Annotated in this window: 100 protein-coding genes, 3 tRNA genes and 1 pseudogene (1 of these 104 cut by a window edge); 67 read left to right on the top strand and 37 right to left on the bottom strand. The window is 68.7% G+C overall.

What is annotated here, in order from left to right; genetic code table 11:
• From AB0M14_RS07955 to AB0M14_RS07920, 8 genes are all read left to right on the top strand, one after another.
• Positions 1-2,408, top strand: the 3' portion of a protein-coding gene (locus AB0M14_RS07955; protein WP_364990224.1) for a PEP/pyruvate-binding domain-containing protein. It extends 301 nt beyond the left edge of the window; only the last 2,408 of its 2,709 coding nucleotides appear in the window; the start codon falls outside the window, past its left edge; its stop codon occupies positions 2,406-2,408.
• Positions 2,405-3,766 (top strand): pyridoxal phosphate-dependent aminotransferase family protein, encoded by a 1,362-nt coding sequence (locus AB0M14_RS07950; RefSeq protein WP_364990220.1) that lies wholly within the window; start codon positions 2,405-2,407, stop codon positions 3,764-3,766. Before AB0M14_RS07955 ends, AB0M14_RS07950 begins: the two co-directional genes overlap by 4 nt.
• The gene (locus AB0M14_RS07945; RefSeq protein WP_364990218.1) at positions 3,763-5,130 is read left to right on the top strand and encodes a nucleotidyltransferase family protein; all 1,368 of its coding nucleotides are present in this window, start codon (positions 3,763-3,765) and stop codon (positions 5,128-5,130) included. Before AB0M14_RS07950 ends, AB0M14_RS07945 begins: the two co-directional genes overlap by 4 nt.
• Positions 5,127-5,909, top strand: coding sequence for an HAD family hydrolase (locus AB0M14_RS07940; RefSeq protein ID WP_364990214.1), 783 nt, complete (start codon positions 5,127-5,129; stop codon positions 5,907-5,909). Before AB0M14_RS07945 ends, AB0M14_RS07940 begins: the two co-directional genes overlap by 4 nt.
• Positions 5,894-6,823 (top strand): diacylglycerol kinase family protein, encoded by a 930-nt coding sequence (locus AB0M14_RS07935; protein WP_364990211.1) that lies wholly within the window; start codon positions 5,894-5,896, stop codon positions 6,821-6,823. Before AB0M14_RS07940 ends, AB0M14_RS07935 begins: the two co-directional genes overlap by 16 nt.
• Before the next feature lie 241 nt (positions 6,824-7,064).
• A complete protein-coding gene (locus tag AB0M14_RS07930; RefSeq protein ID WP_364990208.1) occupies positions 7,065-8,699 on the top strand; it encodes an SDR family NAD(P)-dependent oxidoreductase in 1,635 nt (544 codons plus the stop codon).
• Positions 8,699-9,391, top strand: a complete 693-nt coding sequence (locus tag AB0M14_RS07925; protein ID WP_364990201.1) for an ABC transporter ATP-binding protein — start codon at positions 8,699-8,701, stop codon at positions 9,389-9,391. The genes AB0M14_RS07930 and AB0M14_RS07925 overlap by 1 nt, the downstream gene beginning before the upstream one ends.
• Positions 9,388-11,949 carry an ABC transporter permease gene (locus AB0M14_RS07920; protein ID WP_364990198.1) on the top strand — a complete coding sequence of 854 codons (2,562 nt, stop codon included), beginning with the start codon at positions 9,388-9,390 and terminating at the stop codon, positions 11,947-11,949. The genes AB0M14_RS07925 and AB0M14_RS07920 overlap by 4 nt, the downstream gene beginning before the upstream one ends.
• A gap of 6 nt (positions 11,950-11,955) precedes the next feature.
• Here the strand turns inward: AB0M14_RS07920 and AB0M14_RS07915 are convergent, their stop codons facing one another.
• The 3 genes from AB0M14_RS07915 to AB0M14_RS07905 all read right to left on the bottom strand — a co-directional run bounded on the left by AB0M14_RS07915 (position 11,956) and on the right by AB0M14_RS07905 (position 13,642).
• Positions 11,956-12,633, bottom strand: a complete 678-nt coding sequence (locus AB0M14_RS07915; RefSeq protein ID WP_364990196.1) for an HD domain-containing protein — start codon at positions 12,631-12,633, stop codon at positions 11,956-11,958.
• A 25-nt stretch (positions 12,634-12,658) separates the two neighbouring features.
• Positions 12,659-13,102, bottom strand: coding sequence for a hypothetical protein (locus tag AB0M14_RS07910; protein WP_364990194.1), 444 nt, complete (start codon positions 13,100-13,102; stop codon positions 12,659-12,661).
• A gap of 102 nt (positions 13,103-13,204) precedes the next feature.
• Entirely contained in the window at positions 13,205-13,642 is a 438-nt protein-coding gene (locus AB0M14_RS07905; protein WP_364990191.1) for a MarR family winged helix-turn-helix transcriptional regulator, read from the bottom strand.
• A 161-nt stretch (positions 13,643-13,803) separates the two neighbouring features.
• Here AB0M14_RS07905 and AB0M14_RS07900 point away from each other — a divergent pair, with 161 nt between their 5' ends.
• From AB0M14_RS07900 to AB0M14_RS07885, 4 genes are all read left to right on the top strand, one after another.
• Positions 13,804-14,967, top strand: a complete 1,164-nt coding sequence (locus AB0M14_RS07900; protein WP_364990188.1) for an SMI1/KNR4 family protein — start codon at positions 13,804-13,806, stop codon at positions 14,965-14,967.
• A gap of 103 nt (positions 14,968-15,070) precedes the next feature.
• Positions 15,071-15,931: a LuxR C-terminal-related transcriptional regulator gene (locus AB0M14_RS07895; RefSeq protein ID WP_364990183.1), complete on the top strand. Its 861-nt coding sequence runs from the start codon at positions 15,071-15,073 to the stop codon at positions 15,929-15,931.
• Between the two features lie 134 nt (positions 15,932-16,065).
• Positions 16,066-17,376, top strand: a complete 1,311-nt coding sequence (locus AB0M14_RS07890) for an MFS transporter (protein WP_364990180.1) — start codon at positions 16,066-16,068, stop codon at positions 17,374-17,376.
• 37 nt (positions 17,377-17,413) lie between these two features.
• Entirely contained in the window at positions 17,414-19,030 is a 1,617-nt protein-coding gene (locus tag AB0M14_RS07885; RefSeq protein WP_364990178.1) for an AMP-binding protein, read from the top strand.
• On the opposite strand, the gene AB0M14_RS07880 is transcribed toward AB0M14_RS07885, so the two are convergent.
• Positions 18,990-19,988 carry a DMT family transporter gene (locus tag AB0M14_RS07880; RefSeq protein ID WP_364990174.1) on the bottom strand — a complete coding sequence of 333 codons (999 nt, stop codon included), beginning with the start codon at positions 19,986-19,988 and terminating at the stop codon, positions 18,990-18,992. The two genes, AB0M14_RS07885 and AB0M14_RS07880, sit on opposite strands and share 41 nt — an antisense overlap.
• 39 nt (positions 19,989-20,027) lie before the next feature.
• On the opposite strand from AB0M14_RS07880, the gene AB0M14_RS07875 reads away from it, so the two are divergent.
• Entirely contained in the window at positions 20,028-20,558 is a 531-nt protein-coding gene (locus AB0M14_RS07875; protein WP_364990171.1) for a CGNR zinc finger domain-containing protein, read from the top strand.
• Positions 20,559-20,626: 68 nt separating this feature from the next.
• On the top strand, positions 20,627-21,952 hold the full coding sequence (locus AB0M14_RS07870) for a bifunctional o-acetylhomoserine/o-acetylserine sulfhydrylase (protein ID WP_364990168.1): 1,326 nt from the start codon (positions 20,627-20,629) through the stop codon (positions 21,950-21,952).
• On the opposite strand, the gene AB0M14_RS07865 is transcribed toward AB0M14_RS07870, so the two are convergent.
• From AB0M14_RS07865 to AB0M14_RS07855, 3 genes are read right to left on the bottom strand one after another with little or no spacing between them, the layout of a single operon-like run.
• Positions 21,953-22,765 (bottom strand): MBL fold metallo-hydrolase, encoded by an 813-nt coding sequence (locus tag AB0M14_RS07865; RefSeq protein WP_364990166.1) that lies wholly within the window; start codon positions 22,763-22,765, stop codon positions 21,953-21,955.
• A 48-nt stretch (positions 22,766-22,813) separates the two neighbouring features.
• On the bottom strand, positions 22,814-23,788 hold the full coding sequence (locus AB0M14_RS07860) for an alpha/beta hydrolase (protein ID WP_364990163.1): 975 nt from the start codon (positions 23,786-23,788) through the stop codon (positions 22,814-22,816).
• Between the two features lie 27 nt (positions 23,789-23,815).
• Positions 23,816-24,706 (bottom strand): alpha/beta hydrolase, encoded by an 891-nt coding sequence (locus AB0M14_RS07855; protein WP_364990160.1) that lies wholly within the window; start codon positions 24,704-24,706, stop codon positions 23,816-23,818.
• Between the two features lie 94 nt (positions 24,707-24,800).
• Here AB0M14_RS07855 and AB0M14_RS07850 point away from each other — a divergent pair, with 94 nt between their 5' ends.
• The gene (locus AB0M14_RS07850; RefSeq protein WP_364990158.1) at positions 24,801-25,856 is read left to right on the top strand and encodes a helix-turn-helix domain-containing protein; all 1,056 of its coding nucleotides are present in this window, start codon (positions 24,801-24,803) and stop codon (positions 25,854-25,856) included.
• 104 nt (positions 25,857-25,960) lie between these two features.
• The gene (locus AB0M14_RS07845) at positions 25,961-28,456 is read left to right on the top strand and encodes an FtsX-like permease family protein (protein ID WP_364990156.1); all 2,496 of its coding nucleotides are present in this window, start codon (positions 25,961-25,963) and stop codon (positions 28,454-28,456) included.
• Positions 28,457-28,467: 11 nt separating this feature from the next.
• On the opposite strand, the gene AB0M14_RS07840 is transcribed toward AB0M14_RS07845, so the two are convergent.
• Positions 28,468-29,331 carry an SDR family NAD(P)-dependent oxidoreductase gene (locus tag AB0M14_RS07840; RefSeq protein ID WP_364990153.1) on the bottom strand — a complete coding sequence of 288 codons (864 nt, stop codon included), beginning with the start codon at positions 29,329-29,331 and terminating at the stop codon, positions 28,468-28,470.
• Between the two features lie 45 nt (positions 29,332-29,376).
• Here AB0M14_RS07840 and AB0M14_RS07835 point away from each other — a divergent pair, with 45 nt between their 5' ends.
• Positions 29,377-29,811, top strand: a complete 435-nt coding sequence (locus AB0M14_RS07835; RefSeq protein ID WP_364990151.1) for a MarR family transcriptional regulator — start codon at positions 29,377-29,379, stop codon at positions 29,809-29,811.
• A 3-nt stretch (positions 29,812-29,814) separates the two neighbouring features.
• Here the strand turns inward: AB0M14_RS07835 and AB0M14_RS07830 are convergent, their stop codons facing one another.
• From AB0M14_RS07830 to AB0M14_RS07820, 3 genes are read right to left on the bottom strand one after another with little or no spacing between them, the layout of a single operon-like run.
• Positions 29,815-30,615, bottom strand: a complete 801-nt coding sequence (locus tag AB0M14_RS07830) for an ABC transporter permease (RefSeq protein ID WP_364990148.1) — start codon at positions 30,613-30,615, stop codon at positions 29,815-29,817.
• Complete coding sequence (locus tag AB0M14_RS07825) at positions 30,612-31,565, bottom strand: ATP-binding cassette domain-containing protein (protein WP_364990144.1); 954 nt, start codon at positions 31,563-31,565, stop codon at positions 30,612-30,614. Before AB0M14_RS07825 ends, AB0M14_RS07830 begins: the two co-directional genes overlap by 4 nt.
• A gap of 4 nt (positions 31,566-31,569) precedes the next feature.
• Complete coding sequence (locus tag AB0M14_RS07820) at positions 31,570-32,055, bottom strand: nitroreductase family deazaflavin-dependent oxidoreductase (RefSeq protein ID WP_364990141.1); 486 nt, start codon at positions 32,053-32,055, stop codon at positions 31,570-31,572.
• 110 nt (positions 32,056-32,165) lie between these two features.
• Here AB0M14_RS07820 and AB0M14_RS07815 point away from each other — a divergent pair, with 110 nt between their 5' ends.
• Both AB0M14_RS07815 and AB0M14_RS07810 read left to right on the top strand, forming a co-directional pair.
• Complete coding sequence (locus AB0M14_RS07815) at positions 32,166-32,849, top strand: TetR/AcrR family transcriptional regulator C-terminal domain-containing protein (RefSeq protein WP_364990138.1); 684 nt, start codon at positions 32,166-32,168, stop codon at positions 32,847-32,849.
• Between the two features lie 153 nt (positions 32,850-33,002).
• Positions 33,003-33,971, top strand: coding sequence for an NAD(P)H nitroreductase (locus AB0M14_RS07810; protein WP_364990135.1), 969 nt, complete (start codon positions 33,003-33,005; stop codon positions 33,969-33,971).
• Here AB0M14_RS07810 and AB0M14_RS07805 read toward each other — a convergent pair.
• The 4 genes from AB0M14_RS07805 to AB0M14_RS07790 all read right to left on the bottom strand — a co-directional run bounded on the left by AB0M14_RS07805 (position 33,965) and on the right by AB0M14_RS07790 (position 39,128).
• Positions 33,965-34,618: a response regulator transcription factor gene (locus AB0M14_RS07805; protein ID WP_364990132.1), complete on the bottom strand. Its 654-nt coding sequence runs from the start codon at positions 34,616-34,618 to the stop codon at positions 33,965-33,967. The two genes, AB0M14_RS07810 and AB0M14_RS07805, sit on opposite strands and share 7 nt — an antisense overlap.
• Before the next feature lie 106 nt (positions 34,619-34,724).
• Positions 34,725-35,678 (bottom strand): DUF389 domain-containing protein, encoded by a 954-nt coding sequence (locus AB0M14_RS07800; RefSeq protein ID WP_364990129.1) that lies wholly within the window; start codon positions 35,676-35,678, stop codon positions 34,725-34,727.
• Between the two features lie 95 nt (positions 35,679-35,773).
• Positions 35,774-37,153 carry an ATP-binding protein gene (locus AB0M14_RS07795; RefSeq protein WP_364990127.1) on the bottom strand — a complete coding sequence of 460 codons (1,380 nt, stop codon included), beginning with the start codon at positions 37,151-37,153 and terminating at the stop codon, positions 35,774-35,776.
• Positions 37,154-37,244: 91 nt separating this feature from the next.
• Entirely contained in the window at positions 37,245-39,128 is a 1,884-nt protein-coding gene (locus AB0M14_RS07790) for a helix-turn-helix domain-containing protein (RefSeq protein ID WP_364990124.1), read from the bottom strand.
• Between the two features lie 105 nt (positions 39,129-39,233).
• On the opposite strand from AB0M14_RS07790, the gene AB0M14_RS07785 reads away from it, so the two are divergent.
• The 13 genes from AB0M14_RS07785 to AB0M14_RS07725 all read left to right on the top strand — a co-directional run bounded on the left by AB0M14_RS07785 (position 39,234) and on the right by AB0M14_RS07725 (position 54,978).
• Positions 39,234-40,358, top strand: coding sequence for an alcohol dehydrogenase catalytic domain-containing protein (locus AB0M14_RS07785; RefSeq protein ID WP_364990122.1), 1,125 nt, complete (start codon positions 39,234-39,236; stop codon positions 40,356-40,358).
• Positions 40,359-40,366: 8 nt separating this feature from the next.
• Positions 40,367-41,806, top strand: a complete 1,440-nt coding sequence (locus AB0M14_RS07780) for an NAD-dependent succinate-semialdehyde dehydrogenase (protein WP_364990120.1) — start codon at positions 40,367-40,369, stop codon at positions 41,804-41,806.
• An 18-nt stretch (positions 41,807-41,824) separates the two neighbouring features.
• Positions 41,825-42,988: an acyl-CoA dehydrogenase family protein gene (locus AB0M14_RS07775; RefSeq protein WP_364990117.1), complete on the top strand. Its 1,164-nt coding sequence runs from the start codon at positions 41,825-41,827 to the stop codon at positions 42,986-42,988.
• Between the two features lie 9 nt (positions 42,989-42,997).
• Entirely contained in the window at positions 42,998-44,122 is a 1,125-nt protein-coding gene (locus AB0M14_RS07770; protein WP_364990114.1) for an acyl-CoA dehydrogenase family protein, read from the top strand.
• 237 nt (positions 44,123-44,359) lie between these two features.
• Complete coding sequence (locus AB0M14_RS07765; protein WP_364991403.1) at positions 44,360-46,201, top strand: alkyl sulfatase dimerization domain-containing protein; 1,842 nt, start codon at positions 44,360-44,362, stop codon at positions 46,199-46,201.
• Positions 46,202-46,246: 45 nt separating this feature from the next.
• Positions 46,247-47,104, top strand: coding sequence for an alpha/beta hydrolase (locus tag AB0M14_RS07760; protein WP_364990112.1), 858 nt, complete (start codon positions 46,247-46,249; stop codon positions 47,102-47,104).
• Between the two features lie 28 nt (positions 47,105-47,132).
• A complete protein-coding gene (locus tag AB0M14_RS07755; protein ID WP_364990109.1) occupies positions 47,133-47,867 on the top strand; it encodes a MerR family transcriptional regulator in 735 nt (244 codons plus the stop codon).
• A 125-nt stretch (positions 47,868-47,992) separates the two neighbouring features.
• Positions 47,993-49,183, top strand: coding sequence for an ROK family protein (locus AB0M14_RS07750; RefSeq protein WP_364990106.1), 1,191 nt, complete (start codon positions 47,993-47,995; stop codon positions 49,181-49,183).
• Between the two features lie 26 nt (positions 49,184-49,209).
• A complete protein-coding gene (locus tag AB0M14_RS07745; protein WP_364990103.1) occupies positions 49,210-50,724 on the top strand; it encodes a sugar ABC transporter ATP-binding protein in 1,515 nt (504 codons plus the stop codon).
• A 59-nt stretch (positions 50,725-50,783) separates the two neighbouring features.
• The gene (locus tag AB0M14_RS07740; RefSeq protein ID WP_364990099.1) at positions 50,784-51,731 is read left to right on the top strand and encodes an ABC transporter permease; all 948 of its coding nucleotides are present in this window, start codon (positions 50,784-50,786) and stop codon (positions 51,729-51,731) included.
• A gap of 27 nt (positions 51,732-51,758) precedes the next feature.
• A complete protein-coding gene (locus AB0M14_RS07735; RefSeq protein ID WP_364990096.1) occupies positions 51,759-52,805 on the top strand; it encodes a substrate-binding domain-containing protein in 1,047 nt (348 codons plus the stop codon).
• A gap of 8 nt (positions 52,806-52,813) precedes the next feature.
• Entirely contained in the window at positions 52,814-53,974 is a 1,161-nt protein-coding gene (locus tag AB0M14_RS07730; RefSeq protein ID WP_364990095.1) for a Gfo/Idh/MocA family oxidoreductase, read from the top strand.
• Complete coding sequence (locus AB0M14_RS07725; protein WP_364990092.1) at positions 53,971-54,978, top strand: sugar phosphate isomerase/epimerase family protein; 1,008 nt, start codon at positions 53,971-53,973, stop codon at positions 54,976-54,978. The genes AB0M14_RS07730 and AB0M14_RS07725 overlap by 4 nt, the downstream gene beginning before the upstream one ends.
• On the opposite strand, the gene AB0M14_RS07720 is transcribed toward AB0M14_RS07725, so the two are convergent.
• Both AB0M14_RS07720 and AB0M14_RS07715 read right to left on the bottom strand, forming a co-directional pair.
• Positions 54,979-56,130 carry a lipase family protein gene (locus tag AB0M14_RS07720; protein WP_364991400.1) on the bottom strand — a complete coding sequence of 384 codons (1,152 nt, stop codon included), beginning with the start codon at positions 56,128-56,130 and terminating at the stop codon, positions 54,979-54,981.
• Between the two features lie 722 nt (positions 56,131-56,852).
• A tRNA-Arg gene (locus tag AB0M14_RS07715) sits at positions 56,853-56,926 on the bottom strand.
• Positions 56,927-57,102: 176 nt separating this feature from the next.
• Here AB0M14_RS07715 and AB0M14_RS07710 point away from each other — a divergent pair.
• The 5 genes from AB0M14_RS07710 (at position 57,103) to AB0M14_RS07690 (ending at position 67,992) form a co-directional block, all read left to right on the top strand.
• Positions 57,103-59,145, top strand: a complete 2,043-nt coding sequence (locus AB0M14_RS07710; RefSeq protein WP_364990090.1) for a cytochrome c oxidase assembly protein — start codon at positions 57,103-57,105, stop codon at positions 59,143-59,145.
• A gap of 10 nt (positions 59,146-59,155) precedes the next feature.
• Positions 59,156-60,133, top strand: coding sequence for a threonine/serine dehydratase (locus tag AB0M14_RS07705; protein WP_364990087.1), 978 nt, complete (start codon positions 59,156-59,158; stop codon positions 60,131-60,133).
• Positions 60,134-60,298: 165 nt separating this feature from the next.
• Positions 60,299-60,814 (top strand): single-stranded DNA-binding protein, encoded by a 516-nt coding sequence (gene ssb / locus AB0M14_RS07700; protein ID WP_364990083.1) that lies wholly within the window; start codon positions 60,299-60,301, stop codon positions 60,812-60,814.
• A 57-nt stretch (positions 60,815-60,871) separates the two neighbouring features.
• Positions 60,872-62,548 carry an energy-dependent translational throttle protein EttA gene (gene ettA, locus AB0M14_RS07695; protein WP_364990079.1) on the top strand — a complete coding sequence of 559 codons (1,677 nt, stop codon included), beginning with the start codon at positions 60,872-60,874 and terminating at the stop codon, positions 62,546-62,548.
• A gap of 479 nt (positions 62,549-63,027) precedes the next feature.
• Positions 63,028-67,992: an NAD-glutamate dehydrogenase gene (locus AB0M14_RS07690; RefSeq protein ID WP_364990076.1), complete on the top strand. Its 4,965-nt coding sequence runs from the start codon at positions 63,028-63,030 to the stop codon at positions 67,990-67,992.
• 57 nt (positions 67,993-68,049) lie between these two features.
• On the opposite strand, the gene AB0M14_RS07685 is transcribed toward AB0M14_RS07690, so the two are convergent.
• Both AB0M14_RS07685 and AB0M14_RS07680 read right to left on the bottom strand, forming a co-directional pair.
• Complete coding sequence (locus AB0M14_RS07685; protein WP_364990073.1) at positions 68,050-68,319, bottom strand: GlsB/YeaQ/YmgE family stress response membrane protein; 270 nt, start codon at positions 68,317-68,319, stop codon at positions 68,050-68,052.
• Between the two features lie 142 nt (positions 68,320-68,461).
• On the bottom strand, positions 68,462-69,709 hold the full coding sequence (locus tag AB0M14_RS07680) for an MFS transporter (RefSeq protein WP_364990070.1): 1,248 nt from the start codon (positions 69,707-69,709) through the stop codon (positions 68,462-68,464).
• 58 nt (positions 69,710-69,767) lie between these two features.
• Here AB0M14_RS07680 and AB0M14_RS07675 point away from each other — a divergent pair, with 58 nt between their 5' ends.
• From AB0M14_RS07675 to AB0M14_RS07660, 4 genes are all read left to right on the top strand, one after another.
• Positions 69,768-70,667: a LysR family transcriptional regulator gene (locus AB0M14_RS07675; protein ID WP_364990068.1), complete on the top strand. Its 900-nt coding sequence runs from the start codon at positions 69,768-69,770 to the stop codon at positions 70,665-70,667.
• Between the two features lie 98 nt (positions 70,668-70,765).
• On the top strand, positions 70,766-71,365 hold the full coding sequence (locus AB0M14_RS07670; RefSeq protein ID WP_364990065.1) for a chloramphenicol phosphotransferase: 600 nt from the start codon (positions 70,766-70,768) through the stop codon (positions 71,363-71,365).
• A gap of 236 nt (positions 71,366-71,601) precedes the next feature.
• The gene (locus AB0M14_RS07665; protein WP_364991398.1) at positions 71,602-71,970 is read left to right on the top strand and encodes a thioesterase family protein; all 369 of its coding nucleotides are present in this window, start codon (positions 71,602-71,604) and stop codon (positions 71,968-71,970) included.
• A gap of 204 nt (positions 71,971-72,174) precedes the next feature.
• Positions 72,175-72,843, top strand: a complete 669-nt coding sequence (locus tag AB0M14_RS07660) for a hypothetical protein (RefSeq protein ID WP_364990062.1) — start codon at positions 72,175-72,177, stop codon at positions 72,841-72,843.
• 321 nt (positions 72,844-73,164) lie between these two features.
• On the opposite strand, the gene AB0M14_RS07655 is transcribed toward AB0M14_RS07660, so the two are convergent.
• The gene (locus AB0M14_RS07655; protein ID WP_364990059.1) at positions 73,165-73,476 is read right to left on the bottom strand and encodes an AzlD domain-containing protein; all 312 of its coding nucleotides are present in this window, start codon (positions 73,474-73,476) and stop codon (positions 73,165-73,167) included.
• Positions 73,477-73,733: 257 nt separating this feature from the next.
• Positions 73,734-74,381 (bottom strand): annotated as a pseudogene (locus tag AB0M14_RS07650) (AzlC family ABC transporter permease); the annotation flags it as partial.
• 163 nt (positions 74,382-74,544) lie between these two features.
• Between AB0M14_RS07650 and AB0M14_RS07645 the strand changes: the two are divergent.
• Complete coding sequence (locus tag AB0M14_RS07645) at positions 74,545-75,117, top strand: XRE family transcriptional regulator (protein WP_364990056.1); 573 nt, start codon at positions 74,545-74,547, stop codon at positions 75,115-75,117.
• Here the strand turns inward: AB0M14_RS07645 and AB0M14_RS07640 are convergent.
• Entirely contained in the window at positions 75,114-75,821 is a 708-nt protein-coding gene (locus AB0M14_RS07640) for an HNH endonuclease (RefSeq protein WP_364990053.1), read from the bottom strand. The two genes, AB0M14_RS07645 and AB0M14_RS07640, sit on opposite strands and share 4 nt — an antisense overlap.
• A 242-nt stretch (positions 75,822-76,063) precedes the next feature.
• On the opposite strand from AB0M14_RS07640, the gene AB0M14_RS07635 reads away from it, so the two are divergent.
• From AB0M14_RS07635 to AB0M14_RS07620, 4 genes are all read left to right on the top strand, one after another.
• Complete coding sequence (locus AB0M14_RS07635) at positions 76,064-76,468, top strand: globin (RefSeq protein ID WP_364990050.1); 405 nt, start codon at positions 76,064-76,066, stop codon at positions 76,466-76,468.
• 50 nt (positions 76,469-76,518) lie between these two features.
• Positions 76,519-78,108 carry an alpha-amylase family glycosyl hydrolase gene (locus AB0M14_RS07630; protein WP_364990047.1) on the top strand — a complete coding sequence of 530 codons (1,590 nt, stop codon included), beginning with the start codon at positions 76,519-76,521 and terminating at the stop codon, positions 78,106-78,108.
• A gap of 103 nt (positions 78,109-78,211) precedes the next feature.
• Positions 78,212-78,484 carry a hypothetical protein gene (locus AB0M14_RS07625; RefSeq protein WP_364990044.1) on the top strand — a complete coding sequence of 91 codons (273 nt, stop codon included), beginning with the start codon at positions 78,212-78,214 and terminating at the stop codon, positions 78,482-78,484.
• Positions 78,471-78,935, top strand: a complete 465-nt coding sequence (locus tag AB0M14_RS07620; RefSeq protein WP_364990041.1) for a DUF5130 domain-containing protein — start codon at positions 78,471-78,473, stop codon at positions 78,933-78,935. The genes AB0M14_RS07625 and AB0M14_RS07620 overlap by 14 nt, the downstream gene beginning before the upstream one ends.
• A 70-nt stretch (positions 78,936-79,005) precedes the next feature.
• Here AB0M14_RS07620 and AB0M14_RS07615 read toward each other — a convergent pair whose 3' ends face one another.
• Positions 79,006-80,052 carry an AraC family transcriptional regulator ligand-binding domain-containing protein gene (locus AB0M14_RS07615; RefSeq protein ID WP_364990038.1) on the bottom strand — a complete coding sequence of 349 codons (1,047 nt, stop codon included), beginning with the start codon at positions 80,050-80,052 and terminating at the stop codon, positions 79,006-79,008.
• A gap of 261 nt (positions 80,053-80,313) precedes the next feature.
• Between AB0M14_RS07615 and AB0M14_RS07610 the strand changes: the two genes are divergently transcribed.
• From AB0M14_RS07610 to AB0M14_RS07590, 5 genes are all read left to right on the top strand, one after another.
• Positions 80,314-80,859, top strand: coding sequence for a carboxymuconolactone decarboxylase family protein (locus AB0M14_RS07610; protein ID WP_364990035.1), 546 nt, complete (start codon positions 80,314-80,316; stop codon positions 80,857-80,859).
• A 148-nt stretch (positions 80,860-81,007) separates the two neighbouring features.
• On the top strand, positions 81,008-81,622 hold the full coding sequence (locus AB0M14_RS07605) for a pyridoxamine 5'-phosphate oxidase family protein (protein WP_364990032.1): 615 nt from the start codon (positions 81,008-81,010) through the stop codon (positions 81,620-81,622).
• A gap of 2 nt (positions 81,623-81,624) precedes the next feature.
• Positions 81,625-82,815, top strand: coding sequence for an MFS transporter (locus AB0M14_RS07600; RefSeq protein WP_364990029.1), 1,191 nt, complete (start codon positions 81,625-81,627; stop codon positions 82,813-82,815).
• 42 nt (positions 82,816-82,857) lie between these two features.
• Entirely contained in the window at positions 82,858-83,724 is an 867-nt protein-coding gene (locus AB0M14_RS07595; protein WP_364990027.1) for an alpha/beta hydrolase, read from the top strand.
• A gap of 116 nt (positions 83,725-83,840) precedes the next feature.
• Complete coding sequence (locus AB0M14_RS07590; protein WP_364990023.1) at positions 83,841-84,641, top strand: NAD(P)H-binding protein; 801 nt, start codon at positions 83,841-83,843, stop codon at positions 84,639-84,641.
• A 51-nt stretch (positions 84,642-84,692) separates the two neighbouring features.
• Here AB0M14_RS07590 and pepN read toward each other — a convergent pair whose 3' ends face one another.
• On the bottom strand, positions 84,693-87,272 hold the full coding sequence (pepN, locus tag AB0M14_RS07585) for an aminopeptidase N (RefSeq protein ID WP_364990020.1): 2,580 nt from the start codon (positions 87,270-87,272) through the stop codon (positions 84,693-84,695).
• Between the two features lie 166 nt (positions 87,273-87,438).
• On the opposite strand from pepN, the gene AB0M14_RS07580 reads away from it, so the two are divergent.
• On the top strand, positions 87,439-88,263 hold the full coding sequence (locus AB0M14_RS07580) for a phosphoribosylaminoimidazolesuccinocarboxamide synthase (protein WP_364990016.1): 825 nt from the start codon (positions 87,439-87,441) through the stop codon (positions 88,261-88,263).
• Here AB0M14_RS07580 and AB0M14_RS07575 read toward each other — a convergent pair.
• The gene (locus AB0M14_RS07575; protein WP_364990013.1) at positions 88,260-88,736 is read right to left on the bottom strand and encodes an NUDIX domain-containing protein; all 477 of its coding nucleotides are present in this window, start codon (positions 88,734-88,736) and stop codon (positions 88,260-88,262) included. The genes AB0M14_RS07580 and AB0M14_RS07575 overlap by 4 nt on opposite strands.
• Positions 88,737-88,872: 136 nt before the next feature.
• On the opposite strand from AB0M14_RS07575, the gene AB0M14_RS07570 reads away from it, so the two are divergent.
• Both AB0M14_RS07570 and AB0M14_RS07565 read left to right on the top strand, forming a co-directional pair.
• Complete coding sequence (locus AB0M14_RS07570; RefSeq protein WP_364990009.1) at positions 88,873-89,385, top strand: AAA family ATPase; 513 nt, start codon at positions 88,873-88,875, stop codon at positions 89,383-89,385.
• Positions 89,364-90,203 (top strand): hypothetical protein, encoded by an 840-nt coding sequence (locus AB0M14_RS07565; RefSeq protein ID WP_364990007.1) that lies wholly within the window; start codon positions 89,364-89,366, stop codon positions 90,201-90,203. The genes AB0M14_RS07570 and AB0M14_RS07565 overlap by 22 nt, the downstream gene beginning before the upstream one ends.
• A 3-nt stretch (positions 90,204-90,206) precedes the next feature.
• Here the strand turns inward: AB0M14_RS07565 and AB0M14_RS07560 are convergent, their stop codons facing one another.
• The gene (locus tag AB0M14_RS07560) at positions 90,207-91,121 is read right to left on the bottom strand and encodes a hypothetical protein (RefSeq protein WP_364990004.1); all 915 of its coding nucleotides are present in this window, start codon (positions 91,119-91,121) and stop codon (positions 90,207-90,209) included.
• A 158-nt stretch (positions 91,122-91,279) separates the two neighbouring features.
• On the opposite strand from AB0M14_RS07560, the gene AB0M14_RS07555 reads away from it, so the two are divergent.
• On the top strand, positions 91,280-92,212 hold the full coding sequence (locus tag AB0M14_RS07555; protein ID WP_364990002.1) for a hypothetical protein: 933 nt from the start codon (positions 91,280-91,282) through the stop codon (positions 92,210-92,212).
• Between the two features lie 143 nt (positions 92,213-92,355).
• On the opposite strand, the gene AB0M14_RS07550 is transcribed toward AB0M14_RS07555, so the two are convergent.
• Positions 92,356-92,429 (bottom strand) — tRNA-Pro (locus AB0M14_RS07550).
• Between the two features lie 50 nt (positions 92,430-92,479).
• Positions 92,480-92,550: transfer RNA gene (locus AB0M14_RS07545), tRNA-Gly, on the bottom strand.
• Positions 92,551-92,967: 417 nt separating this feature from the next.
• On the opposite strand from AB0M14_RS07545, the gene AB0M14_RS07540 reads away from it, so the two are divergent.
• Entirely contained in the window at positions 92,968-93,921 is a 954-nt protein-coding gene (locus tag AB0M14_RS07540) for a GGDEF domain-containing protein (protein WP_364990000.1), read from the top strand.
• A gap of 2 nt (positions 93,922-93,923) precedes the next feature.
• On the opposite strand, the gene AB0M14_RS07535 is transcribed toward AB0M14_RS07540, so the two are convergent.
• On the bottom strand, positions 93,924-94,763 hold the full coding sequence (locus AB0M14_RS07535) for an NAD(P)H-binding protein (RefSeq protein ID WP_364989998.1): 840 nt from the start codon (positions 94,761-94,763) through the stop codon (positions 93,924-93,926).
• A 63-nt stretch (positions 94,764-94,826) separates the two neighbouring features.
• Between AB0M14_RS07535 and AB0M14_RS07530 the strand changes: the two genes are divergently transcribed.
• The gene (locus AB0M14_RS07530) at positions 94,827-95,225 is read left to right on the top strand and encodes a helix-turn-helix domain-containing protein (RefSeq protein WP_364989994.1); all 399 of its coding nucleotides are present in this window, start codon (positions 94,827-94,829) and stop codon (positions 95,223-95,225) included.
• On the opposite strand, the gene AB0M14_RS07525 is transcribed toward AB0M14_RS07530, so the two are convergent.
• Positions 95,213-96,010, bottom strand: a complete 798-nt coding sequence (locus AB0M14_RS07525) for a DNA-formamidopyrimidine glycosylase family protein (protein ID WP_364989991.1) — start codon at positions 96,008-96,010, stop codon at positions 95,213-95,215. The two genes, AB0M14_RS07530 and AB0M14_RS07525, sit on opposite strands and share 13 nt — an antisense overlap.
• 110 nt (positions 96,011-96,120) lie before the next feature.
• Entirely contained in the window at positions 96,121-96,594 is a 474-nt protein-coding gene (locus AB0M14_RS07520) for a ribose-5-phosphate isomerase (protein ID WP_364989989.1), read from the bottom strand.
• A gap of 274 nt (positions 96,595-96,868) precedes the next feature.
• On the opposite strand from AB0M14_RS07520, the gene AB0M14_RS07515 reads away from it, so the two are divergent.
• The gene (locus AB0M14_RS07515) at positions 96,869-97,738 is read left to right on the top strand and encodes a M48 family metallopeptidase (protein WP_364991396.1); all 870 of its coding nucleotides are present in this window, start codon (positions 96,869-96,871) and stop codon (positions 97,736-97,738) included.
• 6 nt (positions 97,739-97,744) lie between these two features.
• Here AB0M14_RS07515 and AB0M14_RS07510 read toward each other — a convergent pair whose 3' ends face one another.
• On the bottom strand, positions 97,745-98,389 hold the full coding sequence (locus tag AB0M14_RS07510) for a disulfide bond formation protein DsbA (protein WP_364989987.1): 645 nt from the start codon (positions 98,387-98,389) through the stop codon (positions 97,745-97,747).
• Positions 98,390-98,568: 179 nt separating this feature from the next.
• Between AB0M14_RS07510 and AB0M14_RS07505 the strand changes: the two genes are divergently transcribed.
• From AB0M14_RS07505 to AB0M14_RS07470, 8 genes are all read left to right on the top strand, one after another.
• Positions 98,569-99,783 (top strand): FAD-dependent oxidoreductase, encoded by a 1,215-nt coding sequence (locus AB0M14_RS07505; protein WP_364989984.1) that lies wholly within the window; start codon positions 98,569-98,571, stop codon positions 99,781-99,783.
• A gap of 99 nt (positions 99,784-99,882) precedes the next feature.
• Positions 99,883-100,278: a YciI family protein gene (locus AB0M14_RS07500; RefSeq protein WP_364989982.1), complete on the top strand. Its 396-nt coding sequence runs from the start codon at positions 99,883-99,885 to the stop codon at positions 100,276-100,278.
• Positions 100,275-101,510: a DUF6596 domain-containing protein gene (locus tag AB0M14_RS07495; RefSeq protein WP_364989979.1), complete on the top strand. Its 1,236-nt coding sequence runs from the start codon at positions 100,275-100,277 to the stop codon at positions 101,508-101,510. Before AB0M14_RS07500 ends, AB0M14_RS07495 begins: the two co-directional genes overlap by 4 nt.
• Before the next feature lie 71 nt (positions 101,511-101,581).
• Positions 101,582-102,658 carry a CaiB/BaiF CoA-transferase family protein gene (locus tag AB0M14_RS07490; protein WP_364989976.1) on the top strand — a complete coding sequence of 359 codons (1,077 nt, stop codon included), beginning with the start codon at positions 101,582-101,584 and terminating at the stop codon, positions 102,656-102,658.
• A 113-nt stretch (positions 102,659-102,771) separates the two neighbouring features.
• The gene (locus tag AB0M14_RS07485; protein WP_364989974.1) at positions 102,772-104,013 is read left to right on the top strand and encodes a serine hydrolase domain-containing protein; all 1,242 of its coding nucleotides are present in this window, start codon (positions 102,772-102,774) and stop codon (positions 104,011-104,013) included.
• 213 nt (positions 104,014-104,226) lie between these two features.
• Positions 104,227-104,595 (top strand): hypothetical protein, encoded by a 369-nt coding sequence (locus AB0M14_RS07480; RefSeq protein WP_364989971.1) that lies wholly within the window; start codon positions 104,227-104,229, stop codon positions 104,593-104,595.
• A complete protein-coding gene (locus AB0M14_RS07475) occupies positions 104,592-105,167 on the top strand; it encodes a hypothetical protein (RefSeq protein ID WP_364989968.1) in 576 nt (191 codons plus the stop codon). Before AB0M14_RS07480 ends, AB0M14_RS07475 begins: the two co-directional genes overlap by 4 nt.
• A complete protein-coding gene (locus tag AB0M14_RS07470; RefSeq protein WP_364989965.1) occupies positions 105,164-105,880 on the top strand; it encodes an ESX secretion-associated protein EspG in 717 nt (238 codons plus the stop codon). Before AB0M14_RS07475 ends, AB0M14_RS07470 begins: the two co-directional genes overlap by 4 nt.
• Positions 105,881-105,883: 3 nt before the next feature.
• On the opposite strand, the gene AB0M14_RS07465 is transcribed toward AB0M14_RS07470, so the two are convergent.
• Entirely contained in the window at positions 105,884-106,558 is a 675-nt protein-coding gene (locus AB0M14_RS07465) for an NAD(P)H oxidoreductase (RefSeq protein ID WP_364989962.1), read from the bottom strand.
• Between the two features lie 120 nt (positions 106,559-106,678).
• Here AB0M14_RS07465 and AB0M14_RS07460 point away from each other — a divergent pair, with 120 nt between their 5' ends.
• Entirely contained in the window at positions 106,679-107,605 is a 927-nt protein-coding gene (locus tag AB0M14_RS07460; RefSeq protein WP_364989958.1) for an AraC family transcriptional regulator, read from the top strand.
• Here AB0M14_RS07460 and AB0M14_RS07455 read toward each other — a convergent pair whose 3' ends face one another.
• The 4 genes from AB0M14_RS07455 to AB0M14_RS07440 all read right to left on the bottom strand — a co-directional run bounded on the left by AB0M14_RS07455 (position 107,606) and on the right by AB0M14_RS07440 (position 115,287).
• A complete protein-coding gene (locus AB0M14_RS07455) occupies positions 107,606-108,511 on the bottom strand; it encodes a pentapeptide repeat-containing protein (protein ID WP_364989956.1) in 906 nt (301 codons plus the stop codon).
• 189 nt (positions 108,512-108,700) lie between these two features.
• Positions 108,701-111,280, bottom strand: a complete 2,580-nt coding sequence (locus AB0M14_RS07450; protein WP_364989954.1) for a polynucleotide kinase-phosphatase — start codon at positions 111,278-111,280, stop codon at positions 108,701-108,703.
• Positions 111,280-112,764, bottom strand: coding sequence for a 3' terminal RNA ribose 2'-O-methyltransferase Hen1 (locus tag AB0M14_RS07445; RefSeq protein WP_364989951.1), 1,485 nt, complete (start codon positions 112,762-112,764; stop codon positions 111,280-111,282). Before AB0M14_RS07445 ends, AB0M14_RS07450 begins: the two co-directional genes overlap by 1 nt.
• A 54-nt stretch (positions 112,765-112,818) precedes the next feature.
• A complete protein-coding gene (locus AB0M14_RS07440; RefSeq protein WP_364989949.1) occupies positions 112,819-115,287 on the bottom strand; it encodes a phosphoketolase family protein in 2,469 nt (822 codons plus the stop codon).
• Positions 115,288-115,343 lie beyond the last annotated feature (56 nt).

Genomic DNA, 115,343 nt, shown 5'->3' with positions numbered 1-115,343 from the left:
GCGCCGAGCTCGACGCCCGCGTAGCGGAGTTCGGCGCGGCCACGCTGGCCGTCCGGTCGTCGGCGCGGGGCGAGGACTCCGGTGCGGATTCGTTTGCGGGACAGCTCGATACCGTTCTCGGCGTCAAGCCCAGCCACATCGGCGCCGCCGTGCTGACCTGCCTCGCTTCGGCGTATTCCGAACGGGCGCTGTTCTACCGGGCCCGGCGAGGTCTGGACAACGCCGTAGCCGAACCTGCCGTGATCGTGCAGGCGCTCGTCGACAGTGCCGTCGCGGGTGTGGTGTTCACCTGCAACCCGCAATCCGGGGACACCGCCGAGGCGGTCGTTTCGGCTGGGTTCGGCTTCGGCGAGGGCGTGGTCTCCGGGACCGTGGAGTGCGATACGTACTTCGTCGACGTCCGCTCGCGCACCATCGCTTCGCGCGACATCGCGGACAAGCGCAGCCGGGTCGGGTTGGGCGGCAACGGGACCCGGCTCGAGGAAATGGCCGCGACCACCTCGGCCGCGCTCACCGACGCGCAGGTATTGGAAGTGACCGGCGTGGCGCTGCGGTTGGCCGAGGAGCTCGGCGGACCCCAGGATGTGGAGTGGACCGTCGACTCGGCGGGGGTGCTGCACGTGTTGCAGACCCGCCCGGTCACGGCCACGGGTGCGCGGGAAACCATCTTCGACAACGTCAATGTGGCCGAGTCCTACCCGGGATTGTCCAGCCCGCTGACCTTTTCGGTGGTCCGGCTCGCCTATGAGCAGGTCTTCCGCGCCTGCCACCGCGATTTCGGGGCGACGCGCGCGGTCGTGCGCCGCAATGCCGCTGATCTGTACCCCTTCCTGGTCGGCTCCGCCAACGGGCACATCTACTACAACATCAGCAACTGGTACCGCCTGTTCTTGCAGATTCCGGGCATGGAATCGGCGATCGAAGGCTGGGAGGCGGCGCTCGGCATCGAGAACCGCTACCGGCGGCCCGCGCCGGCGAAGTCGTTCCCGAGGCGGCTGCTCGCGGGCTATCAGAAGGTGCGGATCGTGCTGATCCTCCTGCTGGGCTGGCTGCGGCTGCCGAAGCGGCTGGCCGGGTTCTTCACGGTGCTCGCCGATTTCACCGCCGATCTGGATCGCCGGTTGACGCCGGAAACGTCCGATTCCGAACGGGATCCGCATCAGCTGCTCGGCTGGCTGGAACGGTGCATCGCGCAGCTGGTGCCAGCGTATTCGGTGCAGATCTTCAATGATTTTCTCGCTCAACAACTGTTCCATGTCGTCGGCGGCCTGATCGAGAAGGCCGGAGTCACCGGCGACGACGCGATCACGCTGCGCAACGAATTGTTCTGCGGGGAGCAGGGTGTCGATAGCGTGCTGCCGGTGCGGTCGGCGGTCGCGCTGGCCGCGCGCATCCGGGTCGATGCGGCGCTGGCCGAGCTCTTCGCGAGCGCTGATGACGCACAGCAGGTTTGGGTCCAGCTCGGCGCCGATCCGCGGTTCGCCGACTTCCAGGCCGCCTGCGAGAGGCATATCGCGACCTTCGGTGACCGGACCGTCGACGAACTGAAATTGGAGACCGACCCGCTCGGTCTGCATCCGCACCGCTTGGTGCCGATCCTGCGCAACTACGTGCGCGGCGGTCAGAACATCGACCACATGGAAGAGCACGAGCGGGGCATCCGCCGGGCGGCCGAGGCGCGCGTGGCTGCGCTGCTGCGCGGTAATCTGCTGCACCGCAGCGTCTTCCGGCTGGCACTGCGCCAGGCCCGCAAGACCGTTGCGCAGCGCGAGAACATGCGCCTGGGGCGCAGTCGCACCTTCGGGCTCGTCAAGCGGGTGTTCCGGGTGCTCGGCGGGCAGCTGCACGAGGCCGGTCTGCTCGACGACCCCCGCGACATCTTCTTCCTCACCTACGAGGAGATCACCGCCTTGGTGCGCGGCACCGCGGTCGACGGCGACCCGCGCACGCTGGTGGCGTCCCGCCAGGCCGAGCACGCGAGCTGGCGCGGACAGCCGATGCCCTCGCGCATTGTCACCTCGGGCATCGCCGCGGCGGCGGACAATGCCGTCGGCTTCACCGAATTCGACGGTGACGCCGCGGTTCTCACCGGCATCGGCTGCGCGCCGGGACGCGTCGAAGCGCCCGCGCTGGTCCTGCACGAACCGAACGCCGAAACCGCCATCGACGGCCAGATCCTCGTCGCCACGACCACCGACCCCGGCTGGGTCTTCCTGATGGTGGCCGCCGGCGGACTGGTCAGCGAGAAGGGCAGCGTCCTCTCGCACACCGCGATCATCGGCCGCGAGCTCGGCATCACCACCGTCGTCGGCGTCCGCGACGCCACTCGGCTGCTCCGCGACGGCGACCTCGTCGCGCTGGACGGGCGGGCGGGGACGGTCACCATCATGGGAAGGAGCGCGGAATGAATCAGAACGGAACAGCGCCTCCTCGTCCGCCCGGCACGCTGGGGGCCGGGACCCAGCCGCCGGCACCGGAGTCGGACGACTCGGCCCACGTCGGCCATGGCGAGAACTTCAGCCTCGCGCACTACCTGGACCCGAAGGCGGCGACCTTCGAGGAGCGCTTCGCCGACTTCCGCCCTTACGTAACCCGCTCGCGGGAATTGGGTTTCGTGCTCCGTGAGATCGCGGGCCCGGCCGGCGCGTCGGTCGCGGTGCGCACCGGCCAGGGCACCCGTGACGTCGTCATGCTCGGCTCCAACAACTACCTCGGCTTGGCGAGCGAACCGGAGATCATCGAGGCCGCTGTCGCGGCGACCTGGGAGTACGGTGTCGGCTGCGGCGGACCGCCGCTGCTGAACGGCACGACATCGCTGCACCTGCGGCTGGAAGAGCGCTTGGCCGAGATCAAGGGCTGCGAGGCGGCGCTCGTGTTCTCCTCCGGATTCGCCGCCAACGTCGGCTGGGTCACCGGCCTGCTGGGCAAGGGCGACATCCTGCTCTACGACGTGCAGAACCACGCCAGCCTCTACGACGGCATCCAGCTGGGCCGGGTGCGATCGATGTCGTTCGCGCACAACGACCTCGACCAGCTGCGGCTGCGCCTGATGCAGGCCCGCTGGCGTAATCCGGGCGCGAACATCGTGGTCGCGGTCGAAGGCGTCTACTCCATGGACGGCGACATCGCGCCACTGCCCGAGATCCGGGAACTGTGCGACAGTTTCGGCGCCTGGCTGGCGGTGGACGACGCGCACGGCACGGGCGTGCTCGGCGCGCACGGGCGCGGCACCGCGGAGCACTTCGGCATGGAGGGCCGGGTGGACGTGGCCATGGGCACCTTCTCGAAGGTGTTCGCCACCACCGGCGGTTTCGTCGCCGGTAGCAAGGACATGGTGGACTACCTGCGGTTCTTCGCGCGGTCCTACATGTTCTCGGCGGCCCTGTCGCCGGCGGTGGTCGCCTCGGTGCTGGCGTCGCTGGATTTCCTCGCGGCGCATCCGGAACGGGTTGCGGCGCTGCACGACAACGTCGGCTACTTCTGTGCGGCGCTGCGCGCCAAGGGCTTCGACGTGCGGCCCGAGACCGCGATCATTCCGATCCTGCTGCCGCCGCAGGTGCCGGTGGCGGAGGTCGTCGCGGCGCTCGACAGCGAAGGCGTCTTCGTCAACGGCGTCGAGTTCCCGGCGGTGCCCCGCGACCAGCAGCGCATCCGGATCTCGATGATGGCGACCCTGACACCCGCCCAGCTGGACTTCACTGTCGACCGAATCGATGCCGTGGCAAGGCGTTTCGGCTTCCATCCCGAACAAGGAGACGCGGCATGAGCGGCCTGACCGACGAGCAGCGGCTGACGGTACTGGCCACCCTCGCCGCACCCAGCACGGTCGAACGCGCCGAACTGGTGCGGCTGGCGCGACGGGTGACGGACTGGCAGGAGGTTTTCGACCTGTCCGCCGCAGGGGCCACCGCACCGCTGGTAGCCGCCAACCTGCGCAAGGCGCAGGTGTACGACCTCGTATCCGACACTGTCCGTGCGCAATTCGCGGCGATCGCCGACGCGATCGGGGCCACCAACAAGGCCCGCCTCGACGCCGCGCTGCCGCTGCTGCGCCGCCTGCACGAGGCGGGGGTGCGGGTGGTGGTGCTCAAGGGCATGCTGTTCGGCTCCGAGATCTACGCCGACCCGCTCTACAAACGGATGAACGATATCGACATCCTGGTCGAGCTCGAACACATCGACACGGTCATCGAGATCTACCGGGAATTCGGCATGTTCAGTGTGTCCGAGCTGCTCGGGAAGACACCGAAGGTGCGGGAGAAGCGCACCCACCATCTGCCGTCGTTCGTGTCTCGCGACGGTGCGCTGGTGGTGGGGACGCACTGGGGGCTGATCACGCCGCTCGCCGGATATTCCGTTGATTACCAAGCGATCTGGTCGCGGGTGCGCGAGATCGATTTCTACGGCGTACCGGCGTGGGCGATGGCGCACGAGGACAACTTGCACCACCTCTGCATCCACCTGCCCTACTACAAGACCGGGCTTCGGGAACTCGCCGACATCTGGAACCTCCTCCGGTTCGCCGCGGCGGACCTCGACGTGGAATTGCTGCGCGGCGAGATCGCCAAGGCCGGTTCGCAGAATCTGGTGTTCCACGCGCTGTCGCTGGTCGACCGGCTGATACCGGATCCGTTGTGTACGGACCTGATCGATGCGGTCGCGGACGATGCCACCCGGTTCTACCGCTACGACGTGGCCCGCAAGACCCGTGATGCCGCCACGCTGCTGCGCAGCCGGTCTACCCACACCTCGCAGATCGAGAAGGCGTATCTCGAGTTCAACGCCACCCAAGCGCCGAGGGAGAAGCTGGACCGTTTCCGCGCGCTGTGGTCCAACCTGCTGGTGGTGCCCGAAGCCGAAGCGGCCAAGATGAGCTCACTGCCGCCGGGCGCACCGGCACCGAGCCGGATCGGTGCGCGGTTGTCCGCGCCCTACCGGCTGACCAGGGTGTTCCAACGGGACCTCGGTCCGTGGCTGTTTCCGGCCGCCCTGGTCAAAACCGTTGTCGATCTGGGGGTCGCGGCAGTGCCGCGCCGGGCCAACGGCCAAGCCGCCGACATCGACGCGTTCGCCGCGTCGGTCGGTATGACCCGCGCGCAACTGCAAGCGGTGCTGGACGGTCAGGAATGAGCCGAGCTCTGCGCGAACGCGGCGTGCACACGGTGCTCTGGGATCTGGACGGCACACTGATCGGTCTGCGGCAGCGCACCTTTCGAGTGCTGATGCCTGTCGTGGCGGCAGCCGCCTTCCGCGATGTGGTGCCACCGGTGCGGTTCCTGCGTGCCTTGCACGGAGTGCTGGAGCGGGTACGGGCCAATGACTCCGAGGAAACCAACCACGAGCAGATCGTGCGATTACTCGGAGAAGTCACCGGTTTGGATCGCCCCACAGCCGATGCCCGGTTCAGAGCCCTTGCCCACAAACAGTTTCCGCGCTTGCGACGCTGCTTCCATCCGTTGCCGCCCGCCCGTGCGGTCGTCGCCGACTTGACGCGGGCAGGTGTCCGCCAAGTGGTTGCCACCAATCCTTTGTGGCCGTTGGAAACCGTGACCACCCGATTGCGTTGGGGCGGCTTCGAACCCGGCACCTTTATCCACATCACCAGCGGAGAGACCATGCGACGGTCCAAACCCCGGCCCGAGTTCTACACCGAACTGCTCGAACAGATCGGTGCGGCACCGAGCGAGTGCGTGATGATCGGCAACGACGCGATCAAGGACGGGCCGGCGGCAACTCTCGGCATCCCAGTGTTCCTGCTGGATCCTGGCCGAAAGCACGCCGCAGTATCGGTTGGTGGGTCGGCTGGAGGTGACGGCTCCGGTGTGACGGGGGCGGGCATTACTGCGGGCGATTGGGCGGAACTGGCGGTCTGGCTGGGCGTGGGAGGTGCGGCGTGTTCGTTGTCGTGAATCCGAAGGCCAATGGTGGCAGCGGTTCTCGCTGGCCGGACGTGCGGTCAGCGCTGAAGCGGAAGTATCCGGATATGCGTTGGGTAGCACCCGATTCCGTTGCGGGTGCGGAGCAGGCAGTCTGGGAAGAGGTAGCCGGCGGTGCGGCCGCGGTGGTTGCGGCCGGTGGGGACGGCACCATGAATCTGGTTTTGAACGCGCTGATGGATCCGGCCACAGATCTCCCGCGCAACCCTGAAACTGCCTTGGGTGCTGTGGGTTTGGGGAGTTCCAATGACTTTCACAAGCCGTTCGCCGACGATCGGTTCGTAGCCGGTGTGCCGGTGCGGGTCGACGAGAGTCGGAGCGCGACAGTTGATGTCGGCAAGGCGACCATGGTGCTCACCGATGGCAGCACTCAGGTGCGCTACTTCCTGCTCAACGCCAGTATGGGCCTGGTCGCCGAAGGCAATCACTTCTTCAACACCGCGCCTGGGCTGGTGCAACGGCTCAAACGGTTGAATGTAGAAGCGGCGATCATGTATTCGGCTCTGCGGAACATCGCGACGTTCCGGCCCCTGGAGATCGACATCCACGGCGAGGACTGGAAGCACCCGGGCCCGATCACCAATGTCGGCGTGCTCAAGACCCCGCACTTCGCGGGCGGAATGCGGTACGACACCGGCGTACAGGCCGCCGACGGGCAGTTCGACGTGAACATCTGGTCACCGGCGAGCAGACCGAAGATCGTCGGCCTCATCGCTGGGCTCTACCAAGGGAAGTTCTCGGAGTCACCGCTGGCGACCTGCAGACGTGCCGGTGTGGTCGACCTGAACCCGCGGCAACCGACTGCCCTCGAACTCGACGGTGAGGTCGCCGTCGTCACCTCGGCGCGCCTGGAAGTCCTCCCTGCGGCCCTGCGGGTGTGCGGGTGAGTCGCGGTTGCCCGCGGCCTCGGTCGCTGAGGTTGCGACCTGTGCAGCGGCCGTGGCCGAGCGTTCGCACCGCGCCGGGCGGAGGAGTGGGCGTGCGCGGCGTACCGAGCAGGGGAGTGGGCGTGCGTGGCGAACCGAGCAGGGGAGTGGGCGTGCGTGGCGAACCGAGCAGGGGAGTGAGCGTTAATGGCGTACCGGGCAGAGGCGTGGCCGTGGATGCCGCACCGAGCGGAGGAGTGAGATGAGCAGGCAAGCAGGGGTGGTCCTGATTACCGGGGCCGCATCGGGGATGGGGCGGGCGACCGCACGGTTCCTGAGCGAGCGGGGTTATGCGGTGGAGGGGGCCGATCTTGCGGCTCCGGACGATGCGGGCTTCCCGATCAGTGTTGTCGACGTCGGCGATGACGAGGCTGTGCGGCGGTGGATCGCCGAGGTCCGAGATCGACACGAAAACATCTGTGCGGTCATCACTTTCGCCGGATACGCGATCAAGGGCGCTGTCGAGGAGACCGGATCCGCTGAAGCCGCCGCGATTCTGAACACCAACGTGCTCGGTACCGCCCGTGTCGTGCGCGCCGTGCTGCCGGTTCTTCGCGCTCAGGGCAACGGCCGGGTCGTACTGGTCAGCTCCGGCGCGGCCATCACCGCGATGCCGTTCGGCGGCTGGTATTCGGCGAGCAAGGCGGCGGTCGAGAAACTGGGGGAGGCGCTGCGCGCCGAGACTTCCGGGTCCGGCGTGCAGATCACCACTCTCATGCCGGGCTGGACGACGACCCCGATCTTCGCCGCCGCCAAGCAGACCAGCGACCGGATCACCGAATACCGCAGCGCCGCAGCTGAAGTCGACCAGCGACTGGACGACTACCTCAACGAGGGCCAAGCCCCCGAAACGGTGGCGCAAGCCGTCGCCGGAATCCTGTCCGCGCGCAAGGTACGCGGCGTCTACCGGGTCGGCCAGGACGTGCGCCGGTCCCATCTCGCCCGCCGGTTCACCCCGGCCGGGCTCTACGAGCGAATGGTCAACGACTACTACGGAATTGGAGTCAAGGCACCCGTGTCTACCCTTACCGCCCTGCCCCCACTGGTCGATCCCGCCACCCGGGAACCGCTGACCGAAGGGCCCGACGGCGCCCTGGTCACCCCGTCGGGCGCGGTCTCCGTCCCGGTGCTGGACAGGGGCCTGCGCCTCTACGGTGACGCGCCCGCCGCGCCGCCCGCCGAGGCCGACCGCAAGGACACCATCCGTTTCGCCTACCGGATCTATTCCAAGGCCTATCCGATTGTCGCGACCCTGCTGTTCTGGATCGTATGGCGCGGCAACCTGCGCGTCCTGGGCCGGTTCTGCGGCGAACAGGTGCGCACCGCGCTGCGCCGGGACACCGCCTTCGTCGAGGTCGGCGTCGGTGACGGCAGCCTGACGAAGTTCGCCCTCGGGGCCGCGAAGGTCAAGCAACTGCCGCCGATCCTGTTCGTGGACCTGTCCCCGGACATGCTGCGCAAGGCGGCCAAGCGCTTCCGCAAGCAGGACACCGTGGTGTCGCTGGTGGCCGACGCCACCACCCTCGGCATCGAACCCGGGTCGGTACGGCAGCTGGGCTGCTACGGCGCGCTGCACGTGTTCCCGGATCCGCTCGCGGTGCTGAACCACCTCGCCACCCTGCTCGCCGACGACGGCGAACTGTCGCTGTCGGTGCTGACCAGCCCCGGCGTCGGCTGGAAGGACCGGCTCATCGAACGCGCGGTCGGCACCGGCACCATCACCTCCAACTTCACCCGCGCCGACGTGGAGCAGTTGCTCACCAAGGCCGGGCTGGAAACCGTCGAGACCGTGCACAACGGCCACCAGCTGCTGCTGCGCACCCGCCGGGCGGCCTGATGCCGGCGCTGCTGGAATTGTCCGGCGTCACGAAAACCTATGAGCGCGGTGGAGAACGGATCCACGCGCTGCGCGAGTTCGACTGCACGGTCGACGCTGGAGAATTCGTGGTCGTCACCGGACCGTCGGGGTCGGGCAAGTCGACGCTGCTGCATGTGGGCGGCGGGCTGGACGCACCGGACGCGGGCCGGGTCCGGTTCCGCGGCGACGACATCTGGGCGATGAAAGGCAACGCGCGCTCGGCGTTCCGGCGACGCAACCTCGGTTTCGTGTTCCAGTTCTTCAACCTGGTGCCGATGCTGACGGCTGTCGAAAATGTCTCGCTGCCATTGGTTCTCGACGGTGTTCCGGCGCGGCTGGCCGACGAGCGGGCGCGCAAGCTGCTGACCCGGGTGGGGCTCGGAAGCCGGGCCGAGCACCGGCCCGCGGAGTTGTCCGGAGGTCAGATGCAACGGGTCTCGGTGGCGCGGGCGATGGCCGCCGAACCCGCGCTGCTGCTGGCCGACGAGCCGACCGGCAATCTCGACAGTCACTCCTCTGCCGAGGTGCTCGCGCTGCTGCGTGAGCTCGCGGCGGAACAGGACGCGGCGGTCATCATGGTCACCCACGACCCCTCGGTCGTCGAATTCGGTTCGCGGCACATCACCTTGGTCGACGGACGAGTACAGGAAACTGTGCGGGAAGGGCAGTGAGCTTGCTAGCTCGGGGCAGTATCACCCGGTTTCATCGTGTCCACCTGAAGGCGCTCGTCTTCGACTGGCGGCGCACGGTTTCCAGCGTGCTCGGCGTGACGATCGGCGTCACCCTGGTGCTCGGCATGATGATGCTGCGCACGGAGGTGGCGCGGCCGTTCGATTCGTTCGGCCCGGCGCTGACCACCGCGGCGGGCGACCAGGTCATCCAGGTGACGCCGGAAGTCGCTGGGCGGCTGCCGAATTCGGTGGTGGATCGGCTGAGCAAGGAACTGCCCGACGCCGAAGCGGTGGTGCCGTTCGTCGCCGGTCTCGCGCCCCTGGAGATCGGCGGGAATCGGCACGGGTTCTTCGTCATGGGTGCGCCCTGCACCATCGAACTGCTGGTCGGCTCGTTCAACTGCGAAGAACGCGCCCGCACCGAGAAACCCGCCGACGGCCCCGGCATGCCGTTCGAGATCCCCGCCGCGATCGCGGACCGGCTCGGCCTGAAACTCGGTCAGGAAGTCCGCATCCCGGGCCAGCCCGCGGGCTCCACCCACCTCGGCTGGACCTTCCCCGAGTTCGACCGAGTCTCCGGCATCAACAACGGCCAGCTCCTGTTCGCGCCCACCCCGGACGATGCCGCGAAGCTGTTGGGCGCGCCGGGTTTCGTGACCGCCGCCTTCGTCGTGCCGAAGCCCGGCGCGAAACTCGATGCGGCAGTGCGGGACATCATCGGCGATGTCGGCCAGATCGGCCCGCCCCGCCCGCAGATCCCCGTCATCTACGCCACCGGCCAGCAGACCCTCGACCTCACCGCGCTCAGCGGCATCATCGTCGGCATTCTCATCGCCATCAACACCATCCTGCTCGGCATCGAGGACCGCCGCTCCGTCATGGGCACCATCGGCGCGATCGGCGCGGCGCCACGCACCATGCTGCTCGGATTCCTGGGCGAAGGCGCGGTGCTCGGCGCGGTCGGCGGAATCCTGGCCGTACCACTGGGTTTCCTGCTCGGCGGCGTACTCGTCGACCGGTTCGGCCGCTCGATGCTCGACGGCTCCGGTGCGGTGATCTCCGCGCACTGGGATCCGATGCTGATCGGATACGGCCTGGGCGCGGGCATACTCTGCGGGATGCTGGCGATCGCCGGCCCGGCCTGGCGGCTGGTCCGGGAAGGCCCGCTCGCCTCGATGGCCAGCTTCGGCGTGGTCCGCCGCACCCGCTCGGTCTCGCGGTGGACCGTGCTGCTCGGCATCGCCATGCTGGCCGGGGCGCTGCTGTTGATGCGAGAGTTCAACAAGGGCAAGGTTTCCCTGGACACCGGCAGTACCGCGCTGTTCCTCGGCCTGGCCGGTCTGGCGGCCGTCACCGTGTGGCTCACCCCGCCCGTGGCCGCTCGGCTGCTCGGGTTACTGGCCCGGCGTCGGGCCGGCGTCGGCCGCCTCGCGAGCGCCGATCTGCGCCGCTACTCGGTCCTGTTCGCGACCACGGTCGCGGTCCTGACCGTGGGGGCGGGCCTGGCCATCGGCTCCGCCAGCGTGCAGCTGCTCGCGGCGGATCAGGTTGCGGCACAGAAGGCGTCACGCCTGCCCGACGCGCTCGTCATCGCCCCGCAGGCCATTCTCGACCAGCGTCAAGGTCAGCTCGCGGACCAGACCTACGACCTGATCGCGCAGGCCGCGGCAGGTCGCGAGATCGCCTCCCGCCGACAGGCTTTCCTGCCCTCGAAGACCGAACCTCGGATGGTCCTGGGCATCTCGCCGGGCGGCTGGTACGCCAACGCGCTGGCGGCGCCCACGACGAACCCGGAAGCGCTGTGGCGCGGCCTGTCCGCCGGCGAAGTCGCCCTCAGCACGATCGCCGCGGGCCGCCTGAACGCGACCGCCGGCTCCACCGTCGAACTGCCGACCCCGCAGGGCCACAAGCGGTATCGCGTGGCGGGCACCTTCGTCCCGCAGGTCGTCAACGACTCCACCCTCGGCGACATCGTCCTGGTCTCCGAGGCCTTGGCAGTCCAGGACTGGCACGCGATTCGCGACCAGGTAGTGGTTCGCTACGCCTCCCCGGAGGAGGCCACCGCACACCGCGCCGAGTTCCTCGCGCTGGAGGCCGGACTCTCGGTGTACGACAACCAGGAATGGGCCCGCGCCGCGGCGGCTGCCATCACCCGGTTCTTCGAACCCTTCACCGTCACCGGCTTCGTAGTGATGATCACCGCGGGCATCAGCGTCCTGAACATCTTCGTGCTCGGGCTGATCCAACGCCGCCGCGAGCGCGCGGTGCTGCGCGCCATCGGCGTAACCACCCGTACCGAACAGGCCGCCATCCTGATCCAGGCGGGACTACTGGCCGTCCTCACCGCTGCCGCGGCAGTGCTCGGGGGCCTGGGCCTGATCTACTTGCAGGCCTTGGCTTCTCCCGTCTTCTACGGCTTCCAACTGGACTGGGGCGTGCTTCCGCAACCACTACTGATCAGCCTGGCCGGAGTGGCGATCCTGGTGGGGGCGGCGGCGGCCTACCCGCTGTACCACGCGAGCCGGCTGGAAGCCGTCGACGTGCTCCGAGCCGAATAGCGGCAATCAGTCACGCCCGGCCGAGTTGTCCCAGCTGTTGTGCTCGAAGAGCATCTCGAGTGTGGCGTAGGGGAGCTCTGGATGGCGTTGGTGCACAAGCTCGCCCGCGAGGGTGCAGGGCGGGGCCTTCAGGGGGTTGGCGAGGGCTTGGAGTTCGACTATGCGGGTGAGGGCGGGAGTGCCGCCGAGGCGCGGGTAGGCGCGGTGCACCAGGTCCGCGAAGCCGGGCGGGAGGTCGCCGGGGCTGCCGCCGACATCGATGCCGATCCCCTCGGCGGCGATCCAGATTTCGGCGGGGCGGCGTCGGCGATAGACCGGCGAGGCCGTGAAGTTGTTGGTGTGTACGGCGATGCCGTCCCAGATGAGGTCGACGCGCTCGTCGGTGACGCCGTTGTCCTCGAGGAAGCGGGCCGCGAAATCGGCGCCGTCGAGTTCGAATTGCTGGTCGCCGTTGGCGGATTCGGTCAGGCCGATGTCGTGCAGGGCGCAGATGAGGAAGAGGTTCTCCTCGTTGTAGTCCTGGTCCGGCTGGAGCCCCCGGGCGGCTGCGTAGGCCCGGGCGAACAGGAAACCGCGGATGCTGTGATTGGCCAGGATCGGTTCCTGCGCCTCGACGATCAGGCGGTGCGCCTTGTCCGCGAGCGGCGTCGACGGGAGCGCGAGGGTTTCGATTGCGGTGGACATGCGTTGTCTCCTCTGCGAATTCGGATCAGGCCGTGGAGCCGGGCCGGACGATCATCAGGACCACGACGGCCGTCCACAACAGGTTGTAGATGCCGGCGAGCATGGACAGGGTGCGCAGTTGACGGCCGTCGTCTGGCACGGCGAGCGCGGTGCGCTGCAAGGGATAGATCTGCACGGCGACGAGGCCGCCGGCCACCGCGGTGAGGATCATGGCGATGGTGATCCAGATTTCGCCCATGCGCCCCTGGACGGCGGCCAGGACGATGCCGATGAGCGGCACGATCAGGCCGATCTTGGCGTAGCCGCCGGTGATCCGGTGCATGGCCCGGGCGACGCCGAGGCTGCGGTCGGATTCGGCCGGTGCGGCGAGGACGGGCGCGTAGCGCGGGAACAAGCTGGTCGCGACGGCGGACCCGCCCACGAACACGATGCCGGCCACCACGTGGATCGACAGCAACACATGCTCCACCGGGGAACTCCCTTCATCCTTCAATGTGGTTGAAGCCTAGCGCAAGCTTCAATCACATTGAAGGATGTGTCCGGAATCACCAGTGCCGGTAGGGCAGCGCCCTCACATCTCGGCGAACACGGCGAGGATGGCGGCGCCGACCTGCCGCAGAATCGGGTCCGACTCCGGCCCGAACAGCTGGGAGTCCACCGTGGACACCGCTGTCCGGGCTTCGGCCAGCAACCGTTTGCCCTTCGCGGTCAGTTCGATCGTCGACGCCGACCCGGCGCGCGCGGTGAGATCCTGCACCAGCTCGGCGCTCACCAGCGCCTTCACGCCGTTGTGCACACTCTGCACACTCGTGCCCGACATCCGCGCCAGCTCACTGAACGACACGCCCGGCAGGCTGGAGATATGCCCGAGCAAGCCGAGCCGGGCGATGGTCAGATCCAGCGGCGCGAGCGCGGCCGACAGCTCGTTCTCCACCTTGCGCGCGAGCGTCAGCACGATGATCGATGCGCTGGTCACGGGCGGAGTGGGCCGGGCATTGTCGGTGGTCACCTGTTCATTTTCGCGCACCCGGATCGGCGTCCCGCCGGGAACCGCCGCGGCCTGGCAGGACGTGTTGTCCGACACGCCGATTGGTCCGGCGCCAACTCCGCGATCGGTCCGCCGCGGCTGGCTAGGCTTTCCGGGTAGCAAACCGTCAGCGAAGGAGTGGGATGGGTGCGGCCGTGGGACGGGAGGCTTGGCAGGAACTGATCGGCCGCATGGTGATCCAGAAGCGGCGGCTGGTGAAGTTCCGGGAGTACGAGTCCGATACCCGGCCGAATCCGGGCGCCGGCGAGGAGCAACTGCGGGCGGCCGAACAGCGGCTCGGGCGGCCGCTGGACCCGCAATATCGCGAACTGCTCGCGGTGGCCGACGGCTGGGAGTACTTCGACCTGTCCTACTCGCTGCTCGGCACCGAGGACATCGGCGCAGGTGCGCGCTGGGCCTCGGGCTTGATGCAGGCCGATATCTGGTTCGACGACGAGGAGTGGGCCGAGGAAGTCGGCGCGCCCAATGAGCCCGAGCAGTATCAACTGGTGGTCGAGAACGACATCGGCTACGCCGGGAACATCTTCCTCTTCGCGGGGCGGGCGACCCGCTTGGTGACCGGCGCGGCGGTCCCGCTGCCGCCGGAGATGACCTACCCGGATCTCTACAGTTTCTTCAGCGCCGAACTCGACAGCATGATCGCCGAGGCCGACCAGGCAACCCTGGGCGAATACTCCGAGCCGTGGTGGGGCCGCAACCTGCGCACCCACCCGCCGACGCTGGCCGAGATCGTCGCCAAGATCGCCGAACTGCACGCCATCGGACGCCCCGATACCCCGACGCCGCTGCACCCGGGCGCCACCGACTACGAACTGGCCCTGCTGCACCGCAACCTGGGCGGCTGCCTGCACCCGGAACACCGTGAGCTGCTAGCGGTGTCCAACGGCCTGAGCACCCCGTATCACGGCGTCGGCGACATCCTCTCGGTGGCGGAGATCCTGGACGGGGCCCGCTGGAGAGACATGCTGGCCCGCAAGCAGATCGAAGACGACCGCTGTTACCACGACCAAGTGCTCTACCGCCGCGATTCCGACCTCCCCGACCCCGAACCGCTGGCCCCGGTCGCCGAGCGCATCGGCTACATCCCCGCCGTGCCCTTCGCGATCTCCGGCTCCGACCCACAGGGCGTCGACACCCGGGACGGGCACATCCGCGACCTGCTCATGGACGTCTCCGTCGCGCGTGGCGCGCACCGTACCTCCGCCGGCACCGTCCGCGCTCACCTGCTGCACGCCTGCTGGCGCATCTGGTGGGAAATCGGCTGCCCCGGCCGCGCGGGCCGCTGACCGATCAGCCGTGGTTCGGCCGAAAAGCGGGACGGTGCACTAGTGCGGGCCTTAGCATCCGCTTACGCTGCTGGCCCGTAGCTGCTGGACGAAGGGATCGCCGATGACCGATACGCTGGCTTCGCTGCGCCCTCGGGACGACGACGCGCTGCGCGGGGAACTGCGGCTGGTCGCGCGGGAATCGGCCGCGCCGGTGGTGTTCGGCGGCGCGGTTCAAGCGGGCGACGTGCTGATGCTCTCGGAATTCGTCGGCACCCGCACGCGCGGCCTGCACGGGTTGCTGATTCCGCCCGCGAGCGGGCTGGGCGGCCGGGTGGTGGCGCTGGGACGGCCCGCTGGAGTCGCGGACTACGCGAACGCCCCCTCGATCAGTCACGACTACGACCGGGTCGTGGTCGGTGAAGGCATCCGGTCGGTGGTGGCGGTCCCGGTGGTCGTGGGCGGGAAGGCGCGGGCGGTGCTGTACGCGGCCGGGCGCACCGCGCCGGTCGGCGATCGGACCACCGATGTCCTGGCCCGCTCGGCGGCGCGGCTGGCCACCGAGCTCGCGATCCGCGACGAGGTGGACCGGCGGATGCGGATGGCGCGGGCCGCGGCCGTCGCCACGGGCGCGGCCGACGCGGCACGGGCCGAGGGCATTCGCGGCGTGCACGCCGACCTGCGCGGAATCACGAGCGCCGTCACCGATCCGGTGCTGCGCCGCGCGCTGTCCGCGCTGTCGGAGCGGCTCGCGGCGGTGCTCTCCGGCGAGGACGCGCCGGCGACCGGGGTGGCCTTGTCGCCGCGCGAGCTCGATGTGCTTGCCCAGGTCGCCCTCGGTTGCTCCAATGCCGAAGCGGCGGAACGACTATCGCTGCGCATGGACACGGTCAAAGGCTATCTGCGCAGCGCCATGCGCAAACTCGACGCCACCTCCCGGCACGAAGCGGTGGTGAACGCGCGGCGCCAGCGGCTGCTGCCCTAGCGGGGCGCCGCACCCTCCCGGTCCGGACGACTCCCTTCTTTCGGGGGTGGTCGCGCCGTGACCCGCATCACTATGGTCCCTTTCACCCTGCACGCCCGACCGGATGGCGCAGGGGGCGTGAGAAGAGGATCCACATGACAAATCTGTCACCACCCCAGGCCCCGGCGCCGGCGTCCGGCACGAGCGTGCGCCGGGTGGCCGTCGCGAGCTGCATCGGCACCACCATCGAGTTCTACGACTTCTTCATCTACGGGACGGCGGCCGCGCTGGTCTTCCCGAAGGTGTTCTTCCCGGCGCTCGGCTCGACGGCGGGCACCGTCGCCTCCTTCGCGACCTTCGCGGTCGCCTTCTTCGCCCGCCCGGTCGGGGCGATGCTGTTCGGCCATTTCGGAGATCGGCTGGGCCGCAAGAAGACGCTGGTGTCGACCCTGTTGCTGATGGGTGTCTCGACGTTCCTGATCGGCCTGCTGCCCGGCGCGGGCACCCTCGGCGTCGCCGCCCCGATCATCCTGGTGCTGTTGCGTTTCGGTCAGGGCTTCGCGGTCGGCGGCGAGTGGGCCGGCGCCACCCTGCTGACCGCCGAGTACGCGCCACCAGGAAAACGCGGGCTCTACGCGATGTTCCCGCAGGTGGGCCCGGCCTTCGCGTTCCTGCTGTCCAGCGCCACCTTCCTGATCACCGGCCAGGTGCTCGGCGATACGAATCAGGCGTTCCTGGACTGGGGTTGGCGGATCCCATTCCTGTTCTCCATCGTGCTGGTCGGCATCGGGCTGTACATGCGGCTGGCCATCGAGGAGACCCCGGTCTTCCGGGCCAACGCCGCCCAGGAGACCGCACCCGCGCGCCTGCCGTTCCTGGACGCCGTGCGCTTCCAGACCCGCGAGATCCTGCTGACCGGCGGCACGCTGGCCATCCAGTTCGGCTTCTTCTACATGGGCACCGCGTACCTGGCCAGCTACGGCACCAAAACGCTCGGCTTCACCCGCCCGTTCGTGCTGACCGTGGGCATCGTGTCCGCGCTGGTGTTCGGTGCGGCGATCATCGTCTCGGCGCTGTACTCCGACCGCATCGGCCGCCGGCGCGTGGTCCTGTACTCCTCCGGGGCCGCCGTCTTCTGGGCGTTGCTGCTGTTCCCGCTGCTCGATACTCGCTCGCCGGCGGCCTTCGCGATCGGAATCGCCGTCACCCTGGGCATTTTCGGCCTCGCCTACGGCCCGGTCGGCGCGATGCTGCCGGAACTGTTCGAGACCCGCTTCCGCTACACCGGCGCCGGGCTCGGCTACAACCTGGGCGGCATCCTCGGCGGCGCGATTCCGCCGCTGATCGCCGCCCCGCTCGCCGCGGCCTACGGCAGCAACGCCATCGGCGTGCTGCTGGCCGGTATCGCTCTGCTCAGCTTCTTCTGCACAAAGGCGCTGGTGGAGACCAAAGACAAGGCACTGTAACTCTATTCGCTCGTCCCGTTCGATCAGGAGATAGCTCATGACCGACCCCGCCGCCCGCGTCCGGCAACTGCTCGAGGAGTACGGCTCTCCGCAGGCGTGCGCCGCCGAGCTGCTGTGCGACCGGCATCCGGCCGACGCCGTCGCGTTCACCATCATCGAAAGTGATTTGTCCGCAACGGATCTGACATTCGGTGAACTGCGTGAGCGGTCCACCCGGTTCGCGGCGGCGCTGGCCGGGCTCGGCGTGCAGCCCGGTGATCGGGTGGGCGTGCTGATGGGCAAGTCCGCCGATCTGGTGACCGTGCTGCTGGGCATCTGGCGGCGGGGTGCGGTGCATGTGCCGCTGTTCACGGCCTTCGCCGCACCGGCGGTCGCCTTCCGGCTGGCGTCGAGCGCTGCGAAAGTCGTTGTCGCCGACGCGGATCAGCTGCCCAAGCTGACGCCGGGTGAGGATATCCCCGCCGATCCGGCGTGGCGGGTGATCGTGGCGGGGGCGGCCGCGGGGGAACTGTCGGTCGGCGAACTGCTGACCAGGTACGCCGCCGACGACCCGGGTGGCGCGGCGGTGGCGGTGGGTGCGGAGGGACTGCTCGTCCAGCTCTACACCAGCGGCACCACCGGAACTCCCAAAGGCGTGCCGGTGCCGCTGCGGGCGCTCGCCAGTTTGCAGGCCTACCAGGAGTTCGGCCTCGATGTCCGGCCCGAGGACGTGTACTGGAACATCGCCGACCCCGGCTGGGCGTACGGGCTCTACTACACCCTGCTCACCCCGCTGGTGACCGGAACACGCAGTCTCCTCCTGCATTCCGGCTTCTCGGCGCCGCTCACCTGGCAGGTGCTGGAGCGTTTCGGCGTCACGAATTTCGCCGCCGCGCCCACCGTGTACCGCGCGCTGCGCGCCGACAGTGCCGCGGCCCCAGCCGGTTTGGCGCTGCGCCGGGCGTCCTCGGCGGGTGAACCGCTGACTCCGGACATCCCGGCCTGGTCGGCCGGAACCCTGGGCCTGGCGGTGCGCGACCACTACGGCCAGACCGAAACCGGCATGTTGATCGCCAACGCCTGGCAGGACGACGTCCGCACCGAGACCCGGCCCGGCTCGATGGGGCAGCCGCTGCCGGGTTTCGCGATGGCGATCCTCGCCGAGGACGCCGATACCGTGCTCGGCCCGCGGGAACCGGGCCGGGTGGTGGTCGATCGGCGGCAGAGCCCGGGCATGTGGTTCCCCGGCTATGTGGACGCCCCGGAGAAGACCGCGTCCCGTTACGCCGGGGACGGCCGCTGGTACGTCACCGGCGACGCGGGCATGGTCGACGAGGACGGCTTCTTCTACTTCTCCGCCCGCGACGACGACGTGATCATCATGGCCGGCTACCGCATCGGGCCCTTCGACGTGGAAAGTGTTCTGGTACTGCATGACTCGGTCATCGAAGCCGCGGTCGTCGGTATGCCGGACGAGTTGCGCGGCGAGGTGATCGAAGCCTTCGTGGTGCTGCGGGACAACGCCACGGCCGGTCCCGAGCTGGAAACCGAACTACAGCAGCTGGTGAAGACGAAGTTCGCGGCGCACGCCTACCCGCGCACCGTGCACTTCGTCGACAGCCTGCCCAAGACCCCTAGCGGGAAGGTTCAGCGGTTTCTACTGCGGCAGCGCTGATCTCGGCCTGTTCCGCGTGCTGGTCCGCCGTGCTGAGCTCACCCCGGCGGACCACCACAACGCCGACGAGAATCAGTGCGCCGCCGAGCAATTGGATCGCCCGCGGCGCCTCGCCGAGCAACACCCACGCGAAGCTCAGCGCGGCGAGGACTTCGAAGAGGGCCACGAAGGAGGCCAGGCGGGAGCCGAGCAGGCGGGTGGCGGCGATGCCGGAGACGTAGGCGAAGGCGGCCGTGACGACGCCGAGCGCGAGGACCGGCAGCCACCAGTCCACCGTGAAGTCCTGGAACACCACGGGATTCGTGGCGAAATCCAGCGGCACCAGACCGAACGCGCCCGCCACCAGCAGTACCAGCCCGCCGATCAGCAGCCCGCCCGCGGCCAGCACGGTGCCGGGCAGCGAGCCGTCACCGTGCGCCGAGAGCACGAAATACGCTGCCGCGCCGATCATCGCGGCCAGCGCCCAGGCGATCCCGATCCAGCTGGCGGCCAAGCCCGAGCGCAGATCGATGACGAGCACCAGGCCGGTCAGCCCGATCAACCCGCCCACGACCGTGCCCGCGCCGGGGCGTTCGCGATGCCGCAGCCACAGCCAGGCGACCACCGGAATCGGTGCGGTGTATTCGATCAGCAGCGCCACCCCGACCTCCATGTATCGGACGGCATTGAAGTAGGCGAGCTGCGTGCCCGCGACGGCGAGCAGCCCGTAGGCGGTGATCAGGGCGGCGTTGCGGCGCAGCAACTGCCAGTCGCCCCGCAGTTGCAGCAGCGCGATCGGCAGCAGCACCGCGGCGGCCACCAGCACGCGGACGGCGACCGCGGCGGCGGCGCTCCACCCCGCGTCCATCAGGCCGCGCGCCAAGGAGCCGGACAGGCCGAACGACGTCGCGGAGGCCACCGCGATGATCAGCCCGGCGCGCAGCCGCCGCACGTTCATGTCATGAGTCAACATCGCCATGACTAATGACGCTAAGCGGCGGCTTGGTAATATGTCAACATGAATTTTGCTCATGACACCGAAGCGTCGCTGATCGCCGCGGTGGAGCTGGTGAACTCGGCCGAGGAGCCGGACACGCTCACCGAAATCGCCGACCTGGACCAGTTTTTCGTCAAGCACGGTTACACCGGCGCGCACGCCCGCACCGCGGCCGAGCTCACCGCGGTGCGCGACCTGCGCCCGGCGCTGCGCCGCATGCTCAGCAGCGACCGCGACACCGCGGTGCGGCTGGTGAACCGGACGCTGGCCGAGCATCGCGCGGTACCCCAGCTGGTCCGGCACGGCGAGATCGACTACCACATCCACGCTGAGCCGGCCGGCGCCTCGCTCCCGGTCCGGATCGCCGTGGAAACCGCCATGGCCGTGGTCGATCTGATCCGCGCCGACGAGATGAGCCGCCTGTCGACCTGCGCCGACGCCACCTGCGCGGGGATCGTGCTTGACCTGTCCCGGAACCGGTCCCGCCGCTATTGCAGCACCGCCTGCGGCAATCGCAACGCCGTCGCGGCCTACCGCGCGCGCAAGAAATGAGCGCCACCATTGCGTTCAGTACGAACCTAATCCTGGCGAGGACGGGACTTCGTCCCTAACGTCGGGGAATGAGCGAATCCATTCCCGAGACCGACCCGACGGCCGGCTGGAGCTTCGAGACCAAGCAGGTCCACGTCGGGCAGGTCCCCGACACCAATACTCAGGCCCGGGCCCTGCCCATCTACCAGACCACCTCCTACACCTTCCGCGACACCAGCCACGCGGCGGCGCTGTTCGGACTGGCCGAGCCGGGCAATATCTACACCCGGATCGGCAACCCCACCCAGGACGCGGTGGAACAGCGGATCGCGGCGCTCGAGGGCGGGGTGGCCGCGCTTCTGCTGGCCTCGGGTCAAGCGGCCGAGACCTACGCGATCCTGAACATCGCCGGTGCGGGCGACCACATCGTCTCCAGCCCGCGCCTCTACGGCGGCACCTACAACCTCTTCCACTACACGCTGCCGAAGCTGGGCATCGAGGTGTCCTTCGTCGCGGACCCCGACGATCCGGCGCAGTGGCAGGAGGCGATCCGGCCGAACACCAAGGCGTTCTACGGCGAGACCATCTCGAATCCGCAGAACCACATCTTCGACATTCCCGGGATCGCGGCGGTCGCGCACGCCGCCGGGCTGCCGCTCATCGTCGACAACACCGTCGCCACCCCGTACCTGATCCAGCCGCTCGCGCACGGCGCCGACATCGTCGTGCACTCGGCGACGAAGTACCTCGGCGGGCACGGCACGGCGATCGCGGGCGTGATCGTCGACGGCGGCACCTTCGATTGGACGGTGCGCGAGGGTGATTCGCCGCGATTCCCCGGCTTCGTCGAGCCGGATCCCAGCTACCACGGCGTGGTGTACGCCGAGTTGGGCGCGCCCGCCTACGCGCTGAAGGCCCGCGTGCAGCTGTTGCGCGATCTGGGCGCGGCCATCGCCCCGTTCAACGCCTTCCTGATCAGCCAGGGGCTGGAGACGCTGAGCCTGCGGGTGCAGCGCCACGTCAGCAACGCCCAGGCGGTCGCGGAGTTCCTGGCCGAGCGCCCGGAGGTCAGCACCGTCTCCTACGCGGGCCTGCCCTCCTCGCCCTGGTTCGAGCGCGGAAAGCAGTTGGCGCCCAGGGGCGCCGGCGCCATCATCGGCTTCGAGCTGGCGGGCGGTGTCGACGCGGGCAAGAAGTTCGTCGACGCGCTGACCCTGCACAGTCATGTCGCGAACATCGGCGATGTCCGGTCCCTGGTCATCCACCCGGCCTCCACCACGCACTCCCAGCTCACCCCGGACGAACAGCTCGCCTCGGGCGTGACCCCGGGACTGGTGCGGCTGGCGGTCGGCATCGAAGGAATCGACGACATCCTGGCCGATCTGCGCACCGGCTTCGCGGCGGCGGCCCAGTAGTCAGGTCAGGTGATCGAAATCGCCGCGTACCCAACCGATGTAGCGCTCGGCCGAGCGGCGGACGGTGGCGCGGGCGTCACCATCGATGGTTTTGCCGAAGTTGTCGTAGAGGCGGTCGAACTCGAATTCCTCGACCGCCTTGGTGACTCGTTCGACGACGCCGGGGGACAGCGGGATCCGGTTGGGGTAGCTGCGCATGAAGGCGACGGATTTGCGGTCGGGGTTGGCCTGGACGGTGTCCGCGCTGAACAGCACGCCCCGGCCCGCGGCGCCGGCGGCCCAGTGCAGGACCGCGCTGCCGGGGAAGTGCCCGCCCAGCTGGCGCAGGGTGACGCCCGGCAGCAGGTCGACCTGACCGGACCACGGCCGAATCACCTTGTCCGGGCGTGCGATCCATTCCAGGTCGGATTCGGCGATCAGCACCGGTACGCCGCCGAGCGCCCGGCTCCACTGCACCTGCACGCCGTAGTGGTGCGGGTGGCTCGGCACGATGGCGACGACCTCGCCGAGCTCGAGCACCCTGCGGGCAGCGTCCGCGTCGACGAAGCCGGTGACATCCCACAGCACGTTCCCCGCCGGGGTGCGCACCAGATGCGACTCCTGCCCGATCCCGAACTGCGGCTCGACCTGGAGGCCGGACAGATCCGGCTCCAGCTCCCGCAGCGCGACCCGATGGCCCTGTGCCGCAAGCTCTTCGAGCGTGACCCAGTGCTGACCGTCCGCGGGCATCCACTGCCGTTCGTCGGCGCAGATGCGGCAGACCTCCGCCGCGGCATCGTGTTCGACCGCGCAGGTCCGGCAAATCTTCCACATAGTCACCTCCCCGTTTGTACACGCGGCCCCGGACCCGGCGCAGCGAAACTACCGCTGTGTCGCGGGCTCGGGTAACCGGCTGCGGAGATAGCCCAGAATGTCGGCCCGTGCGGTCCGGGCCGCGGGGACCAGTCGCGGCATGCTCAGGAACGCGTGCGTCGCTCGCGGATAGCGGGTCAGCCGCACCTGCACGCCGGCCGCGCTCAGCCGCTCGGCGTAGGCCGGTGCCTGGTCCGCCAGTGTGTCGAGGCCCGCGGCCAGGATGCAGGCCGGAGCCACGCCCGCGAGATCGTCCCGGTGCAGCGGGGAGATCGCGCGGGCGTCGAAGCCCGCGGGCATCGCGATGCGCTGCACCGCACGGCAATTGCCCGGGGTCGCGGTGGGCGCGCCCGCGTTCTCGGTGAACGAGGGATACCGGAACACCTGCTCGGTCCAGTCGAGCTGTGGATTGATCAGAACCTGTGCGCGGACCCGGAGGTCGAGATCCTCGGCGCTGAGCGCGGTGAGCGCGGCCAGTGTCGCGCCCGCGCTGGAGCCCAGCAGGACGAGCCGGCCGGGGTCGGCCGCCCACCGCCCGGCCTGGGCCACCAAGTGCGTGACCGCGTCATAGGCGTCGGCGACCGGCGCGGGCAGCGGATGTTCGGGCGCCAGCCGATAGTCGACCGAGGCGACCACGGCGGGCAGGTTCGCCGCGAGATGGCTGAGCAGCCAATCGTCCTGGGCGGGCGTGCCGCTGATGAATCCGCCGCCGTGGAACGCGACGATCAACGGCAGCCCCGCACCGCCCTGGACCGGCTGGTACAGCCGGACATTCAGCCGCCGCCCCGGGAGGTCGAGCGCGTGCGTACCGATGCGCGCGCCGCGGTCGAGTGCGCCGAGCACCAGCTTGCCCAGTCCGGTCCCGAGCTTGCGGTCCTGCGCTTCGCGCAGTGCGATCACCTGCTCCGGGGTGATGGAATCCCAGTCCACCGTGGGTGAAACCTTGGCCAGCAGCCGCATTCGCGGCGGAATCGTGCCTCGCATGATGTGCCTTTCGAGTTCGTGGAGAGGTCAGGCCAGGGCGCGGCGCAGGACCGCCCCGAGTTCGGCGTTCTGCCGCTGGGAGATTTCGGCGGACAGGATGGCCTGCGATCCGTGGAAGGTGCCGGGCCACTGATGCACTTCGACCGGTACGCCCGCGCGCAGCAGGCGCAGCGCGTACTCGAGGCCCTCGTCGCGGTTCGGGCAGAACTCCGCGGTGGCGATGTAGGCGGGCGGCAGTCCGGACAGGTCGGTGGCCCGGGCCGCGGCGGCGTACGGCGTGGCGGGCGCGTCGCCCAGGTAGTGCGCCCACATCTGGGCGACCTTGGCGCGGGTGACGAACGGCGTCTCGGTGAAAGTGGTTGCGGACCAAGTGGTCTGCCGGTCGTCCAGGCCCGGCTGATGCAGCAGCTGAAAACGGATCGGCGCGCTCTGCTCGTCGCGCACCCGCAGCGCGACGGCGGCCGCGATGCCCGCGCCGGAGCTGTGCCCGCCGATCGCGATGCGCGCCGGGTCCAGGCCCAGTTCCTCCGCGTGCTCGGCCACCCAGAGCACTGTCGCGTAGACGTCGTCGTGCGCGGCGGGAAAAGGGTGTTCCGGAGCCAGGCGGTAGGCCACCGAGATGACCGTCGCTCCGGAACTCCGGGCGAGCGTGGCGGCCCAGGGCTGCTCGGTGTCCAGGTCGCCCATGACGAAGCCGCCGCCGTGCAGCCAGACGACGGCGCCGTGCGCGTCCTGCGGCCGGTAGATCCGGATCGGGACGCCGGTTCCCGCTGGTACCACGTGGTCTTCGAGGGCGAGGCCGGTGGTGTCCGCAGGCAGCGCGGCGGACAGCTCGGCGAGTTGTTCGCGCGCGCTGACCGGGTCGGACAGGTCGGCGGGCGGGAACAGGGCGGTGAACGGCTCGAGTTCGGGATCCATGCCTCAATCGTCGCGGCCGCGCCGCCGCGCGGCATCCGCCAACTGTCGCGCTTTCCGGGCTTCCCGCGCGACGATCGCCGCGTACCGTCGAAGCGTGGATGCGTTGATCGTGCGGCTCTCGCAGTTGGACACCGAAGCCGAGGGCGCGCTGCGCGTGGTGTCTTTCTACGACACGCTGCTGCGCCGGCGGGTGGATCTCCCGGCGCTCGCCCGGGCCTCGGCCAATCTGGCCGAATGCGTGGCCGGCATCCGATTGGACGGCGCCGGACAGGTGATCCGGTTCGCACCCGACGGCCGGGAGGTCGCGGCGCCGCCGCCCGCCGCGTCGATGACCTTGCCGATCATCCTCGACGAGGAAGAGATCGGCAGCGTGTGGCTGGAACGCACCGGTTCGTCCCGGGCCCTGGACGAACTGCTGCTGGACCGGCTCGCCCTCACCACCGCGGCGGTGGTCGAGCGCTACGGCCCGGCGCGCACCACCATGGCCGATCCGGCACTCGTCGAACTGGTGATCAGCCCCGGTACCGACGCCGCGGCCAGGGATAGAGCGTTGCGGCTCTTGGGATTTCCCGCCGGTCTGCCGGTGCGGGTGATCGCGGTGCGCTCGCGGGTACCGCTCGACCGGATCGGCGGGCTGATCTGCCCGGCTCGGCCGGTGAAGGCCGCGACGGTCGCAGACGTGGGCGTCATCCTGGCGGCCGCCCTCGATTCCGCCAGGTTCCCCGACGGCGTCCGGGCTGGTGTCGGCAGCTCCGAAAGACCCGAGAAGTCCTGGTATGAAGCCAGTACCGCGCTCCGCTTCAGCTCCGCCCGGCAGCCGATCGTGCATTACGGCAGCCTCGGCGCACTGGCATTGCTCGCACACGTGCCAGGAGATGCCCTGCGCGACAACGCCGATGTCGGCGCGATCGCCGTAATCGCCGCTAGTGCGGACGATCTCGACACTTTGGAGGTCTATTGCGGCGCCGGCTCGCTGCGCCGTGCCGCCGAGGTGCTGCACCTGCATCACAGCAGCGTCGCCCGCCGGCTCGAACAACTCGGCAGGACAGTGGGTTTCGAGCTCACCGAACCGGCGGGGCTGCTGCGCGCCCGGCTCGCCTTGACCGCATGGCGGCTGCTGTGCGGCCGAGATGGCAATAACGCGTTCTAGATTGACGGCCGCAGGCAACTCTGGTTCGCTGGCAGCACCGCCAAGAATGCTGAAGCATCGCGGCCAGGGTGCACCTGCGAGGGGTGCAACGGGAGGGTTTGTCGATGACGCCGCTGGTGGATCGCTGGAAACTGTTCAGCCTGCGCGAATTCCGCATGCACCGGGGCCGCACCCTCGCCTCGATGACGGTGATGGCGGTGTCGGCCGCCTTCCTGGTCGCGGTGTTCGGCATCTTCGGTTCACTCACCAATTCGGTGCACCAGCTGGTCGACGGTTTGGCGGGGGAGGCGACGCTGGAGGTTTCCGGCATCACCGACGCCGGGTTCCCGGCCGCCGTGCGGGCCGAGGTGCAAGCTGTGCCCGGCGTGGCGCACGCGGTGCCGATGCTGCGGGCGAAGGTCCCCAGTTCGCGCGGGGCGATGCTGGTGCTCGGCGCCGACGCCGGGGCGGGCGTGCTGAAGAGCGACCTGCAAGACGCGGTCGAGCAGCGCCACATCATGGCCTTGGCCACGACCGAGAACGGCGTCCTGATCGGCCCCGGCGTCGGTGTCCCGGTCGGCGCGCGCATGCAGCTCAACGGCTGGGAGGTCACGGTCGCGGGCGTGCTGTCGGGGGAGCGGCTGGCCCGCCTCAACGAAGGCCACTACGTGCTGGCCTCGCTGCCGCTCGCCCAGTTCGTCACCGCGCGCACCGACCGGATCGATTCCGTGCTGATCGTGCCGCGGCCGGGTGTGGACGCGGCGGCGTTGCGCCAGGCGGTCTCCGGAGCGGTGGCCGGGCGGGCGCTGGTCGCGGAACCGAGCCTGCGGGCCGTGCAGACCGGCGGCGGCGTCCGGATGATGCAGTACATGACGCTGATGGGTGCGGCGATGGCCTTCATCGTGGCCGCGTTCCTCATCTATACGGCGATGAGTATGGCCATCGCGCAACGGCGGCAGACGATTTCGATGCTGCGCGCGATCGGGGGGCGGCGCTCGACCGTCGTCGCCGATCTGCTCGTGGAAGCGGCGGTGATCGGCGTGCTTGGCGGCGCGGTAGGCGCGCTGCTGGGCATCGTCATGGGGCGCCTGGCGATCGGCACGCTGCCCGTGGCGCTGATGCAGTCGATGGAGGCCCGCACGGTATATTCGCTTCCGCTGTACGCGATTCCGATCGCGATCGGAGCCGCCACGCTCACCAGCATGGCGGCCTCGGCGGTCGCGGCGCACCAGGTGTACAAGGTGTCGCCGGTGGAGGCGCTGGCTCCGATCGGCGCGGGCGCGAGCGATCAGGTCCCGAGGTGGCTGCGCCTGGGCGCGGCGGGCGGTGCGCTGTTCAACGTCGTCGTGGCGGTCGTCCTGGTGCGCCTGCACCTCGGCGCTTTCCTGTGGTCGGGGCTGGCGCTGAGCCTGTTCTTCGGTGCGGGCCTGATGGCGTGCTTCGCGGCCGCCGGTCCGCTGGTCGCGGCGACCGCGTGGGTCGCCCGCACGTTCGGCCGGGCGGGCGCATTGGCCGGAGCCACCCTGGAACGCGCCCCGCGACGGGTCTGGGCCACCATGATGACGGTGTTCATGGCCGTCGCCATCACCGTGACCACCACCGGTGCCAACAACGACCTGCTCGGCTCGATGCGCGGATCCGTGGGGTCGATGGCCGAGGTGGATGTCTGGGTGTCCTCGCACCCGCCCGACCAATTCCCCACGGGCCCGGCCCTTCCCGCGCCGCTGTCCGCCGCCGTCGCCGCCATGCCGGAGGTCGAGCGGGTCACCGAGGCGCAGGTGGCCTACGCGACCCTCGGCGCGGACAAAGTGCTGCTGTACGGGATGGCGGCAGGCGCGGTCAATCCGCTCTACGACGGCTTGACCCGCGAACAACAGGACGCGCTGGTCGCCGGTCGCGGCGTCGCGCTGTCCCGGGACATGGCCCGCACCCTCGGCGTGGAAACCGGTGACGCGCTGACCATTCAGACGCCCCGCGGGCCGCAGCTCAGCACCGTGCTGGGCGTGGTCTCCTACTTCACGGCGCTGACCGGCACCGTCGGCATGGGACTGAACCAGATGCGCGAGTGGTTCGATCGACCCGGCGCGACCGTGCTGCAAGTCGAGGCGAAGCCGGGCGCCGACACCGCGCAGCTGATGGAGTCCATCCGGCGGCTGGCCCCGGCTGCCCAAGTCTATTCCGGGGCAGCGGCTTTAGCCGGCGTCGAGGGTTCCGCCGAACAGGGCATGGCGGTCGCGAACGCGATGTGGGTGATCGTCGTGCTGATCGCCGCGATCGCCCTGCTGAACACCTTGACGCTGTCGGTGCTGGAGCGCCGCCGCGAGATCGGGGTGCTGCGGGCCATGGGCTCCAGCCGCCGGGTCACCGTGCGCATGGTGCTGGCGGAGGCGGCGGGCATCGGAATCGTCGGCGGCCTACTGGGTTTGGGTTTCGGGCTGGCCAGTCAGTACTTCTTCGACAGCATTACCCCCGACATCATGAACGTCGAGGTGCCCTATCAACCGGGCCCGGCGGCGCTGCTGTTCGCCGCGGGCGCGGTGCTGCTGAGCCTGCTCGGCTCGATCCCGCCGGCCGTGCGCGCCGCCCGGGTCAACATCATCGACGCGGTGAGCGCCGACTGAATCGTGCAGGGTCACATCCCTTTCCGGAAGCGCGCGTTGCGGCCGTTGTCGGCCGCCTCGGGGGCGAGGCTGTCCACGAGCGCGGTGATCCGGCCCAGCAGCGGCGCGATCCGCCGCGGTCGATCGATGATGGCATCGCAGATCGCCTGCCCGCCTTGTTCGGGCGTCAGGCCGCGGTCGCGGTAGATCGGGTTCGACGCGGTCATCGCGGTCCGCACCAGCGGCATGTACACCGAGCTGAAACGGATGTTCTCCGTGAGGGTTTCGGCTTGCAGGGTGGTGGTGAGCGAATCGAGAGCCGCTTTGGAGGCGAGGTAGGCGCCGTACCCGGGTCCGCCGAAGAGGTTCGCCACCGACAGCACGCTGACGACCTGGCCGTCGCGGCGTTGCCGCATCCCGGGTAGTAGCGCCAGCATCAGCCGGGTCGCGGCGAAGTAGTTCAGCCGCATGGTGCGCTCGTAGTCGTGGAACCGTTCGTAGGACTCGTCGAGCCGGCGGCGAATGGACCGGCCCGCGTTGTTGACCAGGATGTCCACGCCGCCGTGGTCGGCAAGCACCTGCGCCGCCGTCGCCTCGAGCGCCTCGAAATCATTGAGGTCGCAGGGGTATACGGCGGCCTTGCCGCCCAGGCTCTCGATCTCCGCGGCGACCGCGCGCAGCTCCGGCTCGCGCCGGGCGACCAAGGCGACCATCGCCCCGGCGGCGCCGATCTGCACGGCCGCGGCCCGTCCGATCCCCGAGGACGCGCCGGTGATCAGCACCGTCCGCCCCGCCACCCGGTCCGCGAGCGTGTGCTTGCGCCGCAGTCTGGTCACACTCACCTGCGTGTCGAGCCCGCGGGAGATCAGCCGCCCCAGCTCAGCAATTCCATACATAGTGATGAATGCTAAGTTATATAACTAGTGATGTAAATTGCTGACATGGACGCCGCCAGCCTGCACCTCATCGCCCGCCGCCTGCGGAGCATCGCCTTCACCGCGACCGGCAACACCGGCTCCTATCGCTTCGCCCCCAGCGACTACGCGGTCATCGAAGATGTTGCGCTGCATCCGAATTCCTCGATCCGTGAGATCACGCAGCGCACCGCCATCGTGCAGAGCCTGGTCTCGCGGATCGTCGCCCGCTACCGCGAGGACGGCATCCTCCGCACCGCCCCCGACCCGGCCGACGGCCGCCGGGTTCTCGTCAGCGTCGAGAAGAAGGTGCAGGAGGACGTCTTCCGGGCCCGGGGCCGCGCCCCGATCGACACGGCCCTCGGTACCGAACTGCCCCAGCTGACGCCGGCGCAGCAGCGGCGAGTGGTCCAACTGCTGGACGAACTGGGCGACCTGCTGCGCGCCGCGCCGGAACGCTAGACCTCACCGTTCCCTGCGGTAGAGCCGCATCGTCACCGGCCCGAACACCGCGACGAGCACCGTGCAGGTCAGCAGCACCCAGCCGATATCGGCGGCGGCGGGCTGCCCGTGCATCAGGCCGCGCACGGCGGTGACCAGGTGCGTGATCGGGTTGACCCCGACGAAGGCCTGGAGCCAGCCGGGCAGCGTGCCGGGATCGACGAAGACGTTGCTGACGAACGTCATCGGGAAGGTCACCAGGATCGCCAGGAACATCACCGACTCAGGCGTGCGGGCCAGCAAGCCCAGCGTCGTCCAGACCCAGGACAGGCACCAGGCGAAAACCAGGACGAGGCCGACTCCGGCGAGCAGTCCGGGCACACCGGCCGCGGGCCGGAAGCCGAGCAGCGCACCGGCTCCCACGATCACCGTGGCCGCGATCGCGTAGCGCGCCAGGTCGGCCAGCAAAGCCCCGACCAGCGGCGCCGGCTGCCAGATCGGCAGCGAGCGGAACCGGTCGAACACCCCCTTGGTGATGTCGGCGTTGAGCGCGACCGCCGTCGACTGGGTCGTCATCGTGACGGTCATGACCAGGATGCCGGGCAACACCGTCTGCAAGTACGCGCCGGTGGAGCCCGCCAGCGCGCCGCCGAAGAGATAGGTGAACATGACCAGCATCAGCAGCGGGAACACGGTCACATCCGAAAGCTGGTCCGGCACATGCTTGATCCGCAGCACCGCGCGCCAGACGAAAGCCAGCGCGGTGGCCGGCGCGCCGGGCCGGGCGGGACGGGCCGACAGCGCCGACCGCGGCGAGATGCTCATACGGGAATCTCCTCGGGCTCGACGGGCTGGCCGGTCAGGGCGAGGAACACCTCGTCCAGGCTGCGCTGGCCGACGCTGAAATCGCTGACTTCGATGCCCGCCCAGGCGAGTTCGGTCAAGGCCACACCGGCGCGGCCGGGATCGGTGAGGCGGGCGGACAGGACCGCCGGATCGTCGTCGCGATGCACCGGAGCGGCCAGGGCGCCGGACAACAGCCGCTCCGCGGCCGGCCGCCGCGCCGGATCCCGGAGCCGGACGTGCACCGCCCCGGCCCCGACTGACGCCTTGAGTTCGGCGGTCGTGCCCTCGGCGATGACCCGCCCGTGATCGATCACCGCGATCCGGTCGGCCAGCCGGTCCGCCTCCTCCAGGTACTGGGTGGTGAGCAGCACCGTGGTGCCGCGGGCGGTCAGGTCCCGGACCACGTCCCAGACCCGGGTGCGGCTGCGCGGGTCCAGGCCGGTGGTCGGCTCGTCCAGGAACAGCAGATCGGGCATCACGACGATGCTCGCCGCGATATCCAATCGGCGCCGCATGCCGCCGGAGTAGCGCTTGGCCTGCCGGTCGGCGGCGTCGTCGAGGCCGAACGCGGCCAGCAGTTCGCGGGCTCGCTCGGCGGCGGCGCGGCGGCGATGCCCGAGCAGCCGGCCCATCAGCACCAGGTTCTCCAGACCGGTGAGATCCTCGTCGACCGAGGCGTATTGGCCGGTCAGGCTGATCCGGGCGCGGACCGCGTCGGCCTCGGCGACGACATCGCGGCCGAAGATCCGGGCCTGCCCGCCGGTCGGCCGGAGCAGGGTCGCGAGGATCCGGATGGTGGTGGTCTTCCCCGCCCCGTTCGGACCGAGGAAGCCGTAGACGCCGCCTTCCGGGACCGTGAGGTCCACCCCGTCGACGGCGACGGTGTCGCCGAACTGCTTGCGCAGCCCTTCGGCTCGAATCGCGGACATCGCCTCACGCCTCGACCGTCGGGCGCAGTCGCAGCGCCGCGTCGACACCGAAGAACACCTTCGCCAGCCGATCCGTGCGGGACAGGTCCGCGGCGATCGAGGCGGTGCTGACCACTTCGGGCTCGTTCGCCCGGTAGGTGACGCCTTCGTGCACGACCTCGGCGGTGCCGGCCGCGAGCACGTTCTTGAGCCAGTCGGGGTTGGTGCCGTAGGGCAGCAGGATGACGAACCGGTCCCCGGCTTCGGTAATGCCGATCGGCGTCTCGTAGGACTTCCCGCTTGACCTGCCGGTGTGCCGGATGACCGAGGCGGTCGCGCCGGGCTGACCCGCGGTTTTCATGTTGTGCCGGTTGGTGAAACGCCGGTTGAACCGGCGGACCGCCGTGAGCCCGGGGGCGAAGCCCGTGCGGATCGAGACCAGCACGAAAAGCACCCCCGCCAGGATCACGCCCAGCGGCGCCGCGAGGACGACCACAATCCAGATCCACATGATGACACCCAATTCTCTTACGTTGTAAGTCTTATGTTGTAAGGGAAGCATTACAACGTAAGGCTGTCAAGAGCGGGGATTCTTACCACGTACGGTAAAGTTGGCCGGCAATGGTTACCGATCAACGGCCTCGCCTGAGCCGCGAACAGATCCTCCGCGCCGCCGTTGCTCGCGCCGACCGGGATGGTGTGGAGGCCGTCACCATGCGCAATGTCGCCACCGATCTCGGGGTCGAGGCGATGTCGCTCTACTACCACGTGGCGAACAAGGCCGAACTGCTCGACGGGATGGCCGAGGTGGTGCTCGGCACCATCAACGACGCGGTCGCACCGCTCACCGCGACGTCGGCCGCCGACTGGAAACCGGTGCTGCGCACCCGCATTCTGCTGGCGCGCCAAGTCCTGCTCCAGCACCCCTGGGCGCCGGGATTGATCGGGACGCGCACGCCGATGACGCTGGCGCTGATCACCTACTTCGACGCGGTGATCGGCCTGCTGCGCACCGGTGGCTTCTCCTACGACCTGGCCCACCACGGCCTGCACGCCCTGGGCAGCCGGGCGCTGGGCTTCACCCAGGAGCTGTTCGAGTCGGCGGGGGAGCAATCCGACGAAGAGGCGACCGCCCAGCTCGCGGCGATGGCCGAGCAGTTCCCGAACATCGCGGGCATGATCGCGAACGAGGCGACTCACGACGAGGCCGACCCGAAACTGGGCTGGTGTGACGACCAGACCGAGTTCGAGTTCGGCCTGGACCTGATCCTCGACGGCCTCGATCGGATGCGCGGACCGGCGTAGCCCGCGCGCCCGGTCCCGGGCAGGTGTCCCGAATATTCGGGACCTTCGGACCGGTGCCAGTCGCCTCGGGTGTGCGGAGCATGGGGTTCGGTGGAGCGGCTTTCCGCGCGATCCGATCGCGCACGCCCACCGGGGAGGATGGCAACCGATCTCATGAGCTCCGCACAGCCGGACGCCGAGACTCTGCACGCCGCGATCACGATGGCCGTCCGTGCGCCGTCCGTGCACAACACCCAGCCCTGGCGCTGGCGTATCACCGGCTCCGCGGTCCAGCTCTACGCCGATCCGGAGCGACATCTCAGCGCCACCGATCCACAGCGGCGCGGGCTGGTGCTCAGCTGCGGCGCGGCGCTGCATCATCTGCGGGTGGCGCTGGCCATGCTCGGCTGGTCCACCGCGGTCAGTTACATACCGGACCCGGTCGACCCCGATCACCTGGCCACCGTCGAGTGCGCGCCGCGGGAACCGACGCGCACCGACTTCGAACTCAGCGCGGCGATACTGCACCGGCAGTCCGACCGCCGCCGCTACAGCGACTGGCGGGTCCCGCCGGGTTACATCCGGACGATCGCCACCCGCGCCACCGCGTGCGGCGCCGTGGTGCGGCACGTGCCCGACGCGCTGCGCGCGAACTTGGCGCGCCCGGCCCGTGCGGCGATCGAGCAGCACGCCACGGACGTGGATTATCAGCTCGAACTCGCCGAATGGAGCGGGCGGCGCGGCACTTCCGACGGCGTGCCCGCGGCGAACAGTCCGGTACCGCATCCCAACAACGAGATCCCCGTGCGTGCGTTCGCCGAGCCCGCGCTGGTCGACCGGACCATGCATCCGGACGCCGCGGAATGGCTGGTGATCTGCACGCCCGCCGACGATCGACGGTCCCGGCTGCGGGCGGGCGAGGCGCTTAGCGCGGCGCTGCTCACCGCGACCGATCTGGGACTGTCCAGCAGTGTGCAGACCGAGCCGCTGGGACTGCCCGAGCTACGCGACGAGATCCGGACGCACGTGCTGTACGACTGTGCCTATGCCCAGGCCATGGTGCGCGTCGGCTGGGTGCCGACCTCGGCGGCCCCACTGCCGCAGACGCCGCGGCGGCCGCTGTCCGAGGTCCTCGATCAGTAGTCCGCCCGGGCGTCGTCGAGCCCGAGTTTGGTGGCCAGGACCGCGGCCTCGGTGCGCCCGCCGACCTCCAGTTTCGACAGCAGCTGGGAGACGTAGTTCTTGACGGTCTTCTCCGACAAGAACATTCGGCGGGCGATCTGCCGATTGGTCAGGCCTTCGCCGAGCATGCCGAGCACGGTGCGTTCCCGATCGGTCAGGGTCGCCAGTGGACCGGGCTCGGCCGCCGCCTGGGTGCGCAGCTTCGTCATCAGCGCGGCTACGGCGCGCTCGTCCAGCAGGGAGCGGCCCTGGCCGACCGCGCGGATCGCGTCGACCAGTTCGGCGCCGCGAATGTCCTTGATCAGGTAGCCGCGGGCGCCGGCCAGCACCGCGCCCAGCATCGACTGCTCGTCGAAGAACGAGGTCAACATGACGCAGCGCAGGTCGGGTGTCATGGCGAGCAGGTCACGGCACAGTTCGACGCCGCTGCCGTCGGGCAGCCGGATATCGAGCACCGCGACGTCCGGGTGCAGCGCGGGGACCCGCCGCCGGGCTTCCGCGCAGGTCGCGGCCTCGCCCACCACTTGCAGGTCGGGTTCGTCGTCGATGAGGTCGCGGATGCCCAGACGCACGATCTCGTGGTCGTCCACCAGGAACACCGTCGCCACCGCAGCACCTCCTCTGTCCCCTGCGGAAGCCCTGGCTTCCTCCTACAGCAGTACCACAACGGCTCACGCTGAAACGAAGCCCGGCCGCACGCTGGAGGTTTGCCGGTCAGGTCCGGCGCGCGCGCTGCGCGAGGCGCCGCAGCGGCCCGTGTTCCTGAGTGGACCCTGGCCGTAGGGCCAGCACGAGAATCCCGGCCAGCACGATGCCGATCATGTTGACCGCCAGCTGGCCCAGCGAGCCCGCGGTGACATGCCATTTCCCGGCCACGGCCGCGGCGGCGGCCAGGCCGGCCGCGGGCACCGTGGTCACCGAGATGAAGACCCCGACCAGTGCGGCCGAGCGCGCGGTCACGATGGCCAGCATGCCCGCGGCCCCGGCCAGCAGGGCGACGAGCAAGGAGAACGGCCCGACCTCGTAAATGAAGTCGAGACTGCGGGCGTTCTCGACATCTGCGACGGATATCCAGCCCAGGCGTACCCAGAGCAGTGTGGCGGCGGCGGTGATGAGCATGGCCAGCGCGAAACCCGCCAGCAGCGCGACGGCGGAGTTGCGCACCAGGGTGCGGTCGCGGCGATTGAGTCCGATGGCCAGTGCCGACAGCGGGCCGAATTCGGGTCCGACGACCATCGCGCCGACGAGCGTCAGTGGTGACGCGCTGGCTACGCCGATGGCGCCGAGCAGGACCGCGATGACCAGAAAGGCGAAGAAGGTCGAGTTCGCGGTGGAATTGCTATGAGCTTGCTGTAGTAGTGATCGCCAGACGATGGTGTCGGCCTGGCTCCCCGGCGTCGCGGCCTCGGCTCGGCGCGCGGCCGCCGAGAGCACCGAGTCGATCGGCCCGAAGGTGATCGCGCCGTCGCGTGGCACGCCCAGCGCCGTGAGTTCGTCGAGCAGCGCGTTCATGCTCGATCGCGCGACGTCGGCCTGCACCAGGTCACCGGCCGGTGTCACCGCCGCGCCGCGGGTGAGCACGATGTGGGTGGCCCCGGATTCTCCGGCCAGCAACGCGAGCACGGCGGGGGTCGTCGAGGCGGGACAGATCACGCGAAGTCGGAGCACTGCTACCCCCTGATGGTCGGCGTGCCCGGCGACCAGCCGGAGCTACAAAAGTAGCTGGATGACCATGGTCCCCGGCCGATCTCGGCGCTCGTGTGTCACCGCATCGGCACGGCCACGTCGCCGCCGCCCTCGCGCGTCAGCCTGCGCCGCACCTTGACGAGAGTGGGAGCCGGAACGAACCCGCCCGCGAACAGCGCCTCGCCCTGCCGGAACCACGGCGACCGCTCCAGCAGCGCGGTCGGCGCGTAGCCGAAATAGGTGCCGAGCTCGGCCAAGTCGGTGGGCGAGGTCATCTTCATCAGGGCGAGGTTGTCGCACTGGGAGATGATGCCCGGGTGCACCTTCGAGGGCCGCTGGGTCGACAGCAGCAACCAGAGCCCGAACTTGCGGCCCTCGGCGGCGATCTGGATGAGCCTTTCCCGCACAGCCACCGCGATGGGCGAATCCAGGCGCGGTGAGGCCAGGTTGTGGGCTTCGTCGATGACCAGCAGGACCGGGCGGCGTTCCTCCCGGCGGGCCCACAGCTCGTCCAGCAGCGCCAGCGCCACCACCAGATGCTGCTCCGGAGTGGAGAAGCCGCCGAGGTCGAGCACGGTGACGTCGGGCCGGTCGGAGACGATGTCGGTGACCGCGGGGTCGCGGTAGGCCCACACTTCCCAGCCCGGCAGGCCGAGGTTCTCCACCCGCATCGCCAAGCGCCTGCGCCCCGGCACTTCCGATGCCCGCAGCTGCGGCAGCAGGCTGTCGAGGTCGGCGGAATCCAGCTCCGCGCCCAGGTGGATGAGTTCGTTGAATTCCTCGCGGTCCGCGACCGGATCGATGCGGAGGATGGCGGCCTTGGAGGCCAGCGGCAGACCCAGGAATCGAGCCCGCAGCCGGGCGCCGGGCTCCGCGTTCGGGCGCAGGACGCGAATGTCGCGCTGCCGCAACGCGTCCGCGGTCGGCCCGGTGGCGGTGGGGTCGACCTCGCCGAGCCGGACGAAATCGGCGTTCGGGTCGAAGATCACCACCGGCAGGGCGGTGTGGGCGATGAGTTGTTCCAGCGCCACGCCCAGGGCGTAGGTCTTGCCGGAGCCGCTCTGCCCGCACCAGAAGGTGTGCCGGTTGAAGCGCGTGGGCAGCAGCCGGGCGGGTCCGCCCGGCGCGGTCACGCGCGTGCCCACCTCGAGCAGGGCGCCGGTGGTCTCGTGCAGGGTCGCCACCGTGTCCAGATCGGCCGGTTCGACGCGGCCGCTCTGGACCGGGTAACTGGTCCGGACATTGATCCCGTCCGCGGTGAGCTCGCCGATCAGTCGTCCGCGCAATCGGACCGGTGTTGTTTCGGAGCGCTCCTCGACCAGGGCGAGCTGGCTGCGCCCCTCCGCGACGACGGTGATCAGCGAACCGGCGACGAAAGCGCTGCCCGAGGCATCGGCGACGACGAAGGAGCGGCCGTCGTCGGAGCGGGCCAGCAATGAGGTGGGTTCAGCGCGCATGCACCCGATACTGCCACTTGTCCTCGAGAGTTGAGCAAATGACCAGCAATCGACATTGATACTGTGGTGTGTGCCACTGAGGGCGGCGGGGTCAGGAGTCGGACAGTTTCCATACCCGCACGGCAAGGTGGGTTTCGAGGCGGCGTGGACCGTCCAGCCAGTCCTCGCCGAGCAGGCCGCCGATCCGGGCCAGGCGCTGCCGCACGGTATTCCGGTGAATGAACAGCTCTGTGGACGTCCTGGCGATATTGCAGCCGAACTCCAGGTGCGCCCACGCCGTTTCGGCGAGCGCGGTGTGGTGCGCCGCGTCGTAGTCCAGCAGGGGCTGGATTTCGGCGAGCGGACTGAACGCGGGATCCAGCGTATGGGCGGCGTCCAGGAGCAGGCCGACCGCGCCGAGCCGGGCCCCATCGAGCAGCGCTCCGGTGCGGCCGAGCATCAGCAGGGTGGCCAGCGCCCGGCGGGCCTGCCGGTAGAGCGGGATGAGACGATCGAATCCGGTTGCGGGACCGGCGAATCCGATGGTCGGCGGAATGGATTCGGCGGCGAGGGCGGCGCGGATGCGCTCGGCCACCGAACCGTCATCGGCTGCCACGACACAGAATTCGCCGTTGTAGCGCGCCACCAGAGCGCGGGAGGTGACCGCCGAGCGCAGCCGGGTCTCCAGGCGCCGGTGGTCCGCGCCGGGCGCGGAGATCACGACGACGGTGAGATCGTCGGTCGGACGCAGTCCGAAACGGTTGGCGCGCTGCCGTTTTCGATCCTGCGGCACGTCCCGGCCGGACAGCAGATCGTCGAGGAGTTCGATCTGCAACTGCTGCGCCGCGTCGTGCGCGGCCCGGTCGAACAGGCGCAGAATGGTCAGGAAGATCGACAACCGTTCCAGCAGTCCCGCGGGCAGGTCGGGCAGGCGGTCCGCCAGCACCAGCGTCGCCAGATGGCCGCCGGCGGTTCGGGCCGGGATCAGCGTGAAAGTCTCACCGCCGACGCGGAATTCGCGCGGTTTTCCGGTGCCGGCGGCGGTGCGCAGCGGCCGGGCGAGCGGGCCGGCCGCGAGCTGATGCACCCGCTCGGCCCAGGCTTGCTCGTCCTGGGCCCGGGCCGCGAGCACGCCGTCGGCCGCGTCGAGGACGGCGACCCGGGAGGCGACGATGGCCCGCACGAGATCGGCGAATCCCTCATAACCGCCGCCGCCGATCGCCGACTCGATCAGTCGCCGATCCAGGGCCATCAGGCTCTGCAATTCCGACATCTCGTGCTGCTGTGAGGCCTGTTCGCGGCCGAGGCGCTCGAGTGCGCCGCGAATCGAGGAGAACCGCTCGGCGTTGTCCAGCGCCACCGCGGCGTGCTTGCCGATGGCGTCGAGCAGATCGACGGTCTCGTTCGGATAGCCGCGCGGTGCGCGGTCGGCGATGAGCAGTGCGCCGATCGCCTTGCCGTGCAGGTACATCGGGACGCCGAGGATGGACCGGACGCCTTCGGCGCGCACGATCGAATCGACCTGCGGCAGGTGCGTGATCTCGGGGTCGTCCAGGTAGTCGGCGCTCTGATACGACGTCACGCCGGCCGCCGCGCGGCCGACGATGCCGGTGCCGATGGGCATGCGGAGCAGCCGATACGCCTCGGTCACCACGCCGTCGGATTTGCGGATGTAGGTCTCGTTGCTGGCGTGGTCGTTGAGGCTGATGTAGGCCATATCGCTGCCGGACAGCGTGCGGGTGCGTCCGACGATGGCTTGCAGGACGGCCTCGACGTCGCGGATGCCGCTGAGGTCGGTCGCGGTGTCGTACAGCGCGCGCAGCACCTCCTCGCGGCGGTTGCGCTCGGCGACCCGCAGGCCGAGGTCGCGGGCGGCGGTCCCGGCGGCCGCGGTGAGCTCGCCCCGGGCGACCGCGGCGGCGACTCGCGCCGCCAATGCGTGCTGCGGGATCCCGGCGTGAATGCCCTCCAGGATCGCCGAGACGGAGGTATCCATAACCGTCCTTGGCCGATGTGGTGTGCATAGTGACCTGTAAGTCGCAGGCAATGTATGCAGTGTAGCTATATCATCGGCCCGTCCAGCGCCCCTACCGTCGGCTGCATGCAGATCACCGGAGCCGTTCTCGAGGAGATCGGGCGTCCCCGCCCGTTCGCGGAGTCCCGGCCCATCACCATCGCGCGGGTCGAGCTGGGGGAGCCCGGGCCGACCGAGGTGCTCGTCCGGATCGAGGCGGCCGGGGTGTGTCACTCCGACCTCAGCGTGGTCGACGGGAATCGGGTCCGCCCGGTGCCCATGCTGCTCGGGCATGAAGCAGCCGGGATCGTCCTCCGGACCGGTTCCGCCGCAACAGATCTCGCTGTCGGTCAGCGTGTGGTCATGTCGTTCCTGCCGCGCTGCGAGCAGTGCCCGGCCTGCGCCGAAGGCGGGCGGTTGCCGTGCCCCGCGGGCAGCCGGACCAACAATGCGGGCGAGCTGCTGCACCATCCGGGGCGGCTGACCCGGGACGGCGAGCGCGTCCACCATCATCTGGGCGTCTCCGGTTTCGCAACACACGCGATCGTCGACCGGGCCTCGGTCGTGCCGGTCGATTCGGATGTGCCGCCGGAGATCGCGGCCCTGTTCGGCTGCGCCGTGCTGACCGGCGGCGGCGCAGTGCTCAATGTGGCCAAGCCGGGCCCGGACGACGACGTCATGATCGTCGGCCTCGGCGGCGTGGGCATGGCCGCCGTGCTGGTCGCCAAGGCGCTCGGCGTGCGGCAGGTCATCGCCGTCGACGCGCTGCGGACGAAGGCCGAGCAGGCGCTCGCGCTCGGCGCGGATCGGGCGTACACGCCGGATGAATTGGCCGACAAGGGGATTCGATCCCGCTACGTGATCGAGTGCGCGGGCAACGCCCGCGCCTTCGAGACCGCGTACGCCGCGACGGCCGTCGGAGGGACCACCATCACCGTGGGTCTGCCCGGCCCGGAGGCCATGGCGTCGATCTCGCCGCTATCGCTGACCGCCGAGGCGCGGACGGTCGTCGGAAGCTACCTGGGTTCGGCGCTGCCGTCCCGCGACATCCCGCGCTATGTGCGCATGTGGCGCGACGGAATGCTGCCGGTGCAGCGGCTGATCTCCGATCGGATCGAACTTGCGCAGCTCAACGAGGCGATGGATCGACTGGCCGACGGGCACGCGATCCGGCAGATTGTCACGTTCGGTGCCGCGGAGGCCGGCCGATGAGCGCGCAAATGGTTGCGCTTCCCGGACTGCCGGAGGGGCATTACATCGACGGGGAGTGGACCGGCGCGCCTGCCACGCTGCCCGTGCGGAATCCGGCTACGGGCCAGATAATCGCCCGGGTCGCGGACGCCGACGCCGAGGTGGGTCGGCGAGCGCTCGCGGCCGCGGTTGCCGCACAGCCGGATTGGGCAGCGACGAGCCCCCGCGCCCGTGCGGATGTGCTCATGACCGTCTTCGGTCTGCTGCACGAGCGCGCGGGTCAGTTCGCCGCGCTGATCACCGCGGAAATGGGCAAGCCGCTCGCCGAGGCGCGCGGCGAGGTGGCCTACGGCGCGGAGTTCTTCCGCTGGTTCGCCGAGGAGAGCGTGCGGTTCGGAGGGAGCTACCGCGTCGCGCCGTCCGGCGCCCGGCGCATCGTCACCATGAAGCAGCCGGTCGGTCCCGTGCTGGCCATCACGCCCTGGAATTTCCCGCTGGCCATGGGTGCGCGCAAGATCGCCCCGGCGCTGGCCGCGGGTTGCACCGTCGTGCTGAAGCCCGCCCCGCAGACACCGCTGACCTCGCTCGCCCTGATGGCACTGCTGGACGAGGCGGGAGTCCCCGCGGGCGTGGTGAATTGCGTGACGACCTCCGATGCCGCCGCGGTGTGCGGGCCACTGATCGCCGATCCCGGGCTGCGGAAGCTGACCTTCACCGGCTCCACGGCCGTCGGCCGGGCACTACTCGCCCAGGCGTCGCAGCGGGTTCTGCGCACCTCGATGGAGCTCGGCGGCAACGCGCCGTTCGTGGTGCTCGCCGGTGCGGATCTGGACAAGGCCGTGGCCGGCGCGGTCGAGGCGAAGATGCGCAACTCCGGTGAAGCCTGCACGGCGGCGAACCGGTTCCTGGTGCACGAGTCCCTGGCCGAAGAGTTCGCCGACCGGCTCACCGCGCGGATGTCCGCGCTGCGGGTCGGCGACGGCATGGACCCCGGCACCGAGGTCGGTCCGCTCATCGATGCGAATGCCGTTGCGGCGGTGCAGAAGCTGGTCGACGAAGCCGTGCGGCTCGGGGCCCGGGTCCGCACCGGTGGTCGGCGACGACCCGGCGCGGGGTACTTCTTCGAGCCAACGGTGCTGACGGACGTCCCGCCGGACGCCCGCATCCTGCACTCGGAGATCTTCGGACCCGTCGCGCCCGTTCGCACCTTCGGCACCACGGCTGAAGCGTTGGCCGAGGCCAACGCCACGACGGCGGGGCTGATCGGCTATGTCTACGGCGAAAACCTGGGCGAGACCCTCGCTTTCGCCGAGAACCTGCACACCGGCATGGTCGGCGTGAACGCGGGCGTCGTCTCCGACCCCGCCGCGCCGTTCGGCGGCGTCAAGGAGTCCGGACTCGGCCGCGAGGGCGGCCGGGAGGGACTCGACGAATACCTCGAGACCAAATATCTCGGTCTCGCACTCTGAACCGGAGGCTGTTTCCCCATGCAATTGGCGCTCACCGAGGACGAACTCGCATTCCGCGACGAGTTGCGCGCCTTCTTCCGCACCGAAATCCCGGCCGAGATCCGCAATCGGGCCCGGCACAGCGAGGAACTGAGCAAGGACGATTTCGTCACCACCCAGCGCATTCTCAACGCGCACGGGCTGGCGGTGCCGAACTGGCCGGTGGAGTGGGGCGGCAAGGACTGGACCCCGATCCAGCGCCACCTCTGGCACGACGAAATGCAACTGGCGTCGGTGCCCGAGCCGCTGACCTTCAACACCAACATGATCGGCCCGGTCATCGCGCAATTCGGCTCGCGGGAACTCAAGGAACGCTTCCTGCCGCCGACCGCCAACCTCGACATCTGGTGGTGCCAGGGCTTTTCCGAGCCCGAGGCCGGATCGGACCTGGCCTCGCTGCGCACCACCGCGGTGCGCGACGGCGACAGCTACGTGGTGAACGGCCAGAAGACCTGGACCACCGCCGCGCAGTCCGCGGACTGGATGTTCTGCCTGGTGCGCACCGATCCGAACGCGCCCAAGAAGCAGGCGGGCATCTCGCTGCTGCTGTTCCCGCTCGACACCCCCGGCGTCACCGTGCGCCCGATCGAGCTCATCGACGGCGGCTACGAGGTCAACGAGGTCTTCCTCGAAGACGTCCGGGTGCCCGCGAATCAGCTTGTCGGCGAAGAGAATCAGGGCTGGACCTACGCGAAGTACCTGCTCGGCAACGAACGGACCGGCATCGCCGCCGTCGGCCAGACCAAGGTACGACTGTGGCTGGCCAAGGAATACGCGCGCCAGACCCGGCTCGGGACGGGCACCCTGCTGACCGATCCGCTGTTCGCGGCCCGGCTGGCCGACCTCGAAAACGAGGTGCTGGCACTGGAATTGGTGCAGCTGCGGGTCGCCGCGGGTTCGGCGGACGGCAAGCCCGCGCCCGAGTCCTCGATTCTGAAGCTGCGCGGGACCGAGCTCCAGCAGGCGGTCACCGAACTGCTGGTCGACGTGGCCGGGCCCGCCTCGCTGCCGCGCGACGGCGCGTCCGAGGACTGGGCGCGCCGCAGCACCGCCACCTACCTGAACTACCGCAAGACATCGATCTACGGAGGATCGAACGAGGTGCAGCGCAGCATCATCGCCTCGACGATCCTCGGATTGTGAGGCCCCGCCATGGATTTCACCCCCACCAGTGAACAGATCATGCTGCGCGACACCGTGCGCGACGTGCTGGCCCGGCACTACGACCCGGAACGGCGGGCCAAGATCGTCGAGTCCGATCCGGGCTGGAACCCGGCGGTGTGGCGCACGCTGGCCGAAATCGGGCTGACCGGATTGACGATCGGCGAGGCGGACGGCGGCATGGGCGCCGGGCCACTCGAATCCATGCTGGTCATGACCGAGGTCGGCCGCCGCCTCGCACCGGAGCCGCTGCTCGACTGCGCGCTGCTGCCGGGCGAGATCGTCGCCGACGCGGGCACTCCCGCCCAGCGGCAGGAATTGCTACCCGCCCTGGCGCAGGGCAGCCTGTGGCTGGCCTTCGCCCACAGCGAGCCGGGCCTGCGGTGGCCCGCCGACGAGGTCGCCACCACGGCCCGGCGGCACGGCGACAACTGGCAGCTCACCGGGCGTAAACACCCGGTGTCGCACGGTGATTGCGCGGACCGGCTCATCGTGACCGCGGCGCTGCCCGAGGGCGTCGGCCTCTTTCTCGTCGATGCCGCCGACCCGGGTGTACGCCGCACGCCCTACCGCACCCACGACGGATCGCGCGGCGCCGATATCGAATTCGACAGTGCGACAGCCGAACCCCTCGGTGCGCCGGTGGACGCCACGTCGGTGGTGCGTACCGCCGTCGCCCGCGCCCAGGCCGCCCTGTGCGCGGAAGCCGTCGGGGCGATGGAAGAGTCGCTGCGACTGACCACCGAGTACCTGAAAACCCGCAAGCAGTTCGGTGTCCCGCTGCGCGCCTTCCAAACCCTGACCCAGCGCGCCGCCGACATGTATGTCTCGCTCGAACTGGCGCGCGGCATGAGCATGTACGCCGCCATGTCGCTGGCCGAGGGCGCCGTCGATCCGGTCGCCGTCTCCCGCGCCAAGCTGCGCGTCGGGCACTCGGCCCGGCATATCGGCCAGGAGGCGATCCAGTTGCACGGCGGCATCGGCATGACCGCCGAATATCCGGTGGGGCACTACACCGCCCGGCTCACCGCGATCGAGCACACCCTCGGCGACAGCAGCGATCACCTGCGGTTCCTCGGGCAGCACGTCGGTGACCATCAGCTCGTCGAACTCTGAAGTCGGACAGGAGAATCAAGAATGCTCGGTGCGGACAACGGCCGGAACAACCAGGATCGGCCGGGACCCAAGCTCTCCCGGCGCGGCGTGCTGGGGGTGGGCGCCGCGGCGCTGGCGGCGGCGGGAACCGGCGTCGCCGTCACCGGGTGCGGTAGCGAGGACGAGGTGAATCCTTCTGCCGTGCAGACGGATCCGACCGAGCACATCGTGTCGGCGAACAAGAAGGTCGCCGAGACCATGCCGTTCGGCGACACCGCCGACTTCGTGGACGCCGACCGCGGGTTCATCGCCGCGCTGGATCCCGGCGTGGTGCGCGGTGCCGACGGAAAGGTGGTGTGGGACAACGATTCCTACGATTTCCTGCACGGCACCTGCCCGGCCTCGGCCAACCCGAGCCTGTGGCGGCAGTCGCAGCTGACCGTCAAACAGGGCCTCTACGAGATCGCGCCCGGCTTCTATCAGGTGCGCGGCCTGGATCTGTCGAACATGACCATCGTCGAGGGTGACACCGGCATCGTGGTCATCGATCCGCTGATCTCCACCGAGACCGCGGCCGCCGGCCTGGCGCTCTACCGGGCCCATCGCGGAAACCGCCCGGTCACCGGGTTGATCTACTCGCATTCGCACGTCGACCACTTCGGTGGTGCGCTCGGCGTCACCACGCGCGAGGACGTGGCGGCCGGCCGCTGTCCTGTGCTCGCCCCGGTCGGATTCCTCGAACACGCTGTGGCGGAGAACATTTACACGGGTACCGCCATGGCGCGCCGGGCGGCCTACATGTACGGCGCGGTGCTGCCGCGCGGACCGAAGGGCCAGATCGGCGCGGGGCTGGGGCAGACCACCTCGGTGGGCACCGTCACGCTGATCGCTCCCACCAAGGACATCACCGCCACCGGCCAGCAGGAGGTGGTCGACGGCGTGCGCATGGTGTTCCAGATGACGCCGGGCACCGAGGCGCCCGCGGAGCTGAACTTCTACTTCCCGGACCGCCGGATCCTGTGCATGGCGGAGAACGCCACGCACACCTTGCACAATCTGCTGACGCTGCGTGGCGCGCTGGTGCGGGACCCGCACGTCTGGTCGAAGTATCTGACCGAGTCGATCAATCTGTATGCGCGCCAATCGGATCTGGTGTTCTCCTCGCATCACTGGCCGATCTGGGGCACCGAGCGGATCGTGGAATTCCTGTCGTTGCAACGGGATCTGTACGGCTATCTCAACGACCAGACGCTGCGGCTGCTGAATCAGGGCTACGTCGGCAGCGAGATCGCCGAGATGCTGAAGCTGCCGCCCGCGATCGAGCGGTCCTGGTCGACGCACGGCTACTACGGGTCGGTCAGTCACAACGTGAAGGCCATCTATCAGCGATACATGGGCTGGTTCGACGGGAATCCGGCGCACCTGTGGGAACATCCGCCGGTCGAGTCCGCCAAGCGGCACGTAGCCGCCATGGGCGGGGCGAACGCGGTGCTCAGGACCGCCCAGAAGGCTTACGACGAAGGCGATTTCCGCTGGGTCGTGCAGCTGGTCAACTACGTGATCTTCGCCGAGCCGGATCATCTCAAGGCAAAGCGCTTGCAGGCCAGTGCCTTCGAGCAGCTCGGATACGGCTCCGAGAACGCCACCTGGCGCAATTTCTACCTCTCCGGCGCGCACGAACTGCGTAATGGCTCCTTCGGCACGCCCACCTCGGCGAATTCGAGCGGTCTGCTCGCCGCCCTGACCGTGGAGCAGGCGTTCGACGCGATCTCCCTCAATGTCGACGGCCCCAAAGCCTGGGACATCAAGGTGACCACCGACTGGCGCTTCCGCGACGACGCCGACCGGGTGCATCGCGCCGAACTCCGCAACGGTGTGCTGGTGCACTACGACCGCTGGCCCGGCGATGGCCTGCCCGCTCCCGACGCCACCATCACCCTCACCCGCGGCGTGTTCCTGCGAAACATGCTCGCGGGCGGCGACATGCAGCAGGCCATCGGCAAGGGTGAAGTGCTCGTCGACGGGAACCTGGCGGTCCTGGTCCAGCTGAAGAGCCTGTTCACCAAGCCCGACCCGGGCTTCGCGATGGTCACTCCCTAACGCCGGCTTGACCCTGACGCTACGTCAGGGTTGCAGGCTTGTCCCATGACCAGCAACCTCACTTTCGCACCGCCGATCGGCGGATTCCAGGAGATCGACGGCCGCCGCGTATACCTGCATCGGTCCGGCAGCGGCGGACCCGCCGTCGTGTTCCTGCCGGGCGCGAGCGCGGTGGGCCTGGACTATTTCGGTGTCCAGCAACAGGTCTCGGAGTTCACCACGGCCGTGGTGTACGACCGCGGCGGCAGCGGCTACAGCGACCCGCTGCCGCAGCCGCGCACAGCCGCCGCGGTCGCCACGCAGCTGCGCGAGCTGCTGCGCGCCCAGCACATCCCCGGCCCCTATGTGCTCGCGGCGCACTCCCTCGGCGGTTTCTTCGCGCATCGATTCGCGCAGCTGTACCCGCAGGACGTGGCGGGACTGGTCTGGTTGGACGCGCTACACCACCGGTGGGACGACTTCATGCCGCCCGAGGCGAGCCTGGGCGCGACCGAGCAGCAGGCCCCTGATCTGGCCCAGCTGCGGCTGATGGTTCCGGAGCTGCGCGCGACGTATGCCGAGTCGCTCGCCGACTACCCGGAGCGCCTGCGGCAACCGCTGCTCGAGGCAAAGGTGAGCGACGGATGGCTGCTGGCCGGTGCCGCCGAGCGCTGCGGCTTGGTCGACCTTGCCGCCGAACTGCGGGCCGGCCCTGCGTTGCCCGGGGTCCCGCTGATCGCGCTCACTGTGGCGCAGGGGCCACAGGAGCCGAAGGCGCGGCTGGACGCGGCCGTGGTGGACGCCGTCTCGGGCGGTGAACAGCGCTTCATCACCGACACCTATCACCATCGGCTCTGCTTCGATCGCCCGGACGCCGTGGTCCAGGCGATCCGCGACGTCATCGACCAGGTGGGCCGCCCTTAGACTCGCACGAGGGTCAAGGAGGTGAACGGTGCTGACGATCAGCCAACTGGCGGCTACCGCCGGGGTGACTGTCCGCACCGTTCGCCACTATCACCAAGTCGGCCTGTTTCCTGAACCCGAGCGCGATGCCTCCGGCTATCGCCGCTACAGCGCCCAGGCAGCGGTGGATCTCATCAGAATCCGCACGCTCGCCGACGCCGGTGTGCCGCTCGCCCGAATCGACGCGTTGCTGCGCGCCCAGCCCGCCGAATTCGCGGCGGCCATCACCGAGATCGATGCGGAACTAGAGCGCAAGGTCGGCCAGCTCACCGAGCACCGGCGCCGCATCGCCGACCTGGAAAGCGGCGAAAGACTAGTCCTGCCCTCCGCGGTGATCGCCCTCCTGGACCGGATGCGGGGCCTCGGGATCAGCGAGAAGCGCGTGCGTCTGGAACGTGATGCGTGGATCCTGGTCCAGGCCATGGAGCCGGACTCCCTGGCGCAGCGAATCCACGACAAGAACGCCGGTTTCGACGACCCCGAGACGATCCGCCTGATCCTCGCCTGCGACGCGGCGGCCGACTGGGATCCCCGCGACCCACGCCTGGATGCGCTCATCGACGACCTGGACGCCTGGGAGATCGCGCACCGCGATCCCGCCGAGACCGGGGACCAGAAGCTGGTCGTCGCCCGAATCTCGGAAGCCTCTCCGGCCTGGCAGCGCATCCTCGACGCCCTCACCCACCGCGCCGAGCAGCGCCGAAACAGCCAGCACGGCGGCTGAATCCAGCGGCTACCTGGTCGACTTTGTCTTGGTACAGAACAAACTTTGTCCGATTTCTCCGAAAGTCGGGACAGGGCGCGGCGAAAGGCGTTGAATCGCGGTATCCGTAGGAAAGAAGGACGCTGATGCGGATCGCGGCTCGACCCGAAAACACCCACCAGGAACGGCTTTTGCGGCTGCTCCGGGACCGGGGGCCGCAGTCCCGCTCGGAGCTGGGGCATCCGATGGAGTTGTCGCGATCCAAGCTCGCGGTCGAATTGGATCGGCTGGCCGAACTCGGACTGGTCGAGGCGGGCGGGCTCGCGGCCTCCAGCGGGGGACGGCGCTCGGCCATCGCACGGCTGGCTTCCGGGCTGCGGTTCGCCGCGGTGGACATCGGAGCCACCTCCATCGACGTCGCGATCACGGACGGCGAATTGCGGGTTCTCGGAACGCTTTCCGAGCCGAGTGACATCCGGCAAGGCCCGGCGGCCGTGCTCGAGCGGGTGCTGGATCTGCTGAGCAAGTTGCGCGCGGAACACGCGCCCGGCGCTCGTCTGCACGGCGCGGGGATCGGCGTGCCCGGTCCGGTCAGCTTCCGCGAAGGCATGTCGGTGTCGCCGCCGATCATGCCCGGCTGGCATCGGTTCCCCGTGCGCGAGGTGCTGACGCAGGAACTGGGCTGCCCGGTGCTGGTCGACAACGACGTCAACATCCTCGCGCTGGGTGAAATGCATTCCGGTTCAGCACCGTCCGTCGAGGACTTCCTGCTGGTCAAGATCGGCACCGGCGTCGGCTGCGGAATCGTGGTGGGCGGGGACATCTACCGCGGCGTCTCCGGCAGCGCGGGCGATATCGGGCACATCCGGATCAGCGACGACGGGCCGGTGTGCGCCTGCGGCAACACCGGCTGCCTGGAGGCCTACGCGGGCGGTGCGGCGCTCGCCCGGGAAGCGCTGGCGCACGCGCGATCCGGGCGCTCGGTGTTCCTCGCCGAACGGCTGGCGAGCGCGGGCGCGCTGACCGCCGTCGATGTCGCCGATGCCGCCGCCGCGGGAGATCCAGTGGCGGTAGGCATGATTCGCGACGCGGGCGCGCATCTCGGCACGGTGCTGGCCGGGCTGGTCAGCTTCTTCAATCCCGGGCTGGTGGTGATCGCCGGGGGCGTCACCGGATTCGGTCATCCGCTGCTGGCCGAGATCCGCAGCGTGGTCTACCGGCGTTCGCTGCCGCTGGCCACCGGGAATCTGCCGATCGTCCTGACCGAGCTCGCCGGGGTCGGCGGCTTGATCGGCGCGGCCCGGCTCATCAGCGATCACGTTTTCAGCGTCGCCTGATCGGCGGCTCGGCAAGGAGGCCGGCCATGGCTCCGGATGCTCAGGACCCCGTGCTGACCATGCGCGGCATCGTCAAGGAATTCCCGGGTGTGCGTGCGCTCGACCAGGTCGATCTCGAGGTGCGTGCGGGAGAGGTGCACTGCCTGCTCGGGCAGAACGGCGCCGGGAAATCCACGCTGATCAAGGTGCTTTCGGGTGCGCATCAACCGGACGACGGCGAAATGCGGTGGCGCGGTGCGCCGGTGCGGCTGTCCGGACCGGCGGCGGCCACCCGATTGGGCATCGCCACGATCTATCAGGAACTGGATTTGTGTGACGGGCTCAGCATCGCCGAGAACATCTTCCTCGGGCACGAGCACGCGCGCGGCGGGTTCACCCGCCGCGCCCCCGCCGCCCGCGCGACCACCGAATTGCTCAGCCGCCTAGGGCATTCCGAATTGCGGCCGGAGACGATCGTCGAGTCGCTGCCCGCCGCGGCCAAGCAGGTGGTCAGCATCGCGCGGGCGCTGTCCTACGACGCGCGCCTGATCGTGATGGACGAACCGTCCGCGGCGCTGGGCAACGACGAGGTGGGCAATCTGTTCCGCATCATCGGCCAGCTGCGCTCGGAAGGCGTTGCGGTGGTCTATATTTCGCACCGCCTGGAGGAGATCCGGGCGATCGGCGACCGGATCACCGTCCTCAAGGACGGCCGCACCGTCGCCGCTGGACTCCCGGCGAGCACCACCAGCACCCAGCAGGTGGTGTCGTTGATGACCGGCAACGGCGCGCTCCAGGAAGCCGCGGCACGGTCGTCGAGTGCCGCGACCGATGCGGTACTGCGCGTCACCGGACTCGGTCTCACCGGCCGATTCCACGACATCTCGTTCACCGTGCACGCGGGAGAGATCGTCGGCCTGGCCGGACTGGTCGGCGCGGGCCGCTCGGAAATCCTGGAATCGATCTACGGAGCGCGCCGGCCCTCGGCGGGCCAAGTGCTGGTCGACGGCCGCCGCCTGCGCCCGGGCAGCACCCGCGCCGCGGTGTCCGCCGGTCTGGGACTCGCCCCGGAGGAACGAAAATCCCAGGCGCTGTTCCTCCTGCAATCGGTGGGCCGCAACATCTCCGCCGCCGCGCTGCCGCGCTACTCCCGCTTCGGCTGGTTCGACCGCCGCCGCGAACGCGCCGACACCCGCGCCGCAGGCACGCGCGTCGGCCTCCGCCCCGCCGATCCCACGCACCCGGTGCGCGAATTGTCCGGCGGCAACCAGCAGAAGGCGATCCTGGCCCGCTGGCTGCTCGACGACGCCCGGGTGCTGTTGCTGGACGAACCGACCCGCGGCGTCGACGTCGGCGCCCGCGCCGAGGTGTACGCCCAGATCCGCAGGCTGGCCGAACTGGGCGTCGCGGTGCTGCTGGTCTCCAGCGATCTGCCCGAACTACTCGCGCTGTCGGACCGGGTGCTGGTGCTGCGCGACGGCGCGGTGATCCACACCGCGCCCGCGGCCGATCTCACCGAGCACGACGTCATCGCCATGATCATGGAAGGGAGCGCGCTGTGAAGCAACAGGCGAAAACAGCGGCCCCGCTGAGTGAGAGACCGGCATCGGCCGTTCCTCGCTTGGCGCGCAAGGAGATTCGTAAGCACGCGACGTTGGTGATCGCGCTGCTGGCGCTGGTGGCGGTCGGCGCTGTCACCAAGGGCGAGGATTTTCTCAGCACCAGCAATCTGATCACCATCCTGACCCTGGCGTCGGTGATCGGGGTGGTCACCGTCGGGATGACGTTCGTGATCATCGGCGGCGGCATCGACCTGTCGGTGGGCGCGATCATCGCGCTGGCCTCGGTCTGGTGCACCACCACCGCGACGCAATCCTATGGCGTGGCGGGAATGGTGTTCTGCGCCTTGGCGGTCGGCGCCGCCTGCGGACTGTTGAACGGGGCGCTCATCGCCTACGGCAAGCTCGTCCCGTTCATCGTCACGCTGGCGTTGATGGTGGCCGCGCGCGGCCTGGCCGAGGAACTCTCCGGCCGGCAGTCGCAGCTGGTCACCACCGATCTGCTGGCGCTGGCGCAGGAGCGGGTGCTGGGCATTCCGCTGATGGTCTATCTGTTCCTCGTGGTGGTGGCGATCGGGTGGATCCTGCTGGAGCGCACCACTTTCGGACGGCGCAGCTTCGCGGTCGGCGGCAATCCGGAGGCGGCCCGGCTGGCCGGCATCGATGTACGGAGGCACACCCTGCTGCTCTACGTCATCTCCGGAGTGTGCTGTGGCATCGCCGCGATCATGCTGACCGCGCAGACGACCACCGGGTCCAGCACCAACGGCCAGCTCTACGAGCTGGACGCGATCGCCGCGGTGGTCATCGGCGGCACGCTGCTCAGCGGCGGGTTCGGCACCATCACCGGGTCGATCCTCGGGGTGCTGGTCTTCACCGTCATCGAGGACCTGTTCATCCTCAACAACCTGGCACAACCCATCCAGGCGATCGGCAAGGGCGCGATCATCATCGCCGTCCTGCTGTTCCAGCGCTTCAGCCGCGCGCGGGCCGTCCCCACTCTCACGTGAGAACCGTTAATACACAAAGGAATACCCATGAGTACCAGCCACATTCCCTCCCGTCGCGGCGTTCTGCTCGGCGGTCTGGCCGCCGGCGCGGGCCTGCTCGCGGCGGCCTGCACCTCCAACGAGAGCTCCTCCAACACCCAGGTCGCGGGTACGACCGGCGCGAACGCCGCCGCCGGAAAGGAAGTGCGGATCGGGTTCTCCGCGCCCGCCGCCGATCACGGATGGACCGCGGCCATCACCCGCAACGCCCGCGCACAGGCCGGTGGGCTCGAGGACGTGAAACTCGATCTCACCGAGGGCACCAACGACGTCGCCCGCCAGATCGAGCAGGTGCAGACCCTCATCAATCAGAAGGTCGACGTCCTGGTGATCTTGCCCTTCGACGGCAACGCCCTCACCGCGGTCGCGAGAAACGCTATGTCGGCCGGGATTCCGGTGATCAACTTGGATCGGGTGTTCGCCTCGGCGCTGGCCTACCGCACCTGGATCGGCGGCGACAACTACGGCATGGGCATCAACGCGGCCAACTTCCTCATCGCCAAGATGCGGGAGAAGAACATCGCCAACCCGGTGATCGTGGAGATCGCCGGAATCGACAACCTGCAACTCACTCAGGAACGCAGCCAGGGCTTCAAGGACGCGCTCGCCGCCGCCGGGTTCCGGATCGAGGCGCGGCAGTCCACCGATTTCACCGCGGCCGGCGGCCAGCAGGTGGCCAGCCAGATGCTGCAAGCAGTGAAGAAGATCGACGCGATGTGGAACCACGACGACGATCAGGGCATCGGCGTGCTGGCCGCCATCCGGCAGGCCAACCGCGCGGGCGAATTCGTCATGGTGGGCGGCGGCGGCTCGACCCAGGCGATGAACGAGATCAAGGGCGGGAACTCGCCGTTGCAGGCGACCGTGCTCTACAGCCCGGCCATGGCCTCCTCCGCCGTCACGCTGGCCCGGCTGCTGGGGCAGCGCAAGGCGCTCGGTGATCTCGCCGAACACGATGTGCCCGCGAAGATTACGACCTTCTCCGCGGTGGTGACCAAGGACAACGTCGATCAGTACCTGGCCAACGGCTACTGAGGAGCCCGATGACATCGACACACCGCCCGCGGATCGGCATCGGCCTGGTCGGCCATGCCTTCATGGGCCGCGCCCACTCACACGCCTGGCGCAGTGTGGACGCGATCTTCGAATTGCCGTGGCAGCCGGTGCTTTCGGTGCTCGCGGGACGCGACGCCGACCGGGCGGGCGTAGCGGCCGCCCGGCTCGGCTGGGGGAGTGCGGTAGCGGACTGGCAGCTCCTGCTGACGCGCGATGACGTCGATCTCATCGATATCTGCACTCCCGGTGACAGTCACGCCGAAATCGCCATCGCTGCACTGGAAGCGGGCAAGCACGTGCTGTGTGAGAAGCCGCTGGCCAATACCGTGGCCGAGGCGGAGGCGATGGCCGCGGCGGCCGAGCGGGCCGCGCGCCAGGGCGTGCGGTCCATGGTCGGCTTCAGCTACCGGCGGGTGCCGGCGCTGGCGCTGGCCCGGAACCTGGTGGCGCAGGGGCGGATCGGCACGATCCGGCACGTGCGGGCGCAGTATCTCCAAGACTGGCTCGCCGATCCCCAAACGCCCCTGAGCTGGCGGCTGGACCGGCGGCGCGCCGGATCCGGGGCGCTCGGCGACATCGGCGCGCACATCATCGACGCCACCCAGTTCGTCACCGGCGAAGCGCTGACCGGGGTTTCGGCGATGCTGGACACCTTCGTCACCGAACGGCCGCTGCCGGACGGGCCAGGCAGTGGGCCCGTCACCGTCGACGACGCCGCCCTGTTCCTCGGGCGGCTCTCCGGCGGCGGGCTGGCCTCGTTCGAGGCCAGCCGGGTCGCGGCGGGCAGAAAGAACTCCTTACGCCTGGAGCTCAACGGAACTCGCGGCTCGCTCGCCTTCGACCTGGAGTCGATGAACGAGCTGTGGTTCCACGACCACACCGAGGAACCCGAGACCGCCGGCTTCCGGCGCATCCTGGTGACCGAACCGCAGCACCCCTACGCCGGCGCCTGGTGGCCGCCCGGGCACAGCCTCGGCTACGACCACACCTTCGCCAACCAGGTCGCCGACCTGGTCATCGCGATCGCCGCGGGCAAAGATCCCGAACCCACCTTCGCCGACGGGCTCGCCGTGCAACGCGTCCTCGCGGCAGTCCAGGCGAGCGCGGCCGACGCGGGCCGCTGGACCGCCATCGGAGGAAAGCCATGAGACCGATCACGCTGTTCACCGGGCAATGGGCCGACCTGCCCTTCGAGCAGGTCTGCGCGCTCGCCGCCGACTGGGGCTACGACGGCCTCGAAATCGCCTGCTCCGGCGATCATTTCGAGGTCGACAAGGCACTGTCCGATCCGAATTACGTGGCAGCCAAACGCAAGACCCTCGAACGCCACGGCCTCCAGGTCTTCGCCCTCTCCAATCACCTGGTCGGCCAGGCGATCTGCGACCATCCCATCGACGAGCGCCATCGCGCGATCATCCCGGCCCGGCTCTGGGGCGACGGTGAACCCGAAGGCGTCCGCCGCCGCGCCGCCGCCGAAATGGCCGACACCGCCCGGGCGGCGTCCGCACTCGGCGTCCGCACCGTCGTCGGTTTCACCGGCTCGAGCATCTGGCACACGCTGGCCATGTTCCCGCCGGTGTCGCAGGACACCATCGACCGCGGCTATCAGGATTTCGCCGACCGGTGGAACCCGATCCTCGACGTCTTCGACGCCGAGGGCATCCGCTTCGCGCACGAGGTGCACCCCAGCGAAATCGCCTACGACTACTGGACCACGGTGCGCGCGCTGGCCGCCGTCGACCGGCGTCCCGCCTTCGGCTTGAACTGGGACCCTTCCCATTTCCTCTGGCAGGACCTCGACCCGGTCGCCTTCATTCTCGACTTCGCCGACCGGATCTACCACGTCGACTGCAAGGACACCAAGCTCCGCCGCGCCGATGGCCGCCGCGGCCGTCTCTCCTCCCACCTGCCGTGGGGCGACCCGCGCCGCGGCTGGGACTTCGTCTCCACCGGCCGCGGCGACGTCCCCTGGGAAGACTGCTTCCGCGCCCTCAACAGCATCGGCTACACCGGCCCCATCTCGATCGAATGGGAAGACGCGGGCATGGACCGCCTGATGGGCGCGCCCGACGCCCTCGCGGTCATCCGCGCCTACAACGCGATCACGCCCCCGTCCGCGGCTTTCGACGCGGCGTTCAACGAGCAGCGGTAGTCAGCAGTTGCTGGGCGCCGCTTCGCCACGGAAGCGGGCATCGATCCAGCTGAGCGCGGACGGGGCGCCGAGCACGGCGGTGCTCAGATGGTCGGGGCTGGGGTACAGCTCCGACTGCACGGGCACGCCCGCCGCGCAGTACCGCCGCATGGTGTTCTCGATGGAATCGACCGGAATCAGCAGGTCTTGCGGGGCATGCCATTCGAACACCGGCGCGAGGGGCGTCCCGTCGTACAGTTCGAGGCTGTTGTCCTCGACGACCCGCCGCGCGTCCGGATCCTCGACCAGCGATGTCGAGGTAGCGACGTCGGTGACACTGCGACCGGCGCCCGCCAGCAGGATGTCGTTGGTGCAACCGTTGGCGATGCTGGCGCGCGCCGCCAGCCCGGCCGGGCTCAGGTAGGCACTGATCGGCAGTTGCCGCGGGTATTCGCGCTCCAACCCGATCGCGGCGGCCAGCGCCAATCCGAAGACCGGATGTCGCTGATAGCCCAGCTTTTCGATCATCTTCACCATGTTCATCGGCACACCGCCCTCGGCCGCCCCGACCACCCGCAGTTCCGGGGCGTACTCGCGCTGCAGCGCGGCCGCCCACCCGGTGGCCATGCCGCCGCCGGAGTAGCCCAGCATGGCGACGGGACTGGCCCCGAGCCCTAGTTCCGGAACCCGCTGCGCCGCGCGAATGCCGTCCAAAGTGATCAGCCCCCCGAGCCGGGCGGCGCCATAGGCCGCGGTCGGACCGAGATGATCAGGCAGCGCGATCGACCAGCCCCGCAACAGGATGGCGTTGAGTACCGGCGCCTCCTTGACGAACAGATTCGGATCCTGGGTGTAGAGCACCCGCGAAACAGCGCATTTGACGCCCAAGCCATTGATGATGTGCTGATAGGAAAGCAGCGGCGCCCCCGGTTGATGATTGAACGGGGTCAGCACCGTCGTCGTGGCCGCAATCGGGTCACCGGCGGAGTTGGTCGACCGGAACTTGACCAGCGTGACCCGCGCCCCCGGGAAATAGAACAGCGGCGGCATCGGGCGAGTCGCCAGCACCTCGCCCGGCGCCGCGGCCGCGAGGTCGGCCGGCGCGGCATAGAACGGATCGGGGTCCGGAATCGGATACAGCGGCTCAGCCGCAGCAGTCCCGGAGTTGAGCATCAACACGGCGACAGTGCCGAGGGCCGCGAGCAAGCTGAATGGACGGACACCGACGGAGCGGCGAATGTCGAATATGCGCATGGTAAGCGAACCTTCCAACACCGGCAGGGTTGCTAAGAGTTTGCTCAGCGTATCGCGCAGCCCGGACGCGGCCCGAAGGGAACACGCCGACACCTCGGGTAACGATGCGGAGCGGTGCCGACGGGACAACAGCAGGGCAGATTTCGCGAATGCTCCAGACGGGGTGACCGACGCGGATGTCTACGTCGAGCAAGTCGCTAAATTATTGCCAGAGATACAGTGCTGCCACATGGAAATGTCAAGGGGCGGTCTGCGAATTCCATCTATGATCTCGCGAACGATCCTGGGAATCCTGGTTTCAAATCAGTAGAAGATGAGGAGCGATTCTGGAAGACCGGAAGCGTTCTGGCTGGCCGTCTTCGGACCGAAATCGGCGACCGCTGGTCGATTGAATACTCACCGCCATCATAGAAGTGCTCGGGGTCGACGGGGGCGCGCTGACTGTCGCTGATCGAGGCCGGCGTCGGCGCCAGACGCGGACGACGAGGAAAGCCCGGCGGTAGCTGATGTCACACGATGTCGTCGAGATCCTAGCTGCCCCGCAGACCGATTGTGCTGGCGGAGTTCCTAGGTGTTTCGGCGTTGTACGAGGCGGGTAAAAGACCTCTGGCCTGGCGTTGCGCCAGGCCAGAGGGGTGAAGCGCCCCCGGCAGGAATCGAACCTGCGACCTAGGGATTAGAAGGCCCTTGCTCTATCCAACTGAGCTACGGAGGCAGTTGGGGTTCCACCTTGGCCGACATTGGCCCTTGCTGTCCAGCACGGCAAGTATAGCGACCGTCCAGATCGCTACTTGTTAGCGACGGAAACATTCTTGCCGTGTCGGCCAGGAACAGGTTATCGGCCCAAACCCGGCCGGGCTACGCATTAAGTATCCAACTACGCTCAGTCGTATGTCGTCACCGCTGGACCCGCACCCCGAAGCAGAGGTATCAGACTCCGCGGGTACGGGTTCATCGGGAACGTTTGCCGTGGTCACCGCGATTTCGATCGCCGTCGCCGCCGTGGTGGCGGCGCTGGTGGTGGCCCTTTCGGCGGCGCAGGCGCTGAGCTTGCTCGGCATTCCGGATCCCGGTCCGCTGACCACCTACGGCCTGCCCGCGATCCGCGCGCTCAACGACCTGCTCGCGGCGCTGACCGTGGGTTCGCTGCTGTTCGCGGCGTTCCTGGTGCCGCCGCAGGCCAATGGGCTGCTCGATGTCGCCGGCTATCGCGCGCTGCGGCGCGCCTCGCACTTCGCGCTGATGTGGGCTTGCTGTGCGGCGCTGCTGGTTCCGCTGACGGTGTCGGACACCACGGGCCAGCACGTCGGGAACCTCTGGCGGCCCGAGCAGCTCTGGCGCGCGATCGGACTGGTCGACCTGGCCCAGGCGTGGCGGACCACGGTCGTGCTCGCGCTGATCGTCGCGATCGGCTGTCGGCTCGCGCTGCGCTGGGGCTGGGCGCCGGTGCTGTTCGGCGGCGCCGTCGTGACCATGATGCCGCTGGCGCTGACCGGGCACTCGTCCTCCGGCGGCGCGCACGACGTGGCGACCAACAGCCTGATTCTGCACCTGATCTCGTCCGCGGTGTGGGTCGGCGGATTGTTCGCCGTGCTCGCCTACGCGATGCGCGGCGGCGAACACACCGGGCTCGCGGCGCGGCGGTTCTCGCTGACCGCGACGGTCGCGTTCGTCGTCATCGGGGCCAGCGGCGTCATCAACTCGATCGTCCGCGTGTCGTGGTCGGAGCTGTTCGGCACCACCTACGGTCAGCTGATCGTGGCGAAGGCGGTCGCGCTGGCCGTGCTCGGCGTGTTCGGCTACCTGCAGCGGCGCGCGGCATTGCCCGCGCTGGCGGCGAATCCGCGCGACCGCGGCGCGCTGATCCGCTTCGGCGGCGTCGAGGCCTTGATCTTCGCGGCCACCATCGGACTCGCGGTCGGCCTCGGCCGCACCCCGCCGCCGCCCCCGAAAACAGTGCCCACACCAGCGGAAGTCGAGATCGGCTACAACCTGGCCGGTCCGCCGACGGCGGCGCGGCTGCTGTTCGACTGGCGCTTCGACCTGATCTTCGGCACGCTGGCCATCGTGGCGGCGGTGTTGTATCTGATCGGGGTGCGCCGCCTGCGCTCGCGCGGTGATGCCTGGCCGGTCGGGCGGACCATCGCCTGGCTGTCCGGCTGCGCGGTGCTGCTGCTCGCCACCTCATCGGGTGTGGGGCGATACTCGCCCGCCATGTTCAGCGTGCACATGGGTCAGCACATGGCGTTGTCCATGCTCGCGCCCATTCTTTTCGCGCTCGGCGGCGCGGTCACCCTGGCCCTGCGGGCGCTGCCCGCGGCCGGCAAGACCGGCGCCCCCAGACCGCGCGAATGGATCTTGGCGGCGGTGCACAATCCGGTGTCCCGGTTCCTGACCCATCCGATCGTCGCGTCGGTCGTCTTCGTCGGCGGTTTCTACGCCCTGTACATGGGCGGCATCTACGACTCGGTGGTCGACTCGCACGCCGCACACCTGTTGATGAACCTGCACTTCCTGCTCAGCGGTTACCTCTTCTACTGGGTGGTGATCGGCATCGATCCCAAACCGCGGCAGGTGCAACCGCTGACCAAGCTGGGCATGGTCTTCGGCTCGCTGCCTTTCCACGCCTTCTTCGGTGTCGCGCTGATGAGCATGACCACCGTGATGGGCGGCTGGTTCTTCCGCAGCCTCGCGCTCGGCTGGAACGTCGACCTGCTCGACGACCAGCGCACCGGCGGCAGTTTCGCCTGGGCCAGCGGTGAGGTGCCGCTGGTGGTGGTGATGCTGGCACTGCTGATCCAGTGGTCGCGCAGCGACGCGAAACTGGCCAAACGCACCGACCGGGCCGCGGACCGGGACAACGACGCCGACCTGGCCGCGCACAACGCGATGTTCGCCGAACTGAGCAAGCGTGATCGTGGAGTGCGCGAGTGACGGAGTGCGCGTGACCGACCGGGGGTTGTTCCAGGATTGTCTGGGGGAGGACAGGGTTGCGGGGCAGGTGTATCGGTCGGATGTGCGGGCGGCGCGCAAGCGCCTGGCGGGACGGGTGCGGAAAACGCCGGTCTTCCATACCTCGGTGCGCGGGCCGAACGGTCCGGTGCCGGTCACGCTGAAACTCGAATATCTGCAGCACGGCGGCACTTTCAAGGTGCGCGGCAGTTTGAACGCGCTGCTGGAGTCGGGGCGGTCGGCCGAGCACGTGGTCATCGCCTCCGGCGGCAACGCGGGGATCGCCGCCGCGCTGGCCGCCGCCCAGCTCGGCAAGGGCTGCACGGTGGTGGTGCCCGAGTCGGCGCCGCACACCAAGGTCGCCGCGATGTGGTCCTACGGGGCCGAAGTGCTGTGGCACGGCACGACTTACACCGAGGCGCACCGGTACGCCCGGGAACTGGCCGTGGAGAGCGGGGCGATGCAGCTGCACGCCTACGACCTGCCCGCGGTGGTCGCGGGGGCGGGGGTGATCGGGCTCGAGCTCGAGGAGCAGGTGCGCGGACGGCCGCCGGTGCTGGCCGCGGTCGGCGGCGGCGGTTTGATCGCCGGGGTCGCGGCCGCGCTGGGACGCAGGCAGCCGGTCATCGGGGTCGAACCCGAGGGCGTGCCGGCGCTGCACGCGGCGTTGCGCGCGAACCGGCCGGTGGAGGTGCGGGCAGCCGGTCGCGGCGCGGAAGTGCTAGGCGCCACCAGAATCGGCGATATCGCGCTGGATGCGGCGCGGCGCTATGACGTGCGGTCGCTGCTGGTCTCCGACGACGCCATCATGACCGCCCGGGACTACCTGTGGCGGGAGTTCCGCGTCGTCGTCGAGTTCTCGGGTGCGACGGCCTTCGCCGCGATCCAGAGCGGCGCCTATGTGCCGGCCCGGGGCGAGCGGCCGGTGGTCGTGCTCTGCGGCGCCAACACCGACCTCGACATCGGCTGAGCGGCACATCTGAAGGGGTAGATGTCCACAGTCGGGAAAGTTGTCCCCAAATGTGATCTCGGGGCTCCGTTCGGGGCTCGCGGCGCGCACGCTGGAGGAGTCCTCGCAGCGGGGAGCAAGCACCCGGGGCGTCTGCCCAGGGCCGAAATCCGAAGGGGCGTCACCATGTACGAGACTCTGGCCACCATCGTCGGCAATGTCGTCACCACCCCCGTGCGGCGCCAGCTGCCCACCGGTGAGCCGATGGTGACCTTCCGGCTGGGCAGCACCTCGCGCCGCCGGGACGCCTCCGGGGAATGGGTCGACAGCGGCACGATGTTCCTCACCATCACCTGCTGGCGCCGCCTCGCCCTCGGCGTCGACGCCTCGTTGCACCGCGGCGACCCGGTCGTCGTGCACGGGCACCTGCGCACCATCGAATACCGCGCCAAGGACGGCACCGACCGCCGGGAGCTGGAACTGCGGGCCTACACCGTCGGCCCGGATCTGTCGCGCTGCACCGTGGGCCTCACGCGTAACTCCGACTACGGGTCCGGCTCCGCGCCCGCGAGCCTGATGCGGAATACTTGCCTGGGATCGAGCGCTGAAGAACGCGCACGTGTCGGCGAGAACCAGGGGGATGCGACGACCGTGCAGAGCGATTCCTCCGACCGCGCCGAAACACAGCCGGTCGACGCCTGATCCGCGGCAACCCCTCGACTTCGCTCCATTGACCCCTAGACCGATAGGCTTGCGTATATGGCTGAGTTCATTTACACGATGAAGAAAGTTCGTAAGGCACACGGCGACAAAGTCGTGCTCGATGATGTCTTCCTGAACTTCCTTCCCGGCGCCAAGATCGGCGTCGTCGGCCCGAACGGCGCCGGTAAATCCAGCGTGCTCAAGATCATGGCCGGAGTGGATCAGCCGAACAACGGCGAAGCCTTCCTCGCGCCGGGCGCCACCGTCGGCATCCTGATGCAGGAACCGCACCTGAACGAGGAAAAGACCGTTCGCGGCAACGTCGAGGAAGGCCTCGGCGAGGTCAAGGTGAAGCTGGACCGCTTCAACGAGATCGCCGAGCTGATGGCCACCGACTACTCCGACGAGCTCATGGAGGAGATGGGCAAGCTCCAGGAGTACCTGGACCATGCCGACGCCTGGGATGTCGACTCCCAGCTCGAGCAGGCCATGGACGCGCTGCGCTGCCCGCCGCCGGACGAGCCGGTGACCAACCTCTCCGGTGGTGAGCGCCGCCGCGTCGCGCTGTGCAAGCTGCTGCTGAGCAAGCCCGACCTGCTGCTGCTCGACGAGCCCACCAACCACCTCGACGCCGAGAGCGTGCTCTGGCTCGAACAGCACCTGGCCGCGTACACCGGCGCCGTGCTGGCCGTCACCCACGACCGGTACTTCCTCGACAATGTCGCGGAATGGATCCTCGAGCTGGACCGCGGCCGCGCCTACCCGTACGAGGGCAACTACTCCACCTACCTGGAGAAGAAGGCTCAGCGTCTGGAGGTCCAGGGCAAGAAGGACCAGAAGCTGCAGAAGCGCCTCAAGGAAGAGCTCGCCTGGGTGCGTTCCGGCGCCAAGGCGCGACAGGCCAAGAACAAGGCGCGTCTGGGTCGCTACGAGGAAATGGCGGCAGAGGCCGACAAGCACAGGAAGTTGGATTTCGAGGAGATCCAGATTCCGGCCGGCCCGCGCTTGGGCAATGTCGTGGTCGAGGTGAAGAACCTGGACAAGGGCTTCGGCGATCGTCAGCTGATCAAGGATCTGTCGTTCACCTTGCCGCGCAACGGCATCGTCGGCGTCATCGGCCCGAACGGCGTCGGTAAGACCACGCTGTTCAAGACCATCGTCGGGCTGGAAGCGCCGGACAGCGGCGAGGTGAAGGTCGGCGAGACGGTCAAGCTGAGCTACGTCGACCAGAACCGCGCGGGCATCGATCCGAAGAAGAACGTCTGGCAGGTCGTCTCCGAGGGGCTGGACTTCATCGAGGTCGGCAACCAGGAAATGCCCTCACGCGCCTACGTCAGCGCGTTCGGCTTCAAGGGCCCGGATCAGCAGAAGCCCGCGGGCGTGCTCTCCGGTGGTGAGCGCAACCGCCTGAACCTGGCACTGACCCTCAAGCAGGGCGGCAACCTGATCCTGCTCGACGAGCCGACCAACGACCTCGACGTGGAAACCCTGGGTTCGCTGGAGAACGCGCTCGAGCAGTTCCCCGGCTGCGCCGTGGTCATCTCGCACGACCGCTGGTTCCTGGACCGCACCTGCACCCACATCCTCGCGTGGGAGGGCGACTCGGACAATGACGCCAAATGGTTCTGGTTCGAGGGCAACTTCGAGGCGTACGAGGCCAACAAGATCGAGCGTCTCGGCCTGGAAGCGGCGCGCCCGCATCGGGTTACGCACCGCAAGCTGACCCGCGACTGATCTCGGGCCGAAGCTCCAATTGACGCCGGACGGCGGGACGATGCGCAGCGGTGCATCGTCCCGCCGTTCGGCGTAGGTGGCCGAACATGCTGTCGAAGGCGCGGTTTCCGCCGAAGGTGTCACAAAAGCGCCATCTCGCCGAAGGACCTGCGGCGGCAACCGGCGCGAAGCCAGGTCCGCCGAAGGAAATTTGGTCCACCTGGACAGTGGCGCAACTCTCGCTAGGGTGGTGTCCGTGCATGCGCAGGCGCAGTCCAGAGAATGTGTAGTACGCACTGCGACTGCGTGTACGTGAGGGTGTCGGTCCGATCGGTGCTGTGCCAGCGTTTTTGACGCGGGCTACTCGGCGGCTACTACTACGGCAGTGGTGAACACCCTGTGTTTAGAAGGGATTTCACCCCCGCGCGTGTATCGCACAGCTACTCTCGGACCGGCGTCACTTTGTTGCGGAACCGAATCCGAGGAGTTGGCGAAAAATTATGACGGTCTCGTCCGAATTGTCCAATGGCGGGCGGCATCTGGAGCGCACGGACACCGCGGCCTGGGCCGCGAGTTTGCCCGGCGCACTCCGGGACGCGCTCGGGACACTCGAGGAGGCGTACTTCCGCCACGTCGACGCGGGCGATGTGGACTGTGCGATCACCGGTATCACCCAAATCTTCCGGCGGCACCTGGAATTGGCGATGATCCGCCCCAAGGGGCGAGCGCTGGTCCGCGTGTACCACCCGGACGACGCGTCCGGCCTGGGCGCCGCCGTCCAGCTGGTGACCGATGACATGGCACTGCTCGTGGAGTCCATCACCTCGTCGCTGAGCCGGATGGGCGTCAGCGTCAGCGAGGTCATCCACCCGATCTTCGAGGTCGAACGCGACGCGGACGGCCGCCTGACCAAGGCCGTACCGCACGAGGTCGACCGCAACGGCGGTGTGCTGCGCGAATCCTGGATGCACCTGCAACTGCACCCCTCCACCAGCCGCGAACTGCTGGACCGGATCGAGCAGGCGATGCCCGATGTGGTCGCGGACGTGCGCCAGGTCATCGGCGACACCGACGCCATCCAGGCGGTGCAGAGCAAACTGGCCGACGACCTGAAGCAGGCCGCCAAGGCCGGCGACGCGCCGTTCCCGGCGCGCGATCTGATCGACACCGCCGAGCTGCTGCGCTGGCTGGCCAGCGGCAATTTCACCGTGCTCGGGTTCGCCCAGTACCGCCTCGACAGCACCGAGGAGGGTCTGACCACCTCGAATCCGATGCCCGGCACCTGCCTGGGCGTGCTGCGTCCCGACGTCGGCACCGATTTCCGGGTCCCGATCAACGGCGGCGACCGCCCGCTGCTCATGCTGACCCAGGGCCTGGTCCCGGCCACCGTGCATCGTTCGGTCTATCCCTACTTCGTCGGCGTCGCCGACTGGGACGAGCACGGCAACATCGTCGGCGAGCATCTGTTCATCGGCGTCTTCACCGTCACCGCGGTGCACGAGAACGTGCTCGACATCCCGGTGATCAACCGCCGGGTACGCACGGTGATCGAGGAGAGCGGCTTCGACCTGGATTCGTTCTCCGGGCAGGCCATGCTCGAGGTCATCCAGTCCTTCCCGCGCACCGAGCTGTTCTCCTCCGACATCGAAACCATGCGCAAGACCGCGGTGGCGGTGCTGAACGTCAGCCTGCGCCGGCAGGTGCGGCTGTTCATGCGCGAGGACAGCTACGGCCGCTTCGTCGCCTGCCTGGTCTACCTGCCGCGGGATCGATACACCACCCGGGTGCGCCTGGAGATGCAGGAGATCCTGGTCCGCGAACTCGGCGGCGACTCCATCGACTATTCGGCGCGGGTGAGCGAGAGCGAGCTCGCCAGTGTGTATTTCACGGTCCGCATGCCGGACGCGGAATCCGTCGCGCCCCGTGAAGCGCGCACCCTGGCCGACACCTCCGAGCCGAACCGGTTGCGCATCCAGCGCCTGCTGGCCGAGGCCAGCCATACCTGGGACGACCACCTCAACGACGAGGTCAGCAGGTCCGCCGTGCTGGACCCCGGTGTGGTGCAACGCTATGCGGCCGCCTTCCCCGAGGGCTACAAGCAGGATTTCGGTCCCCGGCACGCGCTCGGCGACATCGTCCGGCTGGAGCGTCTGTCCGAGGGCCAGATCGATCAGCACCTGTACCGCAAGCAGGGCTCGGAGCCCGGTTCCTGGCGGTTCAGCCTCTACATCGGCGGCAGCGGCATCTCGCTGAGCCAGGTGCTGCCCGTGCTGCAGAGCCTCGGCGTCGAGGTGGTCGACGAGCGTCCGTACCAGATCCTCTTCGACCTGCCGGGCGGCCGGACCAGCGAGCGCTGGATCTACGACTTCGGCCTGCTCGCCCGGCCGGAGCTGCTGCGCAGCTCGCTGGACCGCGACCTGGACGCCGAACTGCTGGAGGCCTCGGCCCGGGCCGACGCGCTCGAAGCCGAAGTGCGCGGGCTGCGTGAGCGTTTCACCGACGCCTTCGAATCGGTCTGGTACGGCCGCGCCGAAGCGGACGGTCTGAACGAGCTGGTATTGCGAGCCCGGTTGCCCTGGCGCGCGGTGTCGATCCTGCGCACCTACGCGAAGTACCTGCAGCAGGCCGGTTTCCCGTACAGCCAGGCCAATATCAGCCGCGTCCTGCTCACCTACCCGGATGTGGCGCGGCTGTTCGTCGACCTGTTCGCGGCCCGCTTCGATCCCGACACCGTCGACGAGGGCGACGCCCAGCGCCTGGAAGCCCAGCTGCGCGGCCGCATCGATGACGTGGTCAGCCTCGACGCCGACCGCATCCTGCGCGCCATCCTCGGCCTGATCAAGGCCACGCTGCGCACCAACTACTACGTCACCGATCTCGAGGGCACCCCGCGCGAATTCCTCTCGATCAAGGTCGAGCCGCAGTTGATCGTCGAGTTGCCCAAGCCCAAGCCGCAATTCGAGATCTTCGTGTACTCGCCGCGGATCGAGGGCGTGCACCTGCGCTTCGGTCCGGTGGCGCGCGGCGGCCTGCGCTGGTCGGACCGGCTGGAGGATTTCCGCACCGAGATCCTGGGCTTGGTGAAGGCGCAGGCGGTGAAGAACGCGGTGATCGTGCCGGTCGGCGCCAAGGGTGGTTTCGTGGTGAAGCAGCCGCCCGCCGCCACCGGTGATCCCGGTGTGGATCGCCAGGCTCTCGGCGCGGAAGGTGTGGCCTGCTACCGGACCTTCATCTCCGGCCTGCTCGACATCACCGACAACGTGGACCGCGCCACCGGCGCGGTGCGCCCGCCCGCGCGGGTGATCCGCCGCGACGGCGACGACACCTACCTGGTGGTCGCCGCCGACAAGGGCACCGCGACCTTCTCCGACATCGCCAACGACGTGGCGCAACGCTACGGTTTCTGGCTCGGTGACGCGTTCGCCTCCGGCGGGTCGGCGGGCTATGACCACAAGGCCATGGGCATCACCGCCAAGGGCGCGTGGGAGAGCGTGAAGCGGCACTTCCGCGAGATGGATCTCGACACCCAGACCCAGGATTTCACGGTGGTCGGCGTCGGCGATATGAGCGGCGACGTGTTCGGCAACGGCATGCTGCTCTCCGAGCACATCCGTCTGGTCGCGGCGTTCGACCACCGGCACATCTTCCTCGATCCGAACCCGGACGCGGCCACCTCCTATGCCGAGCGGCAGCGCATGTTCGAGTTGCCGCGTTCCTCGTGGGCCGACTACGACACCGCGCTGATCAGCGCGGGCGGCGGTGTGTGGGACCGCACCGTGAAGGCGGTGCCGATCAGTCCGCAGGCGCGCACGGCGCTGGGTCTCGGCGACGACGTGGTCTCGTTGTCACCGCCGGATCTGGTGCGCGCGATCCTGCTCGCGCCGGTCGGGCTGCTCTGGAACGGCGGTATCGGTACCTATATCAAGGCCAGTACCGAGTCCAATGCCGAAGTCGGCGACAAGTCCAATGATCCGGTGCGCGTCAACGGTAATCAGTTGCGCGTCAAGGTGATCGGCGAGGGCGGTAACCTCGGCGCCACCGCGCTGGGCCGCATCGAGTTCTGCCGCGCCGGCGGCAAGATGAACACCGACGCGCTCGACAACTCGGCCGGTGTCGACTGCTCCGACCACGAGGTCAATATCAAGGTCCTGCTGGACAGCGTGGTCAGCGGCGGGCTGCTGCCGGAGCCCGAACGCAACCCGCTGCTCGCCTCCATGACCGACGATGTGGCCCGGATGGTGCTGCAGGACAACGTCTCCCAGAACTTCCTGATGGGCATCTCGCGCTTCAACGCGGCCCGCATGCTGAACGTGCACATGCGGCTCATCGAGGATCTGGAAGAGCGGCGCGGCCTGGATCGCGAACTGGAGGCGCTGCCCAGCGACGTGGAAATGAAGCGCCGGATGGAGGAAGGCTCCGGGCTCGCCTCGCCGGAGCTCGCGAATCTCATGGCGCACGTGAAGCTTTCGCTCAAGGCCGATCTGCTCGATTCGGATCTGCCGGATATGCAGCACTTCGCCACCCGGCTGCCCGAATACTTCCCCGAAGCGCTGCGCGTGCGCTTCGGCGCCGCCATCAAGAAGCATCCGCTGCGCCGGGAAATTCTCACCACGATGATCGTCAACGAGATGGTCGATTACGGCGGCATCACCTATGCACACCGGTTGAACGAGGAAATAGGAGCCAGCACAACCGATTCCGTCCGTGCTTTCGCGGCGGGCAGCGAGATCTTCGGCCTGCATGACATGTGGGCGCGGATCCGCGGGTCCGAAACCTCGATCGGCGTCCGGGACGAACTCGAGCTCGAGACCAAGAAGACGCTCGACCGGGCCTCACGCTGGCTGCTGAGCAACCGTCCGCAGCCCATCGCGGTCGGGGCCGAGATCAACCGCTACAGCCGCGGCGTCCGCGAACTCGCGCCCAAGGTCCCGGGCTGGCTGCGCGGTCACCACGTCGCCATGCTCACCGATCAGTCCGCCGAGCTCATCAAGCGCGGCGCGCCCACCGACCTCACCACCGAGGTCTACGGGCTGCTCAACCTGTTCCCACTGCTCGATGTCATCGATATCGCCGACATCACCGACCGCAGCGGCGACGAGGTCGGGTCGCTGTACTACGCGCTCAACGAGCACCTCAAGATCGACTGGCTGCTCCAGGCCGTCAGTCATCTGGAGCGGGGCGACCGCTGGCACGCCCTGGCCCGTCTCGCGCTGCGCGACGACATGTACGGCTCACTGCGTTCGCTCACCCTCGACGTGCTCTCGGCCGGCGATCCGGAGGAAACCGCCGACGAGAAGATCGCCTACTGGGAGTCCAAGAACCAGTCCCGCCTGGGTCGCGCCCGCGCCGCCCTGTCGGAACTGTTCGAATCCGGCACCCACGACCTCGCCACCCTGTCGGTGGCGGCGCGGCAGGTCCGCAGCATGGTCAGCGGGGTCGGCGCGCAGTCGGAGGTCCCGCGCTGAACCGAAGGCCGGTGGGCGTCGCCGCCCACCGGCCACCGGCTATTGCTGGAAGCAGCGCTACCTTCGAACGAGGCTGGACCGGCTGGCGGCCGCGATCAACACCGCGGCGCAGACGATTTGCAGGATCCACTGCGCCCAGTCGATACCGCTGGTGGAATCGAGGCCGAGTATCAGCGCCACGATCCCGCCGATGAAGGCGCCCAGCGTGCCGAGCGCCCAGGTCTTGAAGAACGAAATATTTTGTTTCCCAGGCAGAATCAGCCTGGCTAAGGCGCCGATGAACGGCCCGATGAGAATTGCGAACAACAGCATCCCGAAAATACGCATGGGAGAGCCTTTCTCGAACCCTGCGCGAAAACCGCTCCGCCAGTGTATGACTCCTGCGTGAGCCCCGGTACGGTTGTCCAGCAACAGTTTCGACTCGGCTCCGTGAATTGTGCCAGGGAATAGCGCGGGGTGGCCGGGCAATTCAGCGGACAGCGCTGGTTTCCAGCACCGGAATGCGGCGCAGGGCGAGCGCCAGCGCTCCGGCCACGATGACCAGGGCCCCGGTCAGCGCCGCCACGCCGGGCCAGGCCGCACTGGTCCATGCGTGCGCGCCGAGGCTGCCGAACACGGACGAACCGACGTAGTAGGCGAACAGATAGAACGACGCGGCCTGGCTGGTGCTGGTCCCGGCGGCGTGCGCGCGAGCGGCTACCCAGCCGCTGGCCAACCCGTGGGTGACGAAGAATCCGACGGTAATCGCGGCGACGCCCAGGACAACGACAGGTAGCCACCCCGACAAGGTGAGTCCCACGCCGGCGAGCGCGAGCGCGCTGCCGACGGGCATGATGGCGCGCCGGCCCAGGCGGTCGGCGAGGCGGCCGGACACCGTGGAGCTGATCGTGCCCAGCGGGTAGACGAGATAGACCAGGCTCACGACACCGACGCCGAGATGGAACGGCGAACTGGTGAGCCGGAATCCGAGGGCGTTGAACACCGCGACCAAAGCTCCCACCGAGCACGCGCCGATCGCGTACAGGGCGAGCAACGCTCGGTCGGACAGCGCACCGCGCGCCATCGCCAGAATGTTCCGGGGTCGCGCCGGGCGTGCGACGAAATGCCGCGAGGCGGGGAGGGTGAGCGCGACGATCACCGCGCAGATCAGCGCGACGCCGGCCGCGGCCACCAGCGCCCAGCGCCAGCCTGCCGCCTCGGCGATCGGCGCGGTCACCAGACGTCCGGCCATCCCGCCGAGCGCGGTCCCGCCGATGTAGAGGCCCGCCGCGCGCGCGTGCGTCGACGGGTGCAGTTCCTCGCGCAGGTACGCCGTGGCCACCGCGGGCAGGCCGGCCAAGGCGATGCCGCCCAGCAGCCGCAAGACCAGCAGCGCATCCCAGCTGGGTGCGAACGCGCAGGCCAGCGCGATCACGGCCGAGGACAGCAGGGAGAAGTGAATGAGCCGGGTGCGGCCCACCGCCTCGGACAGCGGACCGAAGACCAGCAGCGCCAGCGCCAGCGCGGCGGTCGTCACCGACATGACCAGCGTGCTCTCCGCCGGTGAGATGCCGAAGGCGGTCACGAACTCCGGCAGCAGCGCCTGGGTGTCGTACAGCAGCACGAATGTCGCTATCCCGGCGGCGAACAGCGACACCAGCACCCGGCGATACCCCCGGCTGCCGGGCAGGTATCCCATGTCGATCTGCCGGCTGTCCGGTTCGGCGAGTGTGGTCACCCCGACGATCCTGGGCCGCTCCACTTCATACGTCCAATGTCGATTTCGCAGGATCTCTATGCGTCCGACGTATGATGCGGTGGTGCTGCTGCGTGACCTCGACTGGCTGGTCGCCCTCGCCGACCACCAGCACATGACCGACACCGCCGCGGTCCTCGGCGTCAGTCAGCCCACCCTCTCCCGCGCCCTGTCCCGCATCGAATCCGAACTCGGCGCCCGCCTCTTCGAGCGCGTACCCACCGGTGTCCACCTGACCCCGAACGGCGAACTGGCGGTCACCGCCGCCCGCGATCTGATCGCCCGCTACGACCAGCTCACCGTCGAACTCGCCGCCCGCCTCAACCCCGACAGCGGCGTAGTCCGCCTGGCCTTCCTCGACTCCATGGCCACCTCCTTGGTCCCGCAGCTCCTGCGCGGCTTCCACGAACACGCCCCCGCCATCCGAGTCCTGCTCAGCCAAGAACCCCACCATCACATCCGCAACGACCTGCAATCCGGCGCCGTCGAACTCGCCGTCACCTCCTGGCGGGAACCAGGCAACTTCGGCTGGCTCCCCCTCCAGCGCGAACGCCTGGTTCTCGTCGTCCCCCCGGCCCACCCCCTCCGCACCCGCGACCGGATCGCCTTGTCCGACCTATCCAACGACGAATTCGTAACCACCCCACTAGGTTTCGGCTACCGAACCCTCTTCGACACGCTCTTCGCCGAAGCCGGAGTAATCCCCAAAATATCCTTCGAAAGCGCCGACCTCGCCACCATCGAAGGCCTCGTAGCCGCCGGCCTCGGCGTCGCCATCCTCCCCGAACAATTCGCCGGCACCTCCGGCACCATCGGCCTGCCCTTGACCACCCCCACCGCCCGCCGCACCATCGCCCTCACCTGGCGCACCGACCACCCCCTCGCCCCACCCGCCGCCCGCTTCCACCACTACGTCGAATCCACCTGGCCCAAGCCCTGACCCGCCCGGCCCACGGCTGCCGCCTCGTCCAGCCTTGGGAGGCCGCCCCGCAGCTGCGCGTCGGCCGCTGTTGCATGGCTGGGTCATAACCTTGATCGGTGCGAAATGACATGTCTGGGCGGGTGATATTTCTCAACGGGACGTCGAGTTCGGGGAAGACTACGTTGGCGCGCGCCATTCAGGATGCGAGCGAGAGTCCGGTTTTGCGTTGGGGGATCGACGGGCTCTTCGCGATGGTGCCGCCGAAATGGGGTGGGGGATTGGATGGGCCGCTCAGCCGGGACGGGTTTTGGTATGACAGGTCCCAGCGGGATGTGGGTGGCGAGCCGCTGGTGGTGGTGCGGTACGGGGCGGTGGGGTTGCGGATGTTGCGGTCGGCTGCCGCGGCCGTCGGCGCGTTCGCGCGAGGTGGAAACGATGTTGTTGTCGATGAGATGTTGTTGAGTCCGGAGCTGATGCCGGTGTGGATGTCTGCGCTGTCCGGTCTGGATGTGTCGGTCGTGGCGGTGACCTGCCCGCTGGAGATCGCCGAGCGGCGGGAAGTCGCGCGGGGCAATGAGCGCGGGGTGGCGCGGGGTCATGCGCGGACTGTTCATCGGCACGAAGTGCGTTATGACCTGACTGTCGATACGAGTGTGGCGACCCCCGCTGAGCTCGCCGAAACCGTGCTCCGGCGGGTCTGGGCCGCGTCGTCGTAATGCCCCTGTCCTGCTCGCGGCCGTGGACATTGCCATACTGGGGCCGAGATCGATCTGTTTCGAAGTCCAACGATCTCGCCGGATCGCCGAGGGCAGCGTGGCAGGGCGAGTGTGGCGGGCAATCAATCGGAGGTACCACGTTGACGAGTTCGGTGAACGGGAACGGGCAGCGGCCCGGTGCGGTGGCACTGCTATCCAAGCGGTTCCACGCGAAGGTCGAGGTTCGCTGGTCGGATATGGACGCGTTCCAGCACGTCAACCACGCCCGCATGGTGACGCTGCTGGAGGAGGCGCGGATCCCGTGGCTGTTCGACGACGGGCGCCCCACCGTCGCGCTGCGTGAGGGTTGTGTGCTGGCCGACCTGCACGTGAAGTACCGGGGACAGTTGCGGCACGAGGACACTCCGCTCGATGTCGCCATGTGGATCGAGCAGTTGCGCGCGGTGGACTTCACCGTCGGCTACGAGGTGCGGGCCGCGGGTGCGGCCCCGGATTCGCCGCCCGCCGTGACCGCCTCCACCCAGCTGGCGGCGTTCGACATTCAGACCCAGCGGCTGCGCCGCCTCACCGAGGGCGAACGCGAATACCTCAGCGAGTGGATGTAATCGCCGCCGAAGTGCGGTCCAACACGGCAGAGCAGTTGTGGGGGTAGACCTTTCGGTGAAGGCGGGCGGACATGACAGCAAGGACGCGTTGATGCGGGGCGGGCGTGGTGACAGGGACGCGTTGGCGCGGGGCGGGCGTGGTGACAGGGACGCGTTGGCGCGGGGCCGGTGTGGTCGCGGGGCCACTGTGATGGCGGGGCCGCGGTGATCGCGGGGCAGCGGGTGCTGTACGCGTCCGATCCGGCCGAACGAGAAAACCTCGCCACCTTCCTGAGCCGGGCGATCCGACTCGACCCGGCCGCCGTCGTCCGCCTGCGCCGCCGGGACGCGACCCTGGTATCCGCTTGGGTGGCAACCGGTTTCGAAGCGCTCGCGGTCCGCACCGTGGTCGCCGAGCTCGGTGTCGACGACGTCACCGTCGGCGCGGATCTGGTCTTGGCCGGTCTGCCTTCCGGCAGCCCGATCGACCTCGGCTATTCGATGGACTCGGCCTGGCGCGGCGCCCTCCCTCCCGCCGACGGCTTCGCCCACGTCGACGACATCCCCGCCCGCACCCTCGTCGAACTCGCCGAACGCGGCGCGGAACTCGCCAAGGAACACGGCAGCTCACACGGCCCGCCCGCCGCCCTCCTCGACCAAACAGTTCTCACCGTCTCGGCCCCCGGCCTCGAAGTCGAAGTCCCCATGCGCGTCGTCTTCGCCCTCACCGCAATGGATTTCATCCCGCACTCCGGCGACAAAGCCGAATCCCGCCGCATCCAACCCACGGAAATAGTCCGCGTCCGCACCACCCCCACCTGGCTCCGCATCGACGCCCGCTACGGCTCCGTCGCCCGCCGCCGCGCCGGCGCCATCCCCCTGTTCCCCAACTGACGACAACACAGGCCGCTCGATAGCCGGCACAGCACAGGCAAGTGCCCCGCACACGGGCGGCCCATTTGTGCCTGCACACGCCGAGCCGTCACCACGCAGCGGCGATCGCATGGGTGCAGTCACTTCCGGAGCTGTAATCTGCCCCGCCACAGCACCGTTGACCGCAGCCCACTTCGAGACACGACCTAAGTGTCCTTCGGTGGAGGGAAAACGTTTTGGCCGTTCGTGATCGGGCCGGCGACCGGGTGGGCGGTGGCGTACGCGCCGGCGCACGGATCTTCGACGGCACCGCTCTGTAGCCGGTGTTTTGGAGGCGTGCGCTCAGGAGACGCCGAGGGCGCGAAGCCCAGCGGTGGTGGCGGCTGCGGCGAGGATGACCAGGAGGAGCGGGTAGCGGCGCCATGCCAGGATTCCGGCGACCAGGACGCCTGCGGGGAGGGCGGCACTGAGGTGGCCTTCGGTGAAGGGGAGGGTCTCGACGGCGACCAGTGCGGCGAGGAGCACTGTCGCGCCGACTTCGAGGAGTCGTTTTGCGCGGTCAGGGAATTGGATCCGGCTGCGCAGTGCGGGTCCGGCCCAGCGGAAGGCGTAGGTGCCAAGGGCGAGGGCGATGATTCCGGCGGCCAGCATCATCTCGTGGCTCCCGAAAGTTGTTTCAGAGCAGAATCGTTCGTGGGATGCCAGTGGCGATCGGAGTGTTCCGCCGCTGTGCGGCCGTCTGCATCCGCGGTCGCGCAACCGGTTGCCACCGCTGCCGCGCAGTCGGTTGTTTCCACTGCCGCGCCTGCACCAGCGTCCGTTGCCGCGCGAACGTTGGCGTCCGAGCGTTGGGCTTGGCCCGAGTTCTGGCCCGTACTGCCTTGCTCGCCGCGAGTCTGGAATGCCGCCCACAGCACGCCCGAAAGCGCCACGAGCACAGGCATTCCCGCGGGCAGGAACGGTGCCGTCACCATCGCCACCGCGACACCCACGCACACCGACCCCAACGTCGTTCGGTCGCGGAGCGCGGGCACTACCAGCGCCAGCAGTACCGCCGGGAAGACCGCATCCAATCCGAGCGCGGAGGTGTCGGGCACCACGGAGCCGATCAGCGCGCCCATCACCGCACCACCGGGCCAGGCCAGCAGCACGCCGAGCCCGCACACCCAGTAGACGATCCGCTTGCGCGCGGTATCGGACTCGGCCAGCGCCATGGCGACCGATTCGTCGTTCATCACGTGCACGCCGAGCGCGCGCCGCCAGCCCTTGCCGACCACCTCGTCGGGCACCGACAGCCCGTACGGCAGGTGGCGCGCGTTGACGACCAGCCCGGCCAGCACGGCCGCGATCGGGCTCCCGCCGCCGGCGATGATGCCGATGAACAGGAACTCCGCACCGCCCGCGAGCACGGCGAAGCTCAGCACCACCGGCAGCCAGAGCGGGAATCCCGAGCTGATCGCGGTGGCGCCGTAGGACAGCCCGATGACCCAGACCGCCAGCAGGACGGCCGCGATGCCGGAGGCCGTGTCCCGGCCGACTGTTCGCCATATCGAACGCATGTTGTTTATGGTGAACGCTCGGGCCCGCATTAGTCAACACAGATCGGCACATCGCGAGTCCAGAATCACCGGCGGTTCGCACACCCAGGGCTGGTGGTCGGCGACACGGGCGCGGTCGGCGCGGTGGGTAAACTCAGCGTTCCGAAAGGGAACGGGAGCTGGGATGGTGCAGGACGAACCGATGACGGCGTCACCACAGGCGGTGATCGCCGAGTCGCTGCGTCGGGAGCGCGCCCGCGCCGGGCTCTCGCTCACCGAGGTGGCGAACCGGGCGGGGATCGCGAAATCCACACTGTCGCAATTGGAATCGGGCAGCGGCAATCCGAGCATCGAAACCTTGTGGGCGCTGTGCGTGGCCCTGAACATGCCGTTCTCCCGGCTGCTCGACCCCCCGCGTCCCAACGTGCACGTCATCCGCGCGGGGGAGGGTCCGCGCCTGGCCGCCGAGCACGCCGACTACAGCGCCACCCTGCTCGCGGTCAGTCCGCCGAACAGCAGGCGCGACCTGTTCCGGATCACCGCCGAACCAGGCCACGCCCGGGTCTCCGATCCGCACATGCCGGGCTGCACCGAACACGTCCTGCTCGCCAGTGGACGCGCACTCGTGGGCCCGGTGGAGGCGCCCGTGGAACTCGGTCCCGGCGACTACATCTGCTACCCGGGCGACGCTCCGCACGTCTTCGAAGCCCTCGAACCAGGGACGTGGGCGACCCTGGTCAACGAGTACAACTCCTAGGCGGCGCCCTCACCCAGGTACTGCAACCACACCGGGTCCAGCTCGGTGGAGGTCGACAGCAACCGCCAGTGCGGTCCCTTCGGCGAGACCAGCGGATGCCGCAGGGTCCAGCCGAGGTCGCTGAGCATTTTGTCGGCCTTGCGATGGTTGCAGGGCGCGCAGCTGGCGACGCAGTTCTCCCAGGAATGCTCGCCGCCGCGGCTGCGCGGAATGACGTGGTCGATGGTCTCGGCCTTCGCGCCGCAGTATCCGCAGCGGTAGCGGTCACGATGCATGAGCGCGGCCCGGGTCATCGGCACGCGGGCGCGATAGGGGACGTGCACGTAGTTGCGTAGGCGGATCACCGAGGGCACCGCGACCGCGGACTCGGCGGAATGCACGACCGGCCCCTCGGCACTGTGGTGCACGGCGTCGGCTTTGTCGCAGATGAGCAGGACGATCGCGCGGCGCGCGGACAAGGCGGTGAGCGGCTCGTAGGTGGCGTTGAGAAGCAGCACCCGGCGCTTCAACCAGTTGACGGCCTCGGTGGGAACGGCGGTGAGGTGATGGCCGTGATGAACCTCACCAGGGCGATGCGAACCGCCCGGATGGTGGTCGGACAAGATGTGCAGCGGAGTAGCCCCCGACCCACGATTGTGGACGTCGGCGGGCTGGAGTTGTCGGTGCGTCCGGGCCTCGTGTGGGCGGCCGTGCCGTTGTTTCATATGCGGACCCCGTTCTCGGGAAGGCCGACTGTGTCGGCTTCAAGATCGTGTGGTAGTCGGCAGAGACTGACCCCAATATGACCATGGAAACCGGCTGATTGCACGGTGATTTCGCACAATGTTGGGTTAACTGCTGCTGAAGTGCTGCCGTGCCGCTATCTGAGGAGGTCCGCGCGGGTGCGTGCGCTCGCGCGGAGGCGGGCACAATGGACTGCGGCGGACACCTGAAGTGAGAGGATCTGATGAGTTCCGGAGAGCAAGCAGCCACGTCGTTCTACGAGGCGATCGGCGGGGAGCGCACCTTCCATCGCATCATCGCCGCGTTCTATCGCGAGGTCGCCGCCGACGAGGTTCTGCGCCCGCTCTACCCGGAGGAAGATCTCGGCCCCGCCGAGCGCCGCCTGCGCATGTTCCTGGAGCAGTACTGGGGCGGCCCGCGCACCTACTCCGACGAACGCGGGCATCCCCGCCTGCGGATGCGGCACATGCCGTTCCGGATCGGCCCCGTGGAACGCGACGCCTGGCTGCGCTGCATGCGCATCGGCGTGGCGGAGATCGAGCCGGAGATCCTGGACGACGCGCACCGCAAGCAGTTGCTGGACTACCTGGAGATGGCCGCGAATTCGCTGATCAACAGCGAGTGGTAACCCGCCGCGCCTCAACGTGTTTGTCATAGGCGTTTGGCACCATGGCGGATGTGACTGATACGCCGGTGGATCGCCCAGCCCAGCCGTGGTGGCGCGAAGCCGTGTTCTACCAGGTCTATCCGCGTTCCTTCGCCGACGCCGACGGTGACGGCATCGGCGACCTAGCCGGGGTCCGCGACAAGCTCGGCTACCTGGAACTGCTCGGCGTCGACGCGTTGTGGATCTGCCCGGTGATGCGCTCGCCCATGGCCGACGGCGGCTACGACGTCTCCGATCCGCGTGATATCGATCCGCTCTTCGGGGGCCTGCGGGCGCTGGACACGCTGCTCGCGGAGGCCCGCGCCCGCCGGATCAAGGTCACCATGGACTTGGTGCCCAATCACACCAGCAGCGAACATCCTTGGTTCACCGCCGCTTTGGCCGCCGCCCCGGGCAGCCCGGAGCGCGATCGCTATCTCTTCCGGGACGGCCGTGGTCCCGAGGGAGCGGAACCACCGAACAACTGGCCCAGCATCTTCGGCGGACCGGCCTGGACCCGGATCACTGAGGCCGACGGCAGACCCGGCCAGTGGTACATGCACATCTTCGCACCCGAGCAACCCGACCTGAACTGGGAAAACCCCGCGGTCGCAGCGGATTTCGAACAGACCCTGCGCTTCTGGCTGGATCGGGGCGTGGACGGCTTCCGCATCGACGTGGCGCACGGGATGGCCAAACCTGAAGGCCTACCGGACATGACCGAGGTCGACACGTCGAGATTGCTGGCCCACGACGCCGCCGACCCGCGCTTCAACAACCCCGGCGTACACGAGATCCACCGCAAGATCCGCAAGGTGCTCGACGAATATCCGCACGCGGTGTCCATCGGCGAGGTGTGGGTCGACGACAACACCCGCTTCGGCGAGTACGTGCGCCCCGATGAACTGCACCTGGCCTTCAACTTCCGGCTCGCCGAGTCCACATTCGAGGCCGAAGCCATCCGTGCCGCGATCGAGAATTCGCTCGCCGCGGTCGAACCCGTCGGGGCGCCGCCCACCTGGACCCTGTCCAATCACGACATCGAACGCGAGGTCACCCGCTACGGCGGCGGCGCCGCGGGCGAGGCGCGGGCCCGGGCGATGATCCTCGTCGAATTGGCCTTGCCCGGAGCGGTTTTCATCTACAACGGCGCCGAACTCGGCCTGCCGAATGTCGACGACCTGCCCGACGAGGTGCTGCAGGACCCGGTCTGGGAACGCTCCGGGCACACCGAGCGCGGTCGCGACGGCTGCCGGGTGCCGATGCCGTGGGAAGGCGACGCGCCACCGTTCGGATTCACCACCGGCCAACCGTGGCTGCCGATCCCGCCGGAGTGGGCCGCCCTGACCCCGGAGAAGCAGCTCGAGGACCTGGGCTCCACGGTCTCGCTGTATCGGATGGCGATCGAATTGCGCGGCCTGCGGCGAGAGTTCGCGGGTGCGGGGGTCGAGTGGCAGCACAGCCCGGCCGGCTGCCTGGTGTTCCGGCGGCCCGGCGGCCTGATCTGCGCCCTCAATACGAGCCCGGAGCCGGTCCCGCTGCCGCCGGGAGAGTTCCTGCTCGCCAGCAGGCCGTTGGAACTCGGCCACCTGCCCGCGAACGCCGCCGCCTGGCTGGTGTGACCGCATCGCGGATTCGATCAGGGGCGGGGTGGTGGGCCCGACACGGTCACCGAACCCGAGGTGGTAGCTGAACTACTACACGCCATCGGATACCGTTGCCCTCGTGAGCATTCTCGAGACAGTGCTGATCTTCGTCGGCATTCCGCTGGTGATCTACGCCGCGATCGCCGGATTGTCGTATCTCGGTAAGCCACTCGCCGGTGAGAAGCCGGCCCACTTCAGCCTCGGCCAGAAGTGGACGCAGCCGCCGGTGCTGTGGAGTGCCACCGACGAGGTGACCGGGCACGGTCACCACACTGAGTCGCATGGCACCCATGCGGCCATCGAATCCACCGGTGTGGAGCTGATCGGAGGTCGGGCAAGTGGCAGGTTCTAAGTGGCCCGCGGTGGTCGAGTCCGATCTACCGCACGGGTATGCGCTGACCAGCAGTGGACGCGTGTCCGGCGTGCACGAGGCGGGTGACGTTTTCTACGAGGCGCCGTTCAGCGATCACGAGCGCCTGCTGATGGACAACGTGCTCACCGAGGCCACCCGCGCCACCAAGGTCCGCTTCAGCGTCTACATCGGCGATCTCGGCGCCGACCCGGCCGCCGGCGCGGACGCGGTCTTCCCGACGACTCCCGAAGCCGCCCGCTCGGTGCTCATCGCGGTCTCGCCCAACGACAACGCCATCGAGGTGCGTTCCGGCCACGAGGTCGCCGACCGCGCCAACGATCGCGTCTGCCAGCTCGGCGTCACCGCCGCCATGAGCTCGTTCCGGCAAGGGGATCTCATCGACGGCCTGGTCTCCGCGGTCCGCGTGATGGCCGCCGCGATCGGCCGCTGATCTCTCCAGCCAACGGCGCGCGCACCCTGTTCGGGGTGAGCGCGCCGTTCGCGTATCCGGGCACTGCCCGCTAGCTACCGGCCGGTTCGGCGAGGGCGATCGGTTCCGGTGCTCGCGCGCCGAGCGCCCGGCGGAACGCGTCGGGGCTCTGGCCGGTCCAGCGGTGGAAGGCGCGGCGCAGCGCGCGTGGATCGGAGTAGCCGAGCCGGGCTGCCACCGAGTGCACCGGCAGGGCGGTGTCGCGGAGTAGTGCGGTGGCCGTGCTGTGCCGGACCGCTTCGACTTCCGTACGCCAGCTCGAGCCGTGCTCGCCGAGCCGGCGTTGCAGGGTACGCGGGCTCATGGCCAGGCGGTGCGCGACGGCGTCCAGGCTGAGCTGGTCCCGGAGGAGGGCTTCGGCCAGCACCGCGCGCAGCGTGTCCGGCCAGCTGGGAATGGTGCGGGCGGAGCCGAGCGTGAGTTCGGCGTGCCGCTGGATGAGCTGCCCCAGGTGCGGATCGTCGCCGGTGCGCAGGGATCCGGCGTCGAGGAAGGTCAGTTCGCTGTGGGGGGCGCCGAAGTCGATGTGCGCGGTGCCGAACGCGTCGACGAGGTGGCGGTAGCGGCCGCGGGGCCGATGGCTGAAACGCACCCGGGCGGGTACCAATCCCGTGCGGGTCGCCTCGCGGATGCGGCGCAGGATCAGTGCGACGGCGAATTCGTTCGTCACCGCGAGCGAGATGTCCGGGTCGATACCGAGATATCGGACGGTGAGGAGCCGGCCGTCCTCGATCACCGCCATGTCCACGGCGGGATCGGTGACCGTCGCGTGGAAGTCGACGGCCGCCCGCAGGCCGTCGCCGAGGGTTTGCCCGGAGCCGAAGAGGTAGTCCCACACGTGCAGACTGCCCAGGCCGGCCGCGGCGCTGACCCGCAGCCCGGCCCCCGGCCCGGCCGTGGCCTCGATCAATTCCCAGATCCGGAACGGTGTTTCGACCGGGATTCGCATCAGGTCGTCGCCGAGCAGCGCCGGATCCAGTCCGCGCAGGTGGGCCAACTCCGCGGGGGCGACCCCGGCGTGCAGGGCCGCCGTTCGAATCAGTCGAATCAACTGAGTCGACACCGTGCCTTCGATCACCGGCGGAGCATATCGGCTGCAGGGAAATAACCGGTAGCGGATTTGCGGCCTACGCGGCGCGCAGACCGGCTGTGGCGGTGGCGTGTTCGGTCCGGATCGTGACGTTGCGGGTCCCGGGCAGCGCCGTCGATCGGCCCCTAAATTCAGTGCGGCAGCCAGGATTCCCGGAAAAGTTCTGTGGATCGGGAATGCCCACGCCATGCATAACTGTTCAAACAGATTTGAACGGTTAGTTCGATACGCCCTGAAAGAAGGCCTCCGATGTCCCGCCTGCCCTTGATCCAGCCCGCCCAGGCCATCGGCAAAGCCGCCGATCTGCTTGCCGGCGTGCAGAAATCGCTCGGAGTCACGCCGAACATGACCAAGGCCATGGTCAACAGTCCGGCCGTGCTCGAGTCATACCTGGGCTTCTCCGGCGCACTGGCCGGTGGTGCGCTGTCCGCGCCGATCCGGGAGCGGATCGCGCTGCTGGTCGCCGAGGAGAACGGCTGTGACTACTGCCTGTCGGCACACAGCTACATCGGCGCGAATATCGCCAAGTTGACTCAGTCCGAGATCGACGCGAGCCGGCACGGCGCGTCCGAGGATCCCGAAGCCGCTGCGGCACTGGCCTTCGCGGCCGTCGTCGTGCGTACCCGCGGCGGTGTCGAGGAGGCCGACCTGAAGACCGCTCAGGCCGCCGGGCTGACCGACGGCGAGATCACCGAGGTCATCGCCCACGTCGCGCTGAATGTGTTCACCAACTACCTGAACAAGGCCGTCGATACCGATATCGACTGGCCGGTCGTGCGGCACCACGAGCACTGATCCGCGCTGCGCCGGACTGTGCCCACCAGCGGTGCGGTCCGGCGCTCGTATCGACCCTCCGAGGAGTGACGATGAGCAACGACAACATCCCTGCGGCGGCCCGATCCGGTTCCGTCCGTACCCAACTCGCGCGGCATCGAGCCCGCGGATGACCGGGCGTTACGCACAGGTGGCGTTCACACCAGGTGTGCGCGAGCAGCAACGTAGGCATGGCAGCCTGCGCGGCTACCAGCGGATGGCCGATGTGCCCGCGGTCGCCGATCGGATCGGCCCGGATGAGGCGTGGTTTCTCGGTGAGCGCGACAGCTTCTATCTGGCGACGGTGGGTGAGACCGGGTGGCCCTACATCCAGCACCGTGGCGGACCGCGCGGATTCCTGAAGGTGATCGACTCGGGGACAATCGGTTTCGCCGATTTCCGGGGCAACCGGCAGTACATCAGCCGCGGCAATCTCGACCACGACGACCGGGTTGCCCTGTTCCTGATGGACTACGCGGCGCAGACCCGGATGAAGCTCTTCGGACGTGCCGAAGTCGTTGAAGCACAAGATGATCCGGATCTGATGGCCAAGATGTCGGTCGCGGGGTATCGGGCGCACGTCGAACGCGCCGTGCTGATCACGGTCGAAGCCTTCGACTGGAACTGCCGCCAGCACATTCCGGAGCTGTATCCGCGTGCCGAGGTAGCTGAGGCCCTTCAGTCACTGCGGGACCGGATCGACGAGCTCGAGCGGGAGAACGCTCGGTTGCGGAGCGGGAAATAGCCATGTCCCACTACAAGATTCCGGCTGGCGGCCTTGCCTGGGCCGGGCTCGCGGCAATGACCGTCTCGTTCGGCTTGAACTTCTCGATGGGTGTGTTCTTCGCCCCGACCGCCGCCGACTACGGCGTGAGCGCGACGGTGCTCGCGGTCGCCGCGGCGCTGGGCACCGCGGTCACGGGTGTGGTCCAGCCTTTCGTGGGCCGGTTGCTCGACGCGGTCGGCGCCAAGATGGTGCTGATCGGTGGGCTGGCGCTCATCTCGGGCAGTTACCTCGTGCTGTCGTCGGTGCGCCACACCTGGGAGTTCGTCGCGGCCTACATGCTGCTCGGCGGTGCCGGTTTCGCGGCGTCCTCCACATTGGCGGTCACCACGCTGATCGGTCGGGCCCTCGGCGAACGGATGGGCCCGGCCCTGACCCGGGCGGCTGTCGGCATCAACCTCGGGCAGCTACTCGGCCCGTGGGCCGCGACCGCGATGTTCGAGCCGTTCGGTGTCCGAGCCACCTACGCGCTGTTCGGCGCGGCGGGATTGGCGGTCGCGGCCCTGCTGTGGGCGATCCTGCCTGCCGATCGGGTGCGCGATCCCGTTGCGGGACACCGCGAATCACTGGCCGGTCGAGGCCGGGTCCTGGTGTCCTTCGGCTTGCATTCGGCGACGTTGTACGTCGTGATCCTGATGCTGCCCAAGCACGCCATCGAGGAGGGCTGGTCGGTGGTGTCGGCCGGGCGGCTGGTGGCGCTGGCCGCGATCGCGGCCGGGCTGACCTCGACGGCCATGGTGTCGCTGCAACGCAGGTATCGGCCCGAGGTCCTGCTGCGCGGCCTGTACCTGGTGCGGATCGCGGCGCTGGCGCTGGCGATCGCACCGCTCGACGCGCTCGGTGTGGTCGCGGTCCTGTTCGGGGCCGCCTCCTTCCCGATCGTGCCGCTGACCATGGCGATACTGTCCCGCGGCCTCGATCCCGCCCGGATGGGCCGGACCCTCTCGCCCGCCTGGGTCATCCACCAACTGTCGGCGGCCGCGGGGCTGGCCGTCGCCGGCCTGATCCATTTCCACACCGACAGCTATCGCGGTTATTTCGCACTCGGCCTGGCCTTCAGCGTCGCCGCCGCACTGCTGCTCGCCCCCGAACCTCGTACGCCGCAACGAAACCCAGGAGTTGTCAACGCGCGAATCCCCGAACCGCATCGATAGCACTACCTCCCAACAACATTGGATCCAAGAAGGAGCAAGACCATGACCGCAGTGCACCACCACACCATCGACATCCAGGGCCTGCCGGTGTTCTATCGCGAAGCGGGAGACCCGGCCAAGCCGACACTTGTTCTGCTGCACGGATTTCCGACCAGTTCCGCGATGTTCCGCAACCTGCTGCCGGAACTGGCCGCCGACTACCATCTGATCGCGCCGGACCACGTCGGCTTCGGCCAGTCGGCGATGCCCTCCGCGCACGCCTTCGACTACACCTTCGAAAAGCTCACCGAGATCACCCTGGAACTACTCGACAAACTGGGCATCGACCGCTTCGCCCTCTACATCCAGGACTACGGCGCCCCGATCGGCCTGCGCATCGCCTCCCGCAACCCGGACCGGGTCACCGCGCTGATCACCCAGAGCGGCAACGCCTACCTGGAGGGCTTCACGCCCTTCTGGGAGGCCCTGTTCGCGCACGCCAACGATCGCGCCGCGCACGAGCCGGAGGTGCGCAAGCTGCTTACGGCCGAGGCCACGAAATGGCAGTACACGCACGGTGTTCCGGCCGACCGGCTGCCGCTGGTCAGCCCCGACACCTGGACCCTGGATCAGCACTACCTGGATCGCCCGGGCAACAAGGAGATCCAGCTCGACCTGTTCGCCGACTACAAGGTCAACCTCGACGGCTACCCGGACTTCCAGAAGTATTTCGCCGAACACCAGCCCCCGGTCCTGATCACCTGGGGCGAACACGACGAAATCTTCGGCCCCGACGGCGCCCGCGCCTTCCTGCGCGATCTCCCCGACGCCGAACTGCACCTGCTCGACGCCGGCCACTTCGCCCTGGAAACCCACGGCCCCGAAATCGCCGCCCTGATCCGCGATTTCCTGGCCCGCAAACTGGGCTGACAGCATGACGGCGCGCTCACCCGAGGGATGAGCGCGCCGTCGCGTTGTGACACGGTCCCGTAGCGCGGCATTTTTGGTGCTTGCATGGCGATCGAATTTCCGGGCACGGTGGGGGCATGAAGATTCTTGTCACGGCTGCAAGTGGAAACATCGGCCGCATGGTCGTGGATCATCTCCTCGCGGCGGGGGCCGATGACGTACGAGTGCTGTCCAACCATCCGGAGCGGGCCGCGTTTCCGCCCGGAGTCGAGGTGGTCAAGGGATATCTAGGGAAAGTGTCGACGCTCACCGGCGCGTTCGACGGTGTGGAACGGATGTATCTCGCTCCGGTGCTGGAGACCGTCGAGGACGTGGTCGCGCTGGCCCGCAAGGCGGGGGTCCGGCACATCGTCGACCTGTCCGGCGACGAGACCACGGACTGGCAGCCGATCGCGCGGGCGGTCGAGCAGTCCGGCCTGGAGTGGACCCACCTGTACGCCGGTGAGTTCAGCGAGAACGCCGCCATCTGGTGCGATCCGATCCGGGCGTCCGACGAGGTGCGCGATCCGTTCCCCGAGGCCGCGAACGCCCCGATCGCCATGGCGGACATCGCCCGCGTCGCGGCCAAAGTCCTGCTGTCCGAAGGGCATGCCGGCCAGACCTACACCCTCACCGGCCCGCAGACTCTCACCCGCGCGGAGAAGATCCAGCAGATCGGCGCAGCCCTCGGCCGCAACCTCAGCATCGTGAAAGTTCCCCGCGACGAAGCGATCCGGATCCTGGAACCGGCGATGGGCGAGTACGCCGAATGGTACGTCGACGGCATCGGCAGCATGGTCGACCATCCGCAGCAGGCCACCACCACGGTCGCGGACCTCACCGGTTCGGCGACCACCTTCGCCCAGTGGGTGACGGCCAACACCGACCAGTTCCGCTGAACGAGAAGGGGCCCGGATGCGATCGAATCCGGGCCCCTTCGTTCGTGGTTCCTACTGGGCGTCGAAAGCCCGTGCGCGCAGCGCACGTTCGATGCCCGCCTTGCCCTCGCTCACCAGGCGGCGCAGGGCCGGCGGGTGGTTGTCGGCGAGGAACTTGTCGGCCGTGGCGACGGCGTCCTGGCTGATGTCCCAGGACGGGTAGAGGCCGACCACGACGGTCTGGGCGACCTCGCTGGAACGCCGTTCCCAGACGCCGGGGACGTCGGAGAAGTAGCGCTCGGTGTACGGGAGCAGCAGGTCGCCCTGGCCGGCCGGGGCGAAGCCGCCGACGATGGCGCGGGCGGTGATGTTGGGCAGCGAATCGTCGGTCATCACCTTGGTCCAGGCCTGCTCCTTGACCGCGGCCTGCGGGCGTGCGGTGGCGGCGGCCGCGGCCTGGCGCTTGCCCGCCGCGGTGTTGTCCCGCGCCAATTCCGCGTCGATGAACGGGGTTTCGAGGCCCTCGGCGTCGATCTTGCCGGCGGCGGCGAGCGCCGTCACCAGGCGCCAGCGCAGATCGGTGTCGACGGTCAGCCCGGCCAGGCCGGACGCGGCCGGATCGCCGTCGATCAGCGCGCGCAGCACCTCGGTGTGCCGCTCCTCGAGCTTGGCGCCGGTGAGCGCGTTGACGAAGGCGAGCTGATGATCCGAGCCCGCTTCGGCCGCGCGCGCCAATTCCAGCAGGCGATCGGCGAATTCGGGCCAGCCGGTGCCGGCCGCCCAGGACGGGTCGGCGTAACTGCCCAGGGAGGTGTGCGCCTGCATCAGAAGACGCTGCACCACACCGATTTCGGTCTCCGCGCCGACGCCGCGCTGCACCAGGGCGACGAAATCGCGGGCCCGCATCTCGGCCTGGCGGGTCATCTCCCACGCGGCCGACCAGGCCAGGGTGCGGGGGAGCGGTTCGGCGATATCGCCGATCCGGTTGACCAGCACGTCCAGCGAATCCGGGTCCAGGCGCACCGAGCAGTAGGTCAGGTCGTCGTCGTTGACCAGTACGAACTTGCCGCTCGGTACGCCGGCCAGCTCCGGGACCTCGGTGCGTTCGGCGGCGAGCAGATCCAGCTCGACCCGCTTGGTGCGGACCAGCTTACCGTCCTGGTCGTCGTAGACGCCGACGGCGAGGCGGTGCACGCGCCGTTCGCCCGCGCCCGGGGCGGCGCCCTCCTGGAGGACCGCGAACGAGGTGAAGTTGCCGTCCGCGTCTACCTGGAAGTCGGGACGCAGGATGTTCAGGCCGGTGGTCTTGAGCCACTGCGCGCCCCAGTCCGACAGGTCACGCCCCGAGGACTGCTCCAGCGCCGACAGCAGGTCGTCGAAAGTGGCGTTGCCGTAGGCATGTTCGGCGAAGTAGGCGCGCAGGCCGGCCAGGAACGGCTCCAGCCCGACGTAGGCGACCAGCTGCTTGAGGACCGAAGCGCCCTTGGCGTAGGTGATGCCGTCGAAGTTCACCTCGACCGCGTGCAGGTCGGGGATGTCCGCGGCGATCGGGTGCGTCGAGGGCAGCTGATCCTGCCGGTAGGCCCAGGACTTCTCGACGTTCGCGAACGTCGTCCAGGCGCTCTTGTACTCGGTGGCTTCGGACTGGCACAGCACCGACGCGAAGGTCGCGAACGACTCGTTCAGCCACAGATCGTCCCACCACTTCATGGTGACCAGGTCGCCGAACCACATGTGCGCCATCTCGTGCAGCACGGTCTCGGCGCGGCGCTCGTAGGACGCGCGGGTCACCTTGGACCGGAAGACGTAGTCCTCCAGGAAGGTGACCGCGCCCGCGTTCTCCATCGCGCCGGCGTTGAACTCCGGCACGAACAGCTGGTCGTACTTGCCGAAGGCGTAGGGGACGCCGAAGTTTTCGTGGTAGAAGCCGAAGCCCTGCTTGGTCTCGGTGAACAGGCGCTCTTCGTCCATGTGCGCGGCCAGCGACGCGCGGCAGTAGATGCCGAGCGGGATGGTGCCGTGCTCGTCGGTGTACTCGTCGGTCCACTCGGCGTAGGGACCGGCGATCAGCGCGACGATGTAGGTGCTCATCCGCGGCGTGGTCTTGAACACATGCTTGCCGGGGTCGGCGAGCAGGGTGTCCACGGGCGCGCCGTTGGAGATGACCTTCCAGTCCGACGGAGCGGTCACGCTGACGTCGAAGGTGGCCTTCAGATCGGGCTGGTCGAAGCAGGCGAACATGCGCTTGGCGTCGGCGGTCTCGAACTGGGTGTACAGGTACACCGCGTCGTCGGTGGGATCGACGAAGCGATGCAGGCCCTCACCGGTGTTGGAGTACTCGCAGTCGGCCTCCACCACGAGTTCGTTGCGCTCGGCCAGACCGGTCAGGGCGATGCCCTTCTCCTCGTCATAGGACGACACGTCGATCGCGGTCCCGTTCAGGACGGCCGACCGCACCCCCCGCGCCACGATGTCGATGTAGGTGCTCGCGCCGGCCTGCGCCGTGAAAGTCGCTGTGGTGCGCGAGAAGAAGGTCTGCTCGCCCGGTTTACCCGCCCCGTCGGTCAGGTCGAGTTCGATGCGGTAGTTCTCGACGTGCACGGTCGAGGCGCGTTCGATCGCCTGTTCACGTGTGAGGTTGGGTGCGGACATGAGGCTCCTTCGGTGTCGAAGAACGGGTGGAACTTTTCTGCGTCAACCCTATCGACGCGGCTCGCGCCGCGCCCGTGAGTTACGCCCGCCGGAAATATTGCGGGCGCGGCGCGACGGTATCCTGCCTGCAGCGGCAGGTTCACCCCCAGGATTCGGAGGCTCCACGTTGAAGCATGTGCACGCCGGTAAGGTGCGCGATCTGTACGAGGACGGCGACACCCTGTTGCTGGTCGCCTCGGATCGGGTTTCGGTCTACGACGTCGCACTGCCCACGCCGATCCCGGACAAGGGCGCGCTGCTGACCCAGCTGTCGAACTGGTGGTTCGAGTTCTTCGCCGACGTCCCCAACCATGTGCTGTCGACCACCGACGTGCCCGCCGAGTTCGCCGGTCGCGCGATCCGGGTGAAGCCGCTGAAGATGGTCATGGTGGAGTGCGTCGCCCGCGGCTACCTGACCGGCGGCGGGCTCAAGGAGTACCAGGCCACCGGCACGGTCTCCGGTATCGCGCTGCCGCCCGGGCTGCGCGACGGCGACAAGCTGCCCGAGCCGATCTTCACGCCCAGCACGAAGGCTTCCGAGGGGCACGACGAGGCGATCAGCTTCGACGACGTGGTGAACCAGGAGGGCCGCGAGGTCGCCGAGAAGCTGCGCGATCTGACCCTCGACATCTACACCCGCGGCGCCGGGCACGCGGCTTCGCGCGGCGTCATCGTCGCCGACACCAAGGTCGAATTCGGCTGGGACGGCGACGTTCTCACTCTCGGTGACGAGGTCCTCACCTCCGATTCGTCGCGCTTCTGGCCCGCCGATCAGTGGCAGCCCGGTCGCGCGCAGCCGTCCTTCGACAAGCAGTTCGTCCGCGACTGGTCCACTTCCACCGGCTGGGACAAGGAGCCGCCCGGCCCCGAGATCCCCGCCGACATCGTCGCGGCCACCCGCCGCAAGTACGTCGAGGCCTACGAACTCATCACCGGCCGCACCTGGGCCTAGCCGAGCCGCTCGGCCAGCCGCTCCACATAGGGCTGCTGGCCTTTGGTCAGCTTCTCCCGGGCGGTTTCCAGCCCGAACCACTCCGCACGATCGATCTCCGGGAACTCGGCCAGCTTGCCCGACCGCGGCGGCCACTCCATCTCGAAGGTCCCCGGCACGATCACGCCGGGGTCCAGGTCGGCCTCGACCGCCCACGCGACAACGGTTTTCCGCTTACTGCCACTGCCGTAGGCGACCTCACCGAGCTCCACCCACGCACCCTCGGGCACCGGCACACCGAGCTCCTCGGTGAACTCCCGCCGCGCCGCGGCCTGCGCGTCCTCCTCGCCGGGCAGGTATTCACCCTTCGGAATCGACCACGCCCCAAGGTCTTTGCGCGCCCAGAACGGCCCGCCCATGTGCCCGAGCAGTACCTCCACGCCGCCCTCGCCCCGCCGGAACAACACAACCCCCGCGCTGAATGCCGCTGCCACGCAGTGCAGTCTGCCCGATGGTCGCGGTGCAGGAGGGAATGACCACACCCTCAGATCGCCATGATCCCAACGGGTGCTCGTTGCCGACCCCTCGGGACTAACGTTTCTGGGTTGGACGGCTATGGGAGGAGTTTGGGTGACGACTCTGGTTGTTCTGCGCGGCAATTCGGGTTCCGGCAAATCCACCGTCGCCCACGAGGTGCAGCGGCGCTTCGAGCGCGGCGCACTCCTCGTCGTCCCGCAGGACATAGTCCGCCGTCGAATGCTGCGCGAGGAGGATAAACCCGATGGTTCGAACGTCGACTTGATAGCGCACATCGCCACGTTCGGCCTCGAACGAGGTCTGATCGTCCTGGTCGAAGGGATTCTGCGTGCCTCCCGCTACGGCCCTATGCTGCAGCGACTCTCGGCTGTAGCCGACCACACTCTCTGCTACGCGTACGACCTGTCGTTCGAGGAAACCACCCGCCGCCACACGACCCGGCCGCAGTCCGCCGAATTCGGTACCGCCGAGATGCGGTCCTGGTATCGGGGTTGGGATCCGCTCGACTTCGTCGACGAGGTTCGGTTCGACGCTACGTGGACCAGCGCCGCCGCTATCGACCGGCTGCACTCCGACATTGTCGCTTGGTCTGCGTCGTCCCGCTGATCGAACTGTGCTGTCGCATCGCCGCATCCGGCAGGGAGTGGAAGAGTCTTGCATTCAATGATGCTGTAGCACAGTATCTTGAGATGAGCTTTACAGTGAATGAGGCACGGCTTCAGTGGCTTTGGACCGAGATCGAACGTGCCCACAGCGCGCTCGTGCATGGACTGAGCATCCTCGACGGCGCGCCGACGACGACGTCGCTGGCAGACCAGTTGCTCTTCAAAGCGAACTCGACCCCCTTCGGCAATACGCCGGGAGGTCTCGCGTGCCGCGCGGCCCACACCGAGGCGCACGGAGCCGCGAAGAACACACTGAAAGCGTTCGGTGGCACGGTCGACGGCGATGTCGAGCGGTTGAAGTTGGCGGTCGGGCTCTACCTGACCATGGATGATGCGAACGCCGAGAAGTTCTTGCTCAGCAACGGCAACATGCTCGACTTCCTCAGTGCCCATTTGAGCAACTTGGGGGAGAACAACAAGCACTCAGGAGATCAGGCCGCCCAGATCGCCAAACTACGTGGCCTTGTCTCCGGTCTGGAGAACGGCAACGTCGTCGTCAGCGGAGACTTCAACGCCAAGGCCGACGGCGACAAGCCGTCGGCGCCCGAGATCCAGAACTTCGGTCCGCATGGTTTCGACACCGACGCGGACCGGATCTACGACGGCCCCGGCGGAGCGCCGCGGGGAACCTCGGAGAGCTACAACGAGATCGACCATGTGCTGCCGCGTGGGGTCGGTACCACCGAGGCCGAACGGTGGGACCGCGGCGAATCCGACCACGACGGGCAGCGTCTCGATATCACCATCCCCGCTTGGTAACGCTCAACGATCGACGGTGATCGGGACTCGCGTGACGGAGCGGCCCTCGTCGCCGTCCCCGAGGTCGGTGACGGTGACATCCCCCGTACTGAGGCCGCTGCCTGTTCGTACTGCGACCGCGTTGCCGAACGGGTTGGGCCACCAGAGATCTACGGTTTGATTCTTCATCGAGGCCTTCCCGAAGTGCACCTCCCAGTTACCTTCGGGATCCAGCCGATCGAGTGCTGTCTGCAACATCGCCGCGCCGTCGCCGAAGAGTTCCTGCAGCGTCGCCACGTCTACCTTGCCGTCGATGAGACGCTGAGCCAGCTCGCCCATGTCGTGCATCTGGTGACCCTGACCCCAGGGCTTGTTGCCCTTGCCGCCCTGCTGAACATTCCAGTTGAGCGTCCGCAGGGTCCGGCGCGTCCACTTGCTCTCGTAGTCCTTGAACTTGGCCGTGGCCGACTGGAAGGTCTCGGTGTCATTCGCCAGCTGTTTGTCGACCCGGCCGCGAATCTCGGTATACGCCGTGACCAGCTTCCCCACCAGTTCTTGCTGCTCGTCGTCGGCAGGATTGAACTCGACCGCGCCGCGCAGCCCGGTCTCGGTGAACGGCACCTTCCCGTTGAGCTTCGCCTTCTCATTGTCCAGCTGCCCCTGGTTGAACCGCAGAGTATGGATGCACGCCCCAACCGCGGTAGCCACCTTGCCGGCCAGATCGGCGCACTCGTCCAGGTCGGCGACCAGCTTGCCGCGATGGCTGTCGTACCGCACCGACGCGGGCCCCTGCCACCCCGACCCGACCACCTTGCCGGCCGCCTGGTTGATCGTCTCCGCCGCCCACGACAACTTCTCCTGCTGCGACTTCCATGCAGTCTGGTAGGTGCCGAGCTTGGCGAGATCTGCGTCGAGGTCGTACACGACTACGGGTGCCATGGAGTCATCTTGCCCCGCAAAGGAATTGAGTACAAGACGCCAACTCTGGTGGTATCCGCCGACCACGCCGAAACGCTCAATCTTGCGGAAATAACCTGTCCGAGGGCAAACTCGTCGCATCGTAGTCCTGACGAGGGGGAAATCTGGTGTTGCGCCGCGTGGCTTTGGTAGCCGCTGTGCTCCTGGCCACGGTCGGCTGTCAGCGGGAGCCGGCGGGGCCGGAATTCGACGGGTTCTGGCTGACCGCGCCGCAGACCGATCAGCAGCGTGTGGAACTGCTGCGTCGGGCGCGAAATATCGACCCGTGCGCGCTGATCCCGCGTGCCGCGCTCGGCGAGACCGGACCCGTGGACACCGTCTTCTCGGCCGGTCCGCAGACGTGCGAAGCGAAAGTCGGTGTCAGCGATACCAGCCTCGGCAGGCTGGTGCGCTGGTGGCTGTCCGGGCCGAAATCGACGCCGGTCACCGACAAAGGCGTCACCAAGCAGATCGACGGTGTCACCGTCCTGTTGTCGAACAACCTAGACGCCGACCCGGAATGGCAGCCGAATCCCCGAGTGGCGACGACATGCACGGTCTCCGCACGCTTCCCGTCCACCATCGGCCTGGCTCTGAGCGTTGATATGCCCGCAGGCACCGACCCCTGCGTGGCCGGCGAGTCACTGATCCGAACCGCCCTCAGCGAATGGAAAAACGAACCGCAGCAGGGTGTTTCGCCGGACACCAGCAAGACGGTCCTCACGGGCGCCGACCCGTGCGCGGTGGTGCCCCGGCTGGGCGTCAGCGAGAGCGTCGGTGATGTACACCTCGAGCAGTGCAGTTTCCGATTCCAGGGCGACGACATCAGACTCGACTACGAGTACGAATCCGAAGACCTGGTCACCAGCGACGATTCGTACACAATCGGCGACCGGCCGATCTACCGCAAAGCGGTACAAGGCTTCCTGTTCTACGACGCCCCGGTAGGCCCGGCGGTAAAGGGGTCCGGCGGCCAGTACCGCTCACCTCTCGTCCCTGTCATCGCACTGTCGGGAACCAACCAGGCGGCGCTGGATGAAGTCATGCGCCAAACCCAGGCTCTACTGGGGTAACCCTGCTAGAGCAGCGCCTACGACAGTAGGCAATAGCTTGCTCGGTGTCGTGGCGGTCAAAATCGGGCATAACCGGTACGGCCGTGCGGATTTAGGCCGTGACCAAACAGCCCCTGAGCTGGGCCGATGGTTTCGAACTTCTGTCGGGGTGACAGGATTTGAACCTGCGACCCTCCGCTCCCAAAGCGGATGCGCTACCAAGCTGCGCTACACCCCGTGAGCCACGGCCCTGAGGCGGCGCCGTGGACGAATGATCCCCCTGTGAAGAGCGGGTGACGGGAATCGAACCCGCACCATCAGCTTGGAAGGCTGAGGTTCTACCATTGAACTACACCCGCAAGGCATACGACATCGATGGGATCGCCAGATGTCGTGTGCGCAACGACTGTACCGAATGTCGCCGCGGAAATGCCAATCGCCCCGGCCGGGGTGTCACCGTGTCGGTTCCGGCATACCTCCGGCGTGTCTGCCCGCGACTCTCCAGCGAACGAAAATTAGGTGTAACGCTCGGCGGCCTGGAGCGATCACACTTCCGATCGCCATTCGCGAGGCAACGGAAACTCGTTGTAAAACGACGTTTTTCGGCGCCGGGTGGCTTGCTAGGATCCTTTTTGCCGGACGGGGGTATCTGGAAAGGGGGCGGTGAGCGTGCGCCGTGCTTGGTGGACCGAACCGCGTAGCCGTAGAGGTGAGGCCGGCTCCTGCCTGGGCGCACTGCGCCCGGCTACCGATGCCATCCGTGGCGGGTGAGGGCGATGTCCGAATCGTCGCCTCCCGTCAAGCAGATGGCCCGCGCGTGGGCGCAGGCCGTCTGTGCCGAACCGGGCTCGCACACCACGATGAAGGACCTAGAACCGGTTCTCGTCGACATCGTCAATCGGCTGCTCGATCTGGCCGAATCCGAGCCCTTCCCGATGCTGGACGCCCGCGCGCTGGGCGCTCGCCTGGCCGAACCGCCGTTCGAACGCACCCGGATGCTGGCCCAGGCGAGCCGCTGGCTGCTCGGTTTCCCCGCGGGGCGGCCGGGGTCTCTGGTCGCCACCCGCTGGCCGTTCGTGGCCAGCCAGGCCATCGACAGCTACGCCCAGGCGTTGCAGGAGCGCGCCCTGGCCCAGCAGGAGCGGAACATCTCGGCGAAAGTCTCTCTGCGCGTGCAGGAGATCGCGGCGCTGCAGCACCGCCTGCGGCACGAAGCCACCCACGACGCGCTCACCGACCTGGCCAACCGCACCCTGCTGCAGGACCGGGTCCGCCGCATGGCCGCCGACCCGGCCGGCAGCGTCGGCCTGCTCGTGATCGACCTGGACCGCTTCAAGCAGATCAACGACGGCTACGGCCACGCGGTCGGCGACGAGGTCCTGGTGGAGCTGGCAAACCGCCTGCGCGAGGTCTGTCCGCCGGACACCGTCATCTGCCGCTACGGCGGCGACGAGTTCGTGCTCGCCGTCGACCGCGACCAGCTCGTACTCGCCGATATCGCCAACCAGATCGTGGCCGCCCTGCGCGACCCGGTCTGGACCTCGGCCGGTCCGGTTCCGGTCTCGGCCAGCGTCGGCACGGCACACAACCCGCCCGGCCGGTCCTACGACTTCACCGACTTGCTCCGCCGCGCCGACCAGGCGATGTACTCGGCGAAAACCGCGGGTGGCCGCCGGTTCGCGTTCTCGGAGTCGGGCGAGCCGGAGATCGACGCCGCCGTCGCGGGGTGAGCTCAGGCCCGGCCGAAGTCGTCCGCGTGGTCGCGGGCCCATTCCGCGAAGGTCTGCGCGGGGCGGCCCGTGACGTCGCGGACCGTGGTCGACAGCTGCGGCGGCTGCTCGGTCGCGGCCTTCCAGCCCGCCAGAATCGCCGTGGCGACGACCGGCGGCACGGTCTTCTCCAGCTCCCCGCGCGCGTGCTCGACAGTGGATTCCACGACGGCGATGTCGCGGCCGACAGCGTCGGCGATGTGCCGCACCCGCTCGCGCATGGTGATCGACTCGGTTCCGAGCACCGGGTAGGCGACGCCGCGATGCGCCGGGTCGGTCAGCGTGGTCACCGCCACAGCGGCCAAATCCTTTTCGTGCACGACGGCCATCCGGGACTCGGGATAGGGCAGGTACACCTCGTTCTGGCTGCGGATGGACTCCTGCCACCACCACAGCAGATTCGTGGCGAACATGCCGGGCCTCAGGAACGTCCACGCCAAATCCGAGTCCGCCAGCGCGGATTCGACCCGGTGGTGCATCCACGCGATCGGGTTGCTCGCGGGATCGGGATCGGTGGCCGCCACGGACGACAGCAGCACGACGTGTTGCACCCCGGCGGATTCGGCCGCGGCGACGAATCCGTCGATCCCTTCGGGTTTGGCGTAGAGGAACACGCTCTGCGCGCCGTCGAGAGCGGCGGGCAGCGTCTCGGGCCGATCGAGGTCGGCGGCAACCGCCTCCGCTCCGCCCGGTAGTGCGCCGGGATTGCGGCTGGTCATACGAACGTGTGCGCCAACGGAATTCAGGCCGGTCACAACGTGGCGGCCGACGTTTCCACTGGCTCCGAATACGACTATCGACATGGACGCACCGTAGGCAGCTGAACTCGCCAAAGGTAAGTACCTACCTGGAGGTAAGCTGCTGAAATGGCGGTAGGCCCACAGCTCCAGCACCCCGGCGCGGAGGGGATGGGTGACGCATTTCACCCCGAATGCGTATGGCGCGACGTGATCGATCTCTCCAGCCGATGGACCGGGCCGATCCTGCATGTGTTGCGCGAGCGTCCATTACGGTTCTTCGAACTCCAGACGGCGCTCGAAGGCATCAGCGACAAGATGCTGTCGCAAACTCTGCGCACACTCGTCCGCGACGGATTGGTCACGCGCACAGTGGAGCCCACCACCCCGCCGCGCGTGACCTATGAACTCACCACTCTCGGCCACAGCCTCGCCGACTCACTGGCCCCGTTCATCGCATGGGTGCGCCGGCACGCGACCGATGTGCTGGCGGCCCGGCGGCGGCACGACGAGCCTCAGTCCGGTTGACAGGTGGGGCACCAGAACAGGTTTCGCGCATCCATGACAGCGTGCAGCACCGGCGTGCCGCACACCCGGCACGCCGAGCCCTGCCGCCGATAGACATAGGTCCGCGGGCGATCCGCGGCATAGGACGGTTCCCCGTAGTCGTGTTCGGGCCGGACGACCACCATCTTGCCGACCCGCACCCCCACCTTCATCAGGGCGACCAGGTCCGTCCACATCGCCTGCCACTCTTCGGCACTCAGCGCGGTACCCGCCCGATGCGGTGAAATTCCATGCCGGAACAGCAGTTCCGCGCGATACACATTGCCCACCCCGGCCAGCACCCGCTGATCCATCAGCAAAGCCCCGATCGGCCTGCGCGACCGGTGAATCCGCTGCCAAGCCCGATCCGGATCGGCGCCGCGCCGCAGCGGATCCGGCCCGAGCCGCTCGGTCAGCGCCGTCACCTCCGCCTCGGTGTACAGCTCACAGGCTGTCGGCCCGCGCAGATCGGTCCCGTTCGCGACCCCCACCATCCGCATCCGCACCTGCCCGACCGGCTCACCCATCGGCACCGCCGCCTCGGTGAACGCCCCGTACAGCCCGAGATGCACATGCACGATCAGCCCGGACTCATACCGATGCAGCAAATGCTTCCCCCAGGCCTCCGCCCGAACCAGCACCTGCCCATCCACCCGCGCCGCCCCCGCAGCGAACTTCCCCTGCGGACTCGACACCCGCACCACACCCCCGCCGAACACCTTCTGATGCCCCCGAGCCAGCCGATGCAACGTATGCCCCTCAGGCACAACCGTTCCTCTCCATGCCGATAACAGAGAAGTGGGACATGACCGAGGCGAAACGCGAGTAGCGCCCTCGGTCATGTCCCACTTGTCAGATGCTTCGCGCCCCTGGCCGGTCAGTAGGCGGGGACGGCGGGGGCTTCGCCGGTCTTCTCGTATTCGGCGAGGATGTCGATGCGGCGCTGGTGGCGCTCCTCGTCGGACCATTCGGCGGCCAGGAAAGCGTCGACGATGGCGAGGGCTTCCTCGGTGGAGTGCATGCGGCCGCCGACGCCGATCAGCTGCGCGTTGTTGTGCTGGCGGGCCAGTTGGGCGGTTTCCACGCTCCAAGCAAGCGCGCAGCGAGCGCCGGGCACCTTGTTGGCAGCGATCTGCTCACCGTTGCCGCTGCCGCCGAAGACCAGACCCAGGCTGCCAGGGTCGGCGACGGTGCGTCGCGCCGCCTCGATGCAGAAGGCGGGGTAGTCGTCGAGGGCGTCGTACTCGAGGGCGCCGCAGTCGACGACCTCGTGACCCGCCTGCTCCAGATGGGCCTTGACGTGATTCTTCAGTTCGAAACCGGCATGGTCGGCACCCAGGTATACGCGCATGGCAGGGATTCTGTCAGGCCGGTCAGCGGCGCCTGCGACAGGGGACCGCCTCGCAAAAGTGTGGCCCGGGACACAGCGTGGGGAACGGTACGGTCGAAATATGCAGTCGCAAGACCCACCGTCGCAGCCGGAACCGCACGCCGAGCCAGGCGCCCCGGCCGGCGGCCCCACGGCGTATGGCCCGTACCCGACGGGCGCCTACCCCGCGCCGTACGGCTACGGCGGGCCTCCGGTGCCGCCGCAACCCCTGCCGCGCGGCCTGTCGCCGTACGGCATGCCCGCCCGGCACAGCTGGGAGATCGGGCTGTTGTGCGTGGTGGTGGGGATTACCGCGCTGGTCTTTCTCCTGGCCGCGCTGGACGCTTTCGCCGTGTTGTTCCTGGGCGGCGCCGCCGCGCTCGGCATCTACACGTTCTACCTGCTGCTCGCCCCGCTGCTGGTGTGGTTCGCCCGCGGCACGCTCTACGCGCGCCTGCGCACGAACGGCGTGAAGATGTCGCCGACCCAGTTCCCCGAGGGCTATCAGATGGTGGTCGAGGCCGCCGCCAGATTCGGGATGGCGTCGGTGCCCGACGCCTACGTGGTGCTCGGCAACGGCCAGATCAACGCCTTCGCCTCCGGCCACGGCTTCCGGCGTTTCGTCGCCGTCAACAGCGACCTGTTCGAAATCGGCGGCGCGGCAAGGGAACCCGACGCGCTCGCGTTCATCATCGGGCACGAGGTCGGGCATATCGCGGCCGGGCACACCTCGTACTGGCGCATGCTCGGCATGTACCTGGCGCCGTTCCTGCCACTGCTGGGCCCGGCGCTGCTGCGCTCCCAGGAGTACACCGCCGACAACCACGGCGTCTGCTTCCGCTACTCCGGCACGCCCGCGGCGATGGGCACCCTGGCGGCCGGCAAATACCTCAATACCCTGGTCGCCTATGACGAGATGGCCAACCGGGCGAGCGCCGAGAAGGGCTTCTTCGTCTGGGTGTACAACGCCATGTCCAGCCATCCGGTGCTGACCTGGCGGATGTGGGCGCTGCGCGACCGCACCCGGCACGGCAAGCTGTTCATGCGTCCGGAGGTCCCGCCGCCGCTGGGCCCGGCGACCCCGTACGGACAGGTTCCGGCGCAACCGCCGAAACCTGTCCCCTGAGCGAACTCAGTCGAAGGCCGGGTCTTCGGTGCGGGTGCGCTTGAGCTCGAAGAAGTGTGGGTAGGACGCGAGCGCGACGACACCGTCCCACACCTTCCCGGCGTCCTCGCCGCGCGGAATCCGCGACAGCACCGGCCCGAAGAACGCGACACCGTTGACATGGATGGTCGGCGTGCCGACGTCCTTGCCGACCTTGTCCATGCCGGCATGGTGGCTCTTGCGCAGGGCCTCGTCGAAGTCGGTGCTCTCGGCGGCCTTGGCCAGTTCGGCGGGCAGCCCCACCTCGGCCAGCGCGTCGGCGATCACCGCGTTCAGGCTCTCCTTGCGGTCGGGCCGCTCGTATTCGGCCCGGCGGTCGTGGATGCGGCTGCCCAGCGCGGTGTACAGCGGGGAGAGCACCTTGTCGCCGTGCTCCTGAGCGGCGGCGATGGCGACCCGGACCGGGCCCCAGCCGGTGCTCAGCAGCTCCTTGTACTGCTCGGGCAGGTCGTCGCGGTCCTCGTTGAGAACCGACAGGCTCATCACGTGGAAGCGGGCCTCGATGTCGCGGACCTTCTCGACCTCGAGGATCCAGCGCGAGGTGATCCAGCACCAGGGGCACAGCGGGTCGAACCAGAAGTCGGCAACATTCTTCTCGGCCGGGTCGGTCACGGGAACGTCCTCTCGATCGGAGTTTCGGCAGCCGCGACCGGACGCGGCACGGCCGTTATCGGGAACCAACCATCTGACGGCTCGATTCGTTCCCGTTCACCGGAACGCGAGATTTCCAGAGTCCATCGCCATAGGGTTGGGGCCTGGAGTCCCGGTTCCCACTCGGCAAGGAGTCCGCCATGACCACGGAACGTCATTTCATTGTCGTCGGCGGCGGTCTGGCCGCCGCCAAACTCGCGGAAGCGCTGCGGGCCAACGACTTCGAGGGCCAGGTCACGCTGATCGGTGCCGAAGAGCATCTGCCCTACGAGCGACCACCGCTATCCAAGGATCATCTGTTCGGCAAGAAGAACCTCGCCGACTTCGTCGCGGCGCCCGGGCAGTGGTACCGCGATCATCGCATCGACGTCCGGCTCGGCACCGAGGTGACGGCGATCGATCGCGCCGCGAAAACCGTGACGCTGCCCGATGATTCGACGCTCTCCTACGACAAGCTGGCACTCGCCACCGGCTCCGCGCCGCGCCGGCTCGATCTACCCGGCGCGGACGGGCCGAACGTGCACCAGCTGCGCACCATCGAGGATTCCGACACGATTCTGCGGCTGCTCAGCGGTGAGCCGAAGATCGGCAGTCTGGCCATCATCGGGGCCGGATGGATCGGCCTGGAGGTCGCCGCCGCGGCCCGGTCGGCGGGGGTCGAGGTCACCGTCGTCGAGTCCGCCGAGCTGCCGCTGCTCGGGGCGCTCGGGCCCGAGATGGGGGAGTTCTTCGCCCAGCTGCACCGCGACAACGGGGTGGACCTGCGGTTCGGGGCCGAGGTCGCGGCGATCGACGGGTCCGGCCTGCGGCTGGCCGACGGCGGCGCCGTCGCCGCGGACGCGGTGCTCGTCGCGATCGGCGCGGCGCCGAACGTTCAGTTGGCCGCCGACGCGGGCCTCGAGGTCGACAACGGCGTCCTCGTGGACGCGGGCCTGCGCACCAGTGATCCCGACATCGTCGCCGTCGGTGACATCGCCGCCCATGATCATCCGCGCCTGCACCGCCGGATCCGGGTCGAGCACTGGGCGAACGCCCTCAACCAGCCGGCGGTCGCGGCTGCCAGCATGCTCGGTAAGACCGCCGAATACGACCGGCTCCCATACTTCTTCACCGATCAGTACGACGTCGGCATGGAGTACACCGGCTACGCGTCGCCGGGGGAGTACGAGCGCGTGGTGGTCCGTGGCGATCAGGCCAAGCGCGAGTTCGTCGCGTTCTGGCTCGATTCCCAGCAGCGGGTGCTGGCGGGCATGAACGTCAACGTCTGGGATGTCACCGACCGGATCAAGGAGTTGATCAGCTCCGGAGCCCCGGTCGACCCGGCCCGGCTCGCCGACACCTCCGCCGAATTGTGACTTGGATCACATTGTTGGAAGTATGTCGAGAACGTCCACGTGGTTCCGACCTACCCTCGAGAGCGCCGGACGGGCGCACCGAACGGCGAGGAGCCGACCATGAAGTACATGCTGCTGAAGACCTACCGCGACACCGCCTACTGCGACACCCCGATCACCGAGTGGGCGCCGGAGGACATCATGGCGCACATCGAATTTCAGCGGGTGCTCGGCGAGGAACTGGCCAAGTCCGGTGAGCTCGTCGACGCGCAGGGCCTGGCCGGTCCCGAGGAGGCGCGTGTCGTCTGCTCGGACGGACGGTCCGCGCCGGTGGTGACCGACGGTCCCTTTCCCGAGACCAAGGAATTCCTGGCCGGGTACTGGCTGGTGGACGTAGACAGTCTCGAGCGAGCCCTGGAGATCGCGGCGCGGGCTTCGGCCGGCCCCGGCCCCGGCGGCAAGCCGATCGGTGAGTACATCGAGGTGCGCGCGGTGATGAGCGCTCCAGAACAGTGACGAAAGCCCTGACCAGAGCTGCCGAGGACCTGCTGCGCGAGCTGGCGCCGCAGGTCCTCGGCGCGCTGGTGCGCCGCTTCGGCGATTTCGACACTGCCGAGGACGCCTTGCAGGAGGCACTGCTGGCGGCGGCGACGCAGTGGCCCGACGAGGGTCTTCCGGACAATCCGCGCGGCTGGCTGATCCAGGTGGGGCAACGCCGGATGGCCGATGTGGTGCGCGCCGAAGTGGCCCGGCGGCGCAGGGAGACAACGGTTTTCGACCGCGAGGTCGGCGACGCCGACGTCGTGCAGCGGGACGACACGCTCGCCATGTACTTCCTGTGCTGTCATCCGGCACTGTCGGACGCCGCGTCGATCGCGCTGACGCTGCGTGCGGTCGGTGGCCTCAGCACCGCCGAGATCGCCGGCGCCTTCCTGCTGCCGGAAGCGACCATGGCGCAACGGATCACCCGCGCCAAGAAGAAGCTGTCCACCCTGGACCGTCCGTTCGCCCGGCCCGGCGACGCCGAATGGCGTAACCGGCTCGGCCCGGTCCTGCATGTGCTGTACCTGATCTTCACCGAGGGGCACACCACGACCGCCGGCGCCGAACTCCAGCGCGCCGACCTCTCCGGCGAAGCCATCCGCCTGACCCGCTCGATCCACGCGCTGCTGCCCGAGGACACCGAGGTCGCCGGCCTGCTCGCGCTCATGCTGCTCACCGACGCCCGGCGCGCCGCCCGCACCGGCGCGCACGGCGAGCTCATCCCGCTCGCCGAGCAGGACAGGGCCCGGTGGGACCGCCCAGTGATCACCGAGGGCGTGCGCCTCACGACAAGCACCCTCGCCCAGGGACTTTCGGGCCCGTACCAAATCCAAGCCGCGATCGCGGCCGTCCACGCCGAGGCCGCGAGCGCCGACGACACGGACTGGAAGCAAATCCTGCAGCTGTACAACATTTTCGAGCGCCTGGCCCCGAACCCGATGGTCACGCTGAACCGCGTGGTCGCCCTCGCCATGGTCGAAGGCCCCGCCGCCGGACTGGCTTTGGCGGACACCCTCGAGGAGCAGCTCGCCGGGAACCACCGCCTCACCGCCGTCCGCGGCCACCTCCACGAAATGGCCGGTGACCACGCCGCCGCCATTACGGAATACCTGGCAGCCGCGGCCCGCACCACCAGCACCCCCGAACGCAACTATCTCACCCTGCGCGCCGCCCAATTACGCTCCACAACAGGCACTTCCAGCTGATCGCGCGTGTCATCGCACTAGAACGTGTTCTACTTGCTGGGTATGTACAGGTACCCAGGGGGTTTCGAGGCATGAGTGCGGCGCGAGGCCCGCTGGCGGGTATTCGGATAGTCGAGCTGGCGAGCATCGGGCCCGGCCCGCACGCGGGCATGATGCTGGCCGACCTGGGTGCGGATGTAGTGCGGGTACAGCGGTCCGGGGACCGGACAGCGGCAGCGGTGCAGCTGCGCGGGCGCACGATCACCGAGGCCGATCTGAAGGAACCTGGCGATGTTGCCGCGGTACTCGACCTCGTCGAACGCGCCGACGTGCTGATCGAGGGTTTCCGTCCGGGTGTCGCCGAACGACTCGGACTCGGGCCGGACGAGGTGCTGCGCCGCAATCCACAGCTCGTCTATGGCCGGATGACCGGCTGGGGTCAGGACGGGCCGCGCGCCCAGCAGGCCGGTCACGACATCAACTACCTCGGCTTGACCGGCGTGCTGAATGCCATCGGCCGCAAGGGCGATCGGCCGCTGCCGCCGATCAATCTGGTCGGGGATTACGGCGGCGGCTCGGTGTTCCTGGTGCTCGGCATCCTCGCCGCACTGCTGGAACGGGAGCGCTCCGGGCAGGGGCAGGTGGTGGACGCCGCCATGGTCGACGGCGTCATGACGCTCGCGCATGTCTTCTGGTCGATGAGCCAGGTCGGCATGTGGTCCGCCGAGCGCGGCACCAACCTGCTCGACACCGGAATGGCTTGGTATGACACCTATTCCACCGCCGACGGCAAGCACATGGCGGTCGGCGCCTACGAGCCGCAGTTCTACGCCGAGCTGCTGCGCGTGCTGGAGCTCGACCCGGAATCGCTGCCGCCGCAACGGGATCAGGGCAGTCAGGAGGTGCTGCGCAAGATCTTCACGGAGAAGTTCGCGGCCAAGACCCAGCGCGAGTGGACCGAGCTGTTCGACGGCGTCGACGCCTGCGTCACCCCGGTGCTCACCTTCGCCGAGGCCGCCGACGACCCGCACCTGAACGCTCGCCACGGCGTGGTCGAGGTCGACGGTGTCCGTCAGCCCGCGCCCGCACCCCGGTTCTCGCGCACTCCGGCGCCGGAACCCGCGCCCGCGCCGGAGACGGCTACCCCGATCGCGGCGATCTGGCGCTAGCCGGCGACCGTTGCGAGTGTCCAGTGACGCGGGTTACAGTCACCCGTTAGCAAGCCGCTTGCAACTGTTATCCCCCGGCTTACTGGCGTTTCCGCAGACAAAGGAGTCTGACCATGCCCGCTGCGCGCACCGGCCGTGCCCCGGACGGCTCAAACCGTCCCGCGCACATGCTGATCGATGATCGCTTCACCGCGGTCGCCGCGAAGTTCTTCTCGATGTTCCGGCGCAAGGGTCAGGGCGGCGGAGCGCTCGCGGTGTACCTGCACGGCGCGCCCGTGCTCGATATCTGGGCAGGCTGGGCGGAGGCCGATCGACGCTGGACCGCCGACACCATGGCGCTGTCCTACTCCACCGGCAAAGGTGTCGCGGCGACCGTCGCCAACCGTCTGATCGACCGCGGAGTGCTCGACCTCGACGCACCGGTCGCCACCTACTGGCCGGAATTCGCGGCGAAAGGCAAGGGCGACATCACCGTCGCCGACGTGCTGAACCACCGCGCCGGGTTGCAGCGAATCCGGGATCTGCTACCCGTCCCGGACGACCTGCTGGACCACGACAAGGTGGCCGCCGCCCTCGCCGCCGCCGAACCGGATCCGATGCGGCTGCGCGCCTCCGGCTACCACGGCCTGACCTTCGGCACCCTGGTCGCCGAGATCGCGCAGCGCGCCACCGGCCGGACGTTCACCGAGATCGTCCGCGCCGAACTAGGAGAAACCCTGGGCGACAACGACTTCTGGTACGGAGTGCCGCAACACCAGCGCCACCGCCTCGCCAGACTCGGACCCCGCCTCGGCGTGGCCAGGGTCCCGTTCGACGCTCTCATCGCACCGTTCTCCGGGCTGCGACTGGTACGGTCGGCCCGCAGCGCGGTCTACGACGGCTGGGCCGACCTGTCGCTGGGCATGCGCCCCTACGACGCCATGATGCCCGGCTGGAACGGCGTCTTCACCGCCCGCGCACTGGCCGCGATGTACGGCGCGATCGCCAACGACGGCCTGGTGGGACACCGCCGCCTGCTCCGCCCGGAAACCGCCCAGCAGATCGCGCGAATGCCCGCCAACGGCCGCTACGACTACGTTCTCGGCGCCGCACCCCACTTCGCCCGCGGCTACCACCGCGCCATCGTGGGCACCCGCCTACGCCGGGACGCACTGGGCCACTTCGGAATCGGCGGCTCCGGCGGCATCGCCTTCCCCCACCGCGGCCTCTCCATCGGCTTCGTCACCAACCACCTCGGCAACCACGCGATGTCCCTCGGCGACGCCCGCCTGCCCTTCCTGGCGGCCCTATCCGAACGCGCCGCAACCGGCGCCCACGCCGCCGAACCGCTCCACCCGCACCAGCAAGCAAGCTGACACCCCTCCGCGCAAACGCACGCACTCGCACCTCGGCGCGCACAGTCCGGCACCCGTGTGCGGCTGCCGGGCGGTGAGCGAATACAACCGTCGCCGTGTGGGATTGGAAAATGATACGGACGAGTGGGTTCGCACGTCGCGTTATAGCACTCGCTGATAGGCTGCCGGGGCTCGATGACAGTGGTGCAGGCCTAGATCGAGGGGGCAAACCTGGTGCGATCGGACGTGGGGCAGGGGTTGTTCGACGCGGCCGTGGGTAATGGGTTTCGGATGCCGGCGGAGACCGCGCAGCGACTCGGTGTGGCCTGTGACGCGCTCGTGGCGGAGCTGCGGCGCGTACGCGGTGGTGGCGCGGAAATTACTGCCGTGCAGGGGTTTCCGGAGCTGCCCTCGGGTCATGCGCTGGCCCGGGGGTTCGGGATGAAGGGGGACGAGTACCTCGCGACGCTCGCCGGTTTCGAAGCCGCCGCGCTGCGGCTGAAAGCCGGGTATCTGGCCGCCGGGCACCTGTTCGAGGCGGCCGATGCCGCGAACCGGGCGGCGCTGCGGGCCGCCGCCGAGCAACTGGAGGGCACACGATGACCGACCACGGTCCGGGTGCGGTGGGGGCCGATCCGGCTTATGTTCCCGATCGTGAATCCTTCGACGCCTATACCCACCGGGAGATCTGGGACCTGGTGCACGAGGCGCTGGACCCGGCCGCGCTGGGCCGCACGGCGGACGGCTGGCGCGCGGCGGCCCAGACCCTGGCCGAGTCGTTCGAGACCTTCGCCGCCGTGGTGCGCCGGGAGTTCGCGGACTGGGACGGCAGAGCCGCCGCGGCCGCCCGCGAGTCGACCGAGGAGTTCGTGCGGGCCGGCGCCGACGCGCAGCAGGTCTGCGCCGAGGTGCAGCGCCTGATGGAAGCCAACTCCGCGGCCGCGCAGAAGGTGCGCGACGCCATTCCGAAAATTCCGGAACCCTATGTGCCCCACCAGGATCCGGTGGTGGAGGTGGTGGAGGGCGGGCCGCGGAAGATGGCGCACGACATCGCCGCGGCCGACGCGCTCGCCGACGCGCAGGACGCGCTGACCTTCCTCTACAACTCGACACTGGTGGCCTCCGGTGACGCCGTGCCCGCCTTCGGCGACAGTGGAAAAGAGTGCGCGCCGTGAGATGGGAATTCAGCCCGGACGAGTTCACCTATGTGTGGTCGGTGGAGACCGGCCTGGATCGGCGGCCGTACCCGATCAACATGGCGCACCGCGGCACGGTGCGTAGCGAAAACGACTGGGACAAACTGAAACTCGCGGATCGCTTCCGGCGCAACACCGACCCGGACCTGACCGGCGCGCTTGCCCTGTGCGCCCGCTCCGACGCCACCACCATCACGATCTCCGGTGACCGTTTCACCCCGGACGGGCAGTCCGAGGAGACCATCCTCGCCTTCGGCGCCACCCACCTGGTGTGGGGCACGGTGCTGATCGCCGGCCCGTGCGATGTCACCGTCATCGCCTGCCATGCCCGGAATGTGCCGCAGCACTTGGTGACCGCCATCGGCACCGCACCCTCGGGCCGGTTGGCCGCCATGCGCGAACCGCGCGAAGCCGTGCTCTACGACGATCCGAACCACTGGCGGCACACCGAAATCGCCCGCCGCGCCGCGACTTTGCGCCGCACCCTGCACCGCCCCATCGACGCGCGCGGCTTCATCACCGTCACCGTCGCGCCCGAAGACCCCATGTCCCCGCCCACCCGCCACCGCACCTGGCTCGACTTCACCGGTGACGGCCGCTATCTGCTCACCACCAGCGCCGACCTGACCTTGGCCCCGGTCACCGATCAAACGCTGGCCGCCCAGCTCAAACGCCTCGCGGCGATCGGCTGACCCTCAGGCGCTGACGACCTCGGCGGCGAGGAACTCGTCCAGGAATTCCGCTGCCTTGCGGTCGAAGTCGCCGTAGTGCGCGATCCGCTCGGCGCCCGCGACGGCCGCGCCGATGGACAGGTTGCCTTCGGCGTCGAGGCGCTGCGGCCGTTCCTCGGCGTCGGGGAGCAGGCCGACCCGGGAGTGCGCGAAGCCGCAGTAGTAGGCGATGCCGGTGCTGAGATTGGCTTCGAGGGTGGCCTGCATGTCCGGCAGGAAGGCGTCGTCGCCCGCGATGCCCGCCAGCCCCAGCCACAGCATGCGCTTGCCCGCGAGGCGCGGTTTGCTTCGGCCGTAGGCGAATCCGTAGTTCCAGACCCGGTCGATCCAGCCCTTCAGGATCGCGGGCACGGTCTGCCAGTACACCGGGAAGACCGCGACCACGACGTCGGCGGCCAGGATGCGGCGCATGTGCGCCTGTGCCTCAGCGGAATACGGCTTTTCGCGATCGCCCCAATCGGGCTGATCTTCGACGGTCATGAGCGGGTCGAAGCCCTCCGCGTACAAGTCCAGGTAGTCGACGCGGTAGCCGGCCGCGGTCAGCCGCTCGGTGGTGCGGCGCGCGGTGTGCGCGGTGAGCGAATCGGTGCGGTGATGGGCGACGACGACCAGAGCGGTGCGTTCGGTGCTGTTCGGCACGGGATTTCTCCTGATCTCCTGAGGTGATCTCGATTGCGAGGTCTCCAGTAGACCGCCGATGGCGTGGACGATCCATAGGAGAAACGCTTCGATGGATAGGAGTTCGTCTATGATTGTGGCATGGATCCGGTGAGCGCACTCCTGAACGGCATACGCGCCGAAGGGTCGGTGGTCAGCAACGCGCGCCTGGAGGCGCCGTGGACCATTCGCTTCGCCGACCGTGCGCCGCTCACCATGATCTCGGTACTGCGCGGTGGCGGGACCCTGGTGTTGCCCGACGGCACCCAGAGGCACGTCGGCAAAGGCGACACCGCCGTCGTGCGCGGGGCCGACCTGTTCCATCTCGCTGACAGTCCGGATTCCCTGAACGGCCCGCACCTCGAGTACGAGATCGCCTGCTTCGCAAACGATCCCACCTGCACCGCGGAGGAGCTCAGCGGAATCCGCTGGGGCGCGGACACTTCGGAAACCACCGCGCTGATCGTCGGCGCCTACCGGGCCGCCGGCCGCCGCCACGAACGCCTGCTGCGCGCCCTGCCGTCCGCGCTGGTGATCCAGGAGGACGTCGACACCTGCGAATGGCTGGAGAAAGCCGCCATCGATTCCGCCACCCACGTCGCCGGCTCGCAAGCCCTGATGGACCGCCTCCTGGACTGGGCCCTGGTCTGCACCTTGCGCACCTGGTTCGACCAGGCCGGCGCCGACGCGCCCACCTGGTACCGCGGCCTCGCCGATCCGATCCTCGCCCCCGCCCTGAAAGCGATGCACGGCAACCCAGCCCGCCCGTGGTCGGTAGCCACCCTCGCCGCCGAAGCGGGCGTCTCCCGCGCCCTGTTCGCCAAACGCTTCACCGACCTGATGGGCCGCCCACCCCTGTCCTACCTCACCGACTACCGCATGGACGAAGCCGAGGACCTCCTCGCCGACACCGACCTCACCGTCGCCCAGGTAGCCAAATCCGTCGGCTACGCCGACCCGTTCGGCTTCAGCGCCGCCTTCAAACGCTACCGAGGCATGAGCCCCACGGCCTTCCGCGCCGCGGCTTAGTCAGCAGTCTTCGGGCCAGCCCTGCGGACAGTAGTCCGCGTATCGGCGCGGCATATAAGGCTTGGACTGCGGCTGGAAGCCCGGCGGCCAGTTCGTCTCCTCGTCGAACCTCGCGGAGCGCAGCGACGCGCCCCGCATGCTTACGTACTCGCTGGTCTCGAGGTCTGATAGGGGGATCGATGGCCAAACCATCTTGAAGCCGGTGCCCAAGTTCGCACCGCGAAGATCGACCAAGAACAAGATCGCGCCGGCCAGATCGACCGTGCCCAGGTCCGCCTTGCGCAAATCGACCCCACTGAACGTGACCTTGGTCAAGTTCGTTTGGAGGAATACCGCGTTCTCCAAGGTTCCGCCCATGATCGTCGCCAGGCTCAGGTTGGCTTCGCTCAGGTTCACTTTCGTCAGGTTCGACGAAATCACCTGAGCGGAACGCATATCCGCCTGCTGGAGGTAGGCCTTACTCAGATTGACGTCGCGAAACTTCACATTCTGCAAGCTGGCCCCGGTCAGGTCCGCCCTGGCCAGGCAGGTGTTCGAGAGATCGATCGACTCTGTCCGTCCGGCTCCTCGGCTGCCGATCACCGTCAACGCCGCCTGCACGTCGATATCGAGTTGCTTGTTGTCAGTGCCGCAGTCGGGCCGATTCGGCGCATGACTGCGGACGAATGCCCCGAGCATTTGATAGATCGGAGCTCGGTCTGCCTCGGAATCCTCGGCGAGCTTGCGCAGCAACTGAATTCCACCCAGCCGGATGTCCATGCTGCCGGTGTTCCCGAGCTGTTCGACGGCCTTGGCGAAACGGTCGGTGATGGCCGTTTGCCGAGCAAGCCCGGCCTGTTCGCTGGTGGCTCTCAGCGATTGGCTGGTGAACCACAACGCCGCGAGCGCGGCGATTGTGGTCACCATGGAAGCCAATTTCGCCCAGCCGCCCCAACCGAAGAACGCGCGACTCGAACGTTGTATCCGGACACGGCGAGTGTTCGGCCGTTCCAGCGAGTGAATGCGATTCAACCGGCGCCGAGTACCGGCCGCCCCCGTCCCTGATCTCACCGCTCGATGATCCACGAAAATACCTGGAGTGCGGCAAATTTGGATCTAGAGACGCGGGTCGACCGGTTCGGACTCCAGGGCCAGCACCGCGAATACTGCCTCGTGGACGCGCCACAGTGGTTCCCCGGCGACGAATCGGTCCAGGGATTCCAGGCCGAGGGCGTATTCGCGCAGCGCCATGGAGCGTTTGCGGCCGAGGCCGCGGGTGCGCAGGCGGGTGAGGTTGGGGTCGCGGAGGTATTCCGGGCCGTAGATGATTCGGAGGTATTCCGGGCCACGGCATTTCACGCCCGGCTGGACCAGGCGGCCGTCGCCGTTCGCGCCGCCGCGGACGAGGGCCTCGAAAGGTTTGACGACCATGCCTTCGCCGCCTGCCGCGGTCAGCTCGGTCCACCAGGCGGTGGCCGCGGCTTCGGCGTCGGGCTGGGTCAGGTCGACCACTCGGCGGCCGGTGGCGGTGAACAGGCCGGGATCCGCCGCGACCAGCCGATCGATGCGGCCGAGGTGCCAATCATGGTCGCGGGTGGCGTAATTGACGCCCTCGGCGGCCAGGATCTGGAACGGTGCCAGGCGCAGGCCGTCGAGGCCGTCGACCGGCCAGCAGTAGCGGCCGTAGGCGGTCGTGAAGGCCGTCGCGTCGGTGCGGCGGGCTTCGGTGCGCGAGGCCAGGTCGGCGACGTCGAGGCCGCGGGCGGCGGCGGCCGCGAGGACCGCGGACGCCGTGCCGAGCGACGCTCGTGCGGCCGCCCCGACTGCCGCGTACTGGCTGCGCAGCAGGCCGACCGCCTTGGCGGACCAGGGCATCAGTTCGGCATCCAGGACCAGCCAGTCGGAGTTCAGTTCGTCGAACAGTCCGGCGGATTCGGCGGCCGCGCGGACCCGTGCGAGCAGAGCTTCGGACTGTGCCGCGTCATCGAAGAACGGGCGGCCGGTGCGGGTGTAGAGCACACCGGAGCGGCCGTCCTCGACGCCGAAGCGGTCGCGAGCGGCCGCGGCCGAGCGGGTGAGCACGACGATGGCGCGCGAGCCCATGTGCTTCTCCTCGCACAGCACGCGGTCGACACCTTCGGCGCGGAAGTAGGCGAAGGCCTCGGCCGGATGCTCGAGGTAGCCGTCCAGCGCCGAGGTCGCGCACGGCGACATGGTCGGCGGCAGGTAGACCAGCCAGCGCGGATCGAGAGCGAAGCGGCTCATGACTTCCAGTGCGGCGCTCGCGTTTTCCTCCTGGACGCCGACGCGGCCGTGCTGGCGGGTTTCCACGACGCGACGGCCGACGACGTCGTCGAGATCCAGCACGCCCGGGTCGCGGTGCACCACCCCGGCCGGGGTGACGATGGTGGTGGCTTCCAGCGGGCGCACCGGCTCGTACCAAACCTGTTCCGCCGGAACGGAAACCGGTTCGCGTTCCGGGTAGCGCAGGGCGGAGAGCCGACCCCCGAAGACCACACCGGTGTCCAGGCACAGAGTGTTGTTGACCCAGTGCAGTTCGGCCATCGGAGTGTGGCCGTAGAGGACGACGGCGCGGCCGCGATAGTCCTCGGCCCACGGGTAGCGCACCGGCAGGCCGAATTCGTCGGTCTCGCCAGTGGATTCGCCGTACATGCAGAACGAGCGGACCCGCCCGGAAGCGCGGCCCTGATACTCCTCCTTCAGACCCGCGTGCGCGACGACGAGATTGCCGCCGTCGAGAACATAGTGGCTGATCAGGCCGCGGCAGAAGTCCAGTGCCGCCTTACGGAAGTCCTCGTCCTCGGCCTCCAACTGCGCCAGGGATTCGGCCAGGCCGTGGGCCGGGTTGACCTTCTTGCCGCTGAGCGCGCGCACCAGCTTGTACTCGTGGTTGCCGGTCACGCACAGCGCGGTGCCCGCGGCGACCATGCCCATCACCAGGCGCAGGACGCCAGGAGTGTCCGGGCCGCGGTCGACCAGGTCGCCGACGAACACGGCGGTGCGCCCGCCCGGATGCCGGGCATTGACGGTCCGGCCGGTCTCGTCGCGTTCGAGTTCGTAGCCGAGCACGCCGAGCAGAGTTTCCAGTTCGGAGCGGCAGCCGTGCACGTCACCGATGACATCGAACGGCCCGGTGAGCTCACGCTTGTCGTTCCACGCCTTCTCGTCGGCGATGGTCGCGGCATCGATTTCCTCGACGCCGCGCAGCACGTAGACCTTCCGGAAGCCTTCGCGTTCCAGGCTGCGCAAGCCGCGGCGCAGTTCACGCTGCTGCCGGGTGACGACGTGCGCGCCGAGGTGGGCGCGGTCGGCGCGGGCCGAATTACGTTCCAGGCATACCGAATCCGGCACGTCGAGCACGATCGCCACCGGCAGCACATCGTGTGCCCGGGCGACCGCGACCAATTCCTGCCGGGCCTTCGGCTGCACATTGGTGGCGTCGACGACGGTACGCAGCCCACGACGCAACCGCACTCCGGCGATGTGGTGCAGCAGCGCGAACGCGTCCGGCGTCGAGGACTGATCGTTCTCGTCGTCGCTGACGATGCCGCGGCAGGCGTCCGAGGACACGATCGCGGTCGAACGGAAGTGCCTGCGCGCGAAGGTGGATTTGCCCGAACCGGTACTGCCGACCAGCACGACGAGCGAAAGCTCCGGGATCGACAATTCGGTCATCACGCGGCTCCTTTCTCGTCGTTGGTTGTGCGTTTGGTGAAGACCGCCATCTGGGTGGGCGGCCCGAATTCCGGATCGGGAGTGCCGATCGGGACGTAGCGCACGGCATAGCCGTACCGGGCCGCGACGCCGTCGGCCCAGGCGGTGAACTCCGCGCGGGTCCACTCGAACCGGTGATCGTCATGGCGGAACTCGCCCGCCGCCAGCCCTTCGAACCGGACGTTGATCTCCGAGTTCGGAGTCGTCACCAGCACGGAATCCGGAGCGGCGGAACCGAATACCGAGCGTTCGAGGGCCCCGAGCCGGGGCGGGTCGACATGCTCGATCACTTCCATCAGCACCGCGGCGTCATAACCACGCAGCCGCGCGTCGGTGTAGGTGAGCGCACCCTGAAGCAGCGTCAGCCGTTGCGCCATCCGCTCCGGCATACGCTCCAAGCGCAGCCGCCGCTTGGCGATATTGAGCGCGCGCATGGACACGTCGACACCGACGATCTCGGTGAACATGCGGTCGGACAGCAACTCTCGCAGCAGAACGCCCTCACCGCAGCCGAGGTCGAGCACCCGATGCGCACCGGCTTCGTGCAGCGCCGCCCGCACCGCGGCCCGCCGGGCCACCGCCAACGACGGTGTGCGCGTGGCAGCTTCGTGGACTGCGGACGCCTCGGTCGGATCGGCGGAGCCGTTGGACTCGCCGGTGTCTTCCACCGCGTCCAACTGCTCCGGGTCCACATCATCGACCTCGGCCAGCCGGGCCAACGCCGTCCGCACCAGCGACTGCCGCCGCGCCAGATACCGCCGCGTGATCCACGCCCGCTCTGGATGCTCGCCGAGCCATCCCGATGCCGTCCGGATCAGCTTGTCGACCTCATCGGCGGCCAGCCAGTAGTGCTTCGCCCCGTCCAGCACCGGCAACAGCACGTACAGGTGCGACAGCGCGTCCGCGAGCCGCATCGTCCCGCTGAGTTCCAGTCGCAGGTAATGGGATTCGCCCCATTCCGGGAACGCCGGATCCAACGGCAGGGGAGTGGCGACGACCTCCCAGCCCAGCGGTGCGAACACCTTCCGAGCCGCCTCCGGCCCGCCCTTGCACGGCACCGCGGGCAATTCGACGCGCAACGGCAGCTCCGTCCGCGCCAGTTCCGGCCGCAATTCGCAGCGCCCCCGCAGCGCGGTCCGGAACACCGATCCGAGCGCCACCGACAGCAGCGAAGACGCCGCATACGGCCGATCGTTCACGTACTGCCCGAGACTGAAATCCGGCGTATTGCGGGAACGACCGCGCACCAACCGGATCGGGTCCACCTCGAGCAGCAGCGCCACGGTGCAGCGCTGCTCGCTCGCCTCCGGATACAGCACATGCGCGATCCCGTAGGACTGCTCGAACGCCTGCACCCGCCCGGGGTTCTTGTGCAGCAAGAACCCCAGATCGGACGCGGGCCAGGCCGCGCCCTCCGGCGGTGTGCAGGTGATCGTCAACAGCATGCAGCGATCGTCGCTCACCTGTGCGAACGTCGCAAGGGAGTTTCCGCAGGTAACTCAGCGGCTCGGGCCGGGCCACTGCCAGTGCGCGACGACCGGAATGTCCTCGCCGTGCTCGCGGGTCCAGGCGCGGGCGTTCCAGCGCGCGTCCACCATCTCCTGGCGCAGCCCGGCCGCTTTCTCCCGCAGGCCGGGCACCCGGTCGATCACATCCATCACCAGGTGGTAGCGGTCCATGTCGTTGAGCATCACCATATCGAAAGGCGTTGTGGTGGTGCCCTTTTCCTTGTATCCGCGGACGTGGATCTCGGAGTGGTTGGTGCGCTTGTAGGTGAGCCGGTGGATCAGCCACGGGTAGCCGTGGAAGGCGAAGATCACCGGCCGGTCCCGGGTGAACAGCGTGTCGAACTCCCGGTCCGGCAGCCCGTGCGGATGGTCCTGCTCAGGCAGCAGGCGCATCAGGTCGACCACGTTGACCACCCGAATCCGCAACTCCCGCATGCGGTCCCGGAGAATCGCGGCCGCGGCGAGGGTTTCCAGCGTCGGCACGTCGCCCGCGCAGGCGAGCACCACATCCGGTGTACTGCCCAGGGTGTCGTTGTGCCCCGCCCAATCCCAGATCCCGGCCCCGCGGGCGCAGTGCACGGCGGCGTCGGAGACCGAAAGCCAGTCCGGCTGTGGCTGTTTCCCGGCCACCACCACATTCACGTAGTGTTTGGACCGCAGGCAGTGGTCGTACACCGACAGCAGAGTGTTCGCGTCCGGCGGCAGATACACCCGCACGATCTCGGGTTTCTTGTTCAGCACGACGTCCAGGAACCCTGGATCCTGGTGCGTGAACCCGTTGTGATCCTGCCGCCAAACATGCGACGACAGCAGGTAATTCAAGCTCGCGATGGGCCGCCGCCACGGCACCTGCGCACTGGCGTCCAGCCACTTGGCGTGCTGGTTGAACATGGCGTCGATGATGTGGATGAACGCCTCGTAGCAGGTGAACACCCCGTGCCGGCCGGTGAGCAGATAGCCCTCCAGCAAACCCTGGCACATGTGCTCGGAGAGCACCTCGATCACCCGGCCGGTGCGGTCCAATTGCGAGTCGTACTCACCGATTTCGGCCTGCCAGTCCCGCCCGGTGACCTCCAGGATGTCCTGCAGCCGATTGCTGGCCAGCTCGTCGGGTGCGAAGGTCAGGAAGTTGTCCGGGTTGGCCGCGGTGACATCGCGCAGCCAGGCCCCGAGCACCCTGGTCGCCTCGTGCTGACCGGCGCCGGGCGCGTCGACCGGCACGCCGTACGCCCGCCAGTCCGGCAGCCGCAGATCGCGAACCAGCATGCCGCCGTTGGCCACCGGGTTGGCGCTCATCCGCCGATCGCCGCCGGGCACCAGGTCGATCAACTCCGAGACCGGCCGCCCGGCCTCGTCGAACAGCTCCTCCGGGCGATAGGACCGCAACCACTGGCCGAGCACCGCGCGATGGGAGTCGTCGGTGCGCGCGGCGGGCAGCGGCACCTGATGGGCGCGGTAAGTCCCCTCGACCTGATCCCCGTCCACCTTGGGCGGGCAGGTCCACCCCTTGGGGGTGCGCAGCACGATCATCGGCCAGCTCGGCCGGACCCCGTCGGCGCCGCCGCGTGCCGCGCGCTGGATCTGCGCGATTCGTTCCAGGCAGGTGTCCACCGCGGTCGCCATCGCCTGATGCACGGCCGCCGGATCGTTGCCGGCCACGACCAGCGGGTCGTAGCCGTAGCCGCGCAGCAGCGACATCAGCTCCGGTTCCGGAATCCGGGCCAGGATGGTCGGATTGGCGATCTTGTACTCGTTGAGCGCGAGCACCGGCAGCACGGCGCCGTCGCGCGCGGGATTGAGGAACTTGTTGGCGTGCCAGCTGGTGGCCAGCGGCCCGGTCTCGGCCTCACCGTCGCCGACCACGCAGAACACGGTCAGATCCGGATTGTCCAGCGCCGCTCCGAAGGCGTGCAGCAGCGAATAGCCGAGCTCACCGCCCTCGTGGAAGGAACCCGGCGTCTCCGGCGCGCAATGGCTCGGAACCCCGCCCGGGAACGAGAACTGGGCGAACAGCGCACCCATCCCGGCGCCGTCGCGCGGGATGTGGCTGTACAGCTCGGAGTAGGTGCCCTCCAGCCAGGCGCAGGCGTTCGGGCCCGGCCCGCCGTGCCCCGGCCCCGCGACGAAGGCCGCGTTCAACCCGCGCTGCCGGATCGCCCGATTGGCGTGCACCCAGACCAGATTCAAGCCGGGCACGGTGCCGAAATGCCCGAGCAGCCGCGGCTTGATGTGCGCCGCCGCCAGCGGCTCCCGCAGCAACGGATTGCTCATCAGATAGATCTGGCCGACGGCCAGATAGTTCGCGGCGCGCCACCAGGCGTCGATCGAGGTCAGTTCGTCCCGACCGAGCGGACCCGGCGTGTCGCCGAGCCGGTAGGGGGTGGGTGCGATGGTGTCTCCGCTGCTACCGCCCACATTGTCGGCCGAGGTGTCGTCCTCGGCGCCGGTGGTCTGGGTCATTTCCCCGACTCCTCACGCTCGGTTGTTCAGCCGTCTTGCGTGCCGTACCCATTCTG

It is taken from the genome of Nocardia sp. NPDC051832 (assembly GCF_040681285.1).
Lineage (GTDB): Bacteria > Actinomycetota > Actinomycetes > Mycobacteriales > Mycobacteriaceae > Nocardia.
The sequence above is the reverse complement of the archived record's forward strand: the minus strand, read 5'-3'. Positions and strand labels throughout refer to the sequence as shown.

Excerpts from the sequence above, each read along its gene's own strand:
- AB0M14_RS07825 (WP_364990144.1), bottom strand. The coding sequence starts at position 31,565 with ATGTCCGCGATTCGAGCCGAAGGGCTGCGCAAGCAGTTCGGCGACACC.
- AB0M14_RS07940 (WP_364990214.1), top strand. The coding sequence starts at position 5,127 with ATGAGCCGAGCTCTGCGCGAACGCGGCGTGCACACGGTGCTCTGGGAT.
- AB0M14_RS07735 (WP_364990096.1), top strand. The coding sequence starts at position 51,759 with ATGAGTACCAGCCACATTCCCTCCCGTCGCGGCGTTCTGCTCGGCGGT.
- AB0M14_RS07790 (WP_364990124.1), bottom strand. The coding sequence starts at position 39,128 with ATGGATACCTCCGTCTCGGCGATCCTGGAGGGCATTCACGCCGGGATC.
- AB0M14_RS07675 (WP_364990068.1), top strand. The coding sequence starts at position 69,768 with ATGCGTCCGACGTATGATGCGGTGGTGCTGCTGCGTGACCTCGACTGG.
- AB0M14_RS07760 (WP_364990112.1), top strand. The coding sequence starts at position 46,247 with ATGACCAGCAACCTCACTTTCGCACCGCCGATCGGCGGATTCCAGGAG.
- AB0M14_RS07795 (WP_364990127.1), bottom strand. The coding sequence starts at position 37,153 with ATGCGCGCTGAACCCACCTCATTGCTGGCCCGCTCCGACGACGGCCGC.
- AB0M14_RS07895 (WP_364990183.1), top strand. The coding sequence starts at position 15,071 with ATGACCGATACGCTGGCTTCGCTGCGCCCTCGGGACGACGACGCGCTG.
- AB0M14_RS07845 (WP_364990156.1), top strand. The coding sequence starts at position 25,961 with ATGACGCCGCTGGTGGATCGCTGGAAACTGTTCAGCCTGCGCGAATTC.
- AB0M14_RS07730 (WP_364990095.1), top strand. The coding sequence starts at position 52,814 with ATGACATCGACACACCGCCCGCGGATCGGCATCGGCCTGGTCGGCCAT.
- AB0M14_RS07780 (WP_364990120.1), top strand. The coding sequence starts at position 40,367 with ATGGTTGCGCTTCCCGGACTGCCGGAGGGGCATTACATCGACGGGGAG.
- AB0M14_RS07540 (WP_364990000.1), top strand. The coding sequence starts at position 92,968 with ATGTCCGAATCGTCGCCTCCCGTCAAGCAGATGGCCCGCGCGTGGGCG.
- AB0M14_RS07890 (WP_364990180.1), top strand. The coding sequence starts at position 16,066 with ATGACAAATCTGTCACCACCCCAGGCCCCGGCGCCGGCGTCCGGCACG.
- AB0M14_RS07810 (WP_364990135.1), top strand. The coding sequence starts at position 33,003 with ATGAGCTCCGCACAGCCGGACGCCGAGACTCTGCACGCCGCGATCACG.
- AB0M14_RS07640 (WP_364990053.1), bottom strand. The coding sequence starts at position 75,821 with ATGAAACAACGGCACGGCCGCCCACACGAGGCCCGGACGCACCGACAA.
- AB0M14_RS07900 (WP_364990188.1), top strand. The coding sequence starts at position 13,804 with ATGGGTGCGGCCGTGGGACGGGAGGCTTGGCAGGAACTGATCGGCCGC.
- AB0M14_RS07475 (WP_364989968.1), top strand. The coding sequence starts at position 104,592 with ATGACCGACCACGGTCCGGGTGCGGTGGGGGCCGATCCGGCTTATGTT.
- AB0M14_RS07870 (WP_364990168.1), top strand. The coding sequence starts at position 20,627 with ATGAGCGAATCCATTCCCGAGACCGACCCGACGGCCGGCTGGAGCTTC.
- AB0M14_RS07925 (WP_364990201.1), top strand. The coding sequence starts at position 8,699 with ATGCCGGCGCTGCTGGAATTGTCCGGCGTCACGAAAACCTATGAGCGC.
- AB0M14_RS07530 (WP_364989994.1), top strand. The coding sequence starts at position 94,827 with ATGGCGGTAGGCCCACAGCTCCAGCACCCCGGCGCGGAGGGGATGGGT.
- pepN (WP_364990020.1), bottom strand. The coding sequence starts at position 87,272 with ATGTCCGCACCCAACCTCACACGTGAACAGGCGATCGAACGCGCCTCG.
- AB0M14_RS07520 (WP_364989989.1), bottom strand. The coding sequence starts at position 96,594 with ATGCGCGTATACCTGGGTGCCGACCATGCCGGTTTCGAACTGAAGAAT.
- AB0M14_RS07830 (WP_364990148.1), bottom strand. The coding sequence starts at position 30,615 with ATGAGCATCTCGCCGCGGTCGGCGCTGTCGGCCCGTCCCGCCCGGCCC.
- AB0M14_RS07915 (WP_364990196.1), bottom strand. The coding sequence starts at position 12,633 with ATGTCCACCGCAATCGAAACCCTCGCGCTCCCGTCGACGCCGCTCGCG.
- AB0M14_RS07445 (WP_364989951.1), bottom strand. The coding sequence starts at position 112,764 with ATGCTGTTGACGATCACCTGCACACCGCCGGAGGGCGCGGCCTGGCCC.
- AB0M14_RS07455 (WP_364989956.1), bottom strand. The coding sequence starts at position 108,511 with ATGGTGACCACAATCGCCGCGCTCGCGGCGTTGTGGTTCACCAGCCAA.
- AB0M14_RS07665 (WP_364991398.1), top strand. The coding sequence starts at position 71,602 with ATGGACGCGTTCCAGCACGTCAACCACGCCCGCATGGTGACGCTGCTG.
- ssb (WP_364990083.1), top strand. The coding sequence starts at position 60,299 with ATGTACGAGACTCTGGCCACCATCGTCGGCAATGTCGTCACCACCCCC.
- AB0M14_RS07440 (WP_364989949.1), bottom strand. The coding sequence starts at position 115,287 with ATGACCCAGACCACCGGCGCCGAGGACGACACCTCGGCCGACAATGTG.
- AB0M14_RS07505 (WP_364989984.1), top strand. The coding sequence starts at position 98,569 with ATGACCACGGAACGTCATTTCATTGTCGTCGGCGGCGGTCTGGCCGCC.
- AB0M14_RS07610 (WP_364990035.1), top strand. The coding sequence starts at position 80,314 with ATGTCCCGCCTGCCCTTGATCCAGCCCGCCCAGGCCATCGGCAAAGCC.
- AB0M14_RS07655 (WP_364990059.1), bottom strand. The coding sequence starts at position 73,476 with ATGATGCTGGCCGCCGGAATCATCGCCCTCGCCCTTGGCACCTACGCC.
- ettA (WP_364990079.1), top strand. The coding sequence starts at position 60,872 with ATGGCTGAGTTCATTTACACGATGAAGAAAGTTCGTAAGGCACACGGC.
- AB0M14_RS07515 (WP_364991396.1), top strand. The coding sequence starts at position 96,869 with ATGCCCGCCCGGCACAGCTGGGAGATCGGGCTGTTGTGCGTGGTGGTG.
- AB0M14_RS07535 (WP_364989998.1), bottom strand. The coding sequence starts at position 94,763 with ATGTCGATAGTCGTATTCGGAGCCAGTGGAAACGTCGGCCGCCACGTT.
- AB0M14_RS07605 (WP_364990032.1), top strand. The coding sequence starts at position 81,008 with ATGACCGGGCGTTACGCACAGGTGGCGTTCACACCAGGTGTGCGCGAG.
- AB0M14_RS07690 (WP_364990076.1), top strand. The coding sequence starts at position 63,028 with ATGACGGTCTCGTCCGAATTGTCCAATGGCGGGCGGCATCTGGAGCGC.
- AB0M14_RS07720 (WP_364991400.1), bottom strand. The coding sequence starts at position 56,130 with ATGCTCAACTCCGGGACTGCTGCGGCTGAGCCGCTGTATCCGATTCCG.
- AB0M14_RS07820 (WP_364990141.1), bottom strand. The coding sequence starts at position 32,055 with ATGTGGATCTGGATTGTGGTCGTCCTCGCGGCGCCGCTGGGCGTGATC.
- AB0M14_RS07855 (WP_364990160.1), bottom strand. The coding sequence starts at position 24,706 with ATGGATCCCGAACTCGAGCCGTTCACCGCCCTGTTCCCGCCCGCCGAC.
- AB0M14_RS07775 (WP_364990117.1), top strand. The coding sequence starts at position 41,825 with ATGCAATTGGCGCTCACCGAGGACGAACTCGCATTCCGCGACGAGTTG.
- AB0M14_RS07750 (WP_364990106.1), top strand. The coding sequence starts at position 47,993 with ATGCGGATCGCGGCTCGACCCGAAAACACCCACCAGGAACGGCTTTTG.
- AB0M14_RS07600 (WP_364990029.1), top strand. The coding sequence starts at position 81,625 with ATGTCCCACTACAAGATTCCGGCTGGCGGCCTTGCCTGGGCCGGGCTC.
- AB0M14_RS07590 (WP_364990023.1), top strand. The coding sequence starts at position 83,841 with ATGAAGATTCTTGTCACGGCTGCAAGTGGAAACATCGGCCGCATGGTC.
- AB0M14_RS07560 (WP_364990004.1), bottom strand. The coding sequence starts at position 91,121 with ATGGCACCCGTAGTCGTGTACGACCTCGACGCAGATCTCGCCAAGCTC.
- AB0M14_RS07490 (WP_364989976.1), top strand. The coding sequence starts at position 101,582 with ATGAGTGCGGCGCGAGGCCCGCTGGCGGGTATTCGGATAGTCGAGCTG.
- AB0M14_RS07645 (WP_364990056.1), top strand. The coding sequence starts at position 74,545 with ATGGTGCAGGACGAACCGATGACGGCGTCACCACAGGCGGTGATCGCC.
- AB0M14_RS07460 (WP_364989958.1), top strand. The coding sequence starts at position 106,679 with ATGGATCCGGTGAGCGCACTCCTGAACGGCATACGCGCCGAAGGGTCG.
- AB0M14_RS07770 (WP_364990114.1), top strand. The coding sequence starts at position 42,998 with ATGGATTTCACCCCCACCAGTGAACAGATCATGCTGCGCGACACCGTG.
- AB0M14_RS07930 (WP_364990208.1), top strand. The coding sequence starts at position 7,065 with ATGAGCAGGCAAGCAGGGGTGGTCCTGATTACCGGGGCCGCATCGGGG.
- AB0M14_RS07945 (WP_364990218.1), top strand. The coding sequence starts at position 3,763 with ATGAGCGGCCTGACCGACGAGCAGCGGCTGACGGTACTGGCCACCCTC.
- AB0M14_RS07840 (WP_364990153.1), bottom strand. The coding sequence starts at position 29,331 with ATGTATGGAATTGCTGAGCTGGGGCGGCTGATCTCCCGCGGGCTCGAC.
- AB0M14_RS07885 (WP_364990178.1), top strand. The coding sequence starts at position 17,414 with ATGACCGACCCCGCCGCCCGCGTCCGGCAACTGCTCGAGGAGTACGGC.
- AB0M14_RS07450 (WP_364989954.1), bottom strand. The coding sequence starts at position 111,280 with ATGACCGAATTGTCGATCCCGGAGCTTTCGCTCGTCGTGCTGGTCGGC.
- AB0M14_RS07685 (WP_364990073.1), bottom strand. The coding sequence starts at position 68,319 with ATGCGTATTTTCGGGATGCTGTTGTTCGCAATTCTCATCGGGCCGTTC.
- AB0M14_RS07595 (WP_364990027.1), top strand. The coding sequence starts at position 82,858 with ATGACCGCAGTGCACCACCACACCATCGACATCCAGGGCCTGCCGGTG.
- AB0M14_RS07815 (WP_364990138.1), top strand. The coding sequence starts at position 32,166 with ATGGTTACCGATCAACGGCCTCGCCTGAGCCGCGAACAGATCCTCCGC.
- AB0M14_RS07860 (WP_364990163.1), bottom strand. The coding sequence starts at position 23,788 with ATGCGAGGCACGATTCCGCCGCGAATGCGGCTGCTGGCCAAGGTTTCA.
- AB0M14_RS07835 (WP_364990151.1), top strand. The coding sequence starts at position 29,377 with ATGGACGCCGCCAGCCTGCACCTCATCGCCCGCCGCCTGCGGAGCATC.
- AB0M14_RS07880 (WP_364990174.1), bottom strand. The coding sequence starts at position 19,988 with ATGGCGATGTTGACTCATGACATGAACGTGCGGCGGCTGCGCGCCGGG.
- AB0M14_RS07745 (WP_364990103.1), top strand. The coding sequence starts at position 49,210 with ATGGCTCCGGATGCTCAGGACCCCGTGCTGACCATGCGCGGCATCGTC.
- AB0M14_RS07875 (WP_364990171.1), top strand. The coding sequence starts at position 20,028 with ATGAATTTTGCTCATGACACCGAAGCGTCGCTGATCGCCGCGGTGGAG.
- AB0M14_RS07785 (WP_364990122.1), top strand. The coding sequence starts at position 39,234 with ATGCAGATCACCGGAGCCGTTCTCGAGGAGATCGGGCGTCCCCGCCCG.
- AB0M14_RS07765 (WP_364991403.1), top strand. The coding sequence starts at position 44,360 with ATGCCGTTCGGCGACACCGCCGACTTCGTGGACGCCGACCGCGGGTTC.
- AB0M14_RS07500 (WP_364989982.1), top strand. The coding sequence starts at position 99,883 with ATGAAGTACATGCTGCTGAAGACCTACCGCGACACCGCCTACTGCGAC.
- AB0M14_RS07485 (WP_364989974.1), top strand. The coding sequence starts at position 102,772 with ATGCCCGCTGCGCGCACCGGCCGTGCCCCGGACGGCTCAAACCGTCCC.
- AB0M14_RS07725 (WP_364990092.1), top strand. The coding sequence starts at position 53,971 with ATGAGACCGATCACGCTGTTCACCGGGCAATGGGCCGACCTGCCCTTC.
- AB0M14_RS07635 (WP_364990050.1), top strand. The coding sequence starts at position 76,064 with ATGAGTTCCGGAGAGCAAGCAGCCACGTCGTTCTACGAGGCGATCGGC.
- AB0M14_RS07710 (WP_364990090.1), top strand. The coding sequence starts at position 57,103 with ATGTCGTCACCGCTGGACCCGCACCCCGAAGCAGAGGTATCAGACTCC.
- AB0M14_RS07950 (WP_364990220.1), top strand. The coding sequence starts at position 2,405 with ATGAATCAGAACGGAACAGCGCCTCCTCGTCCGCCCGGCACGCTGGGG.
- AB0M14_RS07865 (WP_364990166.1), bottom strand. The coding sequence starts at position 22,765 with ATGTGGAAGATTTGCCGGACCTGCGCGGTCGAACACGATGCCGCGGCG.